This is a genomic window from Microbacterium schleiferi, from assembly GCF_020781975.1.
GTDB lineage: Bacteria > Actinomycetota > Actinomycetes > Actinomycetales > Microbacteriaceae > Microbacterium.
This window is the reverse complement of record NZ_JAJGNI010000002.1, coordinates 1-115,343: the sequence shown is the minus strand read 5'-3', so window position 1 is coordinate 115,343 and position 115,343 is coordinate 1. Positions and strand designations below refer to the sequence as shown.

The window sequence follows — 115,343 nt, the reverse complement described above, 5'->3', positions numbered from 1 at the left end:
CCTGTTGTGCGCCCCAGACGGCGCCGAGCGCGAACTGGCCGGTCACGCCGAAGTGGCGCATCGCCTGGTCCACGCGGCGCCTGCCGGTTCGAGGGCTCAGGCCCAGCGTGTGAGCGGCGGCCTCGACGGTCATGCCCCGGCTCATCAGGGCGAGCATCGGCGCCCACGGCTCGTCGCTCTGGTCGACAGCGGTTGCCTCGCCCCACAGTTTCTCGAAGACCCAGGATGCGAGAGAGACGACTTCTTGCGCGCTCGTGGCGAGCACGCGGGTCGGATGGGGATCACCCCAAACAGAGGGGAGGGTGACGGTGTCATCGTCGATGATCCAGAAGAAGCTGGGCGGCGACGGGTGGGTTCGGATCCAGGTGCCTGCTGCCAGTTCGTTATCGAGGTGCCACCGGTTGATGGGATCGAGGGCGTCTTCGTCGGAGAGGATGACGCGGATGCGGCTCTCGCCGTCGAGTGGCCTGGCGGCCCAGAGCGTTTCGGCGTAGTCGAGGCCGGCGTCGCGCAGGATCTGCGTCGAAGGGATGCACAGCTGTGCTGATCGGGGCGCCCGGCGTGAGGACTGTGCGCGCCACATGTCGGCCAGCGCCCAGGTGCCCTGAACCGTGGTGGGCGGTGTCGAGGTTCCGGTTCCGTCACCCGTCTCGCCGGCATTCCAGGCCTGGAGGAGCTCCGGGATGCTGGCAGCCAGGGCATGCGCGGCGGCTGCGGCATCCGTGAGTTCGCGCACGCCGTCGTCGATGATCTGCTGGATGGCGGTGGCTACCGTGAAGTCGGGTCGTCGGTGAGCGATGGTGTCGCCGGTGACTCTGAGGAGTCCGCGGCGCTCGAGGAGTGCGAGTTGTTCTCGCAAGTCCGCCTCGTCGAGGCTCAGCCTGGTCGCGAGTGTGGCCGGGTCGGCGCCCGGGTCGTGGAGGGCAGCGGCGAGCACGATGAGAGCTCGTTTGTCGGTCATCGGTCCTCCTTGAGGCGCGTTATGGCCAATGGCATTAATGTGCCACGTCCGGTGGGTAACGTCGGCCAGGCGCACGCGCCCGCGTGGCATGTGGACCGTCGAGGAGGAACCGTGAGCGAGCAGCCTGCACAGAATCAGCCAGCTGAGAAGAAGTGGACGGTGGGGCGGATCGTGCTGGCCGGCATCGGTCTTGTCGCACTGGGTCTCGCGGCGTATTGGATCACGTATGCGCTGCTACTGAACTGAGGGATTTACGGCGCTCTAGCGGGCTGCGCGGCCGAGGAGCGCTGCCTTGGCCGACTTGATGACGATCGCGACGTCGCCGGCGAGGCTCCAGTTCTCGACGTAGGAGAGGTCGAGGCGCACGGCGTCCTCCCACGCGAGGTTCTCGCGGCCACTGATCTGCGACAGGCCCGTGATGCCTGGTTTGACCAGGAACCGACGCAGTGAGGCGTCGGTGTAGGTCTCGACTTCGCCCGGCAGGGGTGGGCGGGGGCCGACGAGCGACATGGTTCCGCCGATGACGTTGAACAGTTGCGGAAGGTCGTCGAGGGTGTGGCGGTGCATCCACCCGCCGAGGGCCGTCGGCACGGTGCCGTCGTCGTCCTCGCGAGCCGTGCGGAACGCGAGCATCGTGAACGGGCGGCCGTGATAGCCGATGCGGGTTTCGCGGACGCAGACGGGGCCCGGCGACGAGAGCTTCACGGCGACAGCGAGGATGCCGAGAAGTGGGCTGATCACGACGACGGCGACAAGCGACACGATGAGGTCGGACATGCGCTTGCCGAAGCGTTGGCCGGGCGAGAACCGCGGTGTCTCGACGTGGACGAGGGGCAGGCCCGAGACGGGTCGGGTGTGGATGCGGGGTCCTGCGACGTCGGCGATGCCGGGTGCGAGCAGCAGGTGCTGGCGGCCGGCTTCGAGGCTCCACGAGATCTGCTTGACCTTCTCGGGCGGGAGAGCGTCGCTGCTGGTGACCAGCACGGTGTCGGCGCCGGTGTCGGCGAGGACGCGGGTGAGGTCGTCGAAGGTGCCGAGGACGGGGATGTCGGCATCCGTCGTCGGGATGCCTGCTTCGTGGTCGTCGGGCGGGAGGCAGGCTCCGACGACGAGGTAGCCGGTGTCGCGGCGCTGCTGCAGTTCGTGGCCGACCTGGGCGACTGATGCCGGCGATCCGATGAGGATGACGCCGGAGGCGCACTTTCCGACGCGTCGTTTGGCGACGAGCCACTGGCGCCACAGCCATCTGACGAGCAGGAGCAGCAGGATGCCGGCGGGCAGGCTGATGAGCAGGTAGCCGCGGGCGATGTCGACGCGGAAGAGGAATGCGACGATCGCGATGACCCCGAACAGGACGAGGGAGGAGTCGATGACGCGGACGTATTCGGTCATGCCGGTGCCGACGACGCCGGGCGTTCGGGTGTCGGCCAGGCTCAGGGCGAGCAGCCACAGGGCGACGAGGATCGCGGAGGTCAACCAGTACGACACGGCGGTGAAGCGCAGGTCTCGCAGGAGTGAGAGCTGGGCGTTGCCGGTGCCGAACCACACGATCTGGGTACCGTAAACGACCCACACCAGAACGACGGCGTCGCTGATCAGCAGTCGTGTGCGGTAACTCTCATGCCACGGTCGTGGCTCACCCGTGGAGCGCACTCACCCAGCCTTGCACACGCCGGTCGTTCACCGGCGCGACACCGTGGGTTTGCGAGAGAGAGGTGCCTCAGCCCGAGTAGCCGCCGTAGCGGGCGATCGTGCTGAGGAACTGGAAGGTTGCGAGGGTGATCTGGGCCGAGATGACGACCGCGACGATGATGCCGACGACCTGGGTGGCGATGAGGCCCCACAGGGGTCCCCAGCCGGTGCCGGTGCGGCGGATCGTGACGACGATCCGTCCGATGGGGTAGACGAGCGAGAGGAACATCCATGGCCAGGGGAACGGGCGGTCGATGCCGCGGTTACGGAGTTCGCGGTGGTCGAGGTACGCGAACCAGACGCTGAAGCCGTAGACCGCCCAGCCGAGGAGCATGATCCCCCACCACCACGGCGAGAAGAAGATGTCGAACGGCTGCATGAAGTTGTGGATCTGGGGCGGGGTCCCGGGTTGCGAGTAGGAGTTGATCGCCATCCAGCCGTGCATCGTGAACATCGAGCGCCACGGCACGAGGAGAGCGGCCAGCGTCGAGACCAGCGGCAGCAGCACGATGAGCCAGATCCAGACGGTGTTCGTGTCGACGCCGGGGCTCTTGCGTGGTTCGGGTGCGGCGGCGGGAGCTGCTGGCGGCTGCGCCACTGGGTTGGACGCTGCGTTGGGCGCTGACGTGTGCGCTGTCCAGGCGGTGCCGTCCCAGAAGCGCAGGATGCCGGGGGTAGACGGGTCGGGGTACCAGCCGGCTGACGGCTGCTCTGGTGTCGACATGGGTGTCCTCCCGTTCGCGAGTTCCGTGCCCCACTCTAGGTCGGTGCCGGACGCCGCGTCAGGGGGCTATCCCCCGGGTTGGGGGCTCTAGCTCCGCGGAGCGTGCAGGTCGAGGTGGCCCCACTCGCCGGGTGCGGGAAGTTCGGCGTAGCTCACGTCGATCCCGTCCAGTCCCACGGATGCTGCGCAGACGAGGAGCGACAGGGTGGGATAGCCGAGGGGGCGGTTGTCGCGAATGATCGCTCGTTCATCGACGGGGCCGAGGTCGGTGCTGCGTTCGAGCACCTCTAGCCAGGGCCGATACCAGCGCTCGCCCGATTCGGGCTCGGCGAGGCGGAAGTGTTCGAGCCAGTGCGAGATGCGGGCGGTGGCCGGGTCGTCGACGTCGTCGTGGGCGATCATGTGGATGCCGGCTTCGATCTGTGTCTCGCGGCGGTTGGCGCCGTCCCACGAGATGACGTGTGCGGAGGTGGCGTCGACCTCGAGCAGGTTGAAGCCGCGCATTGCGGGGTGCTCGCCGGGTGAGGTGCCGAGGACCGAGTCGAGGGGGAGGGTTCCTCGCGAGACGACGGCGGAGTCGGGCAGGTCGTCGCCGCCGGCGCGGTTGAGGAGGACGGCCAGGCGGTGGGTGTCGGCATCCGCTGCCAGCCACGCGCCGCCGGCGCGGACGTCTTGCACGCCGAGGATCGACGGGTGCTGCGGCCACCAGTGTCCGAGCGGGTTCCACGGGCGGGTGGGGTCTTCGTCGCGGATCGCGAGGAGGCGCACGGGTGTGCCCGGGTCGGTCGGGACATCGATGATCACAGTGCACATGGGGGTTCCTGCTCAAGTCGTGGAAGACTGGCCGCGTGTTCGTTGTCGTCGGGGTCACGGGCGGAATCGCCGCATACAAGACGGTACATCTGGTCAGGCGCCTGATCGGCGAGGGCCATGAGGTGCACGTCGTGCCGACCGAGGACGCGCTGCGGTTCGTCGGGCAGCCGACGTGGGAGGCAATCAGTCGCAATCCCGTCACGACATCGGTGCATGAGGATGTCGCGACGGTGCGGCACGTGTCGCTCGGGCAGCGGGCCGATCTCGTGATCGTCGCGCCGGCCACCGCGAACACGCTGGCGAAGATGGCTGCCGGGCTCGCCGACGATCTGCTGGGGACGACGCTGCTCGCGACGACCGCGCCGGTCGTTGTGGCGCCTGCGATGCACACGGAGATGTGGCGGCATTCGGCGACGCAAGAGAACATGCGGGTGCTGCGGTCTCGTGGCGTGCACGTGGTCGGGCCGGCTGATGGGCCGTTGGCCGGTGGCGATTCGGGGCCGGGGCGGATGAGTGAGCCGGATGAGATCGCGGATGCTGCGCTCGCCGTGGTCGCTGCGGCGGCGGGGCCGCGTCGGGTTCAGGATCTTGCCGGGCTGCGGGTTGTCGTGTCGGCGGGTGGGACGCGGGAGCCGCTGGATCCGGTGCGGTTCCTCGGCAATCGGTCGAGCGGGCGGCAGGGTGTCGCGCTCGCGGCAGCTGCCGCTGACCGGGGTGCGGAGGTGACGCTCGTCGCCGCGCACATCGACGGTGAGGTGCTCGGTGGGGTGGGCGATGGCGTGAAGGTCGTGTCGGTGGGGACGGCGCTGGAGATGCAGGATGCCGTGACGGAGGCGGCATCCGCTGCGGATGTCGTCGTGATGGCGGCGGCGGTTGCCGACTATCGGCCCGCCGAGGTGGCGAAGGCGAAGCTCACGAAGGAAGCCCAGGGCGATCGTCTGACGCTGGAGCTCGTCGAGAATCCCGACATCGTGGCGGCGTTGGCAGCCGGCAGGCTGTCGGGACAGACGGTGGTGGCGTTCGCGGCAGAGACCTCGTCGGGGGATGAGTTGTTGGAGCGGGCCAAGCGTAAGCGGGAGCGCAAGGATGTCGATCTGCTCGTGGTGAACGAGGTTGGCTGGGCTCGCGGGTTCGAGTCGGCCGACAATGAGGTCGTCGTGATCGATCGGTCGGGCGAGGTCGCAGCGGAGGCTTCGGGGTCGAAGCGTGAGGTTGCGGAAGCCGTGTGGGACGCGGTAGTCGCAACGCGACGATAGGGTGAGGGCATCGTGGGGGAGGACGGCTGATGGATCGCACAGTCGCGTGGCAGGCGCTCCATTCAGCCGATACGGATGCCGAGACTCTCGCTCGAATTGCCGGTGAGTATCCGGAGTTCGCGCTGCAGATCGCGTCTCATCCTCAGTGCTATGACGAACTCGCATTGTGGGCTCGATCGGTCGCTGCGACGGGTGCTGCGGCGGAGACAGACAGCGCGTCCGCATCGTCACCCGCTGAAGATGCGGGTGGCTCGGGCCTTCGTCCTGGCGTCTGGATCGGGATCGCGGCGGGAGCGGTAGCTGTCATCGCAGTCGGTGGTGGGGTGTGGGGGCTCATGGCGTCGGGTGTGTTGGGCAATGGGGTGGGGTCGCCCTTGGATGCCGGAACGGCGGCGGATGCGGAACGACCCGAGCTCGACGGGCCTGAGGTCTACGTCGGCGACGAGCTGGAGTGGTTCCTGCCGGAGGATAGCCAGTTGCGAGTGTTGTTCCCGGGTGTGGGTTCAGTCTCCCGCGGCGCCGAGCTCGGCGGTATCGGTGAGGGCGAGGGCGTGCACACGGGGCCTGAGGAGTGTTCCATGTGGTTCTGGGGCGATGACTGGGCCGTCGTGGGGCTGCGCACCGCTTCGTGGGACAACGGCGCAGTCGCGGTCCGCGGGTTCCCGACGGATGACGAAGCCGAGCACTACTTCGGCGGATATAGCGAGACCATCGACTCGTGTGCGGACTTCGCGATTCTCGGCCCTGATGAGGCGGAGTATGGTCGAGTTTTCATTGAGTCGCTCGACGTGCCCGCAGGGACAGAATCCCTGGTCGCTGTTCGCCGAACCGAGGGCGGCGAGATGCCACCGGAATCGGGCGACGACACGCTCGAGCTGCTCAGCCTCGAGGGAAACACCGTGACCACGGTCAGCGTCGTGTGGGATGACCGGTTCTCCGAGGCGTCGGAGCTCTCGAAGATCGTCGCCGCGGTCGTTGAGCAGCGCGACGAGGCGTTCGTGGCACTCGCTGATCAGATGGCGTTGCGCTGATCTGCCGGCGCTACGCTGATCAGCCGAAGATCTCGGCGTGGGTAGCCGCGGAGAGGGTGCGAGCGGCATCCTCGACCGTGACGCCGGTGAGTTCAAGGCCCGGCATCGTGTTCTCAATCGATTCGTCACCGTAGACGGAGGCGCCGTCGGCGGTGAACGTGATGAGATGCCCGGAGCGATCGGCGACCAGGTACTGCGTCCAGCCTGCGACGACGTACGACCGGTACATCCCGCCGGGGAACACGGCTCCGAGGTTTCCGCTGAGGTTGCCGAGGCGGATGCCGCGGGCGTTGGGGAGGAACGCGCCCGAAATGCTCTCTCCGAAGCTGGACGGGGCCCGTGACACGGAGATCGACCACAGCGTGCCGTCGTGGAAGACGGCTGACAGTCCGATCTCGAGGATTTGCCACTCGCCGTCTCGGATCTTCGTGAGGTCGGGCGCCGCGGCGGACGCTTCGGATTCGGTCATGCCGAGGGTGAGCGGGCCGATGCCGTCGAAGTCGATCTGCCACAGGCCGGCGTCGATCACCGAGGATGACCCGATGATGCATCGGCAGACGACGATGGTTCGCACCGTGTCGGTCGTGGGATCGTATGTGACCCGGTAGCCGACCGGGCTGCCCGGCTGGGCTCGATAGATGGCTGTGCCCGGCGCTTCATCGTCGCTTGCGACGGGAGCGCCATAGGTTGCTTCGAGGGATGCACGTGAGCTTCCCGGGCCGAAGCGTTCCGCGGTGACTGTTGTCTCATCGGCGGGGGTGATCGCGTAGACCCGATCATCGTGCAGCTCGACAGTTCCCCACCCGCAGTCGATCACGATGATTCGCACGCCGTTACGCAGCGTGGACTCGATGATTCGGATGTCGTCGACGTTGCTGCGGACTTCCGAGAAGGTCATGCCCAGCTGCACGCCGTGGAATCCGCGCGCGCTGAGCACTGTCGCGTCGTTGAGGGTTGCCGCTTTCAGTCGGGCGAAGAGTTCGTCAGGGTTGGATGCAGCGACCGCTGTTCCGCCTCCGACGCCGCCGATGCACGTCATCTGCTGCTGCGCCTCTTCGTCTTGGTCGACGCCGAATGCCACGACGTTGATGTTCACAAGCGGATTCTCGCGGTGCAGGTCGGCTGCGACGTCGCACGAGGTCGGTGGTGCGCACGTGTCGACGCCGTCGGAGATCAGCACGATATTTCCGGGTTGGCCGGGTGGGAGCATCGACATCGCAACACCCAATGCCGGCCCGATAGGGGTGAAACCGGATTGGGTGACGCCGTTGACGGACGCCCGGAGCGAGCCGAGGTCCATCGGCTGAAGGGAAGAGAGGGTCTTGACGTCTTGGCACCCCGATGCGCGCTCGGCATCCGAGTTGCCTGTGCCTGTCCCGAAGACGAGGAGGCCGACTTCTGCGTTCTGGGAGAGGGCCTCCAGGGCCGCGATGGTGGCTTGCTTGGCGACATCCATCCGTGTGACCCCCGGCGAGGTTTCGCGGATCATCGAACCGGAAGCGTCGAGGATGATCACCGTCGGCGGGATGCCGTCGTCGGTTGCGGCCTGTGCCGGTGGTGCTGTGAGCAGTCCCGCGGCCAGCAGAGCGGCGCCGGTGAGCATCCCAAGCTTCGCTACCCACTGACCGCGGTCGATCTTGGTGCCGCTTCGAGCCATCCAGATACCCCCTCGGGTAGGTTACGGCGTCGACGCTATTGCGCGCCACGAGAACGTCTTCGAGTGGCGAGATGCCGGCCGTTGTGGGTGCGCTGGGGTGACCCTGCGGTCGTCGAAGGACAGACTGTGACGTGGAGGCTTCGGGGTCACTCGCCCGAGGGTTCGCCCCAGACGCGGCGGCTGAGTGCGGCGATGTCTTTGTCGAGATGGTCGATGCGGGTGCCCATCGCATCGAACCGGGCGTTCATCTCGCCGCGGAGTCCGTTCATTTCTGCGCGCAGTCCGCTGATCGATGCATCCATTTCGCCGCGGAGTCCGTCGAAGCGGCCGTTCATCTCGCCGCGTAGTCCGTTGATGGATGCGGTCATGGTGCGGGTGAGGAGGGTTGTCATGACGGTCATGCCGCCGAGCATGAGCGTGGCGAAGAGGCCGATGAGCACCCAGCTCTGTGGTTCGGTCACGGTGGTCACCTTTCCAGTGTGCGGCAGGTCACTTCAGGATGCCAAGGTTCTCGCGCCGCCGATCGCTGGCGCGGGCGGCCTGGGACTGTTCGGCGAACTGGGCGGCGCTGGGGAGGAGCGGTGCGCGGGGTGAGTCGGACCGGGTCTCAGTGCGGTCCACGGGCGGGTGCTTCAGGGCACGTGAGCCGGGTGGGCAGCGCGGGGGTGCGGGCACGGCGCGTCGGCACGTGGCTCCGGGAGGCGCGGTACGCCGGGTGGGCAGCGCGGAGTGTCGGCGCGTGAGGTGTGTCAGAACGGTGCGTCGGAGGCGTCGGCGGGTGCGGCATCCGGGGGTAGTGGATCGTCCGCGACGTATGGGTCGGGCGCGAAGTGGACCCCGGGCGTGGGTGGATAGTCGGTGTAGGTGGTTCCGACCGGTGAGGTCCATTCGAGGATGCCGCCCTCGAGCTGTCTGACTTTCCAGCCGGCGAACTGTTTCATCGAATGATGTCTTTGACAGAGGTGGGCGAGGTTGCAGACATCCGTTTTGCCGCCGAGCGCGTGATCGATCGTGTGGTCGACTTCGCAGCGGATGGCGGGGAGGCGGCATCCGGGGAACCGGCAGTGGCGGTCGCGGGCCCTCAGGTGGCGGTCGATCGCGGCGGTGCGCTGGTAGCCGTTGGTGTGGAGCACCTGACCGGTGACGGGGTGGGTGACGAGGCGTTCCCACCAGGTGTCGCAGGCTTCGGCGATGGCGCGGGCGGTTTCGGCGTCGATGGGGGAGTAGCCGACGAGGTCAGCGGGCTCTGCGTGGCCGTTCTCGTCGCCGTCGGGCTTGAGGAGGCTGAGGGCTGGAACGACGACCTGGATCTTCGCGCGGATCGCGCCGAGTGTGCCGGGTCCGTCGCCGGTGATGGTGGGGTCGGCGAAGGGGGATCCGGTGAGAAGGATGTCGGCGGCGATATCGGCGCGGATCTGAGCCCGGGTGCGGATGTCGGTGGCGAGGATGTCAGCCGGAATTCGGGCGTCATCGTCTGCCGGAGAACCGACTGCAGCCTTCGCGGCGTTGCGCACGTCGATGACAACGGTGGTCATCTGGTTCATGCGGTCGTCGATGCCCGCGATGACCGGGGTGGGCGCGACCAGGAGTAGCGATGACATCCCGTCGGGCAGCGCGCGGGTGGTGATGTCGCGGCGTTCGCGCGCGGAGGCGTGTCGTTCGACGAAGCTGCGGGGATGCATCCGCTGGGCGAGGATTTCGAGCTCAGCTTTCACCCGACCGACGGTGTCGCGCCGGCACCGATCGAGTGCCTCGGCTTCGAAGGCGGGGATGACTTCATCGGGGAGGTCGGCGGCAGCATCCTGAATCGCGTACACGTGCTGGCGGGTGATCTCACCTTGAGCGCGGGCTTCGAGGGTGCCGGGGTAGCGCTCGGCGAGCCGTTCAGCGTCGCCGATCTGGCGTTGCATCGACCGATCGGACACGCGCGCCGGCACTCCGATCGTGGCGGCGATGCTGCGAAGCGCCATGTCGTGCTCGCGCACCCGGGACGGCTTGCCCGCCGCGAGTTCGCGCGCCAGTTCGCCCGCGCGAGCGAGAGCGCGGACGCGGGCGGCTTCGGCGGCGGCAAGCGCCGCATCCGCCTGCTGAACGGCAGCGACGATCGAGGTCAGCTCGGCGGTCTGCGCCTCGCTGAACTCGATAACCCCGTTCGAAAGCATGTACTAATTATGACATCACCCTCCGACATTGAGTCCCAGAGGGGCGCGCCTGTGGAAAACCCTCAGAAATTGATCTACATGCGAGTGCATGATGGTTCGACTCGAAGCTCAATAGAACAAAAATACGAATATCGGATCCCGGCTTCGTCAGTCCGTGAACTCCCGTGGCGTGAAGGCACGCTCACGGACATTCGTCGCGAGCCGATCGAGTTCGTCGGTGACATCGAGGCCTGCGATTGCCTGCTCGACCCGCTCCGCTCCGCACATGTTGCCCTCACGACAGCGTGCGCCCCGTCGCCCAGAGCGTCGTTGGTGCAACGGCCCGCGAGCACCTCCTCGACGGCGTGGACGGCCGCTTCGAATCTCTGACCGACGCGCCCCGTGGTGGATCGCGACGGATGCCTACTCGCCGGAGGGCTCGCCCCAGACGCGGCGGCTGAGGGCGGAGATGTCGCGGTCGAGGTGGTCGATGCGGGTTCCCATCGCGTCGAAGCGGGCGTTCATCTCAGCACGAAGGCCATCGATCTTCCCCTCGAGCCGGCCCTCGACGCCCGAGATGCTGGCGGTCACTGTGCGCATGATGAGGTTCGTAGACAGCGTGAGCCCGCCGAGCATGATGGTCGCGAAGATGCCGATGAGCACCCAGCTCTGCGGTTCGGTCACGATGGTCACCCTCCTAGTGTGCGGTATCGCGATTCAGGATGCCATCGCTTCGCCCTCGCGCGGACGAATGGTGCCGCACCTGGCAGACGTCCCCGCGCGAGAACCGCCTGGGGAGCGGAAGTGCGGCTCTAGGCCGGTGCGAGCACGCGCAGCCCCGACCGTTTGGCTGCGGCCGAAAGCTCCCCGTCGTAGGTGAGCACCTCGTCGACGCCCACGCGAAGAGCAGTCGCTAGGTGAATCGCGTCGTTCGGGCGCAACGGTGCATGCGTCCCCGCTGAGAGAAGGTCGCCGCGCGTGACGTCGATCAGCGTCACTGCGTCGAGCACAGTGGTGATGGCGTCAAATTCGATCAGGCTGGGGTTTCGTCCGGCAGCGCAGTGCAACTCGGCGTGCAGGAGCCATGAGGCGACCAGATCGCGCGCTGTGGTGGTCAGTTCGTGGAGGAGTGCGTCGGATTCTGCCTCGTCGATGAGCAGCTTCATCGCGGCTGAGGTGTCGAGGTAGGTGACGGTCACCAGCTGCCCCGGGTGTAGCGGATGATCTCGGTTGTATCCCGCGCAGATGCGGCTCGACGGATGCCGGAGAGCGTCGATACCGCTGCGGTAGCTCGCCTCGCACCCCCCTCAGACACGAGGGCTTCGAGGCCCCGGGAGGTAAGGGGTGTCAGGAGTGCAATGACCTTGCCACGGTTGCTGATCTGTATGGTCTCGCCAGCTTCAACCCGGCGCAGGATCTCGCCGCTGCGGTTGCGCAGCTCCCGGTGGCTCACGATGTCCATGGCGAGCAGTGTAGCGCGCTGTAGCACATGAGAACACCGGTGATTGGACCCGGTGTTCGGCACGCGCGCTGGCCCGCAGCGGCGCCCAGGATGCCAGGACGAACCGTCTAGGCGGTGGCGTGGGTCACAGTCGTGCACAGTCGGGCCTCGCGGTGTGCTGTGGAGGAATCTGATCTACGGGCGCCCCATGCCGTAGTAGGTCCAGCCGGCGGCGCGCCAGGCGGCGGCATCCAGGCAGTTGCGTCCGTCGACGATCACGCGTCCCTCGGTGAGGGTCGAGACGTGCTCGGGCGGCATCTGCCGACGGTACTCGTCCCACTCGGTGACGACAACCACGGCGTCGGCTGCGCGCAGGGCTTCGTCGCGGTCGGCGACGTAGTTGAGCTGCGGATGCTTCGCCTGAGCGTTCGCGATCGCCTCGGGGTCAGTGACCGTGACCCATGCGCCGAGGCCGTGCAGGCGCACGGCGACGTCGAGTGCGGGGGAGTCGCGGATGTCGTCACTGTGCGGCTTGAACGCGGCACCGAGTACGGTGACGTTCTTCTTGAACACGGATCCGCCAAGTCCGTCGACCACGAGCTGCACCGCCCGGTCGCGACGCCGCATGTTGATCTCGTCGATCTGGCGCAGGAACGCGATCGATTCGCCGCGGCCGAGTTCTTCGGCGCGGGCGGAGAAGGCGCGGATGTCTTTGGGGAGGCATCCGCCACCGAAACCGATTCCTGCGCCGAGGAACTTGCGCCCGATCCGGTCGTCATGACCGATCGCGTCGGCGAGCTGCGTGACGTCAGCGCCGACGGCCTCGGCGATCTCAGCCATCGCGTTGATGAACGAGATCTTGGTCGCCAGGAACGCGTTGGCCGAAACCTTCACGAGTTCAGCGGTGGCGAGGTCGGTGACGATGAACGGCGTGCCCTTCGCGACCGGCGGCGCGTACACCTCTTTCAGGATATCGACAGCGGCGGTTCCAACATCCGTTGACGGAACGCCCACGACGAGCCTGTCGGGATCGATTGTGTCTTGTACGGCCCAGCCTTCGCGCAGGAACTCGGGGTTCCACACGAGCGTCGCGCCTGCGGCTTCAACGCGAGGCGTCAGCTCAGCTGCGGTGCCGACGGGAACCGTCGACTTGCCCGCGACGATGTCGCCCTCGCTGAGGTAGGGGATGAGCCCATCGACAGCCGCGTTCACGTAGGTGAGGTCGGCGCCGTATCCGTCCCGCTGCTGAGGGGTGCCGACGCCAATGAAGTGCACCTTCGCGCCGCGAGCTTCGGCCATGTCGGTCGTGAAGCGCAGGCGACCGGATGCCACACCTTCGGCAAGAATCTCAGGCAGTCCGGGCTCGAAGAACGGAGCTTCACCTTTCGAGAGGGCATCGATCTTGCGCTGGTCTACGTCGATACCGACGACCTCGTGTCCGATGGAGGCCATGGCCGCTGCGTGGACGGCTCCGAGGTATCCGCATCCGATGACAGAAAGCTTCACGCGCCAAGCCTAGGGGGCGTATGTGACGTGAAAGTGACGCATGGGCGCCGTGAAACTCGAGAGCGGTCGCGAGACAATGAAGTCATGGCCTACCTGCCCGATGACCTGTATCGCCAGATCGAGCAGTCGATGCCGATCGCATGCGTCGACTTCGTCGCGACGCGCACCGCCCCCGACGGTGCGCGCGAGTACGGTCTGATTCTGCGTCACTCACCGTACGGCGAGGTCTGGTGTCACCTGGGTGGCCGCATTCAGCGGGGGGAGACGATCGCTCAGGCTCTTCAGCGCCACGCCAACGACGCCCTCGACGCCGGTCTCGACCTTTCAATCGATCCGCAGCCCGTCTACACCTACCAGTCGTTCCCGGCGGCCGATGCCCCGACCGATGGAACGCCGTTCGGCCGTGACGAAAGAAAGCACTCGATCGGTATGGCGTTTCTTGCCGAACTCACAGGCGACCCGTCTCCACGAAATGAAGCTCTCGACTTCGCCTGGTTCACCAGTGAATCCATCCCCGCAGATGTCTGGCCCGGCTGCGAGCACCTGTTCGCGAAGCTCGGAATCGTCGCCCGTCAGTGAGCCGTCTCGCCTGGCGCAAGCGCGGCCCGGGCCGTCTTGAGCAGGATGGTGAGATCTCCCACGAGCGTCCAGTTCTCGACATAAGAAAGGTCGAGACGAACGCTCTCGTCCCATGACAGAGACGATCGACCACTGACCTGCCAGAGGCCGGTGATACCGGGCTTCATCAGGAATCGGCGGTGGACGTGCTCGGCGTACTGCTCGACCTCACGGGGTAGCGGCGGTCGCGGCCCGACGAGCGACATCGACCCACCGATGACATTGAACAGCTGCGGCAGCTCGTCGAGGCTGTACTTGCGCATGAAACGTCCGACGCGTGTCACGCGCGGATCGTTCTTCATCTTGAACAGCACCTCGTTGCCCGAGTCGCGTTGCTCTTGCAGCAGCCTCTCGAGCAGTTGTTCGGCGTTGGGCACCATCGAACGGAACTTGATCATCTTGAACGTCTTGCCGCCGCGCCCGACTCGCTCCTGACGGAACAGTACGGGCCCGGGCGAGGTCAGCATGATTGCCACGGTCAGCAGAAGTAGGAGTGGGCTGATGACAATGACGCCCAGAACAGATGCGACGAGATCGAAGGCTCGCTTCGTGACCCGCTGACCGAGCGAAAACCGAGGCGTCTCGACGTGAATCAAGGGGAGGCCCGATACGGGACGAATGTGGATGCGTGGGCCGGCGATGTCGGCGATGCTGGGGGCGATCACGAGGTGCTGCTTGCCTGCCTCGAGTCCCCACGAAATCTGCTTGACCTTCGCGGGCGGAAGATCGTCGGCGCTCGTGACCGCAACGGTGTCGGCGCCGGTCGCCAGCAGCGCCCTCTCGACGGCGTTGACGTTGCCCATGATCGGGATCGTGGTTCCCGAGATCGTGTCACCGACCTTGCCGCTCGGCACGCATGCGCCGGCGACGAGGTAGCCAGCGCGGGGCGTGCGCTGCAGCTCGTGCGCGATCTGCGCCACGGAGCTCTCCGAGCCGACCAGAAGGACGCGGTGCATATAGGCACCGCTCCGGCGCTTGGCAATCAGCCACTGCCGCCACAGCCACCGCACGAGAATGAGCACGGCGACACCGAGGGGCAGGCTGATCAAGAGGAAGCCGCGGGCGATGTTGATCTGGAAGAGGAACGCGATGATCGCGATCACCCCGAACAGCCGGACGCTCGAGTCCACAATTCGGATGTATTCTGCGCTTCCGGCCCCGATGACACGGTGGCTTCGCGAGTCGGCGAGCGAGAGCGCCCAGAACCACACCACGACAAGAATCGTGGAAAGCGCCCAGTAGGAAACATCGCTGAAGCGGTGGTCTTGCAGAAGCGCGAGTTCGGCGTTGCCTGTGCCGAACCAGAAGATCTGAGTGCCGAACACGACCCAGATGAGCACGACGGCGTCACTGATCCACAAGCGTCGGCTGAAGAGCAGCTGCCACCTCGCGTCGGCACGCCTCGCAGGGATGACGACCGAACCTGTTGAGGTCGTTACGGGGCGCGGCCCCGCGGAAGTTTCTTCGCCGTGTGCGCGATGCCCCGTTGCATTCGTGCCGTGCTGAACGTCAGCCGTCACAGAGTGCCCTTCGTCGTGGTCCCGATTCCACCCGGAGGTGAAGATACCACTCCTGTGTTTCGCTCAGTTGTCGCGCGTGTGATACTCACCGACCCACCAGTCCGAGATCCGCGCCATCTGGTCAGCGATAGCGATGTGTGCCGGATGCGCGCGGAAGCGGTCGAAGGCTGCGGCATCCGCGAAGGTCGTGTCTTCGACGATCACCCGACCCTTGCGTGAGTCCAGCGAGACTTCAACGTTCCACGACACAGCCTCGGCCTCGTCGCCGAGTCCCCGTAAAGCCGAAACCGCCTGTTCTAGCTCGGCATCGGAAGCATCGTCGTGCACCCGGAAGAGCACAATGTGCCGGAACACGTCTACTCGCGGATCGACTCGACGTGATCGTGATACCAAGCCACAGTGCGCTCGAGGCCTTCTTCCAGGGAGATCTGAGCTGTCCAGCCTGCCTCGGCGAGCTTGGAGACATCCAGCAGCTTCTGCGGTGTGCCATCGGGTTTAGAAGTGTCCCACTCCGTCTCACCGTCAAAGCCCGTGACGGATGCGATCGTCTCCGAGATCTCGCGGATCGTGATATCTGAACCTGTGCCGACGTTGACCTGGTCAGGCCCGTCGTAGTGCTCCATCAGATGGAGGCACGCGTCCGCCATGTCATCGGCGTGCAAGAACTCACGGCGCGGTGTGCCCGTGCCCCAGTTGGTCACGGTTGCCGCGCCCGACTTGGCTGCCTCGTCATACCGGCGGATCAGCGCCGGCAGCACGTGCGACCCCTTCGGCGAAAAGTTGTCGTTCGGCCCATAGAGGTTGGTGGGCATGGCCGAGATCCACGGTAGGCCATACTGACGGCGCACGGCCTGCGTGTGCAGGATGCCCGCGATCTTCGCGATCGCATACGCGTCATTGGTCGGCTCGAGATGCCCGGTGAGCAGCGAGTCCTCGCGGATGGGCTGCTCGGCGAGCTTCGGATAGATGCACGACGACCCAAGGAACAGCACGCGCTCCACATCGTTCGCGAGCGCGGCATCCAGCACATTGGTCTGAATGCGCATGTTGTCGCTCAAGAAATCGACCGGGTAGGTGGAGTTCGCCAGGATGCCGCCAACCTTCGCAGCTGCAAGCACGACGTACTTCGGCTTAACCTCGCTCATGTACCCGAACACCGCATCCCGATCCTTGAGGTCGAGTTCGGCTGATGTCTTGCCGACGATGTTCTCGAACCCGGATGCCTCAAGCTTGCGCCAGATCGCGGACCCAACGAGCCCTCGGTGCCCCGCGACGTAGAACGTCGCGTCGCGGTCGAGTTCCCCCGGCGCGTACTGGACTCCGTCCACCGCAGTCCCCATCAGTAAGCCATTCCCCGGCCGTTGAACGAGCGAAGCCCCGTCCGGTCGTTGAGCGAGCGAAGCGAGGCGAAACGCATCACTTCGTCCCCCACGACGCGAGCTTGACGGTGTCGATCCAGTCGGCGCCCTTTTCCAGTGCTTCCACGTCGGCATCAACCATCAACTTGGCCAGTTCCTTCCCATCGATCGTGGGAGTCCAGCCGAGTTTCTCGCCTGCCTTCGTCGGGTCGCCGATCAGCGCGTCGACTTCGGTCGGGCGCAGGTAGCGCTCGTCGAACTTGACGTACTCCTGCCAGTCGAGTCCAACGTGACCGAAGGCGGTCTCGAGGAAGTCCTTGATGGTGTAGCCGACACCCGTGGCGAGTACGAAGTCCTCGGGCTCGTCGACCTGCAGCATCCGCCACATTCCTTCGACGTACTCGGCGGCATAGCCCCAGTCGCGGATGGAGTCGAGGTTGCCGAGGTAGATGTCCTTCTGGAGTCCTGCCTTGATGCGGGCGACGGCGCGCGTGATCTTGCGGGTCACGAAGGTCTCACCACGGCGGGGGGATTCGTGGTTGAAAAGGATGCCGTTCACCGCGAACATGTCGTATGCCTCGCGGTAGTTCTTCGTGATCCAGAAGCTGTAAAGCTTTGCCGCTGCGTAAGGGGACCGCGGGTAGAACGGCGTTGTTTCGGACTGCGGCGGCGGGGTTGCGCCGTAAAGCTCGGAAGTGGATGCCTGGTAGAACCGAGGACGGATGCCAGCCATACGGACCGCCTCGAGGAGACGGATCGTGCCGGTCCCTGTGGTGTCGGCGGTGTGCTCGGGTTCATCGAAGGATACGCGCACGTGTGACTGAGCCGCCAGGTTGTAGACCTCGTCGGGCTCGATCTCCATGAGCAGTGTGACGAGCCGTGCTCCGTCGCTCAGGTCGCCGTAGTGCAGGAAGAGCTTCGCATCGGGGTTGTGGGGGTCGGTGTAGAGGTGGTCGATCCGATGCGTGTTGAACGTCGAGGCTCGGCGGATAATGCCGTGCACTTCGTAGCCCTTCGAGAGCAGGAGTTCCGCGAGGTACGAACCGTCCTGTCCTGTAATTCCAGTGATGAGTGCGCGCTTTGTCATGATTCCCCGGTTCTCGATGCGGTCTAAGGGTTAGGGGCTTGGCGATGTGATTGGCCGAGCTTGGAGCTTGCTCCGGATTATGGTGATTGGCTGAGCACGCACCCGATGTGCACGCTCGGCCCGGCGTCCCTGCTAGTTACCAGGCAAGAGGGAGTAGTCGAACAGGTTATAGTCCTCAGCGTGAGCTGTGGCGACGAGCTCAGCCAGTTCCCGGCTCTTCGACAGTCGCGCCACCTCGCCCGGCCGAAGCGATCGATTGATGTGAGGAATCCGCAGATCATCGATTCCCAGATGTTGAGCGATTGTCCTGGTGGCAGTCGTCATGGTGCTAGCGGTTAGCCGGACATCGGGCAACCGAACCGATCCGTCAGCCCTCCGGTAGAAATCACTCATCGTGGGCTTCTCGGCAACCATACGCAGGAAGCGGCTCTCGTCCCAGTAAGGGGTCTCCCTACGAATTAGCAGGGGGTCCAATCGATGCAGGCCGCGCGCGCTAAGCCGTTTCCCGCCGATAATCCGGTCCTTAATCCAGTTGCCTGGGTAGTAGTACAGGCTCAGCATGCGATCCAAAGGGTGCCGGAGGCCGCCGATTAGCAGGAAGTCCGCGGCGCGGTGACCGAGCATTGTCTCGTAGAACCGAACCGTGACGTGCTTATGCGGGGTGATCGGACCGCGAATCTCGAAGTTGTCGTCGGATGCCTGTCCCGGCATCCGAAGCCTCTTGTCCTCTGAGTACGGGAACAATGCCTCGGAAATAGAGGTACCGGCGGTCTTTGGTGGGTGGATGAATATCCATCGGTACTGCTCGGAAAGCAAGGCGATTCCTGTTCGATGTTAGTGGTGCTGGCCTGTATTCGCCGATGGTACAGCGTCTCTGTTGCCGGGCTGTTTCTGTCTCCGGGTCGTAACCTCCCGGTTGCGAGTGGGAAAGGTCAGTCCCCATAGACTCAACTACTAGGCGCCAGTCTCAGATCGACCCAGTGCGTCGCTTGTTCCTCTAGCTGGCTGCAGATTGAAGGCGCCGATGAGTCAGTGCACACGACTGGGGATGCGGAGCAGCCCCCGTTCCCACCGTGCGGGGCGCCTCAGCGCGACGGAACGAGTGCGCGAGTGGTAGGCCGCAAGCGCATCTTCCGTCGAACCGCCATCTCCCTGAGTGGACGAGTTTCTGCTTCTCTAGCCCAGGCGCTTCTTCTCGCATTCCTCGCTCGTTCGCTTGGTGTGGCCGATTTCGGCGTGTATGCAGCCACATATGCGACGTGCATGTTCGCCTTTGGAGTTCTCGACTACGGACTCACGACGAGGGCTCTTGCCGCAGCAAACCTCACTGACACGCGGGGACTTTTCGGCGCCTTGGTGGTGTCGAAGAGCATCGCCCTGTTGGGCTCGCTTGCGGTCGCCCTCGCAGTTACGGCAGTGATGGGTCTGGATGTCTTCGCGCGTCTCCTCGTTGTCGTCAGTGTCCTTGCTGCCGCCGGGGACGCGCTGGGCGACACATCGCTTTCTATTCAACAAGGTGAGAAGCGTACGATCGCTGCCAATACTCTCCTTCTCACTCGCAGGCTGCTCGCGCTCGTTCCGTTTGCATTCGGCCTTACGTTCGAGGCTGCAATCGTCTGTCTGCTCGTCGGTGGGCTCATCGGAGTTGTTGCCTGCTTCGCGCTGCTCTTCCGCCGCGCAGGGAGACCCACCTCACTTCCCCTACTGCTCAGGTCGAACCACACGATGTTCCTCGCAGGACTCGGCCCGAATCTCTCACAGCTTGGCACGGCGGTTGTTGGCGCGACCAGCGGGGCCGTTCTCGCTGGTCTCTACGGCGCATCGACGCGGCTCGCAGCGCCGATGAACCTCGTCATCACAACTTTGATGCAAGTATTCGTGCCAGAGATGGCAGGCGAAGGCCCGAGCAGCCGCCGACTGGCGATTTTCAAGGGTTCGCGAAGAGTAGCGCTGGTTTTGGCTGCGGTCTTCTTGGCTGCGGTGCCGGCTTCCCCTTGGGTTACCCAGATCGTGCTCGGTGACGAGTTCCGCGCCGCGGCCCCGATTATCGGGGGTGTAATCGCTGCCGCCGCGCTCATCGCAGTCAGCCAGACCTATCTGGGTTGGTTCTATGCGACGAGCGTGCCACTCGGGGTCGGGGTAAGCATGATCGCTTCAGCGCTGCTCCGACTTTTTTTGTGTGCCTTCGCAGGGTATCTGTGGGGTGCGTGGGGACTGGCGGTGACGTTGCCACTCGTCGCAATTGTGACGCTAGTCTCGCTCCACTTGATTTGGCTTAGACAGTCGAAGGACATAGAGCGGCATTCCTAACGGAGACGAGACGAGATGACACTGGACTTCTTTATTATTGGCGCTCAGAAGGCGGCAACTTCTTCGTTGCAGGCTGCTCTATCTGCCGTACCGGACGTGTTCCTTCCGGTCGGCGAGAGCCCGTTCTTCGAGGACCCGGACTACGCGTCCAAACCCTGGCTCAGCTTCCCAGGCAAAGGCGTCCGGCAGCGAGTGGCGGGGATCAAGAGGCCAGACGCATTGTGTCGCTCGGACATCATCAACCGCGTCGCTAGCGCTTGCCCAGATGTGAAATTGATTGTGGTTCTTCGCGAGCCGATTTCGCGAGCGGTCTCGGCCTATTATCACCTCGCCAGACACGCCCACGTGCCGGCGGAGGGACTCAATGCGGGTCTCCGTAGATCACTCGAGGACTTCGACCGGGGTGTCAAGAGCCAGTCTCGATCGCTAATAACCTACGGCCAGTATGGGAAGTATCTCGGAGCCTGGCACGAGCGGTTTCCATCGGAGCGGTTCCTCGTGCTTTCACAGTCTTTTGTACGAAGGGACCTTGCCGGAGCGCTTGCGGCTTGCTGCGCCCACCTGGGAGTTGACAATCCGGGCCACGGCTTGCCGAGCACGATTGCTGACCGCAACGTGGGGCTCTACGACGACCGCTTCATCGCGATGTATGCGGCCGGGCACCGGTTGAAGACCCAAGCCGTACCAGACTCAACGCGACGGCTTCCCGCGAACAGCCGTTTGAGGCGCGCCGCGGGCAATGCGATCACGCGATCTGCGGAGTTGCTGGCCGATCACGGCCGGCGTCCCGCGGAACTTGAGCCCGACATCGCCCAGTACCTATCGGACATATACTCTGCTGACCGGGCGCTTCTGGACAGGGTTGCTCCGGCGTCCGCGGTTGACTGGGACTTCTCGTAACCTGCGCGGTTCTTGCCCCGCAGAATTACGCCGACCTGATCCGCTCATTGACGAGATCTGTCGTCCCCAGGGTTATTGCGTCAACCTTCCGAATATCCTCGTCCGAGAGGAGACCTCTCCAGTATTCGCTCGAACTCTGGACGTTCCGGTGACGGTCATGGGCGCGACCCACGGCTGGTTCGTCCGTGCCCTCGTCCTTATAGGTGTCATGAATCTTTGCCTCGACGCGGGCGGTGAACTCGAGACCCGCGCGCGCGAAGACTTTGCGGTATGCGGGCATCGGGTCGCGGATAACTGCGGCCACATCGACCCACGACACCAAGGGATCGTCGGCGGTCGCCCGCGCAAGATAGCCGTAAAGAAGCGTCCAAAGGCCAGCTGCGTTGGCCACGCTGTCCGCCTTGGGGTCTACAACCACGCTCTCCGGAGGCAGGGGGATTGTGGGTGCATCGAGTCGAATCTGATCGTGGAGATGACGCAGGTCGAACCCCCAACCGAGTCGCTTGAAGCTTGCGGCGACGGCATACGGCGATCGAACGGTGATCACAGCGGGCACCCGCTCGACCCGAGTTAGGTACGGCACGAGGAGGGACGCGAAGGGGTCTTTCCATATGACCGTGGACACGCGGGGGTCCAGCTTGCACCGGAGGTAAGAAAGCTTCGTGTGCCCACCGATGACATTCTTCGCCAGGGCGCGGACGCCTCGGTCGGTCTCGTAAGCACCCGGTTTCAGCTTCATCTGGAGCCGCAGAACGCTGCGGATCTGGGTGAGCAAGTCACTCTCCGCCGTTGACGCGATCGGGCCTTGGAAGTACACGTCGATTCCGCGCATGCCGCTGTCGGCGTTGAACGGTTCGTACACGTAGGACGCGCGGGGGGCTGCACTGAGAATGGTGCCGATCGGGGTAGTGCCCGACCGAGGCATACCCGTCACGAGCACAAACCGCTTCTTGTGCCCGGTGCGGAGCGGGCTACGCTCCTCGTTCTCGTCGGAAATCTCAGTAGCCATCATCTTCTTCCTGCGCAAGTGGTGATTCAACGAGCAACCGAGGCGACCGCAGCCTTAATCTGCTCGGCGAAGCTCTCGGGCGAGAACTTCTCCGCGTGGCGTTTAATCTCCTCGTGGTCCCATGTCTCTGGAAAAGACTCCACCGCATCAACAATCGACTCAACAGTGGGTTGGTCGATGAACGACCCCGACACGCCCTCGGCAGTTGAGTCCAGGAAGCCGCCGCTCCTTAGCAACAGTGCGGGGGTGCCAAGCGAGTTAGCTTCGATCGGTGTAAGGCCGAAGTCCTCGTGGGACACGGATACGAGGGCTCGCGCGTTCGCGTAGAGCCACCGCAGTTCAGCTTCCGACACCCGTCCTACGGCTTCTACGTTTGCGGGAAGATCGGTATCCGAGCGCGCGCCGACGAGCACAAGTCGGTGCGAAGGGAGGTTCCGGAACGCCGACACGAGGAGATCGGCGCCTTTGTAGCCGCGCGCGCGACCCACCGAGAGAAAGTAGCCTGGCTCGACGGCAACTGCCTGACGCTCACCCGACGGGTCAATGGCGACTGGCGGGTGTATCACCTGTGGCGTGATGCCGTACGCCTCCTTAACCCGTGCTGCTACCGAACTGGAGTTCGCGATGTAAAGATCCGCCGAACGGGCGCTCCGCCGGTCCCAGAAGAGCAGGAATGGTCGCAACACAGAGAGCGCAACTCGCACTAGCCGCGACTGATCCAGGACGTAGTCTTCTCGCTGGTAGAGCCATCGTGCTGGATTATGGCAGTACACGATCTTTGCTCCTCCTGATCGAGTTCGAACCCCATGCGACCACCCCGATGAGCTGCAGATCACGAGTTGTGTTTCGATTGGTGCCAGCGTCGACCAAGCAACCGGGAGAAGCGGCAGCGCCCTTCTTACGTCGCTGTGGAGCGCTCGGAGACGCCTCAGGAAGGACTGCCGAATTCGGAAGTCGTCAAACCCTTGGAATGTGGTGTTGGGCGTATAGACGGAAGTAACGAACTCCTCCGGCTTGAAAATTCGCGCCAGTTCCAACGCGACGCGCTCCGCGCCACCCGATTGAGTCAAATAGTCGTGCGCGATCGTGACGGAAGCGCGGTGCCGGTCGTCACCACGGGCTGAGCCAGCGAGTGCGGCAGTTCGCTCCCCGTTCAGCTCGGGGGCGAGGCTTCTGTCTTGGTCCTGATCATGCGACACCCGGTGATTCTATTGGCTGCGTCGTAACGCCCGTATTTCCTGAATACCGCGAGTTCGGCGGCGGGACTGGCCCCACGCCGAGTCTCGTAGCATGGTCATAGAAGCATTCTAAGAATCGCGGAGTATCTGGTGCCGAGGTAGCCGTCAGCTACTTGCCAAACCTAGGGAGAATGTCGATGACGTCCGAGATGGTGATCGTCGTCGAACCGAATCACACAGGGCACCGAATGCAGTACGCGCGTTGGCTGTACGACTGGTGTCTCGCTGAAGGCAAACGGTTCGCTCTTGCTACCGCAAGCAAAGCTCTCGTCTCGGACGAGTTCCAGGCGAGATTTGCGGATGTCCCTCATCCTGCAGTTGTCGATCTCGGGGTTCGGCAGCATGTGGGGACCCTGCGCTACCAGCTCTGGGTACTGCAGTGCCTTCGTCAGGTGCTCAAGGAGCACCCCGAGGCTCGCGTGCTTCTGCCGGAAGGGGACAAGACGCTCGCGCTCCTCTGGACGCTTGGACGAGCGTCCAGGCGAGTCGGAGTCTTGGTGATGCGGGTGCCGGGACCGGGAGGGGGGCTTGGCTCGCGGTTGAAGCGTACTGTCGTCTCTCTCTCGTCACAGGGGGGGAGAGTTCGAGTCCTCGCACCATCGCGGCCGCCCGCTGACAACTACGTGTGGAGAGGCTTCCAGGCAGCGCCTGACCCCGTCGAGCTAACGCATCGGGCGGACTCTGGAACGCCAGGGTTTCTCGAGCCCGTCGTCGGTTCATCGGATGGTCGCGTCTGGATCGGGCTTCTCGGTGCTCTGAATGCGCGCAAGAACGTCACACGAGTGCTCGATGCCGCGGCGGCGATCGAAGACCCGCAGCGCATTGGAGTCCTTCTCGCTGGACGCGTCGCGCCCGCATACAGCGCTGAGCTTGCTGTGTCCCTGGATGCTGCGCGTGCCCGGGGGGTGACGGTCCATCTTGAGGACCGCTTTCTGACCGATGCGGAGCTCGATTTCGCCATCGCTGCGGTTGACGTGGCGGTCACTGCATATTCCCATGACGCGCCGAGCGGTATCTTTGGCAAGGCGGCTTCGGTTGGTACTTACGTTGTCGCGGCCGGGAACCAGTCTCTTCGTGAGGCGATTGCGCCTCTCGGGTACCGGGCGATTTACTCCGAGTTGTCGCTTACGGGGCTCCGTGCGGCGCTTACGGAGGCGGTGACGTCTTCGCAGGAGCACCCTCGCGAACCTATCGAGCTCGCCGGACCCGCAGAGTTCGCAGCATCACTGGCCGCTACCGTCTGTTCCAACTAGCCAGTTCGGCTCTTTCTGATTTCAGCTGGGGGCTGCGTGCGTCCCCGAACAGTGAGTTCGTATCTCTTCCCGCTCGGGTCGTTGCCCGGCTGCGGGGCCGCTCTGAAGTCATGGATTGTAGCGCCATCAACATCGCGTACAAGAGGAACGCGGATAGAAACATGGGTGCGACTCCGTTGAGGGCTCCGCGTAGCACGATCGTTGCGAAGCCCATCATCAGCGCTAGAAGGAGGGCGCTGCTCGTCATGATGCCAGCTGTCCCTGCGACGAGGGCGCGGCGCTCGACTCGCGTGACGATGAGCCCGAGAAGGATAAAAACCAGGAGCACTCCGACGTATCCGAAACTGAGGTAGGCCTCGGCGGGTAGCGGGTTGGAGACGTTGGTATACCTGTAGCCCAGCGCGCCTGAGACGATACCCCCCGAGTCCACAGGCTTGCCTGGCCAGAGGTCACGCGGCACCCAGAAGAGTGCGGCGCCGAGGAAGTTCTCTCCCCATCTGAGGACGTCGAAGCGGTCGACGTAGATCCAGGAGTCGACGGTCTGTTTGAAGCCATCGAAATCGACGCCCAGCAAGTAATTGCCGACGTCACGCCCGACTGCTCCAGCAATGTCAATCTCGCCGCCGTTGCCTAGCGCTTTGATCGTCGGGAAGAACAGCAAGAGAAAGACAGGTGCTATCAATGCGAATAGCACTTTGCGTGATCTGCGGAAGAACGACGTGAGCACGGCCACGATTGCAATCACAGAGCCGAGCAGCTGAAAGCGAGAGAGTCCGGGCGGATAGTTGAGCATTAGGAAGGTTGCAAAGCTGAGTAGTGCCACGAGCCGAAATCCGCTGCTTCTCCGGCTTTCTGTGTCGCCGATCAAGAGCTGAAGGCAGATGAGCACGCCGACGAGACTGATTGACCGGCCGATGAACAGCAACTGCAGCCACCCACCCTCGGCACTCGCGATCTCGCCCCCACGCTCCGTCCGGGTGAGAAAGAGGCGTGAGCCGACGAAGGCAATGATTGCCACATTCGCGAGAAGGATTGCGACGCTGGCTTTGCGGAAGAACGGTGCCCTCATCTCTTGACCGAGCGCCCGAATCCGAGTGGGGCGGGAGCTGTCGACCTGCATTTCGGCGACGAGATATGCGAGTTGCGCGACGGAAAAAATCGCGAAACCGGTGAGTAGCTGTTGCCAGGCGTAGCTCGAGTTGAAGGGAAACACGCCTGCGTCGATTTGCAGGTATGCGGGTATCGCGATGAAGAAGAGGAAGAAGAAGCCGGTTATCAGCGAAACGCCACCGCGTCGAGAATGCAGAACAATGTACGCGAATAGGGCCACATTGGCGGCCAAGTATGCGCCGCTGGCAACCCCGAGGCTGCCATATGAATCGCTGATGGTCGAAGCCAACAGCGTCACAACGAGTAGAACGACCCCGCAGCCTTGCAGGACTCGCGCGATCACATCAGTCACTGCGGGGCTCCTGCAACACCGTCTCGCCCAGCATCACTGACTGCCATTCTGCGGCAATGTGGTTGATTCGGTAATCATCTGCCATGGCGTAGTGCTGGGACTTGAAGCGCTCTAGCTCGGCAGGATCTCGCGCAAGTCGCGTGATGAGCTCGGCAACGCCGGCACTATCTCCTTCAGTGAACAGGTTACCAAGGTTGCTCTTGTGCAAGATTGACCGCGGCCCCACATGGTCGGTTGCGATAACGCCTAACCCAGCGGCCATTGCTTCCGTCAGAACGATCCCGAACAGTTCCTCCCAGACGCCTTCCCGCTTTGAGAGCAGGACGAGGAGGTCGTGCTCCGCCATCACCTGGGCGAGCCTCGAACGCTCCCAGATGGGGTCGAGCAGGGTTATGGCGCCCTGGGTTGCGGCCGCCTCGCAGAGTGGCCGTAACGGCCCGTCGCCTACGACGGTGACGTGTGTACTTGTCCACGTGGGTGCTGCCTCGAGAAGATCGCGCACACCCTTCTTCTCGGACAGCTCACCGACGTAGATGATTCGCAGCGGTAGGGTTGAGGGGGCCGAAGGCTTTCTCGCCTCGAAGAACTCGTCCGGAACCGCGTGGGGTATGACCCTGGCATCGACGCCGAAACGGGTGACGATGTCGTCGCGCACTTCGTCCAGGACCGCAACGATCTGCACGTTCGCGTGGCGAAGAAACCTGATCCAGAGCCGCTGGAACAATCCCGTCAGCGGGCCATACTGGTGCGGGGTCGTGTGGCGCTCCCAGCGTATGCGGGACGTGTGGTAGACGACTCTGTTTTTCCGCGGAAGCGCGCCGTAGAGCAGGATGCGCCAGTCCCACGGAGCGAATCCGATGACGATGACTTCGTCCCGGAGGAAGGGAAGCTTGAGGCGGAGCGCAAGATCCGAAGCTGTCCGTCGCAGACGGGTAATGAGCGAGTCTTTGGTTCGCACCGAGGTTCGTACGAAGTCCTTCACGACGCTGTAACGGTTGGCGCCGACGATCGTGATTCTTCCCTCGGCTGCGAGACGGAAGATCGCCGGGTAGTACTTTCGTGGGTCCGTCTCGTGGATGATTCGAACTTGGGGCACTGCATCGCTCGCCATAGCTAGGCTCCGGTTGGACTCGAGCGGGGAGCGCCTGCGGGGTGAGCGGCGTCATCGAGGAAGGCCATCAGCCTCTGAGCTTGCTTGCTCCATGAGTACTGTGATGCTTTCTCGAGCCCCCTCTGCTGCATCTGATTCCAGAGTGCATGATCCGTCAACAGCTCAGTCGCGACGTGAGCGATTGACTCGGGGCGATGCGGATCGCAGTACAGCACGGCATCCCCACAGCGCTCACGAATGCTCGGGATATCGGCCGCGACGACCGGGCAGCCATTTGCCATCGCCTCGATCGGAGGCAACGGGGAGGCCTCGTAGAGGGAAGGGAAAAGGAAGAGGCGGGCGCTACGCATGTGGGCGTATACCGCTGATGCGTCGTCGATCTGCCCAAGGAATCGGAACTCGGGCGGGTAGGCGGCCCCTCCAACAGCAGATGAAAAATTGTGCCCATTGGCGCCGATGACAACGAAATCCGTGTCTTCCTGCTCTACAAGGGTGCTTGCCGCGATGAGGAGATTCTCCGCGTTCTTGCGTCGAGTCAGCGACCCCACATAAAGAATCTCGGGAGCGCGTTCGGCATACGCCTGCAGCGGCGTGTTTTTCGAGACGCCCTCTCGCAGTGCACCGTTCTGGAGAACGTGGAGATCCGCGGACTTCCGTTCAAGCTTGTAGTGGCGGAGTATTGATTCTCTTTCGACTTCGGCAACTGTGACTGTCACGTCGGAGCGTCTTAGCGCTAGCGGGACGAGAACTCGGTACAACCAACGGAATCGCCAGTTGTATGCCTTCGGGAAGTAGACGAAGGACAGGTCGTGGACCATCGTTAGGACTCTGGTGCGGGTAGAGAAGAGCGAAAGAGCCGGTGCGACGTTCCCGAAGCAGATGAGGTCGCTACCGCGGGCGTACCGGGCTAGTTCAAGCTGTTCCCAGAGGTGGCCTGAATAGCGACCGTGGGGCGTGACCTTGATTTGCCTGAGCGCGGGCGTCGTTAGAAGAGGTGAGGAGGCAGGCACGACAACCTCGACATCAATATCACCGAGTTCGCCCGCTGCGAGCAGGGAGTCGATCGCGTGGAGATACTCGATCGCGACCCGTTGCACGCCAGTTACCGGCTGACAGAGAAACCTGCCGTTGATCACAACCTTTCGGGAGCCGCTCTTGCTTTGAATGTCGCGGCTCCCGGTGGGCCCGGCCACTGCTCTAGTCCGCCGCCGTTATCGTGCCGGCGCCGACGGTTCGGTTCGTTGCCTCGTTGATCAGCACGAACGCCCCCATCGTCCTGTTACGGACGTACTCATCTGCTACGAGTGGTGTCGTCGTGCGGAGCTTCACGCGACCGATCGAGTTGAGCCCGAGTTCGCTCGCCATCTCCGTGCGGTGAAGGGTGTTCACGTCGAGCTCGTAGGAGATCTCCTTCACCACGGCACGCGCAGCGCGGGTGGTGTGGAGGATCGAGAGCTTCTGGCCGACAGTAAGAGGGACGTCATCCATCCAGCACACCATCGCGTCGATGTCCTGACTGACCTCAGGGTGGTTGCCCTTGCGGCAGATCACGTCACCGCGCGAGATGTCGATGTCGTCAGCCAGGCGGACGGTCACGGACATCGGCGGGAACGCCTCGTCGACCGGGCCGTCGGCGGTGTCGATGCCGACGATCTTCGACGAGAGGCCGCTCGGCAGCACGAGAACCTCGTCGCCGATCTTCATGACACCACTCGCGACCTGGCCGGCGTACCCGCGGTAGTCGCGGTGCGCGCTCTGCTGGGGGCGAATGACGTACTGCACCGGGAAGCGAACATCCTGCAGGTTGCGGTCGCTCGCGATGTAGACGTTCTCGAGGTGATGCATGAGAGAAGTGCCCTCATACCAGGGCATGTTCTCGGAGCGGTTCACCACATTGTCGCCAGCGAGAGCCGACAGGGGGATCGCCGTCATGTCGGTTATGTTGAGCTTCGACGCGAAGGCGAAGAACTCATCGCGGATCGACTCGAAGACCTCCTGAGACCAGTCGACGAGGTCCATCTTGTTCACGGCGAGCACGATGTGCGGCACGCGCAGCAGCGACGCGATCGTCGCGTGGCGGCGGCTCTGCTCAAGCACACCCTTGCGGGCATCCACCAACACGATCGCGAGGTCTGCCGTCGACGCTCCCGTGACCATGTTGCGCGTGTACTGCGCGTGGCCAGGGGTGTCGGCGATGATGAACTTTCGCTTGGGGGTGGCGAAGTAGCGGTAGGCGACGTCGATCGTGATGCCCTGCTCGCGCTCTGCGCGCAGGCCATCAGTCAGCAAGGAGAGGTCGGCGTACTCGTCGCCACGGGCCTTGCTCGTCGCTTCGACACTCTCGAGCTGGTCTTCGAAGATCGACTTCGAGTCATACAGCAGACGGCCAATGAGCGTGCTCTTGCCGTCGTCGACCGAACCAGCGGTCGCAAATCGCAGCATGTCCATGTTTAGAAGTACCCCTGCTTCTTCCGGTCTTCCATCGCGGCCTCGCTGACCTTGTCGTCACCGCGGGTCGCGCCGCGTTCGGTGACGCGCGTCGCTGCCACTTCTTCGATGATGAGCTCGACAGTGTCGGCATCCGATGCCACCGCTGCCGTCAAGGTTGCGTCACCGACGGTGCGGTAGCGCACCTTGCGCGTCTCGACGACCTCGTCGTCCTTGGGAGCGCAGAACTCGTTCGCAGCGAACAGCATGCCGTTGCGCACGAACACGTCACGGTCGTGAGCGAAGTAGATCGACGGGATGTCGACTTCGTATTCTCCGATGTACTGCCAAATGTCGAGCTCAGTCCAGTTCGACAGGGGGAACACGCGGATGTTCTCGCCCGGGTGCACGCGGCCGTTGTAAAGGCTCCAGAGCTCGGGGCGCTGGTTCTTCGGGTCCCACTGGCCGAACTCGTCGCGGAACGAGAACACGCGCTCCTTGGCGCGCGCCTTCTCTTCATCGCGGCGGGCGCCGCCCATGCAGGCGTCGAACTGGTTCTTCTCGATCGTGTCGAGCAGCACCGGAGTCTGGATGCGGTTGCGCGAACCGTTGGGCTCTTCGCGAACCGTGCCCTTGTCGATCGCCTCCTGCACCGATCCCACGACGAGGCGGATGCCGTGCTTCTCGACGATCGAGTCACGGAACTCGAGAACCTCGGGGAAGTTGTGCCCCGTGTCGACGTGCACGATCGGGAATGGGATCGGCGCCGGGTGGAAGGCCTTCATCGCGAGGTGCAGCAGCACGATGGAGTCCTTGCCGCCCGAGAAGAGCAGCGCGGGGCGCTCCATCTGCGCGACAACCTCGCGGATGATGTGGATCGACTCAGCTTCCAGAATCTGGAGTTGGCTGAGCGCGTACTGATTAGGCGATGTCACTCCGATGCCTTCCGTTCAGCGTTCGCGATGGCCTCGAGAATCTGCGCCGCGAACTCCGGGCGGCAGACGACGAGGTCGGGGAGGTAGGGATTTTCTTGGTTGTAGACGAGAGGGCTTCCATCGAGCCGCGACGTGTGCAGGCCGGCGGCGCGAGCGACAGCGACCGGCGCCGCTGAATCCCACTCGTATTGTCCGCCGCCGTGGACATAAGCATCCACTTCGCCGGTCACGACGGCACACACCTTGACTCCCGCCGACCCCATCGCCACGAGGGTTGCTCCGAGCTGTTCGGCGACGGCGTTGACGATCTCGGGCGGCCGCGACCGGCTCACCGCGATGCGGATCGGACCTTCAGGGCGCGCCGGGGGAGCGGGAACGGTGGCGCTCGAGAGCAAAGTCTCGGGCCCGCCGAGCGCGACAGCCCCGAGAGCGAGCTCGCCGTCTTGCCACAGCGCGACATGCACTGCCCAGTCGTCACGGCTCTCGGAGAACTCCCGCGTACCGTCGAGCGGATCGATGATCCAGACACGCTCAGCCGAGAGCCGCTCGGCTGAGTCCTTGGCCTCTTCGCTCAGCACCGCGTCGTCGGGCACGGCGTCGTACAGGCGCCCGGCGATATGTGCCTGCGCCGCGGCATCCCCGGCGTCTTTGAGCGCGCGAAGGTCATCGCCGAGGAACTCTCGGCGAGTGGTGATCAGGACTTCGGCGGCCGTACGTGCGATGGATTCTGCGAGCGATGAATCGCTCAGTGGTGCTTGTGTCATTGGTCGCTTTCCCAGTGGCTGACCGTACGCTGAGCGACCTTACCGTAAGCGTGTGTCGTCAAACGAACGCCGGGTCTCTTCCGCGTTACGCGTACGTAACAGGCCATAATCGGGTATGCGCATCTCAGCCCGAGCGGACTATGCCGTCCGAGCGACGGTCGCGATCGCGCAGGCCGGCGACGAGGTCATTTCGGCAGATGCCGTAGCCGAGGCGCAGGGGATTCCGGGCAGCTTCCTCGAAGGCATCCTGACTTCGCTGCGGCGGGCTGGAATCGTCACCAGTCGTCGCGGAGCGGCCGGCGGCTATCGGCTCGCATTGCCCGCCTCGACCGTTTCGGTGGCTGACGTCATCCGCGCCGTTGACGGACCGCTCGTGTACGTGCGCGACGCGCGACCCTCGGATGTCGACTACGTCCAGGAGCAGGAAACGCTCGCTGCCCTGTGGGTCGCACTGCGGGCAAACGTGCGTGCTGTTCTCGAGGCGACAACGATCGCCGATCTTGCTGCGGGGAGCCTGCCGGCGTCGGTGCAAGCCCTGGCCGACGAGCCACGAGCCTGGTTGAACGCCTCTTCTCTCGGCGACTGAGCCAGCGCCGACTGAACGGTTCGCAAACTGTCCATTTGCGCGTGCGGTCATTCGTGTGTCTTAATACCCACTAATCCAGTCGGATTTATCGGGAAGAGGCATCGAATGCAAACCCTGCTCCTGCTTGCGGTCGTCGGTTTCGCCGCCCAACTCGTCGACGGCGCGCTGGGCATGGCCTACGGCGTCACCTCCACGACCCTTCTGCTGCTCATCGGCGCGAGTCCCGCGGCAGCGAGCGCATCCGTGCACCTTGCCGAGATCGGGACGACCCTCGCGTCCGGTCTGTCTCACTGGCGATTCGGCAACGTCGACTGGAAAGTCGTCGCCAAGGTCGGCATCCCCGGCGCGATCGGAGCCTTCCTCGGCGCGACGCTGCTCTCGAACCTCTCGAGCGATGCGGCGCGACCTCTGATGAGCGGCATCCTGCTCGCTCTGGGCTTCTATGTGCTCGTGCGGTTCACCTTCCGGGCGATCCCGAAGCCCGATGGCTCCAGGCCGCTTCGACTGCGGTTCCTCGCGCCACTGGGCCTGTTCGGTGGCTTCATCGATGCCACCGGCGGTGGCGGATGGGGTCCGGTCGGAACCCCCGCGCTTCTCGCCAGCGGACGGATGGAGCCCCGAAAGGTGATCGGCACCATCGACACGAGCGAGTTCCTCGTGGCCATCTCGGCCAGCGTCGGCTTCTTCATCGGCCTCGGCTCGCAAGGATTCGACCTCGGTTGGGTCCTCGCACTGCTCATCGGCGGCCTGATCGCAGCTCCTCTCGCCGCCTGGCTCGTGCGCATCATGCCGCCGCGCCTGCTCGGCTCGCTCGTGGGCGGGATGATCATCTTCACCAACACTCGCACGATCATGCTCGGCGTTGACCAGGCCGGAGGACTTCTCACGTGGTGGGTGCTCGGCGGGGTCCTCGTGCTCTGGGTGGCTGCGGTGTGGATCTCGGTGCAAGCCGTGCTCACCGACCGTCGGATCGCCCGACGCGAGCAGGAGCCTGAGCGAACACTCACCGAGGCTGCCGAGTGACGACGTGCGCAAAGAGACGTGCGCAAAGAATTGACGAGCCGTTAACACGCCTGAACTTGCTTCACCCGCATCCGTGCCGTTGAATACCGACTAATCCGGTCGGAATTTACGAGGGGGCACCGCATGGATTGGGGACTTGCCCTTGCGGGTCTCGGAATCGGCATCGTCGTCGGTCTGACCGGCATGGGCGGTGGCGCCCTGATGACGCCCGTGCTCGTGCTGTTCTTCGGGGTCTCGCCGCTCACGGCCGTCTCCAGTGACCTCATCACGAGCGCGTTCATGAAGCCCGTCGGCTCGATCGTGCACATGCGTCACGGCACTGTGCACTGGAAGATCGTGCTCTGGCTCGTGGCCGGCTCGGTGCCTGCTGCCTTCTCGGGAGCCCTGATCATCAGCGCGATCGGCCCGATGGAAGAGGTCAACAACTTCGTCAAGACCGCGCTCGGCGTCGTGCTGCTCATCGCTGCGGCGCTCCTTATCGTGCGCGCCTACATCGCGATGCGCACACACGCCCGCATCATGCGCGGCGAAGAGATCGCACGCCCTGAGGTCGCCGACAAGGACATCAAGGTCAAGATCGTCACCACCGTGATCGTCGGCATCGTCGGTGGCCTCATGGTCGGCCTCACCTCGGTGGGCTCGGGATCGTTCATCATCATCACGCTCATGGCGCTCTACCCGATGCTCTCGGCCAACCGCCTCGTCGGCACCGACCTCGTACAGGCAGTGCCACTCGTGATCGCTGCAGCCGCCGGTCACCTGCTCTACGGCGATGTCGACTGGGGCATCGTGTGGCCGCTGACCATCGGTGCGATCCCCGGGGCCTATCTCGGTGCCCGGCTCTCGTCGCGCGTGTCGGGGACGATCATTCGACGCGCTCTGGCCCTGGTGCTCTTGGCCGCGGGCCTCAAGATGCTCAAGGTGTCGAACGAGTGGACCCTCATCCTCGTCATCAGTGCCTTCGTGATCGGTACGCTGGGCTGGATGTATCTGCGCACCCGCCACGGACTCAAGCCCACGCAGCGCCAAGAGAAGCGCGCCCGCGAACTACAAGAGACCCCGAGCGGCGACACCGAGTCGCCCTCGTGACCGCCCGCGTCACGCTTAGCCCGGCCGGAGTTGCCGAGCTTGAACTCGTGCTCGCCGGCGGCCTCGGATCGGTCGCCTATGCGTCGGAGGACGGCGGAGGCCGCCTGCGGACGTCTGAGGCCCTCGTGAGCGGAACCGTGGAACTGCTCGACCAGGAGGGCACACCCCTCGCCGCGGTCGAGGTCGATGGCGCCGCCGCGGGCGAATGGCTCGTCGGACCCGTAACTCAGCTTCGTCCCTTTGGGCACCAACTGCACCGTGACCGTCGCATTGGCGCCCAGACTTCGCACGCGCCCCGCGCAGTGGTCGTCCTGGGCGACCTTCCCGGCGAAGACGACCCGCGCTGGAATTCACTCGATCAACGACCGCTCGTCGTGCTGGACACCGGCCACTACGCGGAAGCGCTCAGCCGGGATGTGCGTCGTGCTCTCGCTGCCGGTTACGACGTTCGGGTCCTTCCCGCGCCCGATGCGGCGCTGCGGCCCCGGGGTGACTGGAGTGACGCTGTTGCCGCAGCCGCCCACGCGCTTGTCGCTGACGAGGTGGAGGTCTGGGACACCGAGCGCGCGGTCGGCGACGGTCTCGTCATCCTGCTCACCGGCCTCTCAGGCTCGGGCAAGTCCACGATCGCGAAGCTCCTGGCCGAACGCCTCGGCGAGGTGGACGACCGCACGGTCACACTGCTCGACGGCGACGAGGTGCGACTCATCCTGTCGTCCAAGCTCGGCTTCTCGCGCGAAGACCGCCTCATGAACGTCCGCCGCATCGGCTGGGTCGCGGCGCTGATCGCGAAGCACGGCGGGATCGCTGTCTGCGCGCCGATCGCTCCGTATGCGGAAATGCGTGCCGAGATGCGAGAGCGAGCCGAGAACGTCGGGCGCTTCATGCTGGTCCACGTCTCCACGCCCCTGGAGGTCTGCGAAGCGCGCGACCGCAAAGGCCTCTATGCCAAGGCGCGTGCTGGCGAGATTCCGCAGTTCACGGGTATCAGCGACCCCTACGAAACGCCCACCGACGCCGATCTGGCGATCGACGCCAGTGTGGTGAGCCCCGAGGACGCCGTCGACCAGATCGTCGCTGCACTCCCGCGCTGAGGGCCGGATTACGCTGCTCGCTCGGGCGCCGTTGCGCTCGGTTGTGGCCGGTCTACTTCTTGTCGGAGTGGCCGTACCCGTAGCCGTATCCGTACCCGTAGCCATACCCATAGCCGTACATGTACGAGTCGGGCCCCTTTGTCGGCGCCATCGTCATCACGAGACCGGCGACCTTCGCCCCGACCGTCTCAAGTGCTTCGAGAGCACCGTCAAGCTGATGCGTCGTCGTGCGACCCGCAGCGGTGACGACGATCGCGCCAGCGGTGAGTCGGGACAGCACCGCGGCATCCGTGACCGGAAGAAGCGGCGGAGCGTCGCAGATCACAACATCGAACGTGTTGACGAAGTCGTCGAGGAGCGCCTTCATCTGCGACGAACCGAGGAGTTCGGACGGGTTCGGCGGTACCTTGCCCGCGGGAAGCACGTACAGAGGGCGGCGACCCCAGGGGAGCATCACATCGGTGACCTTCGCGCGCCCGATCAAGACGTCCGTCAACCCGACCGCGCCCTCGATACCGAGGTAATCGGCGACCTTCGGCTTGCGCAGATCGGTGTCGAGCAGGGCCACGCGCTTGCCGGCGTCCGCGAGAGCGATCGCGAGGTTCACCGCGGTCGTCGACTTACCCTCGCTGGGAATGCTCGAGGTGATGACGAACGTCTGGCCGCCATCCAACTCGATGAACTGCAGGTTGGTGCGCAGGGCTCGGAACGCCTCGGCGCGCTGGTTCGTGGGGTCGGCTTCGAGGATGATCGGGCGCTCGGCCGCCTTCGGGTCGAAGGGGATGACGCCGATCATCGGACGATCGGTCAGCTGAGCGACATCGCGCGGCGTACGCACCTTGGTGTCGAGCACAGTGCGCAGGATGGCGAACGCGACACCCAAGGCCAGACCGATGAGCCCACCGAGCGCGAGGTTCAGCGGAACGTTCGGGCTCACGGGAGCGCTCGACGGCAGCGCCGGGCGGATGACGGACAGGCGCACGGGGCTCGCGGTGAGTCCCGCCGTCGTCTCGATCTCTTCCACGGCATCCGACAGGCTCGCGGCGGTGGCGTTCGCGATGTCGGCGGCCAGCTGGGGGTCGGCATCCTGCACCGACACGTTGATGATCGCGGAGTTCAACGGCGATGAGACCGAGATCTGCTTTGCGAGCTGACTTGCCGTCGTGTCGAGACCGAGGTCGTCGATGACGGGGTTGAGTACGACCGGAGATGTCGCGACGAGCACATACGACGGCACCCGATCGAGGGAGAAGTTCGATCCCTGGTTCAGGTCCTGAATGGTTCCCGAGCCCGCCTGCGTCGAGACGAAGACAGAGCTCTCGGCCTCATACAGCGGCGTGCGCGTCAGGGAATATGCGGCGGCGGCACCCACACCGACGAGCGTCAACGCAAGAATGATGAGCCAGTTCTTGCGCAGGATGTGTAGGTAGTCGCGGAGCTCCATGGTGCCTCTCGGTTGGGGATCCTCGAACTATCCTCACACACCCGGTATTTCGCGCTGGTATCCGGCTGGTATCCGGTTGGGGCGGCGGAGGGGGGGTTTCGTCTCGCTTCGCTGCTCAACGACCGGCGAAGGGCTGCTTCCACGGGCAACCGCGAACGCGGCGAGCAGTCCGTGCGGTGCGCTGCGGCGATCTCGGCGGTGTGGCCGCGGAAACCGGTGCCTACTGGTTGCTGAACGCGGCGTCGAACGACTGCTCGGGAAGCTGCCACAGCAGCGAGCGCACGTACGTCACGGCCTCGGCGGCGCCGTGGAGTCGGTCCATGCCGGCATCCTCCCACTCGATCGAGATAGGACCGGCGTAGCCGATCGCCGCGAGCGCCCGGAAGGCATCGTCCCAGGGCACATCGCCCCGCCCCGTCGAGACGAAGTCCCACGGTCGGCGTGGGTCACCCCAGGGGAGGTGCGAGCCCAATGTGCCGCCGCGACCGTTCGTCGCGCGCACTCGTGTGTCCTTGCAGTCCACGTGGTAGATCCGGTCCTTGAAGTCCCAGATGAAACCGACCGGGTCGACCCGCTGCCACATCATGTGGCTGGGATCCCAGTTGAACCCGAACGCGGGGCGGCGATCGATCGCCTCGAGGGTTCGCACGCTCGTCCAGTAGTCGTAGGCGATCTCGCTCGGATGCACCTCGTGCGCGAATCGCACACCCTCGGCGTCGAAGACGTCCAGGATCGGGTTCCACCGGCGGGCGAAGTCCTCGTAACCAGCGTCGATCACCGTGGCATCCACCGGCGGGAACATCGCGACATACTGCCAGATCGACGAGCCGGTGAAACCCACCACCGTGTCGGCGCCGAGGCCTCTCGCCACCCGGGCGGCCCGCTTCATGTCGTCGGCGGCGCGCTGACGCACCCCCTCAGGGTCACCGTCGCCCCACACGTAGTCGCGCACGATCGCCTGGTGACGGAAGTCGATGGGGGAGTCGCACACCGCCTGGCCGGCGAGGTGGTTCGAGATCGCGAACACTTTCAGCCCGTACCGGTCGAGCACCTCGAGGCGCGAGCGCAGATACGCAGGGTCCTCGTCGGCGCGACGCAGATCGAGGTGGTCACCCGACGCGGCGATCTCGAGCCCGTCATAGCCCCACTCCGCCGCACGCCTCGCGACCTCGTCGAAGGGAAGATCCGCCCACTGGCCCGTGAACAGGGTGACCGGATGCCGTGCCTCGTGCGTCGATGTCATGCTGCGTTCGCCTCCCGGCGGGCGGAGTCCGTGGCGTGAGCCCAATCGCCCGACTCCGACGAGGCGATCACGGCTTCGGTGAGACGGGCTGCGCGCACCCCGTCGGCAAACGAGGGCAGCCCCTCGACGCGCTCACCACGGATGCTGCGGTGCACGTCGGCGAGAAACAGCCCGAAACAGTCAAGGTACCCCTGCGGATGGCCGGAGGGAACCAGCAGATACGGATCCAGTCCGCGGGCATCCGCCGACGTCTCGTCACCCTTCGGAACGATCGTGACCTGCTCACGCGCGCCGATCCACAGATCGTTCGGGTTCTCTTGATCGAACGCGTACGACTGCGTCTCCCCGTCGATCGACAGCCACAGGCGGTTCTTGCGACCCGGTGTGGCCTGAGACACCACGAGCGACCCGGATGCGCCGCGATCGGTCTCGAACAGCATCGTCACGCCGTCCTCGGTGAGGACCGGAACCTCGCCCTCGGCCGAGATCCGCGAATCGTGCAGCCGCGAGCGGGTTGCGATGAGCCGCACGATGCGGTGCCCGCTAACGAACTCGAACAGGTCGCACCAGTGCACACCGATGTCGGCGAACGCGCGCGACGCCCCATCTGCCAGACGCCAGTTCGTGCTCGAACGGTCCGACATCCAGTCCTGCAGATAGTGGCCGTGCGCCAGCCAGATGCGCTCATCGCCGGCCGCGATCCGCGAACGGGCCTCTCGCACGGTCGGGTAGAAGCGGTAGACGAAGGGCACGGCGTGCACGACACCGGCGGCGTCTGCGGCATCCTGCAGGCGCTGCGCATCAGCCAGCGACAACGCCAACGGTTTCTCGCAGATCACATGCTTGCCCGCCGCGATCGCCGCCTCGGCGTACTTCACGTGGAAGGCGTTCGGGGTGCACACGTGCACGAGATCGACGTCGGGGTCGTCGATGAGTTCTTGGGGGGTCAGGACCCGCCGCACGCCCTCGTCCTGGGCGGTAGCCCGTGTCCGGTCCTGATCGCGTCCCGCGAACGCGACGACCGTGCCGCCGGCCGACCGCACTGCTCGCGCGTGCGCGCGACCCATGAACCCGGTACCGATGATCCCACTGCGAATCGGCTCCATCGCGCTACTTCTTTCTCGAGAGGGCGACGGCCGCGATGATGATCGCGCCACGAACCACCTGCTGCTGGGCCACATCGAGCCCCGCAAGGATCAGGCCGTTATTGACCAGGCCCATGAACAGCGAACCGAACAGGGTGCCGATGATCGCCCCGCGACCGCCGAACAGGCTCGTGCCGCCGAGGATCACCGCGGCGATTACCGTAAGCTCATCGCCCTGGCCCCACTGGAAACGGCCAGACTCGAGGCGCCCCGCGTACAGCATCCCCGCGAACGCGGCGACGATGCCCGACACGAGCAGCACCGTGAACTTGATGCGCGCGGTGTTGATGCCGGTGAAGCGCGCCGCGGTCGGGTTACCGCCCGTCGCGAGCACCTTCCGACCGTAGCGCGAGCGGTTCATGATGACCCATCCGAGCGCGACGATCACGGCCGTCCACACCAGCAGACCCGGGACCGGGCCGAAGTCGCCGCCGCCGAAGATCATGACGTACACGTCGTCGGTGATCGGTTGCGGGGCCGAGCCCGTGATCCACTGCGCGATACCGGCCGCCAACCCGAGCATGCCCAGGGTCACCAGGAATGAGGGGATGTTCAGCAGCGCGACCAGGCCGCCGTTGACGGCGCCGATGATCGCGCCCGAGGCGAGCCCCGCCAGGATGCCGGGCACCAGCCCGAAGTTGGTCACAGTGATCGCCGTCACCACCGAACTCAAGCCCGCGATCGAGCCGACGCTCAGGTCGATCTCGGCGGCAGCGATGACGAACGTCATCGCGATCGCCATGATCGAGATCGTCGCCGTCTGCCGCGCGATGTTGAGCAGGTTGTTGCCTGATAGGAATCCGTCGTTGCCGAGCATCACGGCGAAGAGGATGAACACCACGACGAACGCGATGTAGATGATGTTGCTGCGCCAGTCCATGCGGGCGGTCAGACGCCGCCACATCGAGGTGTTCTCGGCGCTCACAGAGGTGCTCATGCGGCCTCTCCTTGGATGATGAGTTGGAGTTGTTCTTCGCTGCTGATCTGCGAGCGAGTGAGTTCGCGATCCGTGCGCCCGCCGCGTAGGACGACGACACGGTCGGCGACGGCCAGCAGCTCGGGAAGCTCGGAAGAGATGAACAGCACGGCGTTGCCCTGCGAGGCGTAGTCGCGCACGATGTCGAGGATCTCGGTCTTGGTGCCGATGTCGACGCCCGCCGTCGGCTCGTCCATGACGAGCAGCTTCGGATCGGTGTTGATCCACTTCGCGACGACGACCTTCTGTTGGTTGCCGCCCGAGAGCAGGTTCACGGGAGCGTACGGGTCGGCTGTCTTGACCGAGAAGCGCTCGACGAGGTCCTGCGTCATGGCGCGCATCCGTGCCGTGCTCACCAGGATTCCCGCCATGAGGCGGTCGAGGACCGGCAGCATGAGGTTCGCCGAGACCGAATGTTCGAGCACGAGGCCCTGTTCGCGGCGGTCCTCGGGGATCAGGGCGATGCCGGCCCGCTGCGCCGCAAGCGCGCTGCGGAAGCTGACCGTCCGCCCGTCGATCCGGATGGTGCCCGACGACGGTCGATCGATGCCCGCGATGACCCGGGCGAACTCGGTGCGACCGCTCCCCATGAGGCCCGCGAGACCGACGATCTCGCCCGCACGCACCGTCACGTCGACATCCACGAGGCCCGTGTCGCTGGCGACGTGCTCGGCGGCGAGGATCACGCGATCGTCGACGCCGCGCTCGCGCTCACGGTAGACGAGGTCGCTCGCCAGACGCCGGCCGATGATCGCCTCGATGATCTGCGCCACCTCGACGTCGGCCACGCGGTCGCTGAGGACCACCCGCCCATCGCGCAGCACCGTGATGCGCTGGGCGACGCGGCGGATCTCGTCCATGCGGTGCGAGATGTAAACGATCGCGATCCCACGAGCCGTCAGCCGTTCGATGAGCTCGAACAAGCGCTCCACCTCGTGGCTGGCCAGGCTTGCGGTCGGCTCGTCCATCACGAGCACGGTGGCGTTCTTGGCCACTGCTTTCGCGATCTCGACCAGCTGCCAGTACGCGGTGCCGAGAGTCTCGACACGGGCCGCCGGGTCGATGCTCACGCCCAGGTCGGCGAAGATCCGCGCAGCCTCGCGCTCGGCGGCGCGGTCGTCGATGAGGCCCAGCTTGGAGCGCAGCTCCCGGTTCAAGAAGATGTTCTGCGCGACCGTCATCGACGGCACGAGACTGAACTCCTGGAACACCATGCCGATCCCGACCCTCTCGGCATCCGCGGGGTTGCGGATCTTCACCGGCTCGCCGTTGACCTCGATCTCACCGGAGGTGATCGGATGCACGCCCTGCAGCACCTTCATGAGGGTCGACTTGCCCGCACCGTTCTCGCCCGCCAGAGCGTGAACCTCACCCGCATGGATGTCGAGATCGACCTCCTTGAGCACCTCGACGGGCCCGAAGCTCTTGACGATGCGGCGCATCCGCACCGCGGGTGCGGACGAATCAGACATCGCCGCCGTCGCGCGCAGGAATCTTCACCCATTCGCCCGACTGGCCCGACTCGAGGATCGCGTCGTCGACCAATGCTGCGGCGTAGCCGTCGGCGAAGTCGGGACGCACCCGGCTGCCGTCGACGATCGCCTTGATGACGTCGTGGGCTTCAATGATCTTCGTCTCGCCGTACCCGATGCCCAGCGCGGGGATGGGCCACAGGGCCTCACCGTAAGGCGTGTTCGGTCCCGTGTAGACGGTGCGGAAGCCGCGGCGGTCGGCAGGGTCGCTCTTGAACGCGACCTGCAGCTCGTCACGGTTCTCGTAGTTGAAGAAGATCGAACCCTCGGTGCCGTGGATCTCGAAGGTGATGAAATTGTTCCGACCCCACGCGTTGCGCGTCGCCTCGATCGAGCCCACGGCACCGTTGTGGAAGCGCACCAGTGAGATGGCCTCGTCGTCGACATCCACCGCACCGCGGGGCCCGTCGGACTTCGACGCACCGCCGAGGGCGTCGAAACCGCTGGTCTGCAGCGGGCGCTCGGCGATGTAGGTCGAGGTGATCGAGTTCACCGCGGAGATCTCGCCGACGAGATACCGGGCGATGTCGACGACGTGGCTGCCGATGTCGCCCACCGCACCCGATCCGGCGACCTTCTTCTGGAAGCGCCAGCTCAGCGGCGAGTCGGGGTCGGCGCTCCAGTCCTGCAGATACGTGCCGCGGAAATTCAGGATGCGACCGATCGCGCCCTCGTCGATGTACTTCTTGGCCAGCGCGACAGCCGGGGTGCGACGGTAGTTGAAGGCGACGGCGCTGACGACACCGGCGCGCTCAACTGCTTCGAGCATCTGTAGCGCCTCAGCGGAAGTGGGCGCGAGGGGCTTCTCGCAGATCACGTGCTTGCCCGCCTCGGCGGCGGCGATTGCGATCTCGGCGTGCAGGTTGTTGGGGGTCGCGATGTCGACGAGGTCGACCTCGGGGTCGTTGATCACGGCCTCCCACGAACTGGACGACGTGTTCCAGCCGTAGCGGTCCGCAGCGGTGCGCGCCAGGTCCTCGGTGGCGTCGACGACGACGTGCTTGACGGGGCGTGCCGGGGCCGGCCAGAAGAACATGGGCATGGCTGAGTACGCGAGCGAGTGGGCCTTGCCCATGAACCCGCCGCCGATCATGGCGATCTTGATGTCTTGCATGTCGTCTCCGATGTCAGGGGTCAGTAAGAGGAAGAAGGATGGTGGGGGTGGATGCGGGCGGCATCCACCCCCGGAAGGGATTGGGTCAGTCGACGTATGCGTCGGTGACCGAAGCCGGCGGAGCCGAGTGGTACACGAGCTCCCACGCCTCGAGGACGTTCGCGTGGTCGACCGGCAGCGAGCTCAGTGCGACGTACGGCGGCACCTCGATGCCAAGGATCGACAGGGCTGCCAGACCCGCCTCAGCGACGCCCTGGTCGTAGGGCAACTGGGCACCCAGACCGACGATCATCTCGTTTTCGGCGAGAGCGATCGCCACGTTGGTCCCGAGGTCCTCGGTCGCGATCTTGATGTCGGTGCGGCCGTTCTCGCGAGCGGCAGCCATGACACCCTCGGCGGGGACGTCCCAGACGGCCCAGATGCCGTCGAGGTCGGCGTGCTTGGTGAGCATCGCCGTGGTCGCCGCCTGCGCATCACCGGCGAAGTCGGGACCGGCGATGCCCTGCTGCTCAACGATCTCGATGTCGGGGAACTGCTCGGTGATCGTGTCGACGAAGCCGTCGTAGCGCTGCTGGGTCACGAAGAAGTCCGCCTCGTGGTAGATCGCACCGATCTTGCCCTGGCCGCCCAGTGCCCGCGCCAGCAGGTAGGCGGAGGTCACGCCGTTGCCGTAGTTGTCGGCCGACACCATCGAGACGTAGTCGACGCCGGGGGTGAAGCCCTCGGGGACGTTGTCCATGAAGACGAGCTTGACGCCCTGCTCCGCGGCCTTGCGGTATGCGCTTGCGGTCGCGACCGTGTCGGTCGGGATCGAGACGATGATGTCGGGGTTCTGGGCCAGAACGGTCTCGATGTCGGACACCTGCTTGGCCGGGTCGAACCCGGCATCCGTGGTGGCGATGACCTCGATGCCGAGGCGCTCGAACTCCGCGTTCAGGCCCGCGATCTGGGCGTTGGCCCAGTCGTTGCCGCCGTAGTGCATGACAATGGCCGCGGTGAGCCCCATCTCGGCGACCTGGGCCGCCTGCTCGTCGGTGACGACAGCCTCGGACGCCGGTGCCGGCTCCTCGCCGTTGGGGCCGGTGCTCAGCACCTGGCCCGTGATCTCCTGCAGCGCGGCATCGATCTCTGCGGCGATCGCAGGATCGACGTCCGAGCCCGAGTCCCCGCCGCCGGCCGGCGTGCATCCGGCGAAGGCGAGGACGCCCACGACGGCCATGGCCGCCACGAGTGACTTCTTGATGTGCATGGTCACGTGCTCCCTTGCGTGTGATTGAGGGACGAATGGTGCTTCGTCCCCTCCTCCGGAACCGCCTTGGCTCCGGAACCCGTCTCGTCCCTCGCGTTCCGAGACGTTCCCGACCCGACGGATCAGGAAACGAGCCCCTCGGAGGAGAGGAACTCGAAGCTTCGCTTCGCGGCCGCGCTCGCGTCGCCGGCGTAGCCGTCGAGCTCGACCGTGATCCAGTCGTCATACCCGGCATCCACGACCGCCCGGATGATCGCGCTCATCGGCAGGTCGCCCTCGCCGAGGGGCATGAAGCCGCCCGCCTCGGCGTCGAGGTCTTTCAGGTGGACGTTGACGAGGCGGTCGGCATAGCGCTGGATGACCGCAACGGCATCGCCGCCCCCTCCTGCGATGTGCGCGACGTCGGCGCACAGCCCGATCGAGCTCGCCCCGAACAGCGCATCGATCTGATCGGGGCTCTCGGCGATGCTGCCCAGGTGCGGGTGGTAGCTGGGGATGAGCCCGGCATCCTCGGCCCGGCGAGCGACCTCGTCGAGCAGCGAGGCCATGATCTCGTAGTCGGCCTCCTGGCGGCCGGTGTGACGGATCGCGCCGCCGCCGAGCACGAAGTGCCGGGCGCCCAGCGACGAGGCGAGCGCGATCGAACGCGTGAACCGCGCCAACTCGTCGGCGTGCGCGTCGCGGTAGATGAAGTGTCCGCCCGAGTACACGCCTACGGGGGTGAGCCCGCGGTCGGCCGCAGCCGCGCGAAGCGTCCGCATGTCGTCCTCGAAGGGGAGCAGGTTGCCGTCGAACAGTTCGAAGCCGGCGAAACCGGCGGCAGCCGCCGCGTCGAGACCCACCGTCACATCGCCCGGAGTCACATAGAAACCGGACCCGATGTCGGTCACGGCGCCGGGAGTGCCGACCACACCGCCCCAGGCATTCATCTCGAACGCGAGCTTCACGGCTGTCTACCTCCTCGTAGGGGATCGTCGCAGCGACGTTAGCACTTATGACTTTTTCAAGTCAATAGTAGATACCGTAAGAGCTATAAAGTTCCGCACTTTGACCTTCTCAAGACGCAATGACATGATTTCTGCATTCTCTGATGCGGCATCGAAGAGACAAGGGAGCGGAGATGGGTACGGTCGGGGCCGGCGACCTCTTTCGGATCCTCCGCGATGGGAGCCCCCGCACCCGGGGGGAGCTCGTCGACGAGACGGGACTCGCGCGCACGACCGTCGTTGTCCGTCTCGCGGCGCTGCAGGAGATCGGCCTGGTCTCATCGCTCGGAAACGCAGCGTCGTCAGGCGGAAGACCCGCGTCCCGCGTCGCGTTCGACGCATCGGCGCGCACGGTCGTCGCGGTCGACCTCGGCGCTACCCATGGTGTCGTCGGAATCACCGATCTTCGCGGGGAGGTGCGCATCACCGAGCGCCGCGAGCTCGATATCGCCGCTGGCCCCCAGGCCACGCTCGACTGGGTGATCGAGGCTGCCCAACGGCTGCTCGCCGATCTCGATGTCGACCCGAGCACGGTGCTCGGCGTCGGGATCGGGGTGCCGGGTCCGGTGCAGCACTCGACAGGCAGGCCGATCCGTCCGCCCATCATGCCGGGGTGGGATGGATTCGACATCCCGGCATTCGTTCGGGAGCGGATCGATGTGCCGACGTTCGTGGACAACGACGTGAACGTCCTCGCGATCGGTGAACGGGCGACATCCTGGCCCGACGTTGACGACCTGCTGTTCATCAAGGTGTCCACGGGCATCGGAGCGGGTGTGATCTCGGGTGGCAGTCTGCAGCGTGGAGCGCAGGGATCGGCGGGAGACATCGGTCACGTGCAGGTTCCGCACTACTCGCTGGACGAACGTGATCTCGAAGCGATCGCCAGCGCCCCCGCGATCGCGCAGGAGCTTTCAGCTGCCTCCGGCGAGAGGGTGCCGCCGGGCGCCGTCGCGGAGCGCATCCGGATCGGGGACCCCGTCGCCATCGCCGCGGCCCGAGACGCGGGGCGAGCCATCGGCGAGGTCGCGGCCATGTGTGTGAGCCTGCTCAACCCCTCGACGGTCGTCGTCGGCGGTCGCCTCGGCGTGCTCGTGCAAGAGATCATCGCCGGCGTGCGGGAAGTCGTGTACAAGCGGTCTATCCCCCTGTCCACCCAATACCTGAACATTGTGCCGGCTCGCGGCGGCATCGATGCCGGCGTCCGCGGAGCAGCGCTCATGGTCATCGACGAACTCCTCTCACCCGAAGCCATCGACCGAATGGTTGCCGACCTCGTCGGGCGCTCGTCGTCCGGGCAACGGGAGTCATCGAACTCGCGGTAACGATCCGGGCCAGTGTCGCCCGGACGATGCGTCGTCCGCGGTTCAGTCCTCCTGGAGCCGGATCGTCGCGGACGGGCACAGCTCTTCGGCCTCCCGAGCGGCGGCCCATTCGGGCTGCGGGGGGTTCTCGTCGAGAACCCTGACGAATCCGCCGTCCTCGTCGCGGTTCGCGAACGCGCTCGGCGCCCGACGCCCACAGGTGCCGGACGCGCTGCACGTGGTCGGGTTGATGCGCTCGCACCAGTTTCTGCAGGGCGGGAAGATTCGGACGCGGCGCCCGAGGGAAGAGGTGATGCTCGATCTGGTACTCGAGGCCCCCCTTGAGGAAGTGCACATGCGGTCCTCCCCGGACGTTGCGCGACATGCGGACCTGGCGTCGCAGGAAGTCGATATCGGCGTCGTGCGGGAGCGGTCGGCATCCCGATGTGGTTCGGCGAGAACGCCCCGGCGAGCAGAAAGCCGAACACGGCGGCCTGCACCAGCACGAACGAGATGGCCATCAGCGGCGGGAGCACGACGAACAGCAGCGCCAGCTAGCCGAACACGCGGATGCCCACGAAGAGGATCTCCGTCCAGCGGAACCTCACGTTCTTGCCGGTGAGGATCGTCCGGAACGCCTCCACATAGCGATCACCACCCACTGCCGTCTCCCATCCGATCTCGCCGGGCCGCTGATCGCGACAGTATGAGGTCGGTTGGCCTCTCCCCGAGGGCCTTGTGTGAAGCGCGTTCGCTCGCTACCGCCCGCGGGTCCGGGATGGGGCGTCACGTCACAGCAGCGCTCCTTGCCGCTGCCATCTCTTCGACAGCGGGAAGGAGCGGCGTGTGCGCCAGCGGCAAGGCGTCGCAATGCACCTCTCAGATCGCAGCGCCGATGTCGGTCTGCGCGAAGTCGTCACCCTTGAACAGCAGTGCCGCGCCCAGGCTGCGGGCGAGCGCATATGAGTAGCAGTCGCCCATGTTCAGTGATGCGGCGTGGCGACCCTTGCCGAATCGGCGCCACGCTGCAGCTGCAATAGACGCCCGAGCGGCGTCGAACGGGTCGACTGTGACGCGAGCGCGAGAGATGAGGGCTTCGAGATCCCGGGTAGCTGCTGGCCCCTGACGGGCTTCGGCCACGATCGTCGCCTCCACGAGCGTTGCCGCGCTCACGTGCAGGTCGCCAACGTTCTCGGCGATCACGTGGGCGAAATGCGACGCATCCTCTTCGCCGAGGACGATGGCCATCAATGCTGACGTATCGAGTGCAACCGTCATCGGGGCAGGCCGTGCTCGTCGTAGCCGAGGATCTCGTCGGCCGACCGCGGATCCAGGGTCGCCCGATCGCGCCCTCGGGAGATGATCGCCTCGAGGTCGGCCTGCACGTCAGGTGTCGTGCTCTGTGCCCTGACTCGATCGAGGCGCTCGGCGAACGCCCGCCGCGCGGCAACCGTGATGCTCTCGCCCGTTGCATCAGCGAGAGCGCGCACCAAACGGTCGGCTTCCGGGTCCTTGATATTGAGAGCCATGACGAGATTCTACCTCTCAAGGAAGAAAGGGGGATGGATAGGGAGAAGTATACTCCTGCTACAGTATGAGCATGAAGACCGAGCGGCTTCAGGTGCTCATCGAGACGGAGCAGCGCGAACGGCTTGAGCGGGTCGCCGCTCGCCGTGGAGTGTCGGTTGCCTCGCTCGTCCGTCGAGCGATCGATGTCGCCTACCCCTCGGGCCTCGAGCAGAATGCCGCAATTGCTGCCAGCATCCTTGCTGCGGAACCGATGGACGTTCCCGAACCCGAGGATCTGCGCGCCGAACTCGACACCATCCGTGGGCGCGCATGATCCTGCTTGATACGACGGCGCTCGTCTACGCGGTCGGGTCCGAGCATCCGCTGCGGGAACCGTGCCGGGCACTGATCTCGGCGATCGGTGACGGACGGATTGCGGCAACGACCACCGTCGAGGTGCTTCAGGAGTTCACCCACGTCCGCGCGCGGCGGCGTGGGCGTGACGACGCCGCGGAACTCACCTCCCAGTTCGCGGCGCTGTTATCTCCACTCCTCACGGTCGACGCCGCCGACCTCACTGCCGGACTAGACCTCTACCGCGCGCACGATGCGCTCGGGGCGTTCGACTCCGTACTCGCGTCGGTCGCGATGCGCCGTGACGGGATGCAGGGATTGGTTTCGGCCGACCGCGCCTTCGCCACCGCCGGCGGACTCACGCACCACGATCCCGCATCGACGGGGTTCCTCGCCGCGCTCGGCATCGGCTGAGTCATCCTTAGGAATCGACATTTGCTGCCGTTCCTCCCCAGGGCGCGGCAACGACCTGACCTGCGCGCGTGGGCAGATCGCACACCTCGAGTGCTCGTGCGTGCGTACGGTTCTGGATATGTGCGCTGATCCAGCGCACACTGGAGAACATGGAGGTCGTCGTGGGAATGGACACACTTGCCGTGCTCGTTGCGCTCGCGGTTGGCATCGTCGGGCTCGCGACAACAGTGACGGCGTCTGCGCGACGAACCCGCACCGAGCTGAAGACTGAATTCGCGACGGAGGTATCGCGCCTCGACGACCGACTCTCGCGGCTAGATGACCGGCTGTCTCGGCTGGATGACCGTGTCTATGCCCTCGCGGCGGGCCTCGCGCCGCGTCTTGCGCCCGCGCGCGAAGCTCCGCGCGACGAGTAATCGGCGTTCGTCGCTCCCATCAACTCATCGGTAGCGTGATCATCGATGGATGACGAGGACGTGCGGCGCCGGTTCGCCGAGATCGCCGACGGCCTGACGATCGATGACCTTCGCGGTGTCATGGAGCAGATCGGCCGTACTCGCCTCGCCGACTACCTCGATCGAGATCGGCCGGAGCTGCGGCATCCACCCCGCCCCGACACCGTCAGCTTCCGCGTGCGCGCCGACCTCGGGCGGATCAAAGGTCAGCGGGCGAATCGACGCGCTGAGTGGGCGTATCGACGGGCTGCAGGGGGAGATGAATGCGCGGTTCGCGGCGGTCGACGTGCGCTTCAGCGCGCTCGAGCACCGGATCGACAACCTCGACCGCGACGTGTCGGCTCTCATCAAGCGCGCGCTGGACTCCTAGACTCGCGACACGCTGGCGCACGGCGTCCGCTGTGCTGCGCGCAGGACGATGAGGAGCCTTTCCTCCACAACGCTCCGAAGAACTCGGTTGTCAGCGAGTCGGCGTCGGCCGAGTTCGGGATGTCGGCGACGGCTGCAACGATGGATTCGTGGACTACTGGCATGAGGTTGCCCGATCACTCGGGGGTGCGAACTACGACCGCGCATGGGCGCTGAACGCGGCAGGGCGGGTCACGATCGTCGACCTGGATGCCGACAACACGCGCACCTCGCTCGATGCCGTCGTGCGCGATCGCGGCCACGGGGGCGATGACGTCATGGTCGTCTCGGCCGTCATCGAGCCTGCGCGCGGGTCGATGAGCGCCTACTGCAGTTGCGAGCACGCCCCGCACTGCGCGCATGTCGCTGCAGTGCTGCTCGCCGTCTCGGATGCAGGGACGGACTCGGACGCGAGAGCGCCGAAGGGCCAGTCATCCCCGCCGCGCGACAGCACTCCACCGTGGCAACGCTCTCTCGACGGGCTGCTGCCGGCATCCGATGCGGCCGCCGTGGAACTGTGTCTGTTCATCACCCTGCAGACACCGCGCGCGACGCGCTGGAGCAGGGCTCCGCAGCAGCCGAGGCTCGCGGCCCGGCCCGGGATGCGCGGTGCGCGAGGCGCATGGATCAAGGGCCAGGCTCGCTGGGGGCACCTCGACGGGCTGCAGGCCGATCCCGCGGCACTCGCACTACTGATCGAGCTCGACGTTCTCGACCCTGCCGCGAACTCGTGGGGCTACGCCTATCGCGACGACGAATGGATGCAGCTCGACCGGCTGCCCTCGCGAACGCTCTGGTCGCTGTTGACCGATCTCGAGGCGGCGGGGGTCACGCTCGTCTCGCCCGGCAAAGCGCAGCATCCGGTGCGGCTCGACGGGGAGCCGCTGACCCCGCAGATCTCGGTCACCGAGAACCGCAAGCGACTCGCAGTCCGCGGCGAGCTGGTGCCGGTGCGAGACGACGCCGGCGCCGGCGCCGACAGGGAAAGTGAACCGTCGGAGCCGATCGTGACCGTCGGCAATCCTCCGATCGCCGTGGGTCGGGTCACCGCAGCCGGCACCGCCGAAGAACGCATCGTGCTGCACCCCCTCGATCCGCCGCTCACCGGGCCGATGCGCGACCTGCTCGCCGCCGACCAGCCCATCTCGGTCGACACGGCAGGCAGAGAGCGCTTCGAGAGCCACTACCTCCCGCGGCTGCAGGCGATCGCGCCGGTCGTATCGCCCGATGCCAGCTACACGGTGCCGGCACCGCCGAGCACCGTGCTCGAAGTGCGCGTCGACCACGGCGACGGGCTTGCCCACCTCACCTGGCGATGGGACCGGCTCGGCGGCAGCATCCGTCCCGACCGGGATCGCGAGGCCGGCATCCTCGATTCCGTTCGCAGCACTGCAGGTGCTCACGCCTCCATCGTCCTGCCGGGGGAGCGGCCGGATGCTGCGATGGTGCCGCCCGACCAAACCCTGCGCGGCGCGGCTGCTGTGCTTTTCGTCGCCGAAGTGCTGCCCGGCCTGCGCTCGCTCGAGACCGTGCGGGTCGTCGAAGACGTCGAGGCCCCCAGCTTCCGTGCCGCATCCCAGGCGCCGGATGTCTCGGTCGCCGCCCAGCCCGGAACCAACGACTGGTTCGACCTGAGCGTGCAGGTGCGCATCGAGGGTGAGGACGTCGACTTCGCTGCCCTGTTCCGGGCACTCAGCGAGAACGAGCCGATCCTCGTCCTGCCGAGCGGCACCTACTTCTCGCTCGATACGCCCGAGCTGCAGCGCCTGCGCGAGATCATCGCCGAAGCCAGTGCCCTCTCGGACCGCCCCGTCACCTCGGTGCAGGTCAGTCGCTACCAAGCCGACCTCTGGGAAGAGCTCGTCGAGCTGGGCGTCGTCGCGCGCCAGGAGATCGAATGGTGGATGCGGGTGCGTGGGCTCAGCGACCACGATCAGCTCACCCCCATTGATGCGCCACCGACGCTGCGCGCCGAGCTGCGCGACTACCAGCGCACAGGGTACTCCTGGCTGCACTTCCTGCGCACTCACCAACTCGGCGGGGTGCTCGCCGACGACATGGGCCTGGGTAAGACCCTGCAGACCATCGCGATGATCGAGAAAGCACGACTCGATGCGCTTGAGACGGGCGACCAGCAGCATCCGCCGTTTCTCATCGTCGCCCCCACCAGCGTCGTCGGCAACTGGGCTGCCGAGTGCGCGCGATTCGCGCCCGAGCTGCGCGTCGCTGCGATCAGCGCAATGGGAAACAAGCGCGGCACGGCACTGGCCGACGAGGTCGCCGGGGCGCACGTCGTCGTGACCAGCTACGCGCTGTTCCGTCTCGAGTTCGACGCTTACGCGACCCTGGACTGGCAGGGGCTCATTCTCGACGAGGCTCAACAGATCAAGAACCCGTCGTCGCAGGGCTACAAATGCGCCCGGATGCTGGACGCTCCCTTCACACTGGTCATCACCGGCACTCCGCTCGAGAACAACCTGCTCGAGCTGTGGGCGCTCGTCTCGCTCGCGTGCCCGGGTTTGCTGGGAGGGCGCCGCAGCTTCACCGAGTACTACCGCACACCCATCGAACGAGAACGCGACAACGAACGGCTGCGGACGCTGCAGCGCCGCATCCGCCCCTTCCTGCTGCGCCGCACCAAAGAGCTTGTCGCATCGGAACTGCCGCCCAAGCAAGAGCAGCAACTCGTGCTCGATCTGCACCCGACCCACCGGCGGCTCTACGACCGCAGGCTCGCACGTGAGCGCCAGAAAGTGCTCGGTCTGGTCGACGACGTCGACGCGAACCGGTTCCAGATCTTCCGCTCGCTCACTCTGCTTCGCCAACTCTCGCTCTCGCCCGACCTGGTCGACGAAGGCGAAGCGCCCTCGGCAAAGCTCGACGCCCTCATCGAGCTGCTTCGCGAGGCAGCTGCCGAAGGGCACCGCGCCCTCGTGCTCAGCCAATTCACCCGCTTCCTCGGCCGCGCGCGGGATGCTGCGACGGATGCCGGGATCGCCTCGCTCTACCTCGACGGCTCAACGACCAACCGCGCTGCCGTCATCGACCAGTTCCGCACCGGCGACGCGCCAGCGTTCTTTGTCTCGCTCAAGGCGGGCGGTGTCGGGCTCAACCTCGTCGAGGCCGATTACGTCATCCTGCTCGACCCGTGGTGGAACCCGGCCGTCGAGGCGCAGGCCATCGACCGCGCCCACCGAATCGGTCAGACCCGGCCCGTCATCGTCTACCGGCTCGTCTCGAAGGGAACCATCGAAGAAAAAGTCATGGCACTCAAGACCACCAAAGCCCAACTGTTCGACCGCGTGCTCGACACCGACGGCGACGCCATCGGCGGCGGGCTCTCTGCCGACGACATCCGCAGCCTCGTCGACTGAACCGCGAATCCGGCGCGGAAATCTGCGTTTGGTAGCGTGAAAGTGCTGCGTTTGGTAGCGTATGGGTGCTGCTGATGGTAGTTTAACCGCATGGACGGCTACCTTCCTCGGTTGATGGATCAGCAGCTGACCGCTGCGCTCGGTGAGGTGGCAGCGGTAGCCGTCGAGGGTCCGAAGGGAGTCGGAAAGACAGCGGCGGCCACTCGCCAGGCCGTGAGTGTCATCCGGTTGGACGATGACTCGCAACGTCAGGCGTTCGAAGCCGACCCCAACCGCATCAGGTCGCTCGCATCGCCGCTGCTCATCGATGAATGGCAGCGATCACCACAGGCGTGGGACGTTGCTCGCCGATGGGTGGACGACGGAGCACCGACCGGAAGTGTCATCCTTACCGGGAGCGCACATCCGGCCGGAGCGGCTATTCACTCGGGAGCCGGCCGAATCGTTCCGCTTCGCATGCGGCCACTCTCGCTCGCCGAACGATTCCCTGGGACGGCGACCGTATCGCTGGGCGGCCTGCTGTCGAGCCAAGCGTCAGTCGAGGGCATCAGCAGCGTGGGGTTCCCGGAGTATGTTCGTGAAATCACGGCATCCGGCTTTCCAGGCATCAGATCACTCGCCCCGCGGGGTCAACGACTGCAACTCGACGCCTACATTGAGAACGTGATCCACCGCGAGTTCGCCCAACAGGGTCACGTCGTACGGGCACCCGACACCCTGCGGCGGTGGATGCGTGCTTACGCCGCCGCCACCGCGACCACGGCAAGCTACGCGACGGTGCTCGAGGCGGCCACGCCGGCTGAGGGCGCGAAACCCGCCAAGACGACAGCGATCGCCTATCGAGACGTGCTCTCGTCGCTCTGGCTGTTGGATCCGGTGGAGCCGTGGGTTCCGCGAGGAAATGAACTCGGTCGTCTTTCTCAAGCACCCAAGCACTTCCTCGCCGACCCCGCTCTCGTGTGCCGTTTACTCGAGCTCGACTCTGACGAACTCCTCGGATTCGACGGCGACGGATCGCGAACCTCGGAGTTCTTCGGCTCCGGTTACGGGCCGCTTCTCGGACGACTCTTTGAAGCGCTGGTCGCGCTCAGCCTCCACGCGTATGCATCCCACGCAGAGGCGCGGCTCGGCCACTTTCGCACCCGCAACGGCGACCGGGAAGTCGACTTCATCGTGCAACGAGGACGACGTGTTGTGGCCTTCGAGGTCAAGCTCTCGGCTGCTGTCGACGACTCCGACGTGCGGCACCTGCGCTGGCTTCGTGACCGCCTCGGGCCGCAGCTCGCGGATGCGGCAGTGATCACCACGGGCGAGCTCGCCTACCGAAGGTCGGATGGAATTGCGGTGATCCCGGCTGCACTGCTCGGGGCCTGACCTGAGCTGTCGCGCCTGCATAATCGCGGATCCGCGGGCGCGCGTTACTCAGGCCGGGAGGCGGGCTGTATGACAGGTATCCCGAGAACGGTGAGCGCTTCGGCTCGGCGGCAGGCGTAGGTCACGAAGCCGTCGAGGTATCGAGATAGACCGCCATCTCAGAAACGCTCGTCGTCGCGCAGCGCGTGCAGCTGCGGCGACAGCGAGTCGCCGGGCGCGGGCGGCATCAGCTCGGCGATTGCGCGACGCGAGACGAGAGCGCTGCGGATGACGCGAGCCACTTCCTCCACGGCCGGGAGGAGCTGGCTCATCGAGGTTTCGTAGGTGTTCCAGCTGCGGCCGGCCGGGTCGAGAACGTCATCCTCTGCCGGATCGGCTGGCGCGTCAACAGTGCCGCGGACGCTAAGCACCCGCGCGAGGGCAGCCTGGAACCGCGCTCGCGGGTCGTTGCCGGCATCCGTCGCAGCCTCGTGGATCTCGGCATCTCTCACGTGCCGTGACAGGCGAGCGAACTCGAGGATCGTGAACGCCTTGCGCAACAGCGACGGGTCGAGTTCGACCACGGCCTTGCGGTGCGCGCGCGTCATCGCCAGCACCAGGTCGCGACCGGCGAGCACCGGCTCGGTCAGACGCTTGGCCTGATGAGCCTCGATCTCTGCCGCCGGGATGCCGAGCTCAGCCGCGATCTCGCACGCGTGCTCGGTCATCGCCTCACCCGGACGCGGCTGGGTTCCGGCGCTCGCCACCTCGACCGGGAGATCGGCCAGGAGGAGACGCAGGTACAGCTCCGATAGGGGGGAGCGGACGATGTTGCCGGTGCAGACGGTGACGATCTCGATCGGCATGAATCGAGGGTACCTGGGGTGCGTTTCGTCTCGCTTCGCTCGGTCACCGAACGCGGACGAGCGGGAGGCGGCGAACGCCTGCCAACGCGGCATCCATCACCGCTACAGCGTCGGGGTCGAGATCGAAATCGGCCATGCTGGCTCGAGCAGCCTCGAAAGCTTCGACGAGACCCGATCTGATCTCGTCAACGACTGAGGATGCATCGTTCGGGGGTACACCGAATCGCGACCCCGTGCGGACGAGACCTGCCACAGAGATTCGGTCGAGTGCGTACTCGCCCGCCACGCTCATGGCGCTGCTGATGATCGCGGAGCCATCCCAGTACGCGGCGTACGTCAGCAGATCGTAGAGTGGCGCGAGCCGCACCGAGCGGCCCCTCAGCGTGAGGGAGTAGTTCTTGGCGTGAGCATCCGTGCACCCCGCCACCACGTTGAAGACGAACGCGCGGAAGAACGCGGCGCCGGTCGCCTCGCGATCCGCGACGAGCGGCAGGGAACCGATGAGCTGAGCGATGCTGGCCACGCCCGGTCCGCCGTCGCGTTGCTGGTACTTCTTCGACGGCGGCACGCTGAGCGCCTGGCACATGTCCTCTTGGTGGAGGCGATGCCACCGCCCATCCGTCCACTCGCGGTCGTATCTCTCGCTGATCAAGACGTTCCAGTCGCCGACACGGCCAAGCCGCGCGGTTGCGACATCACACCCAAGATGAGCCGCTGCGCGCAGAGTGAGTTGCTCAACCACGTCGATGCGGCGGAAGGTACCGACGACCGGCTTGAGGATGTGCGTGGTCGGTTGGCTTCCCTCAGGAACCGCCCAGCGGCCATCCGGCATCCGGAACAACGCGATCTTCGGTTGCGCGCCGGCGATGCTGAAGCGCCCAGCGCCATCCCCGACAGCGACGCCGTCGGTGTATTCGGTAACCACCTGGTCGAGCATCCGAGCCACCTCCGCCTCGGTGACCGGCCGCGCGCTCTGTTCGGCGCGCGCGTCGCTCGCGAGTTCAGCGGGCGGAAGGATCTGTACCGCGCCCGCCGCATCTGCCCCAATGTGCTCGAGGAGCGCGAACGGATTCCCGGGCACCGCCCCGAAGCGTCGTCCGATCGCCCGGAGCGCCTCGTCGTTGTCGGGGAGCAGCCCCTGGAGCCAGGGGAGCACCACTCGCTTTCGATGTGTTGCCGCACTCAGCGGCATCGCGAGCGACAGGGGAGTCGCATCGTGACGATCTCGGTAGTCGGCGTCATAGGTGAAGCTGACGTTTCCCGATGCCGACTGGGTGAGCATCCCCGTCGGGATGCCATCCAGATACACCGCCAGTTCGGATGCCGTCACCGCAGCGCCTGCCCGGTCGCGAGATCCCGCAGCACGACCTCGTAACCGAGCGCCTGGAAGAGATCGAAGAGCTTCGCTGACTCGACCGTCGGCTTGCCCGACTCGACATCGGCGACGAAGGATCGTGACAATCGCGCTCGTGTGGCGAGGTCTTGTTGTGTCCAGCCCCGCTGCGTGCGCAGCTCTCGTACAACTGCCGACGCGTCGCGCATTGTCAACACTCCGGGCCCCCTGATCAGTCCGTGCAGCCATACGGCTGCACGAGCGGTTGTCGCCGTACGGCTGCATTCTATGTTGTCGCCGTACGGCTACACAAGGCTTGGGCTCGGGGTACGTCACTCGAGTCTTGCTGCTCCCTGATGTTGTTTCGGGAATCGGCTGCGGGGTGATTCCCGAAATAACATCAAGGCGGGTATGATGTTGTAACGGGAATCACCGGCGTCAGGGGGACGTCCCATGCGAGTGCTCATCGACGACCCGAGCGACCTCGGGCGGCTCATCCGTCGCATCCGGGAACAGCATGGGTGGTCGCAACGCCGACTCGCCGCAGCTCTCGGGGTCGGTCAGCGCTACGTCCACGAACTCGAAACCGGGCGCGCGAAGAGGTTCGACACTCACTACCTGCAGGTGCTCGCCGCACTGGGCGTGCGACTTGTCGCCGAGGTTGATGATCCCGATCCCGCGGCATCCGGATCATGACCGACGCCCTGCCCGTGCGGCTCTATGACACACGCATCGGAACGCTCGAACGCACGGCGCGAGGCGGGGTGGTTCTGCGCTGGTCGCGCGAGGCGATCGACCGGTGGGGTGAGAACTCCCGGGTTCTCAGCGCTGGCCTGCGCGTCGGAGTCGCCGACGAGCAAGCCTCCGAAGCGTTCTTCGGGGGGCTGCTTCCCGAAGGCGAGCACATCGCCCGGCTCGCGCGGGAAGTCAAAGTCGACCGTGGCGATGTCGTAGGTCTGCTGGCGGAGGTCGGCGCCGACCTCGCCGGGGCGCTGCGAGTGGGTCACCTCGAGGCTCAGCAGCGCGACCCCGAGAAGCTCGACATTGACGCCGTCGGGGCGCTCCTTGACCGTGCGAGCGGCTTCCTCATCGGCGGGGGAGGATCTGCGCTCCCCGGCTTTCAGCGCAAGCTCACGCTCACACGCCGTGACGGATCGTGGTGGCGTGGGAACGGCGTCATCCCCTCGACCCACATCCTCAAGCCTGTCGCGGCGGATTACGCGGCATCCGTCGAGAGCGAGAACTATGCGCTGCAGGTCGCGCGGCACGCCGGGCTTCTCGCATTCGAAACCTGGACCGAAACCGTTGCGGGCCGCCCCGTGCTTGTCGTCGAACGCTACGACCGCGTCGACGACGGTGACACTGTTCGCCGCATCCATCAGGAGGATGCCGCGCAAGCGCTGCGCCTGCCATGGGGTGGCAACGACAAGTTCGAGCAGAACAACCCCAGCGCCACCCTGCGAGGCATCGCGGGCCTTCTTGACACCGGACGGACCGTCTTCGAGACGCCGTACGCCGACCGGCTACGCCTCGCGCGATACGCAGCGTTCACCATCGCCGTCGGCAACACAGACGCCCACGCCAAGAACTTCTCTCTGCTGCACGATGATCGGGGGCGAATCACGCTGGCGCCCATCTATGACGCGGCGTCCCTCGCTCTGGCCTACGACGCGACGGATGCCCTCGCCCTGCGGATCAACGGGGTGACACGTCTTCCCGATGTCACGGCTGATGACCTGGTCGCCGAGGCGACGAGTTGGGGTGTGCCGGGCGGCGAGGCTCGGAGGGTGATCGATGAGACGCTCGCCGCCGTCGTCGAAGCAACACGCGAGGTGCCCGCGCACCCGGCGATCGAGTCGCACGTGCCCGGCTACATCCGCGGACAGGCAGAGAACCTGCTCGCCGGACGACCCGCACGGATCTCGTCCACCATTCCGCTCTCGTTGCGTGAACGCATCGGCAGCCCGCAGGATCGGGACGCGTAGAGGCTGCGGCGTCGCGTCGCTCGGGCGGCGGCCGGGAGGGGTCGCTCGTTCAGCGACCGGGGGGTCGCTCGGATGGGGGCTGCCTGCTCACCGAACGGGCGCGGCCTCGCGGACGCGGTCGGCGAACGCCGCGGCGGCATCCAGCGCCGGGATCATCTCCGACACCATGCGGGCATAGTGAGAGCGACGCCGCGTCAGCTCAGGGTCGAACGCATCATCGACCGCCGGGTCACCCGGCGGATTCATCGTGCCCCGCACCTCGCGCACGAGGTCGGTCGCGGCGCGGACCCTCGCATCCGGATCATCGCCGGCGCCATCAAGCGCCCGCTGAAGGGTATCGTCGTCAACCGCCGCGGAGAGCCTCGCGAACTCACGCATCGTGAACGCGAGACCCAAGGCGCTCAGGTCCATCCGCACGCACGCACTGCGATGGATGCGAGCAGCACCGAGAATGATGTCGGCCTGCTCCACCATCTCGCGCGTCAACAGCTGCGGCCGATGAGCCTCGGCATCCGTCATCGACAAACCCAGCGCCTTCGCCGCATCCCGAGCGCGCCGCGTCATCCCGTCGCCGGGCGCCGGATGCGTGCCAGCACTACGCACGGTGATCGGACGATCCGCGAACTTCGCGCGCAGATAAAGCTCGGCCAACGGCGAACGAATCATGTTCGCCGTACACACCACAAGGACATCGACCATTGATCCCCAGATCTCTTTGGTCCCCACCACTTCGGGTGTCGAAGCCCCGTCCCCATGTGCATCGACATGACGCATCGTAGGGGGCGAATGTGAACGGGGGGTTTCGTGGGCGCGGGGTGCGTTTCGTCTCGCTTCGCTCGCTCACCGACCGGGGAGTGGGCGCTCGCGAGGCGACCGGGGAGGGGGTCAGCGGGTGGCTACGAAGGTGTCGCCCGCCCAGATCCAGGGCGTGCCGTTGGCATCCAGGGTTACGGCAACCGCGGCATCCGTCGGAACGCTCGGTATGCACGTCGCAGCCCCGGGCTCTGCCACCAGCAGCCCGTCGCAGGATGCGGCATCCGCCCGCGCCGTCGTGATCTGACCGTCGCCGGCAACCGTCAGCGCCAGGACTCCGGCCTGATCCAGGGAAGACCAGGTGGCGGCATCCGTCGTCTGGGAGGCATCCGAACCGCAGATGACCGCCGTTGTGCCACCGTTAGCGCGGACGCCTGTCGGTGTTGCGCACGGGGCGTCGAGTGCGCCAGCCGGTGTCACGACTGCCGCCGGATTCGCGGGGTCAACGTACGTCGACGAAGCGAGGATTTCGTCGTTGGGTTCCCAGAACTCGCCGTACGTGAAGGTCCGCAGCCCCTGCAGTTCGCAGCCATCACCCATCAGCGCGACGATCATCGCCTGATCCGCCGCATACGGCTCCAGGGCGAGGATCTGCTGGATTCCGCGATAGCGGGGCGTCACATCACTCCACGTCGCACCGCCATCGGTTGAGCGCTCGAGCAGCGGCTCCACCGAACCGCACGCGCCAGCCGTCGCCCGCCACATGTCGCCGGCGTTGACCATGAGAAAACGCTCATCGGCGCCGGTAGCCGCCGCGACTGTCGAGGTCGGTGTCGGGGTGGGCGTCGCGGTCGGCGTCTCGACCCCCATCGTGGGGGTGACCCGCGGCGACTCGGTCGGGGGAGGAGTCTGCGTGCGCGTGATCGCGAGCCAGCTGAGGCCCCCAACGGCGAGGATCAGCACCGCGACGATCACGATCGACACCCACGCGGGCACAGAGCCCCGGGAGCGGCGTCTTGACGTGCTCGAGCGGTAGGCCACGGCGGTCCTCGCGTGTCGGCTGGTGTACGGCGGGCGGAACGGTATCCGCTCGCCCTCGCGATGCGGATAGAAGCGTGTGGTTCCGGCGCCGAACCGGCGAGGAGTTCCCCCGACAGGTACCCTGGCGCCTATGACGGAGTCTAGCGCGGCGACAGTACGTTCACGGGAACGAGGATCGTCGAGGAGCTCAGACTCGGCCGCGGAACCCGGATCCTCGCGGCGATCCGCCTCTTCACGCGGGTCGGATTCGTCACGCGGGTCGGATTCGTCCCGCGGTTCGCGGCGGAGCGAACGCGCCAGCCACACCTGGCGGTCGGGCGGGTCATCCGTCGCCCGGTGGGACTGGGAACTCGTCGGATGGGCAGTACTGCTGCTCGGTGCCGGCATCCTGCTGTCCACCCTCGCCGACCGGCTCGTCGGCGGAACCCTCGGCGCGGCGCTCTCGCTCGCCGCCCTCTGGGGCGGGATGCTCGCCGCCATCATCCTGGCGTTCGTGCGCTCGCGGCCCCGGATGCTGCTGCGCTTCCACCCGTTCGACCTGCTCTACGGCGTCGTGCTCGGCGTGCTGTTGCGCTTCATCCAGGGTTTCCTCGAGATCGCCGGCACCGGCACTGCCGCGTGGCCCACAGCAGGCACGCTGGACGGGTCACTTCCGGCATCCTTCTGGTTCGACGGGGTGCTCGCACCGGTCGTGATCGCGCCGCTTCTCGAAGAGTTCTTCTTCCGGGCCGTGCTGCTCGTCGCGATCTTCACGGCGGTCAGACGGATGACGAACTCCCGCTCGTGGGCCGGGTTCGCCGCCATTGCCGTCACGACTCTGCTCTTCATCGGGCTGCACCTCGTGTTCGACATCTACACGTGGTGGTCGGTTGCCACTCTCGGAATCGTCGGACTCGTCTGCGCCGGCCTCGTCGTGGCCACCTCGCGCATCTGGGGAGCCGTACTCACCCACATCGTGTTCAACGGCGTCGCCGTCGCGATGCTGCTCGTCGGCACGGTCGGCGCCTAGGGCGTCGGGGGAAGTGAGACCAGACCGAGACGGGTCGCCTCGGCGATCGCCTCGTGGCGCGAGGAGACGCCCATGCGTCGGTAGAGCGAGCGCACCTGCGATTTGATCGTGTTGACCGACACGTGCAGTCGCGCCGCGATCTGCGCGAGCGAGTCCGGGCTCGCCAGCGCCACCAACACCTCCCGCTCGCGCGGCGTCAGGATGACGGCGGGCGGTGGGGCTGCGACGGCCGCGTGCTCGAGGTGCGCGGGCAGGTCGATCGGAATCTCGTCGCGCACGGCGGCCGGCACCACGGCGAACGGGCGCCACAGCCCCTCATCGCGGGCAAGCGCCGCCGCCGCACCGGAGATTCGTTCCTCTGCCGGCAGGCCCGCCCGCTGGAGCGCGAGAGAGGTCAGCAACAGCGCCTCGAGGCGCACCGACGGCCCGACCCCGCGCCGTTGCGCGAGCGACCGGGCAGCGTGCACGGCTACCAGCGGATCGGCACGCGTGATGAGCGCGCGCACGGCGCCGAGGGCACACAGCGGCGGGAGGGACTCCGGGTCGCGAAGCGGCATCGTCGGTGGCATCCCGAGCATCTCGCCGGCCTTCTCGCGCAGGAACGTCGCAACGCACAGCCCGAGCGAGCCCGCCGGCAGCTGGCGGTTCTCGGTCTCGGCGTCGACGAGATCCATGACGCTCGCGGGGTTGCCGGTCGCGAGACGCCACCGGCCCTCGGCCAGCACGACGAGCGGCCAGAACTCGAAAAGGAGGTCGCGGTCAAGGCTCGCCAGCACCTGCGGAGCCGATTCGTCCATCCGCTCGACGGCGATCAGCGCCCGCGCCAGCCGGGTGCGCGCCCGGATGCGGTCGGCGTAGGCGTTGTTCGGATGACGCTCGGTCTCGGCACGTGCCAGCGTCGCTTCGGCATCCCGCAGCCTGCCCTCCATCGCGAGGACGCACGCCTGTTTGATCAGCGCGTCGCGACGGATGCCGAGCTCGGCATCCCCGTCGGTAGCCGCGAGCGCCGCGCGATAGTCGGCGAGCGCTGCGGCGGTGTCACCGGCGAGCAGCTCCGTCGTGCCGAGCTGAGAGTAGGCGGCGGCGAGGAACTGCGGAAGCTGCGCGGGTTCGTGTGCCGACTCCGTCTCGATGTGCTGGCGCAGTCTCTGCGCGACATCCCGGGCCTCGTCGAACTCGCCGCGCAGTCGGTGCGCGATCATCCGTTGCGCGATACGCCAGCCCTGATCGGTCGGTGCGTCCAAGTTCGACCCGGGCGCTGCATCCATCGGGCGGGTAGCCAGCAGTCGAATGCGCTCGGGGCTGTCGAGCACGGGCAGCGCGAACCGCTTGGCGAGGAGAAGGGCCGGGGGTGCGGCATCCTCGGGCACCGGGGCAAGCAGGCGTCGCAACTCGGCCGGTCGGTCGAGGAACAGCGGCCAGAGGCCGGCGTTCAGCAGCCGGATCGCGGTAGCTGCGTCGTCGCGCTGCCACGCGGCGTCCACCTGCTCGATCAGTGTCGACAGCACCTCGGCAGAGGTGGATGGCGTGGCATCCGGCTGTGGTGTCGGCATGAACATGCGGTTCCTTCCCGTCACCACCACAGATGCAGGGAAGGAGAATTCGTGACGCGAATCCGGGAAGCATTTTGCGGTTCGGTCGCGCCGTGCTGCGGGCGCGGGGGCACGGACGCCGCACAACGGCGCGACCGAACGGGTTGGGTGGGGCGCTACCCGTGGACGGACGGTTGGTTCGGTCGCGCCGTATTGCGGGTGTCGGGCGACGGATGCCGCACTTTGGCGCGACTGAAAGTCTTGGGCGGGCGCTACCCGGCGGTGAAGGTGACGAACGATGCGACACCGTGACGACCGGTGCCCGGATCGATATAACGGATGCCGATCGTGACCGTGGTGTCTGACGCGGAGAGCGTGAACTGCTGCGAGAAGGAGCCTGAGGCATCCAGCACCATCGGCGTTGGGCGGCAGGGCGAGGGGTCGGGCAGCTTTATGCGCTGCACGGATGCCGCCGGCTCACCCGTGATCGACAGGATGAACCCGGAGCGGGAGACGACCTCTCCCTCGCTCGGCGAGACGAACGCGGGCGGAGAGGCCACCGAGACCGCGACACCGGTCGACAGGGGAGAGGTGCGTCCATCGATCGACTGCCGGGCAGTGAGAGTGTGATCGCCCGGAGGAAGGTATGCGGATGCATCAGTCGTGCATGCGCCCCCGGACAGATCGGTCACGTTCCACGCTCCCGCATCGTCGGCGACCGTCGTCGCTCTGACGACGTCGGTCTCATCGAGGACCTCGACCGTTGCGCCCGGCTCGGCGTCAGTTCCCGACAGCTCGGGGTACACCTGCGTTCCGGCGCTCGCATCCACCACGACCTGCGGCGCAGGCAGGGGCGGCACTGTGGGTGTTGGCGTGGGAGTCGGACTCGGACTCGGACTCGACGTGGGTGTGGGCGTGGGCGTAGAGGTCGGTGTTGGCGTCGGGGTCGGGTTGGGCGTGGGACTCAGGGTCGGAGCGGGTGCCGGCTCTTCCGGGTCGGGGTCAACGGGGCCGGCTGGCGCGGGCATGCGATCGGGCCGGGGCGCGGGCGCTCCCGCATCGGGCCTCTCCGTATCGGGAAGCGGGACCGGCGCAGGCGCGTCGTTCTCGGGATCCACGACAGTCTCGGCGTCGCTCGGGGAGGCGGGCTGCGCGGCCGGGGGATTCGCCTCGACCAGACCGCCGGAAATCGTGCCGACCGCTGCCCACACTCCGGCACCGAGAGCCACAGCGGCAACCGCCGCGGCTGCCACCACCCCCACCTGGGCCGAGCGCGAAAGTCGGGACCGCGGCGGCTTGACCCCGGTCGTCGACGCGGCGGCAGCGACAGTGGCAGCCCCTGCCGCAGCACTGGACTGCAGCCACGCCGCGTAGGCGGCGGTCGCGGGAACCCCCACCACAACCGGCAGCAGCGCGAGCGCGAGCCTGGTCGATACCTGCTGAGCCTCGTTCCAGGCCAGCGCACACTTCGCGCACGTCGCGATGTGGGCCTCAGCGGCGCGGGCATCTCGGGCGCTCAGGGCCCCGCGCGTGTGAGCGCCGAGCATCGACAGCACTCCGCGGCACTCGTCGTTGTCGGCTGCCAGCAGCTGGGCGCTGACCCAGGCATCCCGAAAACCGCGTCGGGCACGGATGACGAGCGCCGACGCCGCGTTGGCGGCAAGACCCAGCAGCGGAGCGAACTGGCGCGGCTTCAACCCCTCGACATCGCTGTACCAGAGGGCCTCCTGCCAGCGGGTGGGAAGAGAACGGAAGGCAGAGACTGTGACGCCCGCCTCCAGGGCTGCCTCGACAGACTCGGCCGTGTCGGTCGAGGCCGGCAGGCCCGCGACATCCGTGCTCGTCGTCTCGGCGGCACGGGACCCCCACTCGCGCGCAACGTTCTTCACGGCAGTCAAGAGGTAGGGACGGAAACCCATCGTCGGGCCCCCGCCGTCTTTGATGCGCGCGAAGACCCGGGTGAAGGCCTCGGAGACGACATCATCGGCATCCAGCGTCGTGAAAGCGCGCGCGACAGCCAGCGCCGCAGCACTGTGACGCAGCCACAGTTCCGCGTACGCGGCAGTCGTGTTGCGGCGCGAGAGCGCGACGAGGTCGTCGTCACTCAGGGCCGCCAGACCTGTGCGGGGCACGGTCAGCTCACCTTTCGAGTGGACACCGGTGACAGCCGCTCCCAGATACGGCCAGTCTCAAGATTCGGCTCCAGAGCCCCATCGCGCAACCATGCGGTAGCTGTGAAAAGGCGAACGTGACGGCTCAGCTGATCGAAATCCGCTCGCGAGAGTCCCGCGCAGTCGAAGACCACGCTGCTCGCCGCTGCGGCATCCGCGGCCGGTGCTGATACAGAGTCCGTCCCGCGGGGGGAGACGAGCAGCATCCTGGCCGGCAGTGACCTGGTCCAGGCTGCTCGCCGCGGAGACGCGCAGGTGACCTCCACCGCGCACCGGCACCACTGCCACACGCGGGACCGGTCAGCGAGCTCAAGCCACGGCCCGCGCAGTGTTGCCTCACGCAGCCGTGGCAGGCCAGCTCGCGACGGGATGACCAGATGACGCCAGCGGCGCGCCTCGAAACGGATCGACCAACGCCCTCCCGAGCCCGACAGGTCGGGCGGGGGAGGGCTATGGTCATGGGCTGTAGGCGTGCTCACACCCCTACAGATGCCGTTCGGTGCGTTTCATGACGCGATTCTCACGAATCGGCCCGTCGACGTGACGCAGCGAAGAACCCACCGCCCGCGATCAGGAGCAGAAGCGCCGCCATCACTAGCCACCCGGGAAGCGTTCCTCCCGTACCGGCCAGCGGATCAGCTGCCACCGGGTTCGTGGTCGACGCGGTGAGCGTCGAGCCCGGCAGCTGCTCGGTCGGGGTGGTGACCGTAACGGTGTTCGTCACCTCGGGGTAGGCACCGTTAGCGACGGCCACCACGAGCGTCATCGATGCCGTCTGCCCCACTCCCAGCGGCCCGTCGAGCGTGCACGTCACCGTCTGGCCGGACGCGTCGCATGTCGTGCCGGTGCCGGACGCCGACACGAAGCTCAGGCCTCGAGGCAGCACGTCTGTCACCACGATCGGGCCCGGGTCCTCGGTAGGCCCCTCGTTCGTGACCGCGATCACATAGGTGCCCTTCGAGCCGACCTGCAAAGCGCCCAGGGCAGTCTTGGTCACAACCAGCGTCGACTGCGGCGGCACCGTGACGGTGTCATCGCTGCTGTTGTCGGAGGGGTCAGTCTCGGGCTGGTCGGCCGAGACGACACCGACGTTGACGACCTGGTCGTAGGCGGCCGCGGTAACGGTCACCGTGAGCGAGAGCGTCGGGGCGTCGGTCGCGGGCGCCAGGTCACCGGAGAGCGTTGCGGTCACCGTCGTTGTCCCGTCGGGCGCCACGGGGTCCGCCACCACGGTCCACGCGGGGTCGCTTCCCGCGGCATCCACGTATTCGAGACCGGCGGGGATCGTGTCGACAACCGTCACACCGGTCGCGGTCGACGGCCCATCGTTGCGAACCGAGAGATCGAACGGGAGGTCATCGCCGATGCGCACATCTCCCGCATCGTGGGTCTTCACGATCGACAGGTTCACCGCCTGGCTGACCTCCAGATCGGCAGTGTCGGTGTTTTCGTGCGGGTCCGGTGCGGGTTCGGGGGTGCCCGAGCTCACCGTGGCGCTGTTGGTCAGCACCGTGGTGCCGGTGACCGGGTCGACCGCGATCGACGGGTCGAGCTGCACGATGAGCGTCACCTGCGGGGCGTCAGCCCCCGCCGCAAGACCCGCGCCCGAGGGCACGCGGGTGAGCGCCACGGTCTGGGTGCCGCTGACCGGATCCACCGGATCGGCCACAGCTGACCAGTCGGCCGCGTCGACCAGGCCGACGAAGGTGATGCCCTCGGGTAGCGTGTCGACGATTGTCACCGGGGCGATCGCGTTCGAGGGTCCGTAGTTGTGCACCTCGAGGAGGTACCGCGCCTCGTCGCCCGCAATCGCGGTGGTGACGGGGTCACCAGCTTCGTCGACAGCGGTCTTCACGATGCCGAGATCCGCGAGGGTCTCGACCGTGATCGTCGCGTCGTCGGAGTTGTCGGACGTGCTCGTCTCTGGTGTCGAGGTCGCCACGGTCGCGGTGTTGGTCAGGTCGGTTCCCGTCAAAACGGATGCCGACAGTGCCGCCGTCACCGAAATCGTGGTCGTACCCACGGGCAGGTCGGCGATCTCGCAGGCCGCCGGAGCCGCCGTGACATCGCATGTCCAGCCGCTGCCCGACATCGCCGTGACGGTCATTCCCACCGGGGTGGCGTCGGTAACCACGACATCGCGCGCCACCGACGGACCCTCGTTCTCGATGGTGAGCGTGTAGCCCACGTCCGTGCCGGCGATGTAGGGCCCGGTATCCGGTGTCTTGGTGATCACGAGGTTCGTGAGCGTGTCGAGGCTCGTCGGGTCCTCGGCATGGTTGTTGCTCGGGTTGTCATCGTCGGGGCCATCGACGTCAGCCTCGTTGATGTACGAGCCGGCGGTGAGGTCAGAATCCGTCGTCGCCGAGAAGACGATCACGATCGTGGCGCCGTTCGCGAGGCTCGAGGAGGAGTCTCCCACCGTCCAGGTGAGGGTCTGACCCGCCACGACAGGCTCGGTCGCCGTCGCCGTGCCGCCGGCGACGCTGACCGTCGCGCTGCCGGTCTGATAACCGAAGCCAGACGGCAGGGTGTCGGTGATCTCGATCGGGCCCGACGAAGCCGATGGGCCGTTGTTGGTCACCGTGACCGTGTACTCCAGCGGGTCGCCCGCGTGCACCGTGCCGGTATGCGTCTTCTCGATCGAGAGATCAGCCGAACGCTCCGAGTCGGAGGTGGAATCGGTGTCGTCCGGGTCGTTTGTCGCGTTGTCGGCGTGCGCGATGACCGTGTTCTCGACCGTCGCGCCGGACTCGACCGCTGCATCCAGCAGCAGGGCCACGCGGAACGACGCCGAGTCGCCGGCTGCCAGGTCACCTGTGAGGGCGAAGCTCTGGTCATCGCCTGGCGCCGAGGTCGAGGACGTACGTGTCCAGGTACCGGTCACTGACTCGAACGACTGGTAGCTGAAGTAATCAGCCACCTCGTCATCGACCGTCACCGAACGAGCGTCCGCCGTGCCGGTGTTGGCCACCTCGACGAGGTAGGTCACCGGGTCTCCCGGCACTACCGGGTTCGTCGCGGTCGCCGGCACCCAGTCCGAGCCGTCGAAGACGACCCGGGTCTTGTTGATTCCGAGCGTCGTGTCGATACCGGGCGTCACTGTGTCGGTGTCGGTGTTGTTCGACGGGTCCGGGTCGGTCGTCTCACCGGGGGTCACAGTGCCGCTGTTCGAGATATCGGTACCTGCGGGCCACGACGGGTCGATCGTGCCGGTGAGGGTGAACGCGGTCACCTGGCCCGCGGTCAGCCGTTCCCCGTCGGCGAGGGTGAGTGTCACCGTATCGCCCGCGGCGAACGGCCCCGGGGCCGACGCGGTCCAGCCGGCGGGGAGAGTGCCGAGCATCGTGTTCAGCATTCCCGTGGGGATCGTGTCGCTCACCGTGATCGGGTTCGCCGTCGTCGAGACCGAGTCGGACGGCCCGTCGTTCGTGACGGTGAGAGTCCAGGTCACAGAGCCTCCCGCGTTCACGGGGTTCGAGGCTGTCTTGTCGATCACGAGATCGGCCTCGGCAGTGACAGGAACCTCGGCATCGTCAGTGTTGTTCGACGGGTCGGGGTCGTGGGTTGCGCCCGTCACGTTCGCCGTGTTGTCGACGGGGGAGTCGGCAACATCGAAGGATGCCGCCGCCTGCGCCGTGACCGTGATCACCGGGAAGCTCGCGCCGGAGGCGAGAGTGTCGGCGCTGTTCGTGCGCGAGCAATCGAACCCGGTCGTCGACACTAGCGCGCAGTCCCAGCCGGTGCCCGAGACACCGGTCACGCTGAAGCCCGCCGGCAGCACACCGGCATCGCCCCACGTATCGCTGACGGTGAAGGGTCCGACAGCCTCATCGGGACCGTTGTTGGTCACCGTGATCGTCCAGGCCGTGCCGGCGGCGCCGCCCGCGACGAGACCCACGCCAGCATCCTTCTGCAGCTGGAGGTCTGCCGCGTGGATGAACGCGTCTGCTTCGGCATCCGGACCGGTGTACTCACCGTCGGCGTCCTCGGTCGCACCGGAGGTGTCGGTCGTCGTGCCCGCAACGGTGTTCGTGTGCGGCGGACGGACGACCGGAGGGCCGGCCTGCGTGACGCCCGCGTCGGTGAGAGCGGCGGTACGCGGGATCGCCGTGAAGACGATCACGATCGACTGGCCGGGTTGCAGGACCGGGGAGGCTGGGGCGTCGGCGCCGAACGACCAGGCGAGCTGCTGCAGGTCGCCTGGGTCGCCGCTGCCGGTGACCGTCGTCGTCGGGGGAGGCGAGACCGGGGTGCCCGCCACAGTCACGCTCGTGATGGCCTGGAACTCCCAGTTCACCGGCAGGGTGTCGATAAGCTCCACCGTCTGGGCGGGGCCATCCCCGTTGTTTGTGGCGGTGATGGTCCAGCTGAACGGCGTGTTCGCGTAAGCGAGATCACCCGCAGTGACCGCCTTGGTCAGCGCCACGTCCGGCAACGCCGGGTCAACTGTCGCGGAGTCGTCGACATCCGTCGGGTCGTAGTCCCGGCCATCTGTCGGGAACGACTCGTAGTGGTCGACGGATGCGGTGTTGGTGAATGCGTCACCGTCGTGCAGGTTGGCGCTCGCGGTCAGCGTCGCCGAGTACGTGAACTGCACGGTGTTGCCGGGGGCGGTGTTGCTGAGCGGGCCCGGCAGGTCGGTCTCATCCCACGTGACGGTGCCACCACCGAGCGCCGGGTCGGCACCCGTGAGCGTGCCACCGCCGGTGATCGTGGCGGGGTCGACGAGGACGCCTGCGGGGACGACGTCGCTCACGACCATGTTGTACGCGGGAGTCGCGCCGGTGTTGGTCACCGTGACGGTGTAGTCGAAGCTCTCTCCCGGGTTCGGGGTGGCGTCAGAGACCGTCTTGGCGATCCCGAGCAGCGGGTCCAGCACGTCGACATTCGCGTCGTCATCGATCGAGGTGCGGGTCGAGGGGTCGCCGTTGGCGGTGTTCCAGCCGAACACTGCAGTGTTCGGCAGATCGCTGATGTTCGCGGGCACCGCACTGCCGTCCAGGAGAACCTCGTAGGTGAGGGTCAGCACGCGGTCGACCGGCTCGGACAGGATGTCGTTGCCGGCACCGTCGTCGTAGGTCCAGGTGGCGGTGTTCGTACCGGCATCCAGCGCGTAGTCCCAGGTTCCGGTGACGCCGGTGGACGGGCTCGCGGTCGGGCCGGTGATGGTCGCGTCCTGCAGGACGACGCCGGCCGGAAGGTCGTCGGAGATCACCGGGTCGTAGTAGTTGATGTTGGCTTTCAGCGTCACCTCAACCTGATACTCGACGGTTTCGCCGAGCGGCTCGGACACGCTGCCAGCGAAGGCGTCGGTCGTGCCGGCGGTGCGCACACCCTTGGCGATCTCGGCGGTCACAGCGGTGACCGTCGCGTCGTCGTTCGAGGTGCGGGTGCCGCGACGGCTTGTGACATCCCCACCGAGGCTCGCCGGGAGGGTGTAACCGGTCTCGGTGGCGGTGTTCGTGTAGCTCTCGCCGCCACCGGTGGAAGGATCGATGCTCGCCTCGTAGGTGATCGACGCCGTCGGCGGGATCTCGGCGACGTTCCAGGTGATGGTGCCGCCGGCTCCGGTGGTGACGCCGGTGTCGAAGGCGGCTGGGGTCACGGATGCCGAACCGATGTCGACAATGAGGCCGGCCGGCACCGTGTCGACGATCACGTTGTCGTACGAGATCGGGCGGTTCGAGGTGTTCGCAACGCTCAGCGTGTACGTGATCGTGTCGCTGGTCGTGAGATCGGATGCCGGAGACGCCGACTTCGTGATCTGCGGGTTCGGCTCGATGTAGACGACCGAGGCGTCGTGCTGCCCATTCCAGGTGTCGCTCGTGAACAGTGCGCGGTTGTTCAACGTGGCGTTGGTGTTGCCCGCGTCACCCACGTACAGCGTCAGCGTCACGGTGAACAGCTGATCGACATCCGAGGTGTTCGCGTACGAAGTGGGGAAGGTGAGCTCACCGGCCGGGGAGAGCGAGAAGTCTCCTGCCGCTGCTCCCGTCAGTGCAGAGGCCGTCCAGGACGGGGTGCCGTGCACCGTGTACGGCACTGTCGTGCCGCCGCGCAGCAGGGTGCCGCGATCGCGCAGAACGGCGTTCGTCACCGACGTGTGAGCGGGGACCGAAACCGAGTACTCGAAGGTGATGAGCTCACCCTGCACAGCCTGGTTCGAGCCGTTGTTCGGGTCGAGATTCTGCTCGCCGATGCCTGTGTTCGGACCGACCTCGGTCGAGATCAGTTCCTTATCGACTGTCGGGTCGGGGGTGAACACCGACGAGTCGTCGCGGGTGTTCGCGCCCGGTACGGTCTCGTCGACCGGCCGGGTCGTGTCATCCAAGGAATCGGTGGGGTAGAGAGTCTGGGTGTCCCCGGTGTTCAGTGTGACGTCGTACTGCGTGATCGAGGCCGTGTTGTCGTAGTCGACATTCACGCGCGCGTCGGCGGGAACCGTGACGTCGTACGTGAGGGTCGCCGTTCCCGGCGCCGCAGCCACCGCGATGCCCGTCCAGACGATGACCGAGTGACCGCTGTATGCCGACTCGAGGTTCGCCGGATAGCCCAGGTCGCCCGGATCGAGCGCGACGCCACCGTTGCTGATCGCTGAGACATCGCCCTTATCGATGCCACTGGGCAGGGCATCCCAGACCGTCAGATCGGCGTCGAAATCGCCACCGGAGAGATCCACGCGGTAGGTGACGACGTCACTGGCAGCAACCTGGATGCCGTCGCGGTTCGAATCGAACACGGTGCCGTCTGCGTTGTTCTGGCTTTGCGCGGGCAGGGTGGCGTCGCCGTCCACGTCGCGGACACCCTTGAGGAGGGTCGGGCCCTGCCCGAGCTGGATCTCGGACGCGTCACGCAAGAAGAACAGGTCGCCCAGCACGTTCTCCTGCTGGTACTTCATGAGGTTCTGCGGCTTGTCGAGCGCCGAGCTGTCGGACGGGGTGTTCGAGGTCACGAGACCCAGAACGTGGAGCACGAGCGTCGAGTTCAGGGGCACGTAGCGGTCGCCTCCGGCACCCACCGTGCCGACCTGCCAGTCCAGTCGCTGACCGCTCTGCGAGAAGCTGTCGACCGTGACACCGGCGGTCGTTCCGCCGGCTCCGCTGTAGATTGCCGAATCCAGGTACGAGACGCCCGCGGGAAGGAAGTCCGTGACCAGCGGGTTTCGCACGTCAATCTCGTTCGCGAAGTCGACAGTCAACTCGTAGCAGACGACATCTCCGGCGTGGAAGGCGGGGTCTGCGGCATCCGTCTGGTTCTGCGCCCACGGGGCGCCCGGGGCCACGTCGCACGAGGTTGCGGCGGTCGGGGCAACCCCCGGCGTCGGGACGACAGCATCGCGGGGGAGTACCTGCTTCGAGATGGCAGAGAAGGCCGAATCCAGCGTCGCTTCGGAGTCGTCCCAGACATCCTCTGTGCCATCGGCGGGGACGCCGCTGCCGTTGGTCACACCGGTGAGAGCGGGGATCGCGTCAGTCCATCCCGTGATCGTCACGGTGTTGTCGAGGCTGTCGCCCGAGGTCGTGGGACCGACCCACGGGTCGTCCGTGTCGTACGTGCTGCGCATGAGAGCCGTGTAGCTGACCACGTGCTCGTCGTTCGCGGTGAGGGCTGCCGGGTCGATCAGGTAGGTCACCGCGAACGTGCCGGTTGCCGAGTCATAGTCGATCGCCGTCGCGGTGGCGCCGATGAGCGTCGCGCCGGCATCCGACGACGGATAGAGGCAATCGGCGGGAAGCGGGTCGCCCGTAATGCTGGCCGTTGCGGGACCGGGGAGGGCAGGGCACAGTCCGTTGGCGAACGTGTCCACGAGCTCGATCGGGTCGGGATCGCTCGAGTCGCCGGCGCTCGTGTACTCGCTCGTCGCAATGTTCAGCGTGTAGGTCGCCAAGCCCCCCGTGATGAACTCACTGCCGGCACCGGTTGTAACGCTCTTGAGCACCCGCAGGTCCATCGCCTGGATCTGCTCGCTGTCGGTGTCGCTCGCTGACGCGGAAGCGGAGGGGGCGAGCGGTCCGGCGTACGTCCCGGCAACGGTCGCGAGATTGTCGTACAGGATGCCGTCACCGAAGCCTGCGCCCTGTCCCTGCCGGGTCGAGGCGCCGTTGTTGTTGTTCAGGTTGGATGCCTGCTGGAGCCCGGCCGGATCGGGAGTGCCGCTCCCGGCCGCGGTGACGAAGTCCATCGTGTTCTCGAACAGCGGGACAGCGGCGACGTAGCGGATCACGTACGTGCCAGCCACACCCGGGGCGCTGAGGTCGGTGGCCTGCGCCGTGCCGCCGGTGAGGTTGGGGAGGTTCCAGGTCACCTTCGTGTAGACGCCCGGGTCGAGGCCGGCGGGGATACCGGAGTTCACCGTCTCGACGCTGGCAGGCGCCAGGCATTCAGCGGGCGAGGCGCCCGTGATCGGGCCGGCCGTCGGGTACTCCAGCGACCCGCCAAGGGTTCCGCCGGCGTCGTAGAGCAGCGGCGAGTCGGCCGTGTTGTCAACGCTTGCGCACGCCAGGAACTCGAGGCCTGCGGGGAGGAAGTCGACGAGGGTGACGCCGTTCGTGTCGCCCTGCGGCGAGTTCTCGACGGTCAGTGTGTAGACGGTCTGGTGGTCGTGCACACCGCGCAGCAGTTCGATCTCGGGGCTCGGTTCGTGCTTGGTCAACCGCAGCGCGTGAACCGGCATGCCGGTCGAGCTGGCACCGCCCGAGGTCTCGGCAGCGCCCGCGGTACCGCCCACGCCGGTGGAACCGTCGAAGACCGGGATGAGGGCGGGGTCGGCGGAGATGTAGCCCGTGAGGGTGATGTCGGGCTCGGCACCGACCGGGAAGAGGTCAGCGTCGGGGCGGACGGTCAGTGACGACGGGTACGTCGCCGTGCCGGGCAAGTCGGCGACATCCTGGAAAACCCACAGCTGCATCCCCGCGGGCACGGTCGCCAGCGGGTCGCCGGATTGCGTCTTCGCGCTGTTGGGAAGCTGTGCGCCGCTCGGGTATACGACGGGGCTACCCATCCCGCCCGACGAGACGAAATCGATGCCGCTCGGCAGCAGGACGGTAAGCGACGCGTTGTATCCGCCCGTTGTCGAGGTGTTCGTGATCGACACATCGAAGGTGGCATCCTCGCCCGCCAGGATGAATGGCTTGGTGTCGGCATCCCCGTACGCGCCGCCCGTCTGCACCAGCCCGATCGAGGTCGACGGATCGGGCAAGGCAGCGGCCGATGCCGCCGTGGTCGCGCCCCAGATGCCCAGGCCCACAGTGCTGGCGATCACTGCTGGCGCAAGTGCCAGCGAGACTCGCCGCATCCACGCCCGCCGCCTACGCTCTCGTGACGCGCGGCGGCTCGCGGGAGCGACGGATACTGAGGGAGCAGGGGCGTTCATCGAATGACCGGCTTCTTCTGTCAGGTCGCTCCGCGCGGAGCGAGGGAGGGCAGCGCACAGTGCCCGCGCACGCGCAGGCACAGGGATCTCCAGACGCGCTCGGGCCCGCGAGCTGGCGACTCCTCCGCCCGAGTATTCGGGCACGCGCCGGCGCAGACCGGTTGTCCGGCCCGAATTCACCCGTTGCTTCACCCCGCGTTCTGGCCGATCAGTGCGGGGGTGAACGGGCGGGTGAATTGCACCGAGGACGCCATTTGTGTCAATGGCCGGATGCTTACGCTCGCCGCGGGGTTCCCAGATCCCTCCGGCGGTGGGCCGGACGTTCCTCCCCGAGCGACGGCCCACCGTCTGGATGCCTGCACCGACCTTCGCGCTCGAAAGGCACGCCCATCATGACGAACCTGCGCTTGGCCCTCACATTCGCGGGCCTGTTCCTCCTTGGCACCTGTCTGCTGCTCGTGGGGGCTCTCGTGCGTGGCGCCGTCGCGGGACCTCTCGCCCTGTTCTGACGCGTCGTATCCTAAGGAAGCGCCGCCGCGCCCTTCCCTCCTCCGCGGCGTCGCCGAGGTCGATGCAATGGGTCTTGTCGGTGTTCCGCGCCTTCCGGGCGCGCTTCTCGATCGCCCACGCCTTGAAGCTGTTCTCGAGGAAGACCATGCCCTGGCTGTCCTGTGCGCGCCGGCAGGCATGGGAAAGACCGTCGCGATGGCTCAGTGGGCCGCGCGTACGTCTCGCCGCGGTCTCTGGCTCCGCGTCGCCGACGGTGGCGGGTCGCCGATCGTCTTCGCCGGCCACCTCGCCCTGGCGCTTCACGACTATGGCCTGCTCGAGCCCGGGAACCCGCTCTCTGCAGGGCCAGCCGCCTTCCAATTCGTCGCCGATCCCTGGGACACGCTCCGCCGCGGCCTCGCGCGACTCGGAGAGCTCGCCCTCGCGATCGATGAGAGCGAGTATCTCGAACCCGACACCGTCAGCGGGCTTATCCGGCTGCTGGGCGACCTGCCATCGCTCTCGGTGCGTACCACCACTCGCGTTGCGAACGGTTTCGTCGAGCCCGGCCTCACGATCGCGCTCGACGTCGTCGTGCTGCGCGACGACGAACTCGCCCTCACCCGGGGTGAAACTGCCGCACTCCTGCACACCAGCGAAGACACTCCGATCGTGGGGGACGTTCTCGACCACGGCGGCGCGCCCGGGCTTGCTCGGCTCCTGACATTCGACGAGAACGCCGCGGGGGGACGCGGCGGCGACCGGACCCTGCGGGAGATCGACTCGTCTCGCGTATCGGAGATCGTCGACTCGTTTCTGCGCATCCGGCGGCCGTCGTGGGACACGCAGTTCACCGGCTTCCTCGAAGCGATCTGCCTCGCCGATGCCGTCGATGTCGAGCTCGCTGCCCGTCTCAGCGGCGAGGCCGATGCCGCAGTCCTCCTCGACCGTGCCGAGCGGGAGGGGCTGGGTCAGTGGCGTGGACATGGCAGCCACGGCCTGCGGCGGGATGCTGCGGCCGTCTTCGAGCCGTCACCGTTCGCGCGGCGGGCGCTGTCGGCATCCGCGCGCCGGAACCTGTCGCCGGGGCGGCTTCGGGAGCTGAACACCCTGATCGCGCAGTGGGAGCTCGAGAGCGGACAGCCCTTCTCGGCGCTGCGCCGCGCTGTCGAGTATCGCGACTGGCCCCTCGCGACCGACACCGTGCGCCGCTTCTGGAACGAGCTCCTGCCGTACGGCTTGCGCGTCACCGAGCTGTTTCGGGGAGTGCCCCTCACCGTGCTCGGGAGGCTGCCGCTGGTGACGACGTTGCTCGCGATCATCGCCAACGCCCGGCCCGACCACCGGCTCCGCGCGATCGAGTACTTCCTGCTCGCCGCGTACGGTTCGCGGCAGCGTTCAGCGACCCGTGATCCGGCCGACCGCGTCCTGCTGCGCGCCATCGAGTCTGCGGCGCAACGCGTTTCGGGGCGTGACGGAACGAAGGCTGCTCGTGAGGCCTTCGATACCCTCGGCGAACTGAGTCCGGACGACCGGCTTCGGCTGGGCCGTAACGAGCCGAGCGTCTGGAACCAGGTCGGAACGAGCCTGCTGTACGGCGGCGACATTCCCCGGGCGATCGTCTGCTTCCGCCAGTCGGTAGCAGTCGGCGACGCCGGCGGGTATCGCGCGGGGCTGCAGGGGCTCGCCCTGCTCGCGGGAACATACGCGCTGGATGGCGACATCGTGCAGGCGCACGCCGTCGCCGGCCGCGCCGAGGAACGGGAATGGCCCGAGCGCTGGAAGACGGGCTATCCGGGCAGTTATCTGCAGTTGGCCCACGCCGTCATAGCCCTCGAAGACGGCGACCTCGACGCCGCTGACGCGCACCTGCACGCCCTCGACGAACACCGCGAGACGATCGAGCACTGGGCACCGCTCCTGCACGTCGACGTGCTCATCGAACTGCGTCGCCACCGGCCCGACATCGCCCGCGAGCGGATCCGGAGCATCGTCAGCGCCCAACGCGCCAGGCGCGCTGTCTCGCAGTTCACCAGCAGCCGCCTGCGGCACACGAGTGCGCTGGCAGCCGTGGCAGCCGGCGATCTCGCGGGAGCCGAGCGTCTCCTCGGCCGCAGCGAAGATGCGCGCACCGCCGTCAGCCGCGCCCGAATCGCCCTCGCCGCAGGCGACGCCGAACGCGCGTTGCGGCTGCTGAACGGTGCCGCAGCCGGGCAGGCATCCGCTCGGGCGCGGGCCGAGCACCTCGCCCTTACCGCCGCTGCCGTCGCCGTTCTCGGCCACGATGACGCACACACCCGCACCGCGATCGAACGTGCTGATGCTGCGCTCGCCGAGAGCGGTCAGATGCTCGCGCTTGCGCTCGTACCCGATGCGGCCCTGTCCGCGCTCGCCGCGAGCGCTGACAGGCTGAACCAGCGCGACTTCGCCCAGCGCGTCGAGCGTGCCCGCGACTGGGCGATGATCGGGTCGCCCGGCGCTGCGCCTCGGCTCACGGCGCGCGAGCACGCCGTGGCCCTCGAACTCGGCCGCCACGACGGAGTCGCTCAGATCGCCGCAGCCCTCAACGTGTCGCCGAACACCGTCAAGTCACAGTTGCGTGCGCTCTATCGCAAACTCGGCGTGAGCAGTCGCGCCGAAGCGCTACGTGCGCTCGCCGCGTGGGGCCTCGTGAGACCCGGCGTCGCCGGCGGACTCGACGACGGCCTCGACGACCCCGTCGCGCGCGGACCGCAGGAAGGGTAGGGCCGCCAGCCCGGCGAGGCTTACGACGGCGGCGCCCACGCACAGGGTCGTGAAGTTGTCGGCGGCACCGGAGATCGGATCAGGGCCTCCCAGGGTGAGTAGCCACGCTGCGATGCTCGGGACGACGATCTGGGGGAGCGTGTCGGCGACGTTCAAGGCACCCAGGTATCGCCCGCCGGCGCCGGCGGGGATACGGCGCAGTGCCGTCGTGAGATTCACCGCGAGGAACACCCCCATGGCAATCCCGCCGAGGACAGCGCTTACCAAGAGCACCGGCGCGCTCCCGGCGCCTGCTCGAACCAGTGCCGCGCCAGCCAGGAGGAGTGCGGAGCCGGCGAGCAGGATGCGGGGATCGATCCGGTCAGCCACCCACCCGACGGCCAGTGCCGCAACCACGATGGCTGCGCCGCCGGACAGTGTCGACAGCGAGGTGAGCGCCGTGGCGGCACCGGCAGTTCCGGTGATGCGATCTGCCACGAGGTAGAGCATGAACGAGGTCACGAGACCGAACGCGACCGACTGGATGAATCGGCTGGCCCACACCGGTGCGAAGCGGCGGATCGACCCGATGCCGCCGGGTTCGGCATCGGGGCTTCGCGTCACCGCTGCCGTTGCCGCAGCCACGCGCGACGGAAGCAGCGCTGCCGCGACCACGGCGATTGCTACCGCCAGGAGCGACATGGAGATCGTCACTGTGCCGACGTGATCGGGAAGAACACTCGACAGGAGCAGGGGAGGGACCGTTCCGAGGAAAGCGGCTGCAGAGAACGCCCCCGATGCCCGGCCGCGCTCGGCATCCGGAACGGCGTCAGCCAGCAGGCCCGCCGCTGCGGCCAGGAGCGCGTTGTAGGAAATCTGCACGAGCACCCACGCCGTGAGCAGGATCCCGATCGAGGGGGCGACCAGCAGAAGGCCCATGGCGGCAAATCCGAACAGAGCCCCGCCGATGATCCACGGATGCCGCGCTCCCAGCCTCGAGCGGGTGCGATCCGAGAGTGCCCCGAAGAGCGGGTTGGCTATCGTCGCCGCGACAGCGCCGATGGTCACAGCCAGCGCGAGGATGCCGGTGCGCTCTGTCGGGGGAGCCAGCAGATCGACAGCCAGCGGCAGACCGGTGATCGCCGGCGCCGTCATCGCGCCGATCCCGACAAGGTTCAGCGCCGCCGGAACCAGCGCACCGCGGCCGAGTCGATGACGGGCGCGGGTAGCCATGAGCGTCAGCGTATTCGCCATCGGCCATGGGCGAGAATCCGGTCACGGCCACGGCATCCGGGTGGGCGGTTCGCGCGCAGCATCCGGATGCCGTAAGCTAGCTCTTTGGTGCCTGCCTCACTGCGGCAGATCACCGCGAACGTGAGCCCTCCACTGGCGTGTTCGGCGGCCTTCGGCCTCGGAACCACCCCGGAGCGGGATTCACGAACTCCTCCGTTCGAACCAGAAAGCAGCACTATCGTGACGCGCACATTCACCCCCAAGGCTGGCGAAATCCAGCGCGAATGGCTCGTGATCGACGCCACCGACGTCGTTCTCGGCCGCCTCGCCTCCCACGCTGCAGCGCTCCTGCGCGGCAAGCACAAGGCGACCTTCGCACCGCACGTTGACAGCGGCGACCACGTCATCATCATCAACGCCGACAAGGTTGCCCTCACCGGCCAGAAGCTCGAGAAGAAGATGGCCTACCGCCACTCCGGATACCCGGGCGGCCTGAAGGCCGTCGCGTACAGCGAGCTGCTCGAGAAGAACCCCGTCCGCGCCGTCGAGAAGGCCATCCGCGGAATGCTCCCCAAGAACAGCCTGGGTCGCCAGCAGCTGTCCAAGCTGAAGGTGTACGTCGGTGCCGAGCACCCGCACGCCGCTCAGCAGCCCAAGACATACACGCTCGACCAGGTCGCCCAGTAAGCGCCGGACAGACCCAGAAGGACATACTCGTGGCGAACGACACCACCGCAACCGAGCCCACCAGCTACACCACCGAATCTGCCGTCGACGTCGAGGCTGTTGAGGCTGCACGTCCCGTGCTCAACGTTCCCGGCGCGGCAGTCGGCCGCCGCAAGGAGGCCATCGCCCGCGTGCGCCTGGTCCCCGGCACCGGCACCATCACCGTCAACGGCCGCACGTTCGAGAACTACTTCCCGAACAAGCTGCACCAGCAGCTCGTGACCGACCCCTTCACCCTGCTGAACCTCACCGGCGCCTACGACGTCATCGCCCGCATCCAGGGCGGCGGCCCCTCGGGCCAGGCAGGCGCCCTGCGCCTGGGCATCGCCCGCGCGCTCAACGAGATCGACGCCGAGAACAACCGCCCGGCACTCAAGAAGGCCGGCTTCCTCTCACGCGACGCTCGCGTGAAGGAGCGCAAGAAGGCCGGTCTCAAGAAGGCGCGCAAGGCTCCGCAGTACTCGAAGCGTTAATCGCTTCGCCACCGCGCACCATGCCGCTGTTCGGCACGGACGGCGTACGAGGGCTTGCCAACGGCATCCTCACCGCCGATCTCGCGTTGTCCTTGGCCCAGGCGACCGCTGTCGTCCTGGGCCAAGGACGCACCGCTGACGCCCGCCGCGCCGCGGGCAAGCGGCTCACCGCCGTCGTCGCGCGCGACCCGCGCGTCTCGGGGGAGTTCCTCGTCGCCGCCGTTTCGGCGGGACTCGCCTCCTCGGGCGTCGACGTGCTCGACGCCGGCGTCCTTCCGACGCCCGCCCTGGCCTACCTCGTCGGCGATCATGACGCCGACTTCGGGGTCATGGTGTCGGCATCCCACAACCCCGCTCCCGACAACGGCATCAAGATCTTCGCTCGCGGCGGCGTGAAGCTGCCCGACGTCGTCGAGGCGCGCATCGAAGCCGCCATGAGCGGCGACAAGCTGCAACCGACGGGCGCCGGCGTCGGTCGGATCAGCCGATTCTCCGATGCCGAGGACCGTTACGTCCTCCACCTCCTGCAGTCCCTGCCGCATCGGCTCGACGGGCTTCACGTCGTACTCGACTGCGCGCACGGCGCGGCATCCGGCGTCTCACCGCAGACGTTCTCGGATGCCGGCGCACGCGTGACGGTCATCGGCGCCGATCCCGACGGACTGAACATCAACGACGGCGTCGGCTCGACGCACCTCGATCAGCTCTCGGCTGCTGTCGTCGAGCACGGTGCGGACCTGGGTATCGCCCATGATGGTGACGCCGACCGGTGCCTCGCCGTCGATGCTGCAGGTCGGGTGATCGACGGCGACCAGATCATGGCTATCCTCGCCGTCGCGCTCAAAGACCGTGGGGAGCTCACCGACGACACTCTCGTCGCCACGGTCATGAGCAACCTCGGCCTGCATCGTGCGATGGCCGATCACGGCATCCGTGTCGAACAGACCGCCGTCGGCGACCGGTACGTGCTGGAGCGCATGAACGAGGGCGGTTTCGCCCTCGGCGGCGAGCAGTCCGGACACGTCATCATGTCTCGGTTCGCCACCACCGGCGACGGCCTGCTGACGGGGCTGCACCTCATGTCGGAGATGGCCCGGACCGGGCTGACGCTTGCCGAGCTCGCCTCGATCATGACCGTGTACCCGCAGGTGCTCGTGAACGTGAAGGGCGTCGACCGGTCGCTGGTTGCGACCGACGAGGTCGTGCAGGATGCGGTCGCTGCGGCATCCACAGCGCTCGGGGACTCGGGCCGCGTTCTGCTGCGCCCCTCGGGCACGGAGCCCCTCGTGCGCGTCATGGTCGAGGCCGCCGACGCCGAAACCGCCCACGCTCACGCCGAGGCCCTCGCGGGCGTGGTGCGCGAACGCCTCAGTCTTCCCGCCTGAGCCGCCCCTCCAGGCATCCGTTCGGCGGCATCCCTCGCCGGCTCGGCGCGTGGCTAACTCCTCAGATCAGTTATGTGAACGGTGCAACCGCGGCGTGATCTGGCTCACACTCCGTCGTCTTTGAGGAGTTAGCCACCGAGAGGCCGCGCGAACTTTCGTGCGCGCGTCGTCGCGGGCATGGGAGCGCTCACAGGCATGCGGCGCATGGGTTCGCGAGATTCGCGCCCACCGCGCCCCCGCTCTATCGACGGGGAAAGCTGGGATTTTCCTAGCACCTCGTCGCGCACTACGCGCTCGACGAGACGAGCGGCACGGTAGCCGCCGATAGCTCGGGCAACGGCCACGACGCCGCCTACATCGGCTCACCGACGCTCCTCGGTGCGGAGGGTGTGACATTCGACGGCACCGACGACTACGTCGACCTTCCCGACAACCTCATCGGCGGTCTCGACTCGGTGACCGTCGCGATGGACGTCATCGTCTCGCCCTCGCAGAGCGGCAACTACTTCATTTGGGGATTCGGGAACACCGCTGGCGATGGCGCGGGCAACGGCTACCTCTATTCGACCGGGAACAACTACCGGGGAGGCATCGCCACGGGCAACTGGACCACGGACGTCCTGGCCGACGCGCCGGCGCCCACGGACCGGCACCGGCGCGCCGAGCACGATCTGCGCTGTTGCATCATCGACGGTGGTGCCGAACTGTCGCGGCAGGTGCCCGATCAGCCCCAGCCCATGGACTCGATGTAGCGGAGCAGCACGCCCTCGCGCAGGGCCCACGGGCTCACCTCGAGCTCTTCGACATCCATCGCGCGCATCGCCTCGTGAAGCACAACCGCACCCGCGACGATCTGGAAGGTCCGATCCGCGGTGATTCCGGGCAGTTCCTGGCGAGCGGATGCCGGAATGCGCGCCAAGCGCGGGATCCACGACCCGAGCGCAGCGCGGGGGAGCATCATCCGTTCGCTGCCCGACCACCCGGGCATCGGGTAGCCGACGAGTTTGGCCAGCGACCGGATCGCCTTGGAGGAGCCCACGGTGTGATCAGGTCGGGGGAGCGCACCGAAAGTCTTGGTCAGCGGCTTGAGCGTCTGGCGGGCGTGTGCTCGAAGACGATCGACGGCCTCCTCGCCGGGCGGGTCATCCGGCAGGTAGGCGATCGTCATGCGGCCAGCGCCGAGGGGCACGGATGCCGCTTCATCCGGGAGCTCGTCGCTTCCCGCCGCGATCTCCAGAGACCCGCCGCCGATGTCAAAGAGCAGGATCTGGCCGGCCGACCAGCCGAACCACCGCCGCACCGCGAGGAACGTGAACCGGGCCTCCGAGACGCCCCCGAGAACCTGGAGCGGTTGGCCGAGCGCTGCCTCGATTCGCGCGATCACCTCGGTTCCGTTGGTGGCCTCGCGCACCGCGGAGGTCGCCGTCGCGAGGAACTCGTCGACCTTCTCGCGTTCGGCGACCACGCGGGCTTGTGACGCGGCATCCACCAGCGCGGCGATCCCCTCCTCGCTGATCGCGCCGTCGGGCGTGACGTACCTCATCAGGCGCAACACGGATCGATGGCTCGTGGAGGCGAGTGGGCGGCCGCCGGGGTGAGCGTCGGCGACGAGAAGATGGACGGTATTGGAGCCGATGTCGAGGACGCCCAGACGCACGGGGGTCAGCTTATCGGTGGCTCGGGTAGGCACCCGTGCCCGGTCGTTGTCGTGCCGATTGCAGGATGAACGCCGTGGCCAGTGGCTCAGGTGCGCCACGAATGACGATCGCGCCTGCGTTCGGCCCGGCGCGTCAGACGAGGCCTCAGGGTAGGGCGTCGGAGGGCGGTGCCGCACAACCGACGATCCACGCCTTCGCGAAGGCGGCAGTCTGATAGGCGTAGTTGTAGATCCAGCGCGACAGGTTCAGGCTCTCGTCCACGGGGATCACGGTGACGTCGGCATCCGCGCACGCGCCGAAAATGTAGCGCGTACGCAGCACGTGCGGCGTGTAGGTCAACACGATGACGCTCTCACCGTCGGTCGCATACGCGTCGAGCATCGCTGCTTCCCCCCGTGTCGTGAACGGGTCGGGAGTGCGACAGGTCACATAAGCCCGCCAGCAGTAGGCGAGTTCACCCGCCGACTCCGGCCCCGATGCCGGCACTGACACCAGGACCTGGTCAGCGATTCCCTGATCGCGCAGGCTCTCGGCATCCGCGATGCGGGTCGCAGTCGGTGGGCCGATCACATAGAGAAGGTCTGCTTGGGGCGCCGCGGGAACCGCCGGGAAGACATACAGGGGAAGCCCGATCACGGCGACCAGAGCGATGATCGCCAGGATGCCGAGAGCGCCGCGGCGCGCCCACCGGGTTCGAGTGAGCATCGACTCGTCGTCCACGCGTGCATCCTCCGTCTCCTCGTGCGGCGACCACAGCGTCGACGTGCTCCGACGAGCGACAGTGTAGTGAGCCATCCAGGACAACTCGGCTGGGTGAGGGACAACTCGGCTGAGGGAAGACCAACTCGGCTGAGGGAGGGACAACTCGCGTGGGGGTTACGATGGCCCCGTGCCCAGCGATGCCGCAGCCCTCGACGCCCGCGAGCAACTCAACCCGCAGCTCTACCGTGAGATCCTGCGTCCCGAGTGGGCGAGGCTCGCCGCCGACATGCGTCAGCCGCTCACCGAAACCGAAATCGTCTCGCTTCGCGGCCTCGGCGATCGGCTGGACCTCGACGAAGTGCGCGAGGTGTACCTCCCGCTCAGTCGCCTCCTGAGCCTGTACGCGGGCGCAACCCGGCGGATCGGAGCCGACACCAGCGCGTTCCTGCAGGAAAACGACTCGACCACCCCGTTCGTGGTCGGCGTCGCCGGATCAGTCGCCGTCGGCAAGTCCACCATCGCGCGCCTGCTGCGCGAGCTCATGAGCCGCTGGCCCGACACCCCGCGCGTCGAGCTCGTGACCACCGACGGCTTCCTCTATCCCAACGCCGAACTCGAGCGCCGCGGCATCATGCACCGCAAGGGCTTCCCCGAGTCCTACGACCGTCGCGCGCTCGTGCAGTTCCTCACCGACGTCAAGAGCGGGGCACCCGAGGTTCGCGCTCCCTTCTACTCCCACATGAAGTACGACATCGTCCCGGATGCCGTCATCACGGTTCGCCGGCCGGATGTCGTGATCGTCGAGGGACTGAACGTGCTGCAACCGCCGCCGTCGCCGAACGAGGTGGCGGTCAGTGACCTGTTCGATTTCTCGATCTATGTCGACGCCGATCCCGAACACATCACGCAGTGGTTCGTCGACCGGTTCCTCGCACTCAAACACGGCGCATTCGCCGATCCCGGATCGTTCTTCAACGTCTTCTCGGATCTCACCGATGAGACGGCGGTTGAGACTGCCCTGGGATTCTGGAACGAGATCAACTTGCCCAACCTGATCGAGAACGTTCTTCCGACCAGGCATCGGGCAACCCTCGTGCTGCAGAAGGCCGCCAATCACGCCGTCGACCGCGTCCTCCTGCGCAAGGTCTAGCAGCGCGCTGCGCGCCCGAAAGGGGCGCAGATCGGCGGGATTCTCCAACCGCCTGGGCATGGGAGCGGTCCCAGCACGGTCAGGGCTTCACCGATATCGCGACACGCCGATCGTCATGGTAAAGATGTTTCATGCGGGGTGGTCATCGGGGGCCGTATGAAAGCTCTGCTCCCTAACGGGCGTGGGCGCTTCTTCGGCGTGACGTTCCTGTCGGCGATTGCGGCAGGGGCGCTGATCGGCGTACCCGCGGTCGCTTCGGCTTCGCCCGGCGACGTGGTCGATTCTGGGGCATCCGTCTCGCGTTTCGTGACCTCCGAACCCGCCGCATCGACCGCCGGCGGCGCGACGAATGCGGCATCCTGCCTCGCCGGAGTGTCGCCCCACCTCGTGCGACTCACCGGCTCCGATGAGGATCCGGTGCACAACCCCGTCCTGCTCGTGCACGGGTGGCTCAGCACCGCCATGCCGGAGTCGGAGGCGGGACCGAGACCGGTCACGACGAGCACGGGTATCGCCAATTCGCCGTTCTCTCGGCCGGTCGAGTGGTCATCGGGCGGCGATCCGGCCGTCGATCTGCGCTCGCTGCAAGAGCGCCTATCGGAGCTTCCCGATACGTCAGTGTTCGCCTTCGACTACTCCTCCGTGGCCGCACTGTGGGTCGGGCACACGGCGACCGCACCCGCGCTCGCCGGAGCGATCGAGTGTCTCGCCGAGGCGTCAGGCGACACCGTTGACATCGTCGCGCATTCGATGGGAGGGCTCGCGCTTCGCTACGCCCTCGGGGGATCGAACGAGGGCGTAGCCTCGCACGTCGGTCAGGTCATCACCGTCGCGACCCCGAACGAGGGGTCCGAGGTCGCGTCAGCGGTGTCGGTGCTCGGCGATGCGACAGAGTCCCTGTTCTCGTCGGCGTCGGTCGTCGCTCAGATCGCCCTGCCCGCGATCGTCGGGATCTGCAACCGTGAGATGGAGTCGGATGCTCGCGTCGGGTGCGACATCCCGCCGAGCGCGCGGACCGTCTTCGCCGTCGCGGGTGACGGCGGCCAGGCGCTTCGAGCGGGTTCGGCCGAGCTCTCGAGTGTGCCTGAGTGGCCGAGCAGTCTGAACGTGCACGCAATCGCCGGCGACTATCGCATCCACCTGACGGCGGGACTCGTGCCCCCAGAGATCTTCACGGCTCTGCACGACGCAGCTGGCGTGTTCGGTCTGGATCTCGCACCCGCGCTTGACCAGGTGTTCGAGGCGGGGGACGGCATCGTGGAGGTCACTTCAGCGACGGCGGATGCCGACTCCAGCTTCATCGCCCGCTGTGAGGTGACCGTCGACCTCACGACCACCGTCGGGTCGGCGGACTTCGGCGATCTCACCGAGCGATTCGGTGGTATCCCGCCGCTCGCAGGGCCGTGCGCGCACGATCGCCTGTTCGAGAACGACGACGTCGTCCGGGATATCGTCGCGACGCTCGGGGCGTCCCGCGGGTAGTGCTGTCGCGACGCTGGGGCGTCCCGCGGGTAGTGCTGTCGCGACGCTCGGGGCGTCCCGCGGGTAGTGCTGTCGCGTATTCCCGGCGGCGGTGCAGGATGAGCGCATCCGCGACCCGTAACATGTGTGGAATGTGCGGAATCGTCGGATATGTCGGGCCGCGTGAGAGTCAGCCCATCCTCATTGCTGGACTGTCGCGCCTGGAGTACCGCGGCTACGACTCGGCGGGCATTGCCGTCATCGACGGCGACGGCCACCTGGGTATGCGCAAGCGGGCGGGCAAGCTCGGTGTCTTGCGCGATGACCTCTCCGAGCATCCGCTCCCCGCGGGCACGACGGGCATCGGGCACACGCGCTGGGCGACCCACGGTGGCCCCACGGATGCCAACGCCCACCCGCACCTTGCAGACGACGACAAGCTCGCGCTGATCCACAACGGCATCATCGAGAACTTCGCCGCGATCAAGAACGAGTTGCGCGAAGAGGGTTACGAGTTTCGCAGCGAGACCGACACCGAGGTGGCGGCGGTGCTGCTGGGGCGCGAGTATCGCGCGCACGGCGGCGACCTCGTCGCGGCGTTCCGGTCGGTCGTCCGCCGCCTCGACGGCGCCTTCACGCTCCTCGCGATGCACCGCGACAACCCGGGGCTTGTCGTCGGTGCGCGCCGCAACTCGCCGCTGGTGATCGGACTCGGCGAGGGCGAGAACTTCCTCGCATCCGACGTCGCCGCCTTCGTCGAGCACACCCGTCAGGCTCTCGCGATCGGTCAGGACGAGATCGTCGCCATCACCCCCGACGGCGTCGAGGTGACGGACTTCGACGGCAACCCGGTCGGCGTCGAGCCGTTCGAGGTGCTGTGGGATGCCGCAGCCGCCGACAAGGGTGGATGGTCATCGTTCATGGCCAAGGAGGTGTCGGAGGAGCCCGAGGCTGTCGCGAACACGGTGCGGGGACGCATCCGTGACGGCGTCGTGTCGATCCCCGAACTCGACGGCCTCGACGACCTGTTCGCCGGAATCAATCGCGTGATCGTGGTGGCCTGTGGCACCGCGGCCTACGCGGGCATGGTCGGCAAGTACGCGATCGAGCAGTGGGCGCGGGTGCCCGCCGATGTCGAGCTGGCTCATGAGTTCCGCTACCGCGACCCCGTGATCGGGGCTGACACTCTCGTCGTCTCGATCAGCCAGTCCGGCGAGACGATGGACACCCTCATGGCGGTCAAGTACGCGCGCGAGCGCGGCGCCAGGACACTCTCGATCTGCAACACGCAGGGGGCGACGATCCCGCGTGAGTCGGACGCGATCGTCTACACCCATGCGGGACCCGAGGTCGCTGTCGCCTCGACCAAGGCCTTCGTCGCGCAGATCACGGCGCTCTACCTGCTCGCGCTGCACATCTCGCACGTGCGCGGAACACTCAGCGACACCGACATCCGCCAGCAGGTGCTCGAGCTCGAGGCCGTGCCCGAGAAGATCGCGCGGGTCCTCGAGAGTGAGCAGGGGCACATCGAGCAGTTCGCGCACTGGATGGGCGACACCCAGTCGGTGCTTTTCCTCGGTCGCCACGTGGGCTATCCGATCGCGCTCGAAGGGGCTCTCAAGCTCAAGGAGATCTCCTACATCCACGCCGAAGGCTTCGCGGCCGGCGAGCTCAAGCACGGTCCCATCGCCCTCATCGAGCCGGGGCAGCCGGTCTTCGTGATCGTGCCCTCGCCGCGGCACTCACCGCTGCTGCACTCGAAGGTGGTCTCCAACATCCAGGAGATCCGCGCTCGCGGTGCCCGCATCATCGCGGTCGCCGAAGAGGGGGATGCTGCCGTGCTGCCCTACGCCGACGAGGTGCTGCGCATCCCGCTGGCAGACCCGCTGTTCGAGCCGCTGCTTGCCGTCGTGCCGCTGCACATCTTCGCGATGGGCCTTGCCACGGCCAAGGGGCTCGACGTCGACCAGCCGCGCAACCTCGCGAAGTCCGTCACGGTCGAATAATCCCCGGGGGCTGCTTCGGTCGGATACCGCCGCCTCGGTCGGATGCTGTGGGCGGAGGGATCCGACAGACGTCGATCGATCCGACGTTTGCTGCCGACTGTCTCCTTGCCCCTCGACTATATAACGTGAGACTGATATAAAGATCTCATGCACGCCCTCGACATCCTCGGCGATCCGGTTCGGCGCCGACTGCTCGAGGTGCTCTCCCACGGCCCGCAGCCCGCAGGTGTGCTCGTTGACCTGGTCGGCGGCGAGTTCGCCATCAGCCAGCCCGCCATCTCGCGGCACCTGCGGCTGCTGCGTGAGAACGGCTTCGCGGATGCCGAGATCGACGGCACCCGACGGATCTATCACCTTCGCGCCGACGGCCTCGACGCTGCTGCGACGTACCTCGACCGGCTGCGCGCACCCCTTTCCCAACGTCTCGACGCCCTGCACACCGAGATCGCGCGCGGCAGGTCGGCGCGGCGACGCGGCGAGGCCGCTGCCGAGCCTCGCCTGTCAGCGGCATCCGGCATTCCCATCACTCCCGACCAGGAGGCATCATGACCCTCGGCGCTCCACGGATCACGCGCGACGGCGACCGGTACCACCTCGAGTACTCCGAGGTCTATGCGACCGACATCGACGACCTGTGGTCGGCAGTCACGACCGCCGAGCGGCTGTCGCGGTGGATGGCGACCTACCGCGGCGATCTGCGCGAGGGCGGTGCGTGGGAGGTGCTCGGATCAGACGGCGAGGTATGGTGCCGAGGAGTCGTCACGGCCTGCACGCCGCCGCAGAGCTTCACCACCACCTGGCACGCCGTGGGTGAGGACCCCACCGAGCTCACGGTGAGCCTCGCACCCGACGCCGCGGGAACCCGCCTGACGCTTTCGCATCACGGCATCCAGTCAATCCTCTACGGGGCCGGGTGGCAGACCTATCTCGAGCTCTTGGCGCAGGGGCTGGCAGCGCCCGATGCCGTCCTCGTCGACGACGCCGCGTGGGACGCGCGATTCGCCCAGCTGCGGCCCGTCTACGACGAGAGATTCGCCGCGCTGCGCGACTGACCCGGCGGCTGGAGACGGCGCCGGTCGGGGAGCGAATCGCGGGGGCACCGAGTGCTCATCCGCCTGTCACGGTGTGTTCACCTCGGCGTCGCCAGTGGCCACATCGGCCTCGTAGGTTCGCAGGGTTTGCTCCAGACGAAAGCTGTTGATGTCTCTCTCCACGCCTGCGCGCCTGTTCCGTCCGTTCTCTCTCCTCACCGCAACCGCGATTCTGGCCACACCCCTGGTGGTTGCCGCACCGGCCGCAGCGGCGTCGGAGACACCGCACCTCCTGATCACCGAGATCGCTCCCGACAACGTGGGCTATGACGATTTCGAGTTCATCGAGGTCCACAACTTGGGCACCGAAGCGGTCGACCTGGATGCCGACAGTGTCGGACTGTCGTACATCTACGCAGACAGCGACGACAGGTCCTCGGACGTGCCGCTGACCGTCGAGCCCGGAACCGTCATCGACGCGGGCGAGACGCTCGTGCTCTGGCTGAGCTACACCACCTCGACCGTCGACAGCTTCGCCAAGACCGTCGACGACTTCCGCTCCCACTTCGCCGCGACCCAGCCCCAGACCGACTACGACGTCGTCCGCGTCACCGGCCAGTCCGGGATGGCAAATGGGGGCGGTCGCGGAGTTCGGCTGAGCGTCGCGGATGCCGAGGTCTCGCGCGCCTTCGTCCCCGTCGGTGGTGCCGGCACCGACCTGAGCGTGCACTTCCAGGTTGCGGCATCCGGGACCTCTGCGGCGGTCCTGTCGACCCTTGCAGAGCCCAGCCCGGGCGTCGTCGTTCCCGAGGCGCTCGTGGCCGAGGAGCCCGAGCCCGTCGTCGAGATCGCCCCCCGCGACCTGATCGTGACCGAGTTCGCACCCGACAACGAGGGCACCGATCGCTGGGAGTACGTCGAGGTCTACAACACCACCGATCACGACATCGACCTCACTGCCACCAACACGACTGTCGTCTACGACTACGTGTCGAGCTCCAAGGCTCTCGCCTTCCCCGCGGGAAGTGTCATCCCCGCCGGTGAGGCGGCGCTGCTGTGGCTCCAGTACTCGCCGAACACCGACGGTTACACCGCCGACGACTTCCGTGCGTTCTACAACGCTGACGCTGAGCTCACCGTCATCCCGATCACGGGCCAGTCGGGGTTTGCGAACGGCGGGGGTCGCGGCATCCGTCTGGTCTCGGGCGAGACCGTCATCACCGAAGCCTGGTACGCGGCCGGAGAGGTGGGGAGCGGCACGAGCGTGAACTACCGTTTGCCGGCCCGCCTGACCGAAACGATGATGGCTGTGCTCGAGGCGACGGCGGCGCCAACGCCCGGTGTCATTCCGGCAGACACGCTCGTCCCGGCACCGTTCGCTCCGCAACCCGATGCCGATCTCGTGACGGCGCCGCTGCAGATCACCGAGGTCGCGCCAGACACGGCGAATGTCGGCGGGTCCGATGCGTACGAGTTCGTCGAGGTCTACAACGCCACGAGCGCCCCGGTCGACTTCTCGGACTACACCCTGAAATACCTCTACCCGCTGGCCGACCTCACCAACTCATCGACGGCGCTGTGGCCGGCGACCGTTCGTGACGCGGTCATCCCCGCGGGCGGCACGATCGTCTTCTGGATCAAGAACGGCGCCAACGACGCGCTCACGGCAGCCGACTTCAACGCCCACTTCGGAAGCTCACTCATCGCCGATGAGAGCCTGTTCGAGATCCGCTCGGGCGGGATGTCGAACTCCTCCGCTCGAGGGCTCGAGATCACCACGAACACCGGATTCACCGTCAACCGCGCGTACTACAACCTTGGTGGCATCGACGATACGACCGCCGACCAGCCGATCCAGTACGCCGTCAACCACGACGACCTGACTCTGCAGACCAAGCTCGGGACCTCCGGCGCGACGCCCGGGGCCATCGCCCCCGAGCAGGTCGACGACGGACTGATGATCGTGCCGGCTGACACCACGGCTCCCGAGATCGCCGACCAGACGGCAGCCGAGATCGCCCCCGGCATCGACTTCGAGATTGCCGTCCGGGCCACTGACGACATCCAGGTCAAGACTCTCTCGATCGCCGTGCGCAGCAACCTTGACGCACAGCCGATCCGCCACGAGATCGTCTCGGACGGGGCCGACGGCTACGTCCTGCCGATCGCCGCTGCCGACCTCACCGGCAAGCGCTGGTTCGAATACATCGTCGTTGCCAGCGACGGAACAAACGAGTCGGTCGTGGGCCCGGTTCGCGTGGCCCTTGCCGGGGTCGACACGTCGCCCGTGCGCCTGAACGTCACCGACGAGCAGTGGGTACGCGGTGAGGTGGGACTGATCGCGGGCGGCGACACCTACCCCGCCGAGGTCGAGCTCAGCATCGACGGTGCCCCTGTCGCGGCGACGCCTCAGCTGGAGGCGGCACCGGTGTTCGCGTTCGAGGCGAGCGGTGTCGACACCTTCTTCCGCAACGGCGTGAAGGTCGGTGACGACGTCCTGCACATCTTCGACGACGGGATCTACTCGGGGTGGGACACGATCTCCGCCGCGGTTCCGCTCGGCTACGTCACCGCGGGCCAGAGCGTGACCGTCAGCGTGTGGGCCGGCACCAAGGCCGCGCCCGAGATCAACCTCGACGAGAACAATGATGACTTCTCCATCAAGGGGCTGCGGCTCATCCTGCCCGACGGGCGCACACTGACGCCGGCCGGTTACGACGATCCGACAGCCGTGCTCGCGATGGGCGACAGCGCCGGCAAGTACGACTACTACGACGCGACGTTCACCATCCCGGCCGACGCCGCCACGGCCGTCAGTTACGCCTGGGACACCACCGCGGTGACCGACGGTGAGCACCTCGTATCGGCATCCGATGGTGGTACCGAGGTCGCCGCGCAGGTTCGTGTCGACAACACGCTGCCTGACGTCACGACCGATCTCGAGGCGGACAAGCTCTACCAGGGCACGTTCACGATCGATGCGCAGGCTAGCGACATCGGCTCCGGTCTCGTCTCGCTGGAGACGACCCTCGACGGCCGCGTGATTGCGCTGCCCTACGAGACCTCGTCGCTGACACTTGCCGAGGGCGACCACGAGGTCGTGATCACCGCGACGGATGCCGCCGGCAACGTCACTGAACGGGTCATCGCCTTCCGCACTCCCGTCGAACACCCCGCCGTCACGCTGGTGTCGCCGGCCGACGGCGCGAGCCTCGAGCAGGGCTCCGTGACGCTGCAGGCCCGTGCTGTCGACCCCACCGGCGACCTCCTTGACGTGACCTTCGCCGAAGGGCACGCGCTGAGCGTGGGCGATGGTGTCACGGCGGCGACCGGCACCGTCGGCACCGCCGACACGACCGACCGCTCCGGTGCGCGGAACCTCACCGCCGACGAAGCAGCCCAGCTCGGCACGTTCGACGGCGAGACACTCGTCGAGGCATCCGACACCGCGTTCCCGTACCACCTGTTCGACGCGACGGTTCCCGCCGACGCCGGGGATGACGCCCGCGTCCGGGTGCACTGGGAGGGCTCGGCCAACGCCGACGCCAAGCTGCTGCTCTATGCGCTCGGCGTCGACGGCGCGTGGGATGAGGTCGATCGTCTTGTCACGGCGGACGACGTCACGACGGTGAGTCTGGACGCTGTCCTGCCCGTCGCCGACTACGCCGTCGAGGGGACTGTGCGACTGCTCGTGCAGCACTCCGAAGGGTTCGCGGGCGAGAACCTCTCGTCGCGCGAGAGCGCGGTCGAGCCGCGGAATGCCGATGACACGCCGCGCTCGCAGTACGACTTCACGCTCGCTGTCGAGTCAGACACGCAGTACTACAACGAGGAGTTCCACCAGCACCAGACAGCGATCCACGACTATCTGTTGGACGTGCGGTCAGACCTCAACCTGCAGTACCTGTTCCACACCGGGGACATCGTCGATGACTACGACCAGCTGTGGCAGTGGGACTATGCCGACCCCGAGTACCGGAAGCTCGACGCTGCGGGTCTGCCCTACGGCGTGCTGGCGGGCAACCACGACGTCGGCCACAAGGAAGTCGACTACACCAACTACGGCACCTACTTCGGGGCTGACCGCTACCAGGCAAACCCCTGGTGGGGCGGCGACTACAAGAACAACCGCGGCCACTACGACCTCATCACCGCCGGCGGCATCGACTTTCTGATGCTCTACATGGGCTGGGGTCCCGGGGATGACGAGATCGCGTGGATGAACGAGGTTCTCGCCCAGTACCCCGAGCGGATCGTGGTGCTGAACCTGCACGAGTACATGCTGACCACGGGAGGTCTCGGGCCGATACCGCAGCAGATCTATGACGAGGTCATCGCCACGAACCCCAACGTGCGGATGGTGTTCTCGGGTCACTACCACGATGCGTACACCCGCATCGACGGCTTCGACGACGACGGTGACGGGACCGACGACCGCCAGGTTTACCAGATCCTGTTCGACTACCAGGGCCTGCCTGAGGGCGGTCTCGGCTACCTCCGCCTCCTCCACTTCGACAACGAGAACCAGCAGATCATCGCGCGCACGTACTCGCCCTCGCTCGACGACTACGACGCCGATGACCCCTCGCTCGATCCCGAGCACCAGGAGTTCACGATGCCGTATGCCGCTCTCGGCATCCAGCCAGCTCAGAAGGTGCTGCGCACCGACGGCGTTCGGGTCGACATCCTGACATCGCACGAGATCGGCGCGGTGAGTGACGTTGAGAGTGGCGCGACGACCTCGGTGACGTGGGATGCCGCACCCGGCGAGTACGGCTGGTACGCGTCTTCGGTCGACCCGTTCGGTGCCGCAGCTGATTCCGAGGTCCGCACCCTTACGGTGCTCGCTGCCTCGGGCCACGGCGGTGGCGACAACCCCGGTGACGGTGGCTCGGGCGGTGGCGACAACCCCGGCGACGGTGGCTCGGGTGATGGCAATGGCTCCGGCGGCGGCGACAGTGACGGCAGGCCGACCGAGAACACGGTTCCCGTGGGCGTCGCAGACCTCGACCCATCGCTCGAAGGCGCCATCGCTCCGTCGGGAACGCTCCGTGTCGGCGACCCGATCACCATCTCGGTGCCGGGTCATGACGGAGAGTGGGTCCAGGTGTGGCTCCACTCCACGCCCACCCTGATCTCGGGATGGACGAAGGTTGCGGGCGGAACCGTGACGGCCACCGTCCCGGCGTCCGTGCCGGCCGGCACCCACACACTCGTCGTCCAGAACAGCAGCGGCGTGATCGGATGGGCGACGGTCACCGTCGAGGGGGCTGCCGGGCAGGCAGTGATCAGCGACGGCGTGATGGCGCAGACAGGTGCCGACGGGCTCCCGCTCGGCATCGCCGGTGCTCTCGCGCTCGTGGCGATCCTTGTCGGCGCCGGAATCCTGGTCCGGCGTCGCATCGCCTCCTGACACAAGCGGGGCGGCCGATACCAGCCAGCGCCTGATACCAGCCAGCGCCTGATACCAGCCAGCGCCTGATACCAGCCAGCGATAGGGTGGCGGATGCTGCGGCATCCGTCACCGCCGCCGGCTGAGGAGAGCCCATGATCGTCGGGATCGGCGTCGACCTGGTCGACATCGAACGCTTCGAACGGACGATAGCGCGCACCCCGAAGCTGCTCACACGGCTCTTCTCGCCGGCTGAACGGATGCTGAAACCACGGTCTCTGGCTGCCCGCTACGCCGCGAAGGAAGCGCTCATCAAGGCCCTCGGCGGGTCGGACGGCGTGCACTGGACCGAGATCGAGGTCACGCCCGAGGCATCCGGTCGCCCCTGGTTCAGCCTCACCGGGTCAACCGCCGAGGTCATCGCCGCGCGGTCGATCACGACCCTGCACCTGTCGATGTCTCATGACGCGCACCTGGCGACCGCCTACGTCATCGCGGAGTCCGCTGCCGAGCCGCGGGCGCGAACCCACACGCCCGGTGCCGAATCCACAGCATCCCCCGCGGAAAAGGTGTGGGCTGACGCGGAAGGTGTGGGTTCGGCGACAGGGGCTGAGTTCGCGGAAGCGGTCGAGGACCAGGAGGGAACGGCATGAGCGTGATGCCGGGGTCGAGATTGCCGGAGGGGACGCTGCGCGAGGCATCCGTCGATGTCGCAGCGATCGCCGCGAATGTGCAGCACCTGCGACGGATGACGAACTCCGAGGTCATCGCCGTCGTGAAGGCCGACGGGTATGGCCACGGCGCGACGCGGTCCGCCGTCGCGGCGCTGGCGGGCGGTGCGACGCGGATCGGCGTCTCAGACATCACCGAGGCACTCGCCCTGCGCCGGGCGGGTATCACCGCCCCGATCGTCGCGTGGCTACATGCGCCCGGCACCTCGTTCCGCGAAGCTGCCAGGGCTGGCATCGAGCTGGGCATCTCGAGTTTCGACCAGCTGCAGCAGGCCTCGGCCGCGGCGTCAGTCGACCGGCCCGTCGGTGTGCACCTCAAGCTTGAGACCGGGCTCGGGCGCAACGGCGTCGCGCCGGCTGACTACGGTGTCGTCTTCGCCGAGGCCGCGCGGCTTGAGCGCATCGGCAAGCTGCGGGTGATCGGACTGTTCAGCCACCTCTCGAACACGAGCGCCGAGGACGACCGCGCGGCGCTGCGCGTGTTCCTGGATGCCGCGGGTTCGGCGGCAGCGCTCGGTCTCGCGCCGCCGCTTCGCCACCTCGCTGCCACCCACGCCGCGATCGCCCTGCCCGAAACGCGGCTCGGATGCGTGCGGCTGGGTATCGGGATTTACGGCCTCTCGCCGTTCGCCGACCGCAGCTCCGCGGATGTGGGCCTGCGCCCCGCGATGACACTGCGCGCGGCAGTCGCCGCGGTGCGCCGCGTGGATGCCGGACACGGCGTTTCGTACGGGTATCAGCACCGCACCGAGCGCGAGAGCACCCTTGCGCTCATCCCGATCGGGTACGCCGACGGGGTGCCGCGAAACGCCTCCGGGCGGGGGCCGGTCTGGATCGGCGGCAAGCCGTTCTCGGTAGCCGGACGCGTCGCCATGGATCAGTTCGTCGTGGATGTCGGTGACCATCCGGTGGCGGTGGGCGACGAGGCAGTGCTGTTCGGCGACCCGACGCTCGGCGTCCCGTCCGCCGACGACTGGGCGCGCGCCGCCGACACGATCAACTATGAGATCGTGACCCGGATCGGTCCGCGCGTGCCGCGGCGGCAGGTGTCGTCGTGAGCGGCTTGGATGCCCTGATCGGCGACCGGGAGATCACGAGCCCCGCCGACATGCACGCCCTCGGGGTGCAGATGGGACGGATGCTGCATCCGGGCGACCTCGTCGTGCTCACCGGGGTCCTCGGCGCCGGCAAGACGACCCTCACCCGCGGGATCGGCGAGGGGCTCGGCGTGCGCGGCCCCATCCAGAGTCCGACCTTCGTGCTCGCGCGGACCCACCCGTCGCTCGTCGGCGGGGCGCCACTGGTGCACGTTGACGCCTACCGCCTGGGATCTGCGGCAGAGCTCGATGACCTCGACATCGACTACGACGGCTCGGTCGTCGTGGTCGAGTGGGGGCGCGGGATGGTGTCGGGCCTGCGCGATCACTGGTGGGATGTCGAGCTGCAGCGCGAGTGGCATGGTACGGGCGTCGACACCGCCTGCGGCACGTACTCGCGGGCTACGGAAGACCTCGCCGCCGACGCGCCGCGCCTTGTCAGCATCCGTCGCGAGCCCTCCTGATCGGTCGGGGCTCGGCGCTGGTTCGCGCGCTGATCCCACGTGTGCGGCACTTCTGTGCATGCGCGGCGCATTGATGTGCAGCTCATGCATCGTTCAGCCGCACACGTGGGGCAGAGACGGCGGGGCCCGCGGGCTCGTCGGGCCGCGGGCAATGCGCCCCCGCCACCGCGCGGGCGGGCACGTCCGGGCCGAACACAGGATGAATCAGGTGCCACGCGCTTAAAACACGCCCGCGGCGGCAAGTGAGCCTGCAAACGGCACGCAGCTGCCGGGTGCCCGGGCGCGGATACCCTGGATAGGTGATTCTCGGCATCGATACCTCGGTCGGCACCGCGGTCGCGGTCGTCGAGGCCGACGGTGTGGTGCTTGCCGAGGCCTCGAGCGCGAACCCCCTCGGGCACGCCGAAGTCATCGGCGAGCTGCTCCAGACCGTGCTCGGCACGGCGCGCGCCGACGCACCCCTCGGGCACGCCGGTGCCGGCACACCCGGTGAGCGTCTAGAGATCACGGCGGTAGCGGCGGGTATGGGCCCCGGCCCGTTCACCGGCCTGCGCGTCGGCATCGCAGCAGCCCGCACCTTTGCGCTCGGGCGCGGCATCCCCGTGGTCCCGGTGGTCAGCCACGACGCCGCAGCCCTCGGCATCCTGCTCGATCAGGCCCTCGCCGGTGAGACGGATGCCGAGCGTTTCGCGATCGTCACCGACGCACGCCGCCGAGAGTTGGCCTACACGGTCTACGACGGCATGGATGACGACGGGTTGCCGGTCCGGGTTACCGAACCCGCGCTCACCCCGCGCGACGAGATCGATACCGTGCTCGCCGGGCTTGGTGCGGAGCGCCGCGACACGACGGCGGTTTCGGCGGCCATGGTCGCACTGGTCGCCGCGCGGTCGCTCGCGGCGGGGCGCGAGGTCGGCCCCCGTGACGCGCTCTACCTGCGCTCGCCCGACGTGACGATATCCGCCGGGCCGAAGAAGGTGGGCGTATGAGCATCCGCCCCGCAACCGCCGACGACCTCGCCGCGATCATGGCAATCGAGCGGGCCTCGTTTCCCTCCGACGCGTGGTCAGAGGCGATGATGGCCGGCGAACTCGCCTCGCCGCATGGCTCATACCTGGTGGTCGAAGAGGCGGGGCGGGTCATCGGCTACGGCGGGGTGCGCGCAGTGCGAGGGGCAGCTGATGCCGACATTCAGACCATCGCGCTCGATGCCGCCGAGCGAGGCACAGGCCGCGGACGGATGCTGCTCGCCGCGCTTCTCGAGTGCGCCCGCAACGCGGGCGCACGGACCGTCTTCCTCGAAGTGCGCGACGACAACCCGGTAGCCCAGGGCCTGTATCGCCGCGAGGGCTTCATCGAGACCGGGCGTCGCCCGCGCTATTACCAGCCCGACGATGTGGACGCGATCATCATGCAGCTCGACCTCGTGGGGTGGGATGCGGCGCGTCGCGAGGCCGCCGGAAATGAACCCACCGCCGTCGCATCCGGGGGAGTGTGCACATGAGCGCCGCCGAACCGCTCGTCCTCGGAATCGAGACCAGTTGCGACGAGACCGGCATCGGCATCGTGCGCGGGCGCACACTGCTCTCGAACACGATCGCCTCGAGCATGGACGAACACGCCCGCTATGGCGGAGTAGTCCCCGAGGTCGCCGCGCGCGCACACCTCGAGGCGCTGCAACCGACGATCGAAGCGGCGCTCGCCGAGGCGCAGGTCCAGCTCGGCGACATCGATGCCGTCGCCGTCACCTCGGGTCCGGGGCTCGCGGGGGCGCTCATGGTCGGCGTCGGCGCCGCGAAGGCGCTCGCCGTTGCGCTCGACAAGCCGCTCTATGCCGTCAACCACCTCGTGGGCCACATCGCGGCAGACCTCCTCGACGCTGACGCGGAGCCGCTGGAGTACCCGACGATCGCGCTGCTGGTCTCGGGCGGGCACACGTCGCTCCTGCTCGTCCGCGATCTCACGAGCGACGTCGAGTTGCTCGGCGAGACCGTGGATGACGCCGCCGGCGAGGCCTTCGACAAGATTGCCCGCATCCTCGGCCTGCCCTACCCCGGGGGACCCGAGATCGACCGGGCCGCGGCATCCGGATCTGACGGGAACGGCGGGACGCGACCGGGGGACCCGAACGCGATCCGTTTCCCGCGGGGGCTCTCGCGGGCGAGCGACCTGGCCGAGCACCGCTACGACTTCTCGTTCTCGGGGCTGAAGACCGCCGTCGCGCGCTGGATCGAACAGCAGGATGCCGCAGGCCAGCCCGTCTCGACAGCGGATGTCGCGGCATCCTTCCGAGAGGCCGTCGTCGATGTGCTCGTCACCAAAGCGCTGGCCGCGTGCGCTGACTACGGCGTTCCGCGGCTGCTGCTGGGCGGCGGAGTCATCGCGAACCGGCGGTTGCGCGAGGTCGCGCTGGAGCGCGCCGCTGCGGCTGGTGTGACGGTGCGGATTCCGCCGCTGTCGCTGTGCACCGATAATGGGGCAATGATCGCGGCGCTCGCCTCGGAACTGATCATGGCCGGGCGTGCCCCGTCGACGATGGCTTTCGGGGCCGACTCGACCCTGCCGATCACCGACATCCAGGTCGCGGGGGAGGCAGGATGACTGATCGTTCTCGGGGGTTCTCGCGGTTTCCGACGGCCCCGGTCGATGTGCCGACCACACTCAGCGGCCCCGACCCGTCGCCGGACCACCCGGGGTGGGAACCGGATGCCGGACCCGTCGAGCCCGCGAGCTTCGACCGGGGGTTCGCGGGGTGGGCCCTGGGGTTCGCGATCGTGGGCCTTGCTGTCTCGCTGTTCGTCGGGTGGGGCTTTGTCATCGGGATCGTCGCGATCGTCGCGGGCATCATGGCGCTGCGGCATCCGCGGGACAGCAGGCGCGTCGCCGTGTGGGCTATCGTGCTCGGCGGTGTGTCGATCCTCTACAGCGCCGGCTGGCTTCTCTACGCCTGGGCCGTGCTGACCTGACTCCGGCCAGGGCCCGGGCCCGGTGGATTCGGTCGCGCCGTGTTGTGGGTCGGGTGGGCTGGATGTCGCAGGACGGCGCGACCGAACGGGAGGGGTCGCCCGCCGAGAGGTCAGGTCAGGGGGCGGGCGGAACGCGGTCGGCAAGGATCGCGACGCGGGAGCCCCCGACACGGGTCATGATGAGGGTCGCGGATTCCTCACCCTTCAGCTTGAGGCTCTGACGGAGGGCGGCGGGATCGACATCCACTCCCCGCTTCTTGATCTCGAGGATGCCGATATCGCGCTCCTTCAGCGCCCTCGCGAGCTTCTTCGTGTCGGCCGGGAGCACCTCGCGCACGCGGAAGCTCTGCACGAAGGGGCTCGTGACCGCGTCATCCCCGGTGAGGTACGCGATCTTCTCCGCCAGCATCCCCGCCCGAAGCGACCTCGCAACCTGTCCGATGAGCCGGGCACGGATGACTGCCCCGTCGGGTTCGTGGATGAACTGTCCGAGCGTGCGCACCGGCTCGTCCTCGCTGTCTGCGGGCGCCGTGAGCTCGGCGGCGTGCTGCCCGCGCAGGATCAGCGCCGACCGCGTCACGCCCTCGCGCGCGAGCGCGCCCGACCACAGCACGAGCTCGATCGTCGAGCCGTCGGCACTGACCCACTGCGCCTCGTATCCGTCGGGGATGCGATCACGATCGAGTCCCGGCCCGAGCTTTATACCGGCCGGCAGCCGGCTGGTGAGTTCGAAGACCCACTCCAGCGGCGGCGACCAGTCGTCAGCGCGCGCGCGTCCCGTCCCGCCCGCCTCGCGCCGGGCGGGGTCAAGCCAGACAGCCTCGACCCCGCTGAGATCCTGCTCCTGAGCGAGCCCGTGGCGCACGGTGACCGCGGCCCCGAACGGTGCGAGATTGACGGTCGCGAGGGCCGCGGTCACCTCGTCGGCGTCGATGGCGCCGACACGGATGCCGAGACTTGCCAGAGCCAGCGCATCACCGCCGATCCCGCAGCCGAGGTCTGCGACGTGCTCGATTCCCGCGCGACGGAACCGCCCGGCGTGATGGGCTGCCACCGACAGGCGTGTCGCCTGCTCGAGACCGGCGCGGGTGAACAGCATCCGTCCCGCGAAGTCGCCGAACTTCGACCGCGCCCGCTCCCGAAGCCGCGCCTGGGTGACCACTGCCGACACCAGATCGGGGGAGTGGCCGGCGCTACGCAGCCGTGAGACGATGCGCGCCACCTCGTCGCTGGAGGAGACCGGACCGAGGCTGTTCAGCAGGTCGAGCCCCGCCGGCGTCAGCAGCGCCCGCACCTCGGCGATGTCCATCCATCCACCCTAGGTGCGGGCGCTGCACGCGGCATCCGTGTCAGCTGCAGCTGCTTACGAGATCCCAGGAGGATGCCGAGATGCGCTGCAGACTCGTCACGGTGGCGTCGCCGAGACCGAGGTAGTCCTGGGTTCCGATCGCGTAATACGGGTTGTAGGGGTTCACCCCGTAGGAGGTGGCCCGCCCCGCAGCCTTGTGGGCGGCGTTCGTTGCGGTCACGCAGTCGCTCGGCGGGACTGTCGGCGTCGGCGAAGGAGTGACCGTCGGTGTCGGTGTCGGCGTTCCGGTTGGTGTCGGTGTGGGTGTCGGCTCGCCTGACCGGTCGACGCGGCGGTTGTTGTCGAAGAAGAACTCCGTCACGTAAGCCGGGTAGTCGATGCTGTTCGCGCTGATGTACGAGCCGCCCGATCCCGCACCGGCTGGCCAGTTGTGGCCGAGCCCGGTGTTCTGGATGACGGAGACCCGAGGCCCTTCGGCATCCGAGTACAGCGTCCCCGAACCCGACGTGTTGGTGCCGGCAAGGCCCGACAGGCCGAAGCTCGAGGTCTGATCGGCGTCGTAGATGTCAGCCATGATCTGACCGTTCAGCGTGTTGTACCCGGGCGCGACAGTCGAGTCATTGCTGCCGTAGACGACCGAGGTCAGCTGCGTGTCGAAGGCGCCTGATGCCGAGCTGGCGAAGCCCGTGCACGTCGATACTCCTTGGTTCTTCGAGACCGCCACCGACGAGATCTGACCGGAGGTGGTGCCCACCGTCGGTCCGGCGTTGATGCCCATGCCGGCGAACACGTCAGGCGCGAGGCATCCCATGACCATCGTCTGCCCGCCGCCGGACGAAAGTCCCGAGACGTACACCTGGTCGGCGTCGATATCGAGGCTCGTGCGGGCGGTGAGTGTCGAGGCCAGCGAAAGCAGGTTGTCGTCGTGGCGCGATGGCGCGCTGCGCGAGTGATTCGCGTCGTAGTAGTCCCAGCAGCCGAGGATGACTCCGCCGTTCGGGGCATCCGGCAGCGCGACGATCATGCCGTACTCGTCAGCAGTCTGTGCCCAGTTGCCCGCGGACTGCAGATCGGATGCCTTCTGCACGCATCCGTGGAGCGAGATCATCAGCGCGCGACCGGAAGGCAGGGCGGCAGCCGTCGTCGGGGTGTACAGGCGCACCGACATCCCGGCGATCGTCTCGGTCGTCCACGTGCCGGTGCCGCCGGTCGAGCCGCCACCCGATCCACCGCCGCCGTTCGTGCAGCCGGGCAGGGTCTCGAATCCCGGGGGACAGGTGATCGCCTGAGCGGCGGGAGCTGCGACGGCCAGGCCCGCCACCGCCAAGCCGGCCGCCAGGAGCGCGCCGATTGCGCGCTTTCGGACACGAGAGAACATGCGTCATCCCTTCGTCGGCGCCCCGGCCATCGCCCCGGGCGCCATCGCACGGTCGTCCCGGTCGGAGCACGGGCATCCCTCTCCAGCGAGCGGATGCCGAGGTGCGTCATCGCACGGCACTCACGGTAACTGAAAGATGATTCATATACCAGGTTAAGTTTGCGTGCATGACAGGACTCTCATCGCCGGTGGATCGGGCGTCGCCGGTCGGGCGCGGGGGCGCTGAAGTCACGGCATCCGGATTGGCACTCGCGTTGCGTGAGTGCCAGAGCTTCAATACACTTGCGTTAGCACTCTCGGTGTGAGGTTGCTAACGAGTCTTGGTATCTCAAGGAAAGCAGAGGTAGACCCGTGTCGGTTTCCATCAAGCCGCTCGAGGACCGCATCGTCATCAAGCAGGTCGAGGCCGAGCAGACCACCTCGAGTGGTCTGGTCATTCCCGACACCGCGAAGGAGAAGCCCCAGGAGGGCGAGGTCGTCGCAGTCGGACCCGGTCGTATCGATGACAACGGCAACCGCGTTCCGCTCGACGTCGCCGTCGGTGACCGCGTCATCTACAGCAAGTACGGCGGGACCGAAGTGAAGTTCGGCGCCGACGAGTACCTGGTGCTCTCGGCTCGCGACGTGCTGGCGGTCGTCGTCCGCTGAGTCGACAACTCTTCGACGGGGCTCGGATGCTGCGGCATCCGGGCCCCGTCTGTTTTTTGTGTTCCCCATCCCCGCGAGCCCACAGCACCGCGGCCGAGCCCACACGATTCACGCGCGGAACCCTGTGGGCTCGGCGACGGAAGTGTGGGTTCAGCAAGCTGGGCAGGGCGCAGCACGCGCAGCGGGGCGTGGCAGGAATCTGCCGAGACTCGGCCGGAGGACACTGCGGCTGCGCGACAGACGCGCGCCGCAGGGTCGCCGGCGCGCCCTAGGCTGAGTGAGTGGCGCGCGAATCGGTTCCGGGAGATGGGGGCTCGGCGCCCGCGACCGGTGACATTCCGGCATCTGGGGCGGCAGAGATCGCCGGATCGGATGCCGCGCACCTGGCCCGGGAAGCGCCGGCAGAGGCTGCACGCGAGCGGCTCGTCGGCGGCATCTTCGCGTTCTCGGCGTACTTCCTCTGGGGATTCCTGCCGCTCTACTTCATCCTGCTGGCGCCGATCACCGGCTGGGAGCTGGTCGGCTGGCGCATCCTGCTCTCCCTCGTCTTCTGCATCTTCCTGCTCGCCGTCATGCGCGCCTGGCGGCCGTTTCTCGCGATCGTGCGTCAGCCACGGCTGCTCGGCTGGACGGCGCTGGCCGGAGCTGTCATCTACGTCAACTGGCAGGTGTTCATCCTCGCGACCCTGTCGGGTCACGTCATCGAGACGAGCCTCGGCTACTTCATCAACCCGATCGCCACGGTGCTGCTGGGCGTACTCGTGCTGCGCGAGCGGCTGCGCTTGACGCAGTGGATCGCGATCGCGATCGCGGGCATCGCTGTCATCGTCACGATCGTTGGCTACGGCACGGTCCCGTGGGTGGCGCTGACGCTCGCGGCATCCTTCAGCATCTACGGACTGATCAAGAAGCGGATCGGGCCCTCGGTGGATGCCGTCAGCGGCCTCACCCTCGAGTCGGCGTGGCTCACACCGCTCGCGATCGTGCTGCTGGTGGTCACGTCACTGACGACTGGTCTCTCCGTCGGAGCATACGGTTTCTGGCATGTTGTGCTGGTGAGTCTCGCGGGCGCCGCGACAGCCGTGCCGTTGCTGCTGTTCGCCGCCGGGGCGCGGCGTGTGCCGCTCACCGTCGTTGGGCTGCTGCAGTTCATCGCGCCGATCATGCAGTTCATCACGGGGGCCTGGATCCTCGGCGAGCCGATGCCGCCCGAGCGTTGGGTCGGCTTCGCGCTCGTGTGGGTGGCGCTCGCGGTGCTGACCGTCGACTCGGTCGTGTTCGCGCGACGCGCCCGCGGGGTCAGCGACGTCGCCGAATACAGCTGATCCGCCCGCCTCGCGCTCCCGCGCCGCGGCGCCCCCGTGCCCGCGCCGCCGCGCCGACCCCGCCGTTCCGCTGTCACAGACTGCAGCATCCGTCGCCCGCGAGCGACAGTCTGTGACAGCCGAACGGGTGAATGGCGGCGGGGGGCAGCCGAACGGGTGAGTGGCGCCAGCGTGCGTCAGCGCACGAAGCGGGCGATGGCTGCCGAGGCTTCGCGGATCTTCTCCTCGGCCTGCTCGTCGCCCTGCCTCGCGGCATCCACGACGCAATGGCGCAGGTGGTCTTCGAGAAGGCCGAGCGCGACAGACTCCAGCGCGGCGGTGGTGGCACTGATCTGGGTGAGGATGTCGATGCAGTACTTCTCGTCTTCCACCATCGAACGGATGCCGCGAGCCTGCCCCTCGATGCGCTTCAGCCGGTTCAGGTAGCGCTGTTTGTCGCCGATATACCCGTGATGGCCCGCCGGCCCGTGGGCATCATGCTCGGCATCCGTCGCCCCGTGCGGGGTCGTCTCCAGGGTGTCGCTCATCGCGGGCTCCGTTCGTTGGGTGTGGTGCGGGATCCGACAGCCGGGTCAATGCTCTGGAAGCGGCGGAGCCGCAGGCTGTTGCCGACGACGAAGACGCTGGATGCCGCCATCGCCGCACCGGCGATCATGGGGTTCAGGAGCCCGAGGGCAGCCAGCGGAATCGCCGCCACGTTGTAGGCGAACGCCCAGAAGAGGTTCCCACGGATCGTGCGCAGCGTCGCCCGCGACAGCCGGATGGCGTCGACCGCGCCCAGGAGGTCTCCGCGCACAAGCGTCAGGTCGGAGGCCTCGATGGCGGCGTCAGTTCCCGTGCCCATCGCGATACCGAGGTCGGCCTGCGCGAGCGCCGCCGCGTCGTTGACGCCGTCGCCCACCATTGCCACGACTCGGCTGCGCGCCTGAAGCGCCTCGATCTGCGCGGCCTTCTCGGCGGGCAGCACCCCGGCGATGACCTCGCGGATGCCGACCTCATCTGCCACGCGACGCGCCACGGCGTCGTGGTCACCGGTGAGCAGGATCGGCTCCAGCCCGAGCTCGCGCAGCCGGGCGACGGCGGCAGTGCTCGAGGGCTTCACCGAGTCCGCGACGGTGAGGATGCCGCGAGCCTTCCCATCCCATGCGACGACAACGGCGGTCGTCCCGTTCGCGCCGGCGCGCTCGATGGATGCCGTGATCTCGGCATCCGGGTGCACCGACCACTCGGCGAGCAAGCCCAGCGATCCGACCGCGACGGCGTGGCCTTCGACGACCCCCGTCGCACCCCGCCCCGCTACGGACGAGAACGACTCCACCTCGGGAAGCGGGCCCCCGGCCGCCGCGGAACCCGCGATCGCCCGGGCGATCGGGTGCTCGGATGCAGACTCCACCGCACCGGCCAGACGCAGCACCTCGGCGGCATCCTCGCCCGGCACGGGCAGCACGTCCACGAGCGTCATCCGGCCCTCGGTCACGGTTCCGGTCTTGTCGAGCACGACAGTGTCGACGCGCCGGGTCGACTCCAGAATCTGCGGCCCCTTGATCAGGATGCCGAGCTGCGCGCCGCGGCCGCTGCCGACCAGGAGGGCTGTCGGTGTCGCCAGTCCCAGTGCGCACGGGCAGGCGATGATCAGCACGGCGATCGCCGCCGTCAGCGCCAACGCCGTGCCTCCGCCGAGCAGCAGCCAGGTCACGAGAGTCCCGACGGCGATCACGATGACGATCGGCACGAACACCCCCGCGACGCGGTCGGCCAGTCGCTGTACCTCGGCCTTGCCAGCCTGAGCCTGTTCCACCAGGCGCGCCATTTGCGCCAGCTGCGTCTGCTCGCCCACGCGCGTGGCGCGCACCACGAGACGGCCCCCGACGTTGACCGTCGCGCCCACGACCGCGTCACCCTCGCTGACCTCGACGGGAACCGACTCGCCCGTGATCGTCGAGGTGTCCACGGCCGAGGTCCCCGACACGACAACCCCGTCGGTCGCGATGCGCTCGCCGGGGCGCACGACGAATTCGTCGCCGACGCGAAGCTGAGCGACAGGGACCCGCACCTCCGCGCCACCGCGAAGCAGCGCGGCATCCTTTGCGCCGACCTCCAGCAGTGCCCGAACTGCCTGGCTCGCGCGCCGCTTCGCGCGCACCTCCAGGTAGCGACCGAGCAGCAGGAAGGTCGTGACTCCCGCGGCAACCTCGAGGTAGATCGTGTTTCCGGCTTCGCCCGGCTGCGCGATCCACGTGAAGCCGTGGGTCATTCCCGGCATCCCGGCGCCGCCGAAGAACAGCGCGTACAGCGACCACAGGTAGGCGGCCGAGACCCCCATCGAGACGAGAGTGTCCATGGTGACAGCGCCGTGGCGCAGATTGATCGCCGTGGCGCGGTGGAACGGCCACGCAGCCCACACGACGACGGGTGAGGCAAGCGCCAGCGATGCCCACTGCCAGTAGGTGAACTGCAGCGCGGGGATCATTGCGAGCAGGATCACCGGCACCGACAGCACCGCCGCCCCGATCAGGCGCTGGCGCAGCGAGGCGAGCTCGGGATCGGTCGCCGGCTCGTCGGTCTCGGGCACCGGCGGCGCGGGCACTGTGGCCGTGTACCCGGTGCGTTCGACCTCGGCGATGAGGGCTGCAGCATCGGCGCGCGACTCGTTCGCGTTCGCCGGGACGTCATCGATTCGGACGACGGCTTTCTCGGTGGCGTAGTTGACGGATGCCGACACCCCCGGCATCCGGTTCAGTCGCTTCTCGATACGCGCGGCGCACGAGGCGCACGTCATCCCACCGATCTGAAGCTCGATCGGTGCTGAGCTGCCCCCGCCGGCAGGTGCGGCTGTCGTCACCGTCGCGCGGCCTGGTAGCCGGCCTCGTCGACGGCGGTCAGCACTGCAGTGTCGTCGAGGGTCTCGGCGGTGACGTCAGGAGGCCGGTTGCAGCGCTGACCTCGACCGCGGATACGCCCGGGATTCGCGAGACCTCGTCGCGCACGGCGTGCTCGCAGTGGCCGCAGGTCATTCCGGTGACGACGTATTCGTGGTTTGTCATGGCGGGTTCTTCCCGTGAGAGTACGGCTATCTTGATACCCCTGAGGGGTATGCATCTCAACGATACGCCCATCCCCGGCATTCCCGCGCCGTCGATCGCGACGGATACCGGCGCCAGGTAACGATTTGACGGCGTTACACATCGTTAACGCACCGCAACACACGCGAGACCAGTCCGCGGATAAGTTATTGGCACTGTGCGGGCTCTTTGGCGACCCGCATCCATTCACAGCAAGGAGCATCATGGGCGTCTTCACACGATCCCGCGCCGGCTCGATCCTCGGCGGTATCGCCGTGGTCGGTGTCAGCGCGGTCTTCCTGGCGGGTTGCGCCGGCGACTCTGGCGGCGGGAACGGTACCAGCGAGCCCGCGGGCGAATCCCTCGACCTCAAGATCGGCACGGCGCTGCCCGTGACCGGCAACCTGGCCTTCCTCGGCCCGCCGGAAATCGCGGGTACCGAGTACGCCGCATCCGAGGTCAACGCCGCAAACGCGGGCGTGACCATCGAGATGATCCAGGGCGATTCGGGTGACACCGACAACAAGGCCTACGAGACCGAGATCCCGCGTCTTCTCAACGAGGGCGTCTCCGCGATCATCGGTGCTGCCTCATCGGGCACCTCGCTGCAGTTCATCGACCAGGTGGTCGGCGCCGGCGTCATCCAGTTCTCGCCCGCCAATACCTCGGCTGCATTCTCGACCTACGACGACAACGGCCTCTACTTCCGCACGGCGCCGTCTGACACCCTGCAGGGTGAGGTGCTCGGAAACCTGATCGCCGAGTCGGGTGCGCAGACCCTGGGCATGATCGTCCTCAACGACTCGTACGGCACCGGCCTCGCGAGCTTCGTCAAGGACGCGTTCGAAGCCGCCGGCGGCACCGTCGTCGCGGAGCCCACCTACAACACGGGCGACACGAACTTCTCGGCCCAGATTTCGGAGGTCGTCGCCGCCAACCCCGACGCGATCGCCCTGATCACGTTCGAAGAGGTCAAGACGATGCTGCCCGAGCTGTTCGCAGCGGGCGTGCCTGCCGACAAGCTGTACTTCGTGGACGGCAACCTCGCCAACTTCGGCACCAACGGCATCGACGTGGGCGGTTCGCTCGAAGGCGCCAAGGGAACCCTCCCCGGCCTGTCGATCGACACGATCACGGACTTCACCGACTCGCTCCAGACCTTCTGGACCGACGAGGGCAACGACGAGCTGACCGAGTTCAGCTACGCCGCCGAGTCCTACGACGCCGTCATCCTGCTCGCGCTCGCTGCTCTGGCCGCCGGTTCGACCGACGGCGCAGCGATCGCCGACAAGCTGCAGGAAGTGTCCGGCGGTTCGGGCGACGGTACTGCCTGCACCTCGTTCGCCGAGTGCGCCGAGATCATCAATGGCGGCGGAGTCGCTGACTACAACGGCATCTCCGGTCCGGTCACGTTCGACGACGTGGGCGACCCCACCGAGGCGTCGATCGGCATCTACGAGTACACCGCCGACAACGACTACGTCGCATACCAGTAAGCCTCACGGCTAGCGAGCGGGGCTCCGACCTTCGGGTCGGGGCCCCGCTTCCGTTGTGTGCGGCATCCGTGCGACCGGCCGAGCTGCGCGCCGAACCCACAGCATCCGTGCTGACCCCACACGATTCCTGCGTCGGAAGGTGTGGGCTCGCGCACGAAGGTGTGGGTTCGCGAGTGGGTGGGGAGGTGGATGCCTCGAGGCATGGTGCGGGCATCGTGCGGGGGTGACGGGCCGGTGTGAGGTGCCGAACCCACAGCATCCGTGCTGAGCCCACAGGTTTCGGGGGTGAAGAGGTGTGGGTTCGCGCGCGACGGTGTGGGTTCGCGCCTCGAGGCGGGGGGGTCCCGCGGGAGCGAGGGATGCCGCGGCGCGGGGCTAGGCGCCGAGGGTGCCGAGGTAGAGGCCGATGACCTTCGGGTCGTTGAGCAGCTCACGGCCGGTGCCGGTGTAGGCATCCTTGCCCTGATCGAGCACATAGCCGCGGTCGCAGATCTGCAGGCACCGGCGAGCGTTCTGCTCGACCATGATCGTCGTCACCCCGGCCTTGTTGATCTCCGAGACCCGCAGGAACGCGTCATCCTGCCGGGCGGGGGACAGGCCCGCCGAGGGCTCGTCGAGCAGGATGACGGCAGGATCCATCATGAGAGCACGACTCATCGCCACCATCTGGCGCTCACCGCCCGACAGCGACCCGGCGCGCTGGTTCAGCCGCTTGCCGAGCTCCGCGAAGATGCCGGTGACGAACTCCAGGCGTTCGGTGTAGAGCTTGGGGCGCTGGAACAGACCCATCTGCAGGTTCTCGGCGATCGTGAGGCTCGGGAAGACGTTGTTGGTCTGCGGGACGAACCCGACGCCCTTGGCGACGAGCTTGTTCGCCTTGAGGCCCGTGATCTTCTCGCCGTTGAGCGAAATGTCGCCCTGGCGTACCTTCACCTGACCGAAGATCGCCTTCAGCAGCGTGGACTTGCCGGCGCCGTTCGGGCCGATGATGCCGATGAGCTCGCCGTCCCAGGCGGTCAGGGTCGCGCCGTTGAGGATGTTCACCCCGGGCAGATATCCGGCGTGAACCTCGTCGACCAGGACGACCGGCGTGCCCTCACGGACGGGGGGACGCTCGTCGGTGGCGGCTGCATCGGTCATGACTTCTCCGTCCCGGTGCCCTCGCCCGGCTCTCGCGATGTGCCGGGGGCGGCATCCGACTGGTGGTGATGCGACTTTTCGATGGCCTCGTCGAACTCCTGAACCTCCTGCTGCAACTCGATGGCGGCGGTGTTGAGTTCGCCGGGCACGCGCCCGGTGACAACGCCGAGGTCGACATCCTGATGCGAGCCGAGGTAGGCATCGATCACCGCGGGGTTCTGCATGACCGTGTCGGGCGGACCCTCGGCGACGATCTTGCCCTCGGCCATCACGACGACCCAGTCGGCGATGTGACGGACCATGTGCATGTCGTGCTCGACGAACAGCACCGTCATGCCCTCGTCCTTCAGGTCGAGGATGTGATCCAGCAGTGACTGCGTGAGAGCGGGGTTCACACCCGCCATCGGCTCATCGAGCATGACGAACTGCGGCGAGCTCATGAGTGCGCGGGCCATTTCGAGGAGCTTGCGCTGCCCACCCGAGAGGCTCGCCGCGAAGTCGGACTCCTTCGCGTCGAGCTTGAACTTCTTCAGCAGCACGCGGGCGCGCTCTTCGATCTCGACATCCTGCTTTCGCCACAGGAACGGGAACAGCGACGCGAAGAAGCTCTCGCCGCGCTGCTCCGTCGCACCGAGCTTCATGTTCTCGAGCACGGTCAGAAGGCCCAGCGCCTTGGTCAGCTGGAACGTGCGCACCGCACCCATCCGCGACACCTTGAACGCGGGAACTCCCGCAAGGGCTGTGCCATCGAACTTCCAGGACCCCTCGTCGGGCTTGTCGAAGCCGGTCAGCAGGTTGAAGAACGTCGTCTTTCCGGCACCGTTGGGTCCGATGAGAGCGGTGATGGCATTCCGCGGGATCTCGAGATGCTCGACATCCACGGCGGTCAGGCCGCCGAACGTGCGCTTGACACCGTCCGCGACGATGATCGGGTCGACCTTGGCGACACCGGGGCGGATCTCACCCTCATGAAGGCCAGTCGTCTTGGGACGCGCTACCGGCGCGAGCGGCTCATCGGACAAAGCTCAGCTCCTTCTTGTTCCCGAGGATCCCCTGCGGGCGGAAGATGATCAGCAGCATCAGAGCGACCCCGATCAGGACGAAGACCGACTGCTGTGCCTGCTCGCGCGAGAGGAAGGGCAGGAGTCCGGCATCCACCAGCGCGGGAAGGAGGTTGGAGAGGAACGCTCGCACAACCCAGAACAGCACAGCGCCGAGCACCGGGCCGAAGATCGTGGCGGCCCCACCCAGCAGGAGCGCCGTCCAGATGAAGAAGGTCTGGGAGGTCACATAGACGTTGGGGTTGACGTTGGTTCCCATCGCGGTGACGATGCCGCCCGCCGCGATGATGACGCCACCGATGACGAGGGCCTGCATCTTGAACGAGAACACGTTCTTACCCAGGGACCGCACGGCATCCTCGTCTTCACGGATGCCCTTGATGACGCGTCCCCAGGGACTCCGCATCAGCGACCAGGTGAACAGCACCGCGACCGCGGTCAGCGCGACGCCGATGATGATCACCCACCACTGGTCGCTCGTGTAGGTCCACGGGCCGAATCCATAGGTGCCCTGCGGGAGCGGGTTTGCCGCCCGGAACTCCGCCTGAAAGCCGAACAGCCCGTCGGCGGAGCCCGTGACGTCCTTATAGGCGGTCGACAGGAACAGCAGGCGCACGACCTCGGCTGCGGCGATCGTCACGATCGCGAGGTAGTCGCCGCGAAGCCGCAGCGTCGGGATGCCGAGAATCAGCGCGAACACGGCGGCGAGCACGAACCCGACGAGCGCGGCCAGCCACCAGGGCAGTCCGAACGTCAGGATCGAGATCGCGAAACCGTAGGCTCCGACGGCCATGAAGCCGGCGACACCCATGTTCAGCAGGCCCGCGAAGCCGAAGTGGATCGACAGGCCGATCGCCGCCAGAGCGAAGCCGAAGGTGGTGGGGCTGAGGATCTGGCTCAGCGTGTTGTTCAGGATCTGACCGAAGTCCATCGTCGTGCCCCCTTCAGCCCACTCGCTCTTTTCGACCCAGGATGCCCTGCGGTCGGAAGAGGAGGATCAGGATCAGGACGACCAGCGCGCCCACGTATTTGAGGTCGTCGGGAACCCCGAACAGGCTTGTCGTTTCGACCAGGATGCCGACGATCAGAGATCCGACGAGGGCGCCCAGTGCCGTACCGAGGCCGCCGAGCACGACAGCCGCGAACAGCAGCAGCAGGATGCTGGTTCCCATGTCCCACTTGATACCGGGGCGGAAGTAGGCCCACAGGACACCGGACAGGCCGGCAAGCGCCGCCGCGAGGATCCAGACGATCCGGACGATCCCGTCCACGTCGATTCCGGATGCCGCTGCCAGGGACGGGTTGTCAGAGACCGCCCGGGTCGCGCGACCGATCCGGCTGCGCGTGAGCCACAGCGCGAAGATGATGATCACGACGACCGAGATCAGCATGCTGACCAGATCCATCCAGGTCAGCACGATCGACCCGGGCAGGGGGATGACGCCCGACAGGGGATTCGGCAGCTGCAGCGTGCCACCGCCGACGAACATCTGGAAGATATAGCGCAGGGCGAGCGAGAGGCCGATCGAGACGATCATGAGCTGCACGACGCCGAGGCCCCTTCGGCGCAGGGGACGCCAGAGACCGGCATCCATCGCGTACCCGAACGCCCCCGAAACGATCACCGCCAGCGGGACGGCCACCAGCAGCGGCAGACTCAACCCCACGGCGAACAGCAGCGCTATCAGCGCCCCGAACGTCACCATCTCGCCGTGGGCGAAGTTCGAGATCCCCGTCGTGCCATAGACCAGCGAGAGACCGATCGCGGCCAGCGCCAGCATCAAACCGAAGTTGACGCCATTGACCAGGCGCTCCACGAGCTGGTCGACGAACCCGGTGGTGTTCCGCTCGCCCTCGCCGATGAAGAAGTTCGTCGTCACGCGGCCGCCGGGCCCGACCGTGACCTCGCGGACGTTGGGAGAGGTGTCTTCGCCCGTCTCGTCGATCACCGCAATGCCCTCGGGGAGGGTGTCTTCGTTGAGTGTCACGGTGTAGTCGGCATTGCGCTCAGGAACCCCCACCGCCCACTGCCCGTCGGCATCCGTCTCGACCGTTTGCTCGCCGCCGGGGCCGTCCACCGTCAGTTCGACGCCCTCGAGCGGCTCACCCTCGAGCTGCACATTCCCGCTGATGCGGTAGGGATCGTCGTCCGCGGCGTGAGCGGCAGTCGGCAGGGCGAGAAGGCCCACGAGGGTCAGTGCCAACGCGAGAAATACGCCGAGGCGATTCCGCGTCGTCCTGGCTGGGGCATTCGGATGTGGCACTCAGACCTCCCGGACGGCAACGGCCGAGGAAGTCGCTTCGACCGTGATAGACGACCGTACGAGCGTAATGTGTCCGCGGTGTTTCCGGGGCATATTCGGATGAGAACGATCCCAATCCGTTGCGGAGCCAGCCGCAGGCCCCGCTCGGGAATGTCCGCGCGCCCGCGAACGTAGAATTCTCCATAAGGCTCGCGACCGCAGGAGAAGCATGGACACTCACGACCCGTTCGGATTCGTCGGACTCACCTATGACGACGTACTTCTGCTGCCGGGTCACACCGACGTCATCCCGAGTGAGGCAGACACGTCCTCGCGCGTGACGCGCCGCATCACCGTCGCGATTCCGCTCATTTCCAGCGCGATGGACACGGTCACCGAGGCGCGAATGGCGATCGCCGTCGCCCGGGAGGGCGGCCTCGGCATCCTGCACCGGAACCTCTCGATCGAAGATCAGGCCTCGCAGGTCGACCGGGTCAAGCGCAGCGAGTCGGGCATGATCTCCGACCCCGTGACCACGACTCCCGACGCCACGATCGAAGAGGTCGACGCGATGTGCGCGACCTACCGCATCTCGGGCCTCCCCGTCGTCGACGACGACGGGACGCTCGTCGGCATCGTCACCAACCGCGACATGCGGTTCGTGTCGGGCTTCGAGCGCAAGACCACCTTCGTCAAGGACGTCATGACCAGCGAGGGTCTCATCACGGCTCCCGTCGGGATCGGCGCGAACGATGTCATCGCCACCTTCGCCAAGCATCGCGTCGAGAAGCTCCCGCTCATCGACGATAACGGCAAGCTCGCTGGCCTGATCACCATCAAGGACTTCGATAAGAGCGAGAAGTACCCGCTTGCCACCAAGGATGAGCACGGCCGCCTGCGCGTGGGTGCTGCGATCGGGTTCTTCGGCGACGCGTGGGAACGCGCCGAGGCGCTGCGGGATGTCGGGGTGGATGTTCTCGTGGTCGACACCGCCAACGGTCAGTCGGCGGGCGTCATCGACATCGTGCGACGGCTCAAGGCTGATCCGTCATTCGCCGGCATCGACATCATCGGCGGCAACGTCGCGACCCGTGAAGGCGCGCAAGCACTCATCGACGCCGGGGTGGATGCCGTGAAGGTCGGCGTGGGACCCGGGTCGATCTGCACGACCCGCATTGTCGCCGGCGTCGGCGTTCCGCAGATCACTGCGATCTACGAGGCCTTCCAGGCTGCGCGCGAGGCCGGGGTTCCGGTCATCGCCGACGGTGGCCTGCAGTACTCGGGCGACATCGCCAAGGCCCTGGTCGCGGGCGCGGACTCGGTCATGATCGGGTCGCTGTTCGCCGGCACCGACGAAGCCCCGGGCGAGATCGTCTTCCAGGGCGGCAAGCAGTTCAAGCAGTACCGGGGCATGGGATCGCTCGGCGCGCTGCAGACGCGCGGCAAGAAGACCTCGTACTCGAAGGACCGCTACTTCCAGGCCGACGTCCCCACCGACGACAAGCTCATCCCCGAAGGCATCGAGGGGCAGGTCGCCTACCGCGGTCCGCTCGCGGCAGTCGCCTACCAGCTCGTCGGTGGCCTGCGGCAGTCCATGTTCTATGTCGGTGCCCGCACGGTCGAGGAGCTCAAGGCCAAGGGCAAGTTCGTCCGAATCACTTCTGCCGGCCTCAAGGAGTCGCACCCGCACGACGTGCAGATCGTCGTCGAGGCCCCGAACTACAAGCGCTGACGCGTAGCATCCGTCTGGTTCGCGGCCTCCGTCTCGCGCGCGGCATCCGTCTGGCGCGCGCGAAGTTCGTCTGGTTCGCGCGAAGTCCGCAGATTCGCGCGAACCTCGCACTTTCTGCCCCGAATCCTGTGGAGTAGGGGCGAGTCTGCGGAGTTCGTGGGGCGCCAGAACCGCGCCGGCTGGACTCCTCCCCAGCGTCGCCGGGCCGTGAAGAGCGTGCAGAAGGATGCCGCTTGCGGTCGCGCCACCCGCCGGGGTGAGTCCCATAGCGTGGTGTCAATTCCTGCGGGGTTCTCGTCGTCGTAGACGTCGAAGGGCCACCGTGGGAT

At 66.9% G+C, this 115,343-nt stretch carries 98 protein-coding genes and 3 pseudogenes (1 of these 101 running past the window's edge); 42 read left to right on the top strand and 59 right to left on the bottom strand.

Going from position 1 to position 115,343, the window contains the following annotated elements:
• Nucleotides 1-961, bottom strand: the 5' portion of a protein-coding gene (locus tag LL236_RS02805) for a hypothetical protein (RefSeq protein WP_228177283.1). 14 nt of this gene lie to the left of the window's left edge; only the first 961 of its 975 coding nucleotides appear in the window; the start codon lies at nucleotides 959-961; its stop codon lies off the left edge, out of view.
• Between the two features lie 111 nt (nucleotides 962-1,072).
• Between LL236_RS02805 and LL236_RS14780 the strand changes: the two genes are divergently transcribed.
• Nucleotides 1,073-1,207, top strand: coding sequence for a hypothetical protein (locus tag LL236_RS14780; RefSeq protein ID WP_267189479.1), 135 nt, complete (start codon nucleotides 1,073-1,075; stop codon nucleotides 1,205-1,207).
• A gap of 15 nt (nucleotides 1,208-1,222) precedes the next feature.
• On the opposite strand, the gene LL236_RS02800 is transcribed toward LL236_RS14780, so the two are convergent.
• From LL236_RS02800 to LL236_RS02790, 3 genes are all read right to left on the bottom strand, one after another.
• Nucleotides 1,223-2,614 carry a sugar transferase gene (locus LL236_RS02800; protein WP_228177282.1) on the bottom strand — a complete coding sequence of 464 codons (1,392 nt, stop codon included), beginning with the start codon at nucleotides 2,612-2,614 and terminating at the stop codon, nucleotides 1,223-1,225.
• Between the two features lie 67 nt (nucleotides 2,615-2,681).
• Nucleotides 2,682-3,377, bottom strand: a complete 696-nt coding sequence (locus LL236_RS02795; RefSeq protein WP_228177281.1) for a DUF2510 domain-containing protein — start codon at nucleotides 3,375-3,377, stop codon at nucleotides 2,682-2,684.
• Nucleotides 3,378-3,464: 87 nt separating this feature from the next.
• Nucleotides 3,465-4,190, bottom strand: coding sequence for an NRDE family protein (locus LL236_RS02790; RefSeq protein ID WP_228177280.1), 726 nt, complete (start codon nucleotides 4,188-4,190; stop codon nucleotides 3,465-3,467).
• Nucleotides 4,191-4,225: 35 nt separating this feature from the next.
• On the opposite strand from LL236_RS02790, the gene coaBC reads away from it, so the two are divergent.
• On the top strand, nucleotides 4,226-5,446 hold the full coding sequence (coaBC, locus tag LL236_RS02785) for a bifunctional phosphopantothenoylcysteine decarboxylase/phosphopantothenate--cysteine ligase CoaBC (protein ID WP_228177279.1): 1,221 nt from the start codon (nucleotides 4,226-4,228) through the stop codon (nucleotides 5,444-5,446).
• A 29-nt stretch (nucleotides 5,447-5,475) separates the two neighbouring features.
• Nucleotides 5,476-6,477 (top strand): variant leucine-rich repeat-containing protein, encoded by a 1,002-nt coding sequence (locus LL236_RS02780; RefSeq protein WP_228177278.1) that lies wholly within the window; start codon nucleotides 5,476-5,478, stop codon nucleotides 6,475-6,477.
• 19 nt (nucleotides 6,478-6,496) lie between these two features.
• On the opposite strand, the gene LL236_RS02775 is transcribed toward LL236_RS02780, so the two are convergent.
• From LL236_RS02775 to LL236_RS02745, 8 genes are all read right to left on the bottom strand, one after another.
• Nucleotides 6,497-8,134 carry a VWA domain-containing protein gene (locus LL236_RS02775; RefSeq protein WP_228177277.1) on the bottom strand — a complete coding sequence of 546 codons (1,638 nt, stop codon included), beginning with the start codon at nucleotides 8,132-8,134 and terminating at the stop codon, nucleotides 6,497-6,499.
• Nucleotides 8,135-8,280: 146 nt separating this feature from the next.
• The gene (locus LL236_RS02770; RefSeq protein ID WP_228177276.1) at nucleotides 8,281-8,595 is read right to left on the bottom strand and encodes a hypothetical protein; all 315 of its coding nucleotides are present in this window, start codon (nucleotides 8,593-8,595) and stop codon (nucleotides 8,281-8,283) included.
• 28 nt (nucleotides 8,596-8,623) lie between these two features.
• Nucleotides 8,624-8,755: a hypothetical protein gene (locus LL236_RS14775; protein ID WP_267189478.1), complete on the bottom strand. Its 132-nt coding sequence runs from the start codon at nucleotides 8,753-8,755 to the stop codon at nucleotides 8,624-8,626.
• A gap of 128 nt (nucleotides 8,756-8,883) precedes the next feature.
• A complete protein-coding gene (locus LL236_RS02765; protein WP_228177275.1) occupies nucleotides 8,884-10,296 on the bottom strand; it encodes an HNH endonuclease in 1,413 nt (470 codons plus the stop codon).
• 402 nt (nucleotides 10,297-10,698) lie between these two features.
• Nucleotides 10,699-10,968 carry a heat shock factor-binding 1 family protein gene (locus LL236_RS02760; RefSeq protein WP_228177274.1) on the bottom strand — a complete coding sequence of 90 codons (270 nt, stop codon included), beginning with the start codon at nucleotides 10,966-10,968 and terminating at the stop codon, nucleotides 10,699-10,701.
• Nucleotides 10,969-11,087: 119 nt separating this feature from the next.
• On the bottom strand, nucleotides 11,088-11,474 hold the full coding sequence (locus tag LL236_RS02755) for a type II toxin-antitoxin system VapC family toxin (protein ID WP_228177273.1): 387 nt from the start codon (nucleotides 11,472-11,474) through the stop codon (nucleotides 11,088-11,090).
• The gene (locus LL236_RS02750; RefSeq protein WP_228177272.1) at nucleotides 11,471-11,737 is read right to left on the bottom strand and encodes a type II toxin-antitoxin system Phd/YefM family antitoxin; all 267 of its coding nucleotides are present in this window, start codon (nucleotides 11,735-11,737) and stop codon (nucleotides 11,471-11,473) included. The genes LL236_RS02755 and LL236_RS02750 overlap by 4 nt, the downstream gene beginning before the upstream one ends.
• Nucleotides 11,738-11,911: 174 nt before the next feature.
• The gene (locus tag LL236_RS02745) at nucleotides 11,912-13,222 is read right to left on the bottom strand and encodes a UDP-glucose dehydrogenase family protein (RefSeq protein WP_228177271.1); all 1,311 of its coding nucleotides are present in this window, start codon (nucleotides 13,220-13,222) and stop codon (nucleotides 11,912-11,914) included.
• A gap of 84 nt (nucleotides 13,223-13,306) precedes the next feature.
• On the opposite strand from LL236_RS02745, the gene LL236_RS02740 reads away from it, so the two are divergent.
• On the top strand, nucleotides 13,307-13,801 hold the full coding sequence (locus LL236_RS02740) for a DUF4916 domain-containing protein (RefSeq protein ID WP_228177270.1): 495 nt from the start codon (nucleotides 13,307-13,309) through the stop codon (nucleotides 13,799-13,801).
• Here LL236_RS02740 and LL236_RS02735 read toward each other — a convergent pair.
• The 5 genes from LL236_RS02735 to LL236_RS02715 form a co-directional block, all read right to left on the bottom strand.
• The gene (locus tag LL236_RS02735) at nucleotides 13,795-15,360 is read right to left on the bottom strand and encodes a sugar transferase (RefSeq protein WP_308017238.1); all 1,566 of its coding nucleotides are present in this window, start codon (nucleotides 15,358-15,360) and stop codon (nucleotides 13,795-13,797) included. The two genes, LL236_RS02740 and LL236_RS02735, sit on opposite strands and share 7 nt — an antisense overlap.
• Before the next feature lie 63 nt (nucleotides 15,361-15,423).
• The gene (locus LL236_RS02730; protein ID WP_228177269.1) at nucleotides 15,424-15,714 is read right to left on the bottom strand and encodes a Dabb family protein; all 291 of its coding nucleotides are present in this window, start codon (nucleotides 15,712-15,714) and stop codon (nucleotides 15,424-15,426) included.
• Between the two features lie 2 nt (nucleotides 15,715-15,716).
• Nucleotides 15,717-16,700, bottom strand: coding sequence for a GDP-L-fucose synthase family protein (locus tag LL236_RS02725; protein ID WP_228177268.1), 984 nt, complete (start codon nucleotides 16,698-16,700; stop codon nucleotides 15,717-15,719).
• Between the two features lie 76 nt (nucleotides 16,701-16,776).
• Nucleotides 16,777-17,805 carry a GDP-mannose 4,6-dehydratase gene (gene gmd / locus LL236_RS02720; protein ID WP_228177266.1) on the bottom strand — a complete coding sequence of 343 codons (1,029 nt, stop codon included), beginning with the start codon at nucleotides 17,803-17,805 and terminating at the stop codon, nucleotides 16,777-16,779.
• Nucleotides 17,806-17,937: 132 nt separating this feature from the next.
• A complete protein-coding gene (locus LL236_RS02715) occupies nucleotides 17,938-18,516 on the bottom strand; it encodes a hypothetical protein (RefSeq protein WP_374197995.1) in 579 nt (192 codons plus the stop codon).
• Nucleotides 18,517-18,915: 399 nt separating this feature from the next.
• Between LL236_RS02715 and LL236_RS02710 the strand changes: the two genes are divergently transcribed.
• Complete coding sequence (locus tag LL236_RS02710; RefSeq protein WP_228177264.1) at nucleotides 18,916-20,115, top strand: lipopolysaccharide biosynthesis protein; 1,200 nt, start codon at nucleotides 18,916-18,918, stop codon at nucleotides 20,113-20,115.
• Nucleotides 20,116-20,130: 15 nt separating this feature from the next.
• A complete protein-coding gene (locus tag LL236_RS02705) occupies nucleotides 20,131-21,015 on the top strand; it encodes a sulfotransferase domain-containing protein (protein ID WP_228177263.1) in 885 nt (294 codons plus the stop codon).
• A gap of 25 nt (nucleotides 21,016-21,040) precedes the next feature.
• Here LL236_RS02705 and LL236_RS02700 read toward each other — a convergent pair whose 3' ends face one another.
• Nucleotides 21,041-22,024 (bottom strand): sulfotransferase, encoded by a 984-nt coding sequence (locus LL236_RS02700; protein ID WP_228177262.1) that lies wholly within the window; start codon nucleotides 22,022-22,024, stop codon nucleotides 21,041-21,043.
• Between the two features lie 26 nt (nucleotides 22,025-22,050).
• Nucleotides 22,051-23,223: a glycosyltransferase gene (locus LL236_RS02695; protein ID WP_228177261.1), complete on the bottom strand. Its 1,173-nt coding sequence runs from the start codon at nucleotides 23,221-23,223 to the stop codon at nucleotides 22,051-22,053.
• A 176-nt stretch (nucleotides 23,224-23,399) separates the two neighbouring features.
• On the opposite strand from LL236_RS02695, the gene LL236_RS02690 reads away from it, so the two are divergent.
• Nucleotides 23,400-24,515, top strand: a complete 1,116-nt coding sequence (locus LL236_RS02690) for a hypothetical protein (RefSeq protein ID WP_228177260.1) — start codon at nucleotides 23,400-23,402, stop codon at nucleotides 24,513-24,515.
• Here LL236_RS02690 and LL236_RS02685 read toward each other — a convergent pair.
• From LL236_RS02685 to LL236_RS02660, 6 genes are read right to left on the bottom strand one after another with little or no spacing between them, the layout of a single operon-like run.
• On the bottom strand, nucleotides 24,496-25,977 hold the full coding sequence (locus LL236_RS02685; RefSeq protein ID WP_228177259.1) for an O-antigen polymerase: 1,482 nt from the start codon (nucleotides 25,975-25,977) through the stop codon (nucleotides 24,496-24,498). The genes LL236_RS02690 and LL236_RS02685 overlap by 20 nt on opposite strands.
• Nucleotides 25,970-27,073, bottom strand: coding sequence for a glycosyltransferase family 4 protein (locus LL236_RS02680; protein ID WP_228177258.1), 1,104 nt, complete (start codon nucleotides 27,071-27,073; stop codon nucleotides 25,970-25,972). The genes LL236_RS02685 and LL236_RS02680 overlap by 8 nt, the downstream gene beginning before the upstream one ends.
• A 17-nt stretch (nucleotides 27,074-27,090) precedes the next feature.
• On the bottom strand, nucleotides 27,091-28,281 hold the full coding sequence (locus tag LL236_RS02675; RefSeq protein WP_228177257.1) for a glycosyltransferase family 4 protein: 1,191 nt from the start codon (nucleotides 28,279-28,281) through the stop codon (nucleotides 27,091-27,093).
• 4 nt (nucleotides 28,282-28,285) lie between these two features.
• Nucleotides 28,286-29,536 (bottom strand): sulfate adenylyltransferase subunit 1, encoded by a 1,251-nt coding sequence (locus LL236_RS02670; RefSeq protein WP_228177256.1) that lies wholly within the window; start codon nucleotides 29,534-29,536, stop codon nucleotides 28,286-28,288.
• Between the two features lie 2 nt (nucleotides 29,537-29,538).
• Nucleotides 29,539-30,450, bottom strand: a complete 912-nt coding sequence (gene cysD, locus LL236_RS02665) for a sulfate adenylyltransferase subunit CysD (RefSeq protein WP_228177255.1) — start codon at nucleotides 30,448-30,450, stop codon at nucleotides 29,539-29,541.
• On the bottom strand, nucleotides 30,447-31,214 hold the full coding sequence (locus tag LL236_RS02660) for a 3'(2'),5'-bisphosphate nucleotidase CysQ (protein WP_228177254.1): 768 nt from the start codon (nucleotides 31,212-31,214) through the stop codon (nucleotides 30,447-30,449). The genes cysD and LL236_RS02660 overlap by 4 nt, the downstream gene beginning before the upstream one ends.
• 115 nt (nucleotides 31,215-31,329) lie before the next feature.
• Here LL236_RS02660 and LL236_RS02655 point away from each other — a divergent pair, with 115 nt between their 5' ends.
• From LL236_RS02655 to cysC, 4 genes are all read left to right on the top strand, one after another.
• Nucleotides 31,330-31,800: an RrF2 family transcriptional regulator gene (locus tag LL236_RS02655; protein WP_228177253.1), complete on the top strand. Its 471-nt coding sequence runs from the start codon at nucleotides 31,330-31,332 to the stop codon at nucleotides 31,798-31,800.
• 105 nt (nucleotides 31,801-31,905) lie between these two features.
• Nucleotides 31,906-32,823, top strand: coding sequence for a sulfite exporter TauE/SafE family protein (locus LL236_RS02650; RefSeq protein WP_228177252.1), 918 nt, complete (start codon nucleotides 31,906-31,908; stop codon nucleotides 32,821-32,823).
• A 123-nt stretch (nucleotides 32,824-32,946) separates the two neighbouring features.
• Nucleotides 32,947-33,912 (top strand): sulfite exporter TauE/SafE family protein, encoded by a 966-nt coding sequence (locus LL236_RS02645; RefSeq protein ID WP_228177251.1) that lies wholly within the window; start codon nucleotides 32,947-32,949, stop codon nucleotides 33,910-33,912.
• Nucleotides 33,909-35,006, top strand: coding sequence for an adenylyl-sulfate kinase (gene cysC / locus LL236_RS14960; RefSeq protein ID WP_228177250.1), 1,098 nt, complete (start codon nucleotides 33,909-33,911; stop codon nucleotides 35,004-35,006). Before LL236_RS02645 ends, cysC begins: the two co-directional genes overlap by 4 nt.
• Nucleotides 35,007-35,058: 52 nt before the next feature.
• Here the strand turns inward: cysC and LL236_RS02635 are convergent, their stop codons facing one another.
• The 8 genes from LL236_RS02635 to LL236_RS02600 form a co-directional block, all read right to left on the bottom strand.
• A complete protein-coding gene (locus LL236_RS02635) occupies nucleotides 35,059-36,450 on the bottom strand; it encodes a polysaccharide biosynthesis tyrosine autokinase (protein WP_228177249.1) in 1,392 nt (463 codons plus the stop codon).
• 220 nt (nucleotides 36,451-36,670) lie between these two features.
• On the bottom strand, nucleotides 36,671-37,693 hold the full coding sequence (locus LL236_RS02630; protein WP_228177248.1) for a sugar phosphate isomerase/epimerase family protein: 1,023 nt from the start codon (nucleotides 37,691-37,693) through the stop codon (nucleotides 36,671-36,673).
• Complete coding sequence (locus LL236_RS02625; protein ID WP_228177247.1) at nucleotides 37,690-38,799, bottom strand: Gfo/Idh/MocA family protein; 1,110 nt, start codon at nucleotides 38,797-38,799, stop codon at nucleotides 37,690-37,692. Before LL236_RS02625 ends, LL236_RS02630 begins: the two co-directional genes overlap by 4 nt.
• A gap of 4 nt (nucleotides 38,800-38,803) precedes the next feature.
• Nucleotides 38,804-39,775: an ABC transporter permease gene (locus LL236_RS02620; protein ID WP_228177246.1), complete on the bottom strand. Its 972-nt coding sequence runs from the start codon at nucleotides 39,773-39,775 to the stop codon at nucleotides 38,804-38,806.
• Complete coding sequence (locus tag LL236_RS02615; RefSeq protein WP_228177245.1) at nucleotides 39,772-41,286, bottom strand: sugar ABC transporter ATP-binding protein; 1,515 nt, start codon at nucleotides 41,284-41,286, stop codon at nucleotides 39,772-39,774. Before LL236_RS02615 ends, LL236_RS02620 begins: the two co-directional genes overlap by 4 nt.
• On the bottom strand, nucleotides 41,279-42,460 hold the full coding sequence (locus tag LL236_RS02610; RefSeq protein ID WP_228177244.1) for a Gfo/Idh/MocA family protein: 1,182 nt from the start codon (nucleotides 42,458-42,460) through the stop codon (nucleotides 41,279-41,281). The genes LL236_RS02615 and LL236_RS02610 overlap by 8 nt, the downstream gene beginning before the upstream one ends.
• Nucleotides 42,461-42,545: 85 nt before the next feature.
• A complete protein-coding gene (locus LL236_RS02605; protein ID WP_228177506.1) occupies nucleotides 42,546-43,709 on the bottom strand; it encodes a substrate-binding domain-containing protein in 1,164 nt (387 codons plus the stop codon).
• A 122-nt stretch (nucleotides 43,710-43,831) separates the two neighbouring features.
• Nucleotides 43,832-44,656 carry a sugar phosphate isomerase/epimerase family protein gene (locus tag LL236_RS02600; protein WP_228177243.1) on the bottom strand — a complete coding sequence of 275 codons (825 nt, stop codon included), beginning with the start codon at nucleotides 44,654-44,656 and terminating at the stop codon, nucleotides 43,832-43,834.
• 173 nt (nucleotides 44,657-44,829) lie between these two features.
• Between LL236_RS02600 and LL236_RS02595 the strand changes: the two genes are divergently transcribed.
• Nucleotides 44,830-46,020, top strand: coding sequence for an ROK family protein (locus LL236_RS02595; RefSeq protein WP_228177242.1), 1,191 nt, complete (start codon nucleotides 44,830-44,832; stop codon nucleotides 46,018-46,020).
• Nucleotides 46,021-46,062: 42 nt separating this feature from the next.
• On the opposite strand, the gene LL236_RS15115 is transcribed toward LL236_RS02595, so the two are convergent.
• The 4 genes and pseudogenes from LL236_RS15115 to LL236_RS02585 form a co-directional block, all read right to left on the bottom strand.
• Nucleotides 46,063-46,251, bottom strand: a complete 189-nt coding sequence (locus LL236_RS15115; RefSeq protein ID WP_366767685.1) for a 4Fe-4S domain-containing protein — start codon at nucleotides 46,249-46,251, stop codon at nucleotides 46,063-46,065.
• Nucleotides 46,226-46,402: pseudogene (locus tag LL236_RS15110) on the bottom strand (fatty acid desaturase); the annotation flags it as partial. The pseudogene LL236_RS15110 and the gene LL236_RS15115, both read right to left, overlap by 26 nt.
• 476 nt (nucleotides 46,403-46,878) lie before the next feature.
• The gene (locus tag LL236_RS02590; protein WP_228177241.1) at nucleotides 46,879-47,277 is read right to left on the bottom strand and encodes a type II toxin-antitoxin system VapC family toxin; all 399 of its coding nucleotides are present in this window, start codon (nucleotides 47,275-47,277) and stop codon (nucleotides 46,879-46,881) included.
• Nucleotides 47,274-47,528 carry a type II toxin-antitoxin system VapB family antitoxin gene (locus LL236_RS02585; RefSeq protein WP_228177240.1) on the bottom strand — a complete coding sequence of 85 codons (255 nt, stop codon included), beginning with the start codon at nucleotides 47,526-47,528 and terminating at the stop codon, nucleotides 47,274-47,276. The genes LL236_RS02590 and LL236_RS02585 overlap by 4 nt, the downstream gene beginning before the upstream one ends.
• Nucleotides 47,529-47,599: 71 nt before the next feature.
• On the opposite strand from LL236_RS02585, the gene LL236_RS02580 reads away from it, so the two are divergent.
• The 3 genes from LL236_RS02580 (at nucleotide 47,600) to LL236_RS02570 (ending at nucleotide 48,692) form a co-directional block, all read left to right on the top strand.
• A complete protein-coding gene (locus LL236_RS02580; RefSeq protein WP_228177239.1) occupies nucleotides 47,600-47,842 on the top strand; it encodes a hypothetical protein in 243 nt (80 codons plus the stop codon).
• Nucleotides 47,839-48,276: a type II toxin-antitoxin system VapC family toxin gene (locus LL236_RS02575; RefSeq protein ID WP_228177237.1), complete on the top strand. Its 438-nt coding sequence runs from the start codon at nucleotides 47,839-47,841 to the stop codon at nucleotides 48,274-48,276. Before LL236_RS02580 ends, LL236_RS02575 begins: the two co-directional genes overlap by 4 nt.
• A 149-nt stretch (nucleotides 48,277-48,425) precedes the next feature.
• Nucleotides 48,426-48,692: a hypothetical protein gene (locus LL236_RS02570; RefSeq protein WP_228177236.1), complete on the top strand. Its 267-nt coding sequence runs from the start codon at nucleotides 48,426-48,428 to the stop codon at nucleotides 48,690-48,692.
• Nucleotides 48,693-48,731: 39 nt separating this feature from the next.
• Here the strand turns inward: LL236_RS02570 and LL236_RS02565 are convergent, their stop codons facing one another.
• Complete coding sequence (locus LL236_RS02565; protein ID WP_228177235.1) at nucleotides 48,732-48,878, bottom strand: hypothetical protein; 147 nt, start codon at nucleotides 48,876-48,878, stop codon at nucleotides 48,732-48,734.
• Between the two features lie 371 nt (nucleotides 48,879-49,249).
• Between LL236_RS02565 and LL236_RS02560 the strand changes: the two genes are divergently transcribed.
• Together LL236_RS02560 and LL236_RS02555 are read left to right on the top strand one after the other, a co-directional pair.
• Nucleotides 49,250-52,513, top strand: coding sequence for a DEAD/DEAH box helicase (locus LL236_RS02560; RefSeq protein WP_228177234.1), 3,264 nt, complete (start codon nucleotides 49,250-49,252; stop codon nucleotides 52,511-52,513).
• Between the two features lie 90 nt (nucleotides 52,514-52,603).
• Nucleotides 52,604-53,887 carry an ATP-binding protein gene (locus tag LL236_RS02555; protein WP_228177233.1) on the top strand — a complete coding sequence of 428 codons (1,284 nt, stop codon included), beginning with the start codon at nucleotides 52,604-52,606 and terminating at the stop codon, nucleotides 53,885-53,887.
• A 158-nt stretch (nucleotides 53,888-54,045) separates the two neighbouring features.
• Here LL236_RS02555 and LL236_RS02550 read toward each other — a convergent pair whose 3' ends face one another.
• Genes LL236_RS02550 through LL236_RS02540 form a run of 3 tightly spaced genes read right to left on the bottom strand, consistent with a single transcriptional unit; the run spans nucleotide 54,046 to nucleotide 56,274 of the window.
• Nucleotides 54,046-54,732, bottom strand: a complete 687-nt coding sequence (locus LL236_RS02550; protein ID WP_228177232.1) for an arsenate reductase/protein-tyrosine-phosphatase family protein — start codon at nucleotides 54,730-54,732, stop codon at nucleotides 54,046-54,048.
• A gap of 43 nt (nucleotides 54,733-54,775) precedes the next feature.
• Entirely contained in the window at nucleotides 54,776-56,062 is a 1,287-nt protein-coding gene (locus LL236_RS02545; RefSeq protein ID WP_228177231.1) for a type II toxin-antitoxin system HipA family toxin, read from the bottom strand.
• Complete coding sequence (locus LL236_RS02540) at nucleotides 56,059-56,274, bottom strand: helix-turn-helix domain-containing protein (RefSeq protein ID WP_228177230.1); 216 nt, start codon at nucleotides 56,272-56,274, stop codon at nucleotides 56,059-56,061. The genes LL236_RS02545 and LL236_RS02540 overlap by 4 nt, the downstream gene beginning before the upstream one ends.
• 244 nt (nucleotides 56,275-56,518) lie before the next feature.
• Between LL236_RS02540 and LL236_RS02535 the strand changes: the two genes are divergently transcribed.
• Nucleotides 56,519-56,761 (top strand): helix-turn-helix domain-containing protein, encoded by a 243-nt coding sequence (locus LL236_RS02535; RefSeq protein ID WP_228177229.1) that lies wholly within the window; start codon nucleotides 56,519-56,521, stop codon nucleotides 56,759-56,761.
• Complete coding sequence (locus tag LL236_RS02530) at nucleotides 56,758-58,050, top strand: type II toxin-antitoxin system HipA family toxin (RefSeq protein ID WP_228177228.1); 1,293 nt, start codon at nucleotides 56,758-56,760, stop codon at nucleotides 58,048-58,050. The genes LL236_RS02535 and LL236_RS02530 overlap by 4 nt, the downstream gene beginning before the upstream one ends.
• An 87-nt stretch (nucleotides 58,051-58,137) precedes the next feature.
• Here LL236_RS02530 and LL236_RS02525 read toward each other — a convergent pair whose 3' ends face one another.
• Nucleotides 58,138-58,779 carry an arsenate reductase/protein-tyrosine-phosphatase family protein gene (locus LL236_RS02525; protein WP_228177227.1) on the bottom strand — a complete coding sequence of 214 codons (642 nt, stop codon included), beginning with the start codon at nucleotides 58,777-58,779 and terminating at the stop codon, nucleotides 58,138-58,140.
• A 156-nt stretch (nucleotides 58,780-58,935) separates the two neighbouring features.
• Nucleotides 58,936-59,778 (bottom strand): hypothetical protein, encoded by an 843-nt coding sequence (locus LL236_RS02520; RefSeq protein ID WP_228177226.1) that lies wholly within the window; start codon nucleotides 59,776-59,778, stop codon nucleotides 58,936-58,938.
• A 196-nt stretch (nucleotides 59,779-59,974) separates the two neighbouring features.
• Here LL236_RS02520 and LL236_RS02515 point away from each other — a divergent pair, with 196 nt between their 5' ends.
• On the top strand, nucleotides 59,975-60,853 hold the full coding sequence (locus LL236_RS02515; protein WP_228177225.1) for a CPBP family intramembrane glutamic endopeptidase: 879 nt from the start codon (nucleotides 59,975-59,977) through the stop codon (nucleotides 60,851-60,853).
• Here the strand turns inward: LL236_RS02515 and LL236_RS02510 are convergent.
• The 3 genes from LL236_RS02510 to LL236_RS02500 all read right to left on the bottom strand — a co-directional run bounded on the left by LL236_RS02510 (nucleotide 60,850) and on the right by LL236_RS02500 (nucleotide 73,932).
• Nucleotides 60,850-62,412: a helix-turn-helix transcriptional regulator gene (locus LL236_RS02510; RefSeq protein WP_228177224.1), complete on the bottom strand. Its 1,563-nt coding sequence runs from the start codon at nucleotides 62,410-62,412 to the stop codon at nucleotides 60,850-60,852. The two genes, LL236_RS02515 and LL236_RS02510, sit on opposite strands and share 4 nt — an antisense overlap.
• Nucleotides 62,413-62,657: 245 nt before the next feature.
• Nucleotides 62,658-64,517, bottom strand: coding sequence for a zf-HC2 domain-containing protein (locus LL236_RS02505; RefSeq protein ID WP_228177223.1), 1,860 nt, complete (start codon nucleotides 64,515-64,517; stop codon nucleotides 62,658-62,660).
• A 559-nt stretch (nucleotides 64,518-65,076) separates the two neighbouring features.
• On the bottom strand, nucleotides 65,077-73,932 hold the full coding sequence (locus LL236_RS02500; RefSeq protein WP_228177222.1) for an isopeptide-forming domain-containing fimbrial protein: 8,856 nt from the start codon (nucleotides 73,930-73,932) through the stop codon (nucleotides 65,077-65,079).
• A 576-nt stretch (nucleotides 73,933-74,508) separates the two neighbouring features.
• Between LL236_RS02500 and LL236_RS02495 the strand changes: the two genes are divergently transcribed.
• Nucleotides 74,509-77,166 carry a LuxR C-terminal-related transcriptional regulator gene (locus tag LL236_RS02495; RefSeq protein WP_228177221.1) on the top strand — a complete coding sequence of 886 codons (2,658 nt, stop codon included), beginning with the start codon at nucleotides 74,509-74,511 and terminating at the stop codon, nucleotides 77,164-77,166.
• Here LL236_RS02495 and LL236_RS02490 read toward each other — a convergent pair.
• Nucleotides 77,065-78,378, bottom strand: coding sequence for an MFS transporter (locus LL236_RS02490; protein ID WP_228177220.1), 1,314 nt, complete (start codon nucleotides 78,376-78,378; stop codon nucleotides 77,065-77,067). The genes LL236_RS02495 and LL236_RS02490 overlap by 102 nt on opposite strands.
• Before the next feature lie 240 nt (nucleotides 78,379-78,618).
• Here LL236_RS02490 and rplM point away from each other — a divergent pair, with 240 nt between their 5' ends.
• From rplM to LL236_RS02470, 4 genes are all read left to right on the top strand, one after another.
• Nucleotides 78,619-79,065, top strand: a complete 447-nt coding sequence (rplM, locus tag LL236_RS02485; protein WP_228177219.1) for a 50S ribosomal protein L13 — start codon at nucleotides 78,619-78,621, stop codon at nucleotides 79,063-79,065.
• Nucleotides 79,066-79,094: 29 nt separating this feature from the next.
• Nucleotides 79,095-79,577, top strand: a complete 483-nt coding sequence (gene rpsI, locus LL236_RS02480) for a 30S ribosomal protein S9 (protein WP_292729292.1) — start codon at nucleotides 79,095-79,097, stop codon at nucleotides 79,575-79,577.
• Between the two features lie 20 nt (nucleotides 79,578-79,597).
• Nucleotides 79,598-80,962 (top strand): phosphoglucosamine mutase, encoded by a 1,365-nt coding sequence (gene glmM, locus LL236_RS02475; RefSeq protein WP_228177217.1) that lies wholly within the window; start codon nucleotides 79,598-79,600, stop codon nucleotides 80,960-80,962.
• Nucleotides 80,963-81,351: 389 nt separating this feature from the next.
• Nucleotides 81,352-81,714: a hypothetical protein gene (locus tag LL236_RS02470; protein ID WP_228177216.1), complete on the top strand. Its 363-nt coding sequence runs from the start codon at nucleotides 81,352-81,354 to the stop codon at nucleotides 81,712-81,714.
• On the opposite strand, the gene LL236_RS02465 is transcribed toward LL236_RS02470, so the two are convergent.
• Together LL236_RS02465 and LL236_RS02460 are read right to left on the bottom strand one after the other, a co-directional pair.
• Nucleotides 81,687-82,619 (bottom strand): Ppx/GppA phosphatase family protein, encoded by a 933-nt coding sequence (locus LL236_RS02465; protein WP_228177215.1) that lies wholly within the window; start codon nucleotides 82,617-82,619, stop codon nucleotides 81,687-81,689. The genes LL236_RS02470 and LL236_RS02465 overlap by 28 nt on opposite strands.
• A 145-nt stretch (nucleotides 82,620-82,764) precedes the next feature.
• On the bottom strand, nucleotides 82,765-83,415 hold the full coding sequence (locus tag LL236_RS02460; protein ID WP_228177214.1) for a YdcF family protein: 651 nt from the start codon (nucleotides 83,413-83,415) through the stop codon (nucleotides 82,765-82,767).
• A gap of 94 nt (nucleotides 83,416-83,509) precedes the next feature.
• Between LL236_RS02460 and coaA the strand changes: the two genes are divergently transcribed.
• The 13 genes and pseudogenes from coaA to LL236_RS02395 all read left to right on the top strand — a co-directional run bounded on the left by coaA (nucleotide 83,510) and on the right by LL236_RS02395 (nucleotide 99,620).
• Entirely contained in the window at nucleotides 83,510-84,472 is a 963-nt protein-coding gene (coaA, locus tag LL236_RS02455; RefSeq protein ID WP_228177213.1) for a type I pantothenate kinase, read from the top strand.
• A gap of 156 nt (nucleotides 84,473-84,628) precedes the next feature.
• A complete protein-coding gene (locus LL236_RS02450; protein WP_228177212.1) occupies nucleotides 84,629-85,954 on the top strand; it encodes an esterase/lipase family protein in 1,326 nt (441 codons plus the stop codon).
• 131 nt (nucleotides 85,955-86,085) lie between these two features.
• Entirely contained in the window at nucleotides 86,086-87,939 is a 1,854-nt protein-coding gene (gene glmS, locus LL236_RS02445; RefSeq protein ID WP_228177211.1) for a glutamine--fructose-6-phosphate transaminase (isomerizing), read from the top strand.
• A 147-nt stretch (nucleotides 87,940-88,086) separates the two neighbouring features.
• Entirely contained in the window at nucleotides 88,087-88,488 is a 402-nt protein-coding gene (locus LL236_RS02440; protein WP_228177210.1) for an ArsR/SmtB family transcription factor, read from the top strand.
• A complete protein-coding gene (locus LL236_RS02435) occupies nucleotides 88,485-88,991 on the top strand; it encodes an SRPBCC domain-containing protein (protein ID WP_228177209.1) in 507 nt (168 codons plus the stop codon). Before LL236_RS02440 ends, LL236_RS02435 begins: the two co-directional genes overlap by 4 nt.
• A 148-nt stretch (nucleotides 88,992-89,139) precedes the next feature.
• Nucleotides 89,140-94,383 carry a lamin tail domain-containing protein gene (locus LL236_RS02430; protein WP_228177208.1) on the top strand — a complete coding sequence of 1,748 codons (5,244 nt, stop codon included), beginning with the start codon at nucleotides 89,140-89,142 and terminating at the stop codon, nucleotides 94,381-94,383.
• 134 nt (nucleotides 94,384-94,517) lie between these two features.
• Nucleotides 94,518-94,871 (top strand): annotated as a pseudogene (locus tag LL236_RS02425) (holo-ACP synthase); the annotation flags it as partial.
• A 140-nt stretch (nucleotides 94,872-95,011) separates the two neighbouring features.
• A complete protein-coding gene (gene alr / locus LL236_RS02420; protein WP_228177207.1) occupies nucleotides 95,012-96,151 on the top strand; it encodes an alanine racemase in 1,140 nt (379 codons plus the stop codon).
• The gene (tsaE, locus tag LL236_RS02415) at nucleotides 96,148-96,654 is read left to right on the top strand and encodes a tRNA (adenosine(37)-N6)-threonylcarbamoyltransferase complex ATPase subunit type 1 TsaE (protein ID WP_228177206.1); all 507 of its coding nucleotides are present in this window, start codon (nucleotides 96,148-96,150) and stop codon (nucleotides 96,652-96,654) included. Before alr ends, tsaE begins: the two co-directional genes overlap by 4 nt.
• Before the next feature lie 299 nt (nucleotides 96,655-96,953).
• Entirely contained in the window at nucleotides 96,954-97,643 is a 690-nt protein-coding gene (tsaB, locus tag LL236_RS02410) for a tRNA (adenosine(37)-N6)-threonylcarbamoyltransferase complex dimerization subunit type 1 TsaB (protein ID WP_228177205.1), read from the top strand.
• Nucleotides 97,640-98,158, top strand: coding sequence for a ribosomal protein S18-alanine N-acetyltransferase (gene rimI, locus LL236_RS02405; RefSeq protein ID WP_228177204.1), 519 nt, complete (start codon nucleotides 97,640-97,642; stop codon nucleotides 98,156-98,158). The genes tsaB and rimI overlap by 4 nt, the downstream gene beginning before the upstream one ends.
• On the top strand, nucleotides 98,155-99,255 hold the full coding sequence (gene tsaD / locus LL236_RS02400; protein WP_228177203.1) for a tRNA (adenosine(37)-N6)-threonylcarbamoyltransferase complex transferase subunit TsaD: 1,101 nt from the start codon (nucleotides 98,155-98,157) through the stop codon (nucleotides 99,253-99,255). Before rimI ends, tsaD begins: the two co-directional genes overlap by 4 nt.
• Nucleotides 99,252-99,620, top strand: a complete 369-nt coding sequence (locus LL236_RS02395) for a DUF4190 domain-containing protein (protein WP_228177202.1) — start codon at nucleotides 99,252-99,254, stop codon at nucleotides 99,618-99,620. Before tsaD ends, LL236_RS02395 begins: the two co-directional genes overlap by 4 nt.
• A gap of 115 nt (nucleotides 99,621-99,735) precedes the next feature.
• Here LL236_RS02395 and LL236_RS02390 read toward each other — a convergent pair whose 3' ends face one another.
• On the bottom strand, nucleotides 99,736-100,929 hold the full coding sequence (locus LL236_RS02390) for a class I SAM-dependent methyltransferase (RefSeq protein ID WP_228177201.1): 1,194 nt from the start codon (nucleotides 100,927-100,929) through the stop codon (nucleotides 99,736-99,738).
• 40 nt (nucleotides 100,930-100,969) lie between these two features.
• The gene (locus tag LL236_RS02385) at nucleotides 100,970-102,307 is read right to left on the bottom strand and encodes an extracellular catalytic domain type 1 short-chain-length polyhydroxyalkanoate depolymerase (protein WP_228177200.1); all 1,338 of its coding nucleotides are present in this window, start codon (nucleotides 102,305-102,307) and stop codon (nucleotides 100,970-100,972) included.
• Between the two features lie 351 nt (nucleotides 102,308-102,658).
• On the opposite strand from LL236_RS02385, the gene groES reads away from it, so the two are divergent.
• Both groES and rarD read left to right on the top strand, forming a co-directional pair.
• A complete protein-coding gene (gene groES, locus LL236_RS02380) occupies nucleotides 102,659-102,955 on the top strand; it encodes a co-chaperone GroES (RefSeq protein ID WP_228177199.1) in 297 nt (98 codons plus the stop codon).
• Nucleotides 102,956-103,314: 359 nt separating this feature from the next.
• Nucleotides 103,315-104,280, top strand: coding sequence for an EamA family transporter RarD (rarD, locus tag LL236_RS02375; protein WP_374197997.1), 966 nt, complete (start codon nucleotides 103,315-103,317; stop codon nucleotides 104,278-104,280).
• Nucleotides 104,281-104,456: 176 nt separating this feature from the next.
• Here rarD and LL236_RS02370 read toward each other — a convergent pair whose 3' ends face one another.
• From LL236_RS02370 to LL236_RS02360, 3 genes and pseudogenes are all read right to left on the bottom strand, one after another.
• Nucleotides 104,457-104,807, bottom strand: a complete 351-nt coding sequence (locus LL236_RS02370) for a metal-sensitive transcriptional regulator (protein WP_228177198.1) — start codon at nucleotides 104,805-104,807, stop codon at nucleotides 104,457-104,459.
• Nucleotides 104,804-107,122, bottom strand: coding sequence for a heavy metal translocating P-type ATPase (locus tag LL236_RS02365; protein ID WP_308017237.1), 2,319 nt, complete (start codon nucleotides 107,120-107,122; stop codon nucleotides 104,804-104,806). Before LL236_RS02365 ends, LL236_RS02370 begins: the two co-directional genes overlap by 4 nt.
• Nucleotides 107,119-107,324: pseudogene (locus tag LL236_RS02360) on the bottom strand (heavy-metal-associated domain-containing protein). Before LL236_RS02360 ends, LL236_RS02365 begins: the two are co-directional and overlap by 4 nt.
• A 242-nt stretch (nucleotides 107,325-107,566) precedes the next feature.
• Between LL236_RS02360 and LL236_RS02355 the strand changes: the two are divergent.
• Entirely contained in the window at nucleotides 107,567-108,838 is a 1,272-nt protein-coding gene (locus LL236_RS02355) for an ABC transporter substrate-binding protein (RefSeq protein ID WP_228177197.1), read from the top strand.
• A 375-nt stretch (nucleotides 108,839-109,213) separates the two neighbouring features.
• On the opposite strand, the gene LL236_RS02350 is transcribed toward LL236_RS02355, so the two are convergent.
• Genes LL236_RS02350 through LL236_RS02335 form a run of 4 tightly spaced genes read right to left on the bottom strand, consistent with a single transcriptional unit; the run spans nucleotide 109,214 to nucleotide 113,303 of the window.
• Nucleotides 109,214-109,978 carry an ABC transporter ATP-binding protein gene (locus tag LL236_RS02350; protein WP_228177196.1) on the bottom strand — a complete coding sequence of 255 codons (765 nt, stop codon included), beginning with the start codon at nucleotides 109,976-109,978 and terminating at the stop codon, nucleotides 109,214-109,216.
• Nucleotides 109,975-111,000 carry an ABC transporter ATP-binding protein gene (locus LL236_RS02345; RefSeq protein WP_228177195.1) on the bottom strand — a complete coding sequence of 342 codons (1,026 nt, stop codon included), beginning with the start codon at nucleotides 110,998-111,000 and terminating at the stop codon, nucleotides 109,975-109,977. The genes LL236_RS02350 and LL236_RS02345 overlap by 4 nt, the downstream gene beginning before the upstream one ends.
• A complete protein-coding gene (locus LL236_RS02340; RefSeq protein WP_228177194.1) occupies nucleotides 110,990-111,970 on the bottom strand; it encodes a branched-chain amino acid ABC transporter permease in 981 nt (326 codons plus the stop codon). The genes LL236_RS02345 and LL236_RS02340 overlap by 11 nt, the downstream gene beginning before the upstream one ends.
• 13 nt (nucleotides 111,971-111,983) lie before the next feature.
• Entirely contained in the window at nucleotides 111,984-113,303 is a 1,320-nt protein-coding gene (locus LL236_RS02335; protein ID WP_228177193.1) for a branched-chain amino acid ABC transporter permease, read from the bottom strand.
• Between the two features lie 208 nt (nucleotides 113,304-113,511).
• Here LL236_RS02335 and guaB point away from each other — a divergent pair, with 208 nt between their 5' ends.
• Nucleotides 113,512-115,014 (top strand): IMP dehydrogenase, encoded by a 1,503-nt coding sequence (gene guaB / locus LL236_RS02330; protein WP_228177192.1) that lies wholly within the window; start codon nucleotides 113,512-113,514, stop codon nucleotides 115,012-115,014.
• On the opposite strand, the gene LL236_RS02325 is transcribed toward guaB, so the two are convergent.
• On the bottom strand, nucleotides 115,002-115,343 hold a 342-nt coding region (locus LL236_RS02325), incomplete at its 5' end, for a hypothetical protein (protein ID WP_228177191.1). The genes guaB and LL236_RS02325 overlap by 13 nt on opposite strands.

Bases quoted from the DNA above. Each gene is read 5' to 3' on its own strand.
- gmd (WP_228177266.1), bottom strand. From the start codon at position 17,805: ATGACAAAGCGCGCACTCATCACTGGAATTACAGGACAGGACGGTTCG.
- guaB (WP_228177192.1), top strand. From the start codon at position 113,512: ATGGACACTCACGACCCGTTCGGATTCGTCGGACTCACCTATGACGAC.
- tsaD (WP_228177203.1), top strand. From the start codon at position 98,155: ATGAGCGCCGCCGAACCGCTCGTCCTCGGAATCGAGACCAGTTGCGAC.
- LL236_RS02430 (WP_228177208.1), top strand. From the start codon at position 89,140: ATGTCTCTCTCCACGCCTGCGCGCCTGTTCCGTCCGTTCTCTCTCCTC.
- LL236_RS02775 (WP_228177277.1), bottom strand. From the start codon at position 8,134: ATGGCTCGAAGCGGCACCAAGATCGACCGCGGTCAGTGGGTAGCGAAG.
- LL236_RS02660 (WP_228177254.1), bottom strand. From the start codon at position 31,214: ATGACACAAGCACCACTGAGCGATTCATCGCTCGCAGAATCCATCGCA.
- LL236_RS02620 (WP_228177246.1), bottom strand. From the start codon at position 39,775: ATGAGCACCTCTGTGAGCGCCGAGAACACCTCGATGTGGCGGCGTCTG.
- LL236_RS02490 (WP_228177220.1), bottom strand. From the start codon at position 78,378: ATGGCTACCCGCGCCCGTCATCGACTCGGCCGCGGTGCGCTGGTTCCG.
- LL236_RS02390 (WP_228177201.1), bottom strand. From the start codon at position 100,929: ATGGACATCGCCGAGGTGCGGGCGCTGCTGACGCCGGCGGGGCTCGAC.
- LL236_RS02610 (WP_228177244.1), bottom strand. From the start codon at position 42,460: ATGCAAGACATCAAGATCGCCATGATCGGCGGCGGGTTCATGGGCAAG.
- LL236_RS02565 (WP_228177235.1), bottom strand. From the start codon at position 48,878: ATGCCGCAGCTCCGGCCGATCTCGATCGAGGTAGTCGGCGAGGCGAGT.
- LL236_RS02595 (WP_228177242.1), top strand. From the start codon at position 44,830: ATGGGTACGGTCGGGGCCGGCGACCTCTTTCGGATCCTCCGCGATGGG.
- LL236_RS02650 (WP_228177252.1), top strand. From the start codon at position 31,906: ATGCAAACCCTGCTCCTGCTTGCGGTCGTCGGTTTCGCCGCCCAACTC.
- LL236_RS02700 (WP_228177262.1), bottom strand. From the start codon at position 22,024: ATGGCTACTGAGATTTCCGACGAGAACGAGGAGCGTAGCCCGCTCCGC.
- LL236_RS02795 (WP_228177281.1), bottom strand. From the start codon at position 3,377: ATGTCGACACCAGAGCAGCCGTCAGCCGGCTGGTACCCCGACCCGTCT.
- LL236_RS02570 (WP_228177236.1), top strand. From the start codon at position 48,426: ATGGAGGTCGTCGTGGGAATGGACACACTTGCCGTGCTCGTTGCGCTC.
- LL236_RS02670 (WP_228177256.1), bottom strand. From the start codon at position 29,536: ATGGACATGCTGCGATTTGCGACCGCTGGTTCGGTCGACGACGGCAAG.
- LL236_RS02460 (WP_228177214.1), bottom strand. From the start codon at position 83,415: ATGGCTCACTACACTGTCGCTCGTCGGAGCACGTCGACGCTGTGGTCG.
- LL236_RS02370 (WP_228177198.1), bottom strand. From the start codon at position 104,807: ATGAGCGACACCCTGGAGACGACCCCGCACGGGGCGACGGATGCCGAG.
- LL236_RS02750 (WP_228177272.1), bottom strand. From the start codon at position 11,737: ATGGACATCGTGAGCCACCGGGAGCTGCGCAACCGCAGCGGCGAGATC.
- LL236_RS02510 (WP_228177224.1), bottom strand. From the start codon at position 62,412: ATGTTCATGCCGACACCACAGCCGGATGCCACGCCATCCACCTCTGCC.
- glmM (WP_228177217.1), top strand. From the start codon at position 79,598: ATGCCGCTGTTCGGCACGGACGGCGTACGAGGGCTTGCCAACGGCATC.
- LL236_RS02500 (WP_228177222.1), bottom strand. From the start codon at position 73,932: ATGAACGCCCCTGCTCCCTCAGTATCCGTCGCTCCCGCGAGCCGCCGC.
- glmS (WP_228177211.1), top strand. From the start codon at position 86,086: ATGTGCGGAATCGTCGGATATGTCGGGCCGCGTGAGAGTCAGCCCATC.
- LL236_RS02350 (WP_228177196.1), bottom strand. From the start codon at position 109,978: ATGACCGATGCAGCCGCCACCGACGAGCGTCCCCCCGTCCGTGAGGGC.
- LL236_RS02705 (WP_228177263.1), top strand. From the start codon at position 20,131: ATGACACTGGACTTCTTTATTATTGGCGCTCAGAAGGCGGCAACTTCT.
- LL236_RS02715 (WP_374197995.1), bottom strand. From the start codon at position 18,516: ATGCCGGGACAGGCATCCGACGACAACTTCGAGATTCGCGGTCCGATC.
- LL236_RS02395 (WP_228177202.1), top strand. From the start codon at position 99,252: ATGACTGATCGTTCTCGGGGGTTCTCGCGGTTTCCGACGGCCCCGGTC.
- LL236_RS02790 (WP_228177280.1), bottom strand. From the start codon at position 4,190: ATGTGCACTGTGATCATCGATGTCCCGACCGACCCGGGCACACCCGTG.
- LL236_RS02435 (WP_228177209.1), top strand. From the start codon at position 88,485: ATGACCCTCGGCGCTCCACGGATCACGCGCGACGGCGACCGGTACCAC.
- LL236_RS02540 (WP_228177230.1), bottom strand. From the start codon at position 56,274: ATGCGCGACGCGTCGGCAGTTGTACGAGAGCTGCGCACGCAGCGGGGC.
- LL236_RS02590 (WP_228177241.1), bottom strand. From the start codon at position 47,277: ATGACGGTTGCACTCGATACGTCAGCATTGATGGCCATCGTCCTCGGC.
- LL236_RS02550 (WP_228177232.1), bottom strand. From the start codon at position 54,732: ATGCCGATCGAGATCGTCACCGTCTGCACCGGCAACATCGTCCGCTCC.
- LL236_RS02530 (WP_228177228.1), top strand. From the start codon at position 56,758: ATGACCGACGCCCTGCCCGTGCGGCTCTATGACACACGCATCGGAACG.
- LL236_RS02515 (WP_228177225.1), top strand. From the start codon at position 59,975: ATGACGGAGTCTAGCGCGGCGACAGTACGTTCACGGGAACGAGGATCG.
- LL236_RS02580 (WP_228177239.1), top strand. From the start codon at position 47,600: ATGAAGACCGAGCGGCTTCAGGTGCTCATCGAGACGGAGCAGCGCGAA.
- LL236_RS02645 (WP_228177251.1), top strand. From the start codon at position 32,947: ATGGATTGGGGACTTGCCCTTGCGGGTCTCGGAATCGGCATCGTCGTC.
- LL236_RS02340 (WP_228177194.1), bottom strand. From the start codon at position 111,970: ATGGACTTCGGTCAGATCCTGAACAACACGCTGAGCCAGATCCTCAGC.
- LL236_RS02355 (WP_228177197.1), top strand. From the start codon at position 107,567: ATGGGCGTCTTCACACGATCCCGCGCCGGCTCGATCCTCGGCGGTATC.
- alr (WP_228177207.1), top strand. From the start codon at position 95,012: ATGAGCGTGATGCCGGGGTCGAGATTGCCGGAGGGGACGCTGCGCGAG.
- LL236_RS02585 (WP_228177240.1), bottom strand. From the start codon at position 47,528: ATGGCTCTCAATATCAAGGACCCGGAAGCCGACCGTTTGGTGCGCGCT.
- LL236_RS02615 (WP_228177245.1), bottom strand. From the start codon at position 41,286: ATGTCTGATTCGTCCGCACCCGCGGTGCGGATGCGCCGCATCGTCAAG.
- LL236_RS02690 (WP_228177260.1), top strand. From the start codon at position 23,400: ATGACGTCCGAGATGGTGATCGTCGTCGAACCGAATCACACAGGGCAC.
- LL236_RS02635 (WP_228177249.1), bottom strand. From the start codon at position 36,450: ATGGAGCTCCGCGACTACCTACACATCCTGCGCAAGAACTGGCTCATC.
- LL236_RS02630 (WP_228177248.1), bottom strand. From the start codon at position 37,693: ATGACATCGACGCACGAGGCACGGCATCCGGTCACCCTGTTCACGGGC.
- LL236_RS02780 (WP_228177278.1), top strand. From the start codon at position 5,476: ATGGATCGCACAGTCGCGTGGCAGGCGCTCCATTCAGCCGATACGGAT.
- LL236_RS02440 (WP_228177210.1), top strand. From the start codon at position 88,087: ATGCACGCCCTCGACATCCTCGGCGATCCGGTTCGGCGCCGACTGCTC.
- LL236_RS02605 (WP_228177506.1), bottom strand. From the start codon at position 43,709: ATGCACATCAAGAAGTCACTCGTGGCGGCCATGGCCGTCGTGGGCGTC.
- LL236_RS02740 (WP_228177270.1), top strand. From the start codon at position 13,307: ATGGCCTACCTGCCCGATGACCTGTATCGCCAGATCGAGCAGTCGATG.
- LL236_RS02575 (WP_228177237.1), top strand. From the start codon at position 47,839: ATGATCCTGCTTGATACGACGGCGCTCGTCTACGCGGTCGGGTCCGAG.
- LL236_RS02535 (WP_228177229.1), top strand. From the start codon at position 56,519: ATGCGAGTGCTCATCGACGACCCGAGCGACCTCGGGCGGCTCATCCGT.
- LL236_RS02555 (WP_228177233.1), top strand. From the start codon at position 52,604: ATGGACGGCTACCTTCCTCGGTTGATGGATCAGCAGCTGACCGCTGCG.
- LL236_RS02625 (WP_228177247.1), bottom strand. From the start codon at position 38,799: ATGGAGCCGATTCGCAGTGGGATCATCGGTACCGGGTTCATGGGTCGC.
- LL236_RS02765 (WP_228177275.1), bottom strand. From the start codon at position 10,296: ATGCTTTCGAACGGGGTTATCGAGTTCAGCGAGGCGCAGACCGCCGAG.
- LL236_RS02450 (WP_228177212.1), top strand. From the start codon at position 84,629: ATGAAAGCTCTGCTCCCTAACGGGCGTGGGCGCTTCTTCGGCGTGACG.
- LL236_RS02495 (WP_228177221.1), top strand. From the start codon at position 74,509: ATGGGTCTTGTCGGTGTTCCGCGCCTTCCGGGCGCGCTTCTCGATCGC.
- LL236_RS02385 (WP_228177200.1), bottom strand. From the start codon at position 102,307: ATGTTCTCTCGTGTCCGAAAGCGCGCAATCGGCGCGCTCCTGGCGGCC.
- LL236_RS02655 (WP_228177253.1), top strand. From the start codon at position 31,330: ATGCGCATCTCAGCCCGAGCGGACTATGCCGTCCGAGCGACGGTCGCG.
- LL236_RS02725 (WP_228177268.1), bottom strand. From the start codon at position 16,700: ATGGGGACTGCGGTGGACGGAGTCCAGTACGCGCCGGGGGAACTCGAC.
- rimI (WP_228177204.1), top strand. From the start codon at position 97,640: ATGAGCATCCGCCCCGCAACCGCCGACGACCTCGCCGCGATCATGGCA.